98 protein-coding genes, 1 tRNA gene and 1 pseudogene (2 of these 100 running past the window's edge) are annotated in these 114130 nt (G+C 71.4%); 49 read left to right on the plus strand and 51 right to left on the minus strand.

What is annotated here, in order from left to right; translation table 11 throughout:
• Together uppS and F4553_RS38480 are read left to right on the plus strand one after the other, a co-directional pair.
• Window positions 1–639 carry the 3' portion of a polyprenyl diphosphate synthase gene (gene uppS / locus F4553_RS38475; protein ID WP_184846431.1) on the plus strand. 141 nt of this gene lie to the left of the window's left edge, so 639 of the gene's 780 nt are visible here — the last part of the coding sequence; its start codon lies beyond the left edge, outside the window; its stop codon occupies window positions 637–639.
• A gap of 95 nt (window positions 640–734) precedes the next feature.
• The gene (locus tag F4553_RS38480) at window positions 735–1565 is read left to right on the plus strand and encodes a peptidoglycan-binding domain-containing protein (RefSeq protein ID WP_184846433.1); all 831 of its coding nucleotides are present in this window, start codon (window positions 735–737) and stop codon (window positions 1563–1565) included.
• 8 nt (window positions 1566–1573) lie between these two features.
• Here F4553_RS38480 and F4553_RS38485 read toward each other — a convergent pair whose 3' ends face one another.
• From F4553_RS38485 to F4553_RS38500, 4 genes are all read right to left on the minus strand, one after another.
• Window positions 1574–2758: a helix-turn-helix domain-containing protein gene (locus tag F4553_RS38485; RefSeq protein ID WP_184846435.1), complete on the minus strand. Its 1185-nt coding sequence runs from the start codon at window positions 2756–2758 to the stop codon at window positions 1574–1576.
• 100 nt (window positions 2759–2858) lie between these two features.
• A complete protein-coding gene (locus tag F4553_RS38490) occupies window positions 2859–3236 on the minus strand; it encodes a methylglyoxal synthase (protein ID WP_184846437.1) in 378 nt (125 codons plus the stop codon).
• A 243-nt stretch (window positions 3237–3479) separates the two neighbouring features.
• A complete protein-coding gene (locus F4553_RS38495; RefSeq protein WP_184846440.1) occupies window positions 3480–4820 on the minus strand; it encodes an FAD-dependent oxidoreductase in 1341 nt (446 codons plus the stop codon).
• An 81-nt stretch (window positions 4821–4901) separates the two neighbouring features.
• On the minus strand, window positions 4902–5402 hold the full coding sequence (locus F4553_RS38500) for a GNAT family N-acetyltransferase (RefSeq protein ID WP_376776342.1): 501 nt from the start codon (window positions 5400–5402) through the stop codon (window positions 4902–4904).
• A gap of 90 nt (window positions 5403–5492) precedes the next feature.
• On the opposite strand from F4553_RS38500, the gene F4553_RS38505 reads away from it, so the two are divergent.
• The 4 genes from F4553_RS38505 (at window position 5493) to F4553_RS38520 (ending at window position 7683) form a co-directional block, all read left to right on the plus strand.
• Window positions 5493–5861, plus strand: coding sequence for an ArsR/SmtB family transcription factor (locus F4553_RS38505; protein WP_184846442.1), 369 nt, complete (start codon window positions 5493–5495; stop codon window positions 5859–5861).
• Complete coding sequence (locus tag F4553_RS38510) at window positions 5858–6571, plus strand: aquaporin (RefSeq protein WP_184846444.1); 714 nt, start codon at window positions 5858–5860, stop codon at window positions 6569–6571. The genes F4553_RS38505 and F4553_RS38510 overlap by 4 nt, the downstream gene beginning before the upstream one ends.
• Window positions 6572–6659: 88 nt before the next feature.
• On the plus strand, window positions 6660–7064 hold the full coding sequence (locus F4553_RS38515) for an arsenate reductase ArsC (RefSeq protein ID WP_184846446.1): 405 nt from the start codon (window positions 6660–6662) through the stop codon (window positions 7062–7064).
• Window positions 7065–7119: 55 nt separating this feature from the next.
• Window positions 7120–7683, plus strand: a complete 564-nt coding sequence (locus tag F4553_RS38520; protein ID WP_184846448.1) for a DUF3558 family protein — start codon at window positions 7120–7122, stop codon at window positions 7681–7683.
• Between the two features lie 53 nt (window positions 7684–7736).
• Here the strand turns inward: F4553_RS38520 and F4553_RS38525 are convergent, their stop codons facing one another.
• Together F4553_RS38525 and F4553_RS38530 are read right to left on the minus strand one after the other, a co-directional pair.
• Window positions 7737–8612 (minus strand): endonuclease/exonuclease/phosphatase family protein, encoded by an 876-nt coding sequence (locus F4553_RS38525; RefSeq protein WP_184846450.1) that lies wholly within the window; start codon window positions 8610–8612, stop codon window positions 7737–7739.
• A 14-nt stretch (window positions 8613–8626) separates the two neighbouring features.
• The gene (locus F4553_RS38530) at window positions 8627–9739 is read right to left on the minus strand and encodes a family 43 glycosylhydrolase (protein ID WP_184846452.1); all 1113 of its coding nucleotides are present in this window, start codon (window positions 9737–9739) and stop codon (window positions 8627–8629) included.
• A gap of 165 nt (window positions 9740–9904) precedes the next feature.
• Between F4553_RS38530 and F4553_RS38535 the strand changes: the two genes are divergently transcribed.
• The 4 genes from F4553_RS38535 (at window position 9905) to F4553_RS38550 (ending at window position 19977) form a co-directional block, all read left to right on the plus strand.
• Window positions 9905–10525 carry a class I SAM-dependent methyltransferase gene (locus tag F4553_RS38535; protein ID WP_184846454.1) on the plus strand — a complete coding sequence of 207 codons (621 nt, stop codon included), beginning with the start codon at window positions 9905–9907 and terminating at the stop codon, window positions 10523–10525.
• A gap of 221 nt (window positions 10526–10746) precedes the next feature.
• Window positions 10747–18627 carry a Tc toxin subunit A-related protein gene (locus tag F4553_RS38540; protein WP_184846456.1) on the plus strand — a complete coding sequence of 2627 codons (7881 nt, stop codon included), beginning with the start codon at window positions 10747–10749 and terminating at the stop codon, window positions 18625–18627.
• Between the two features lie 99 nt (window positions 18628–18726).
• A complete protein-coding gene (locus F4553_RS38545; protein WP_246468026.1) occupies window positions 18727–19446 on the plus strand; it encodes a TIR domain-containing protein in 720 nt (239 codons plus the stop codon).
• A 60-nt stretch (window positions 19447–19506) separates the two neighbouring features.
• Window positions 19507–19977 (plus strand): GNAT family N-acetyltransferase, encoded by a 471-nt coding sequence (locus F4553_RS38550; RefSeq protein ID WP_221470947.1) that lies wholly within the window; start codon window positions 19507–19509, stop codon window positions 19975–19977.
• Window positions 19978–20009: 32 nt separating this feature from the next.
• Here F4553_RS38550 and F4553_RS38555 read toward each other — a convergent pair whose 3' ends face one another.
• From F4553_RS38555 to F4553_RS38565, 3 genes are all read right to left on the minus strand, one after another.
• Window positions 20010–27197: a SpvB/TcaC N-terminal domain-containing protein gene (locus F4553_RS38555; protein ID WP_184846463.1), complete on the minus strand. Its 7188-nt coding sequence runs from the start codon at window positions 27195–27197 to the stop codon at window positions 20010–20012.
• Window positions 27198–27371: 174 nt separating this feature from the next.
• Window positions 27372–28589 carry a Dyp-type peroxidase gene (locus F4553_RS38560; protein ID WP_184846465.1) on the minus strand — a complete coding sequence of 406 codons (1218 nt, stop codon included), beginning with the start codon at window positions 28587–28589 and terminating at the stop codon, window positions 27372–27374.
• A 3-nt stretch (window positions 28590–28592) separates the two neighbouring features.
• Window positions 28593–29123, minus strand: coding sequence for a copper chaperone PCu(A)C (locus F4553_RS38565; RefSeq protein WP_184846467.1), 531 nt, complete (start codon window positions 29121–29123; stop codon window positions 28593–28595).
• A 192-nt stretch (window positions 29124–29315) separates the two neighbouring features.
• Between F4553_RS38565 and F4553_RS38570 the strand changes: the two genes are divergently transcribed.
• Window positions 29316–29897: a copper resistance CopC family protein gene (locus F4553_RS38570; protein WP_184846468.1), complete on the plus strand. Its 582-nt coding sequence runs from the start codon at window positions 29316–29318 to the stop codon at window positions 29895–29897.
• Window positions 29898–29915: 18 nt separating this feature from the next.
• On the opposite strand, the gene F4553_RS38575 is transcribed toward F4553_RS38570, so the two are convergent.
• Complete coding sequence (locus tag F4553_RS38575) at window positions 29916–30683, minus strand: zf-HC2 domain-containing protein (protein ID WP_184846470.1); 768 nt, start codon at window positions 30681–30683, stop codon at window positions 29916–29918.
• Window positions 30684–30767: 84 nt separating this feature from the next.
• Between F4553_RS38575 and F4553_RS38580 the strand changes: the two genes are divergently transcribed.
• Both F4553_RS38580 and F4553_RS38585 read left to right on the plus strand, forming a co-directional pair.
• Window positions 30768–31349 carry a sigma-70 family RNA polymerase sigma factor gene (locus F4553_RS38580; protein ID WP_184846472.1) on the plus strand — a complete coding sequence of 194 codons (582 nt, stop codon included), beginning with the start codon at window positions 30768–30770 and terminating at the stop codon, window positions 31347–31349.
• Window positions 31350–31457: 108 nt separating this feature from the next.
• The gene (locus F4553_RS38585) at window positions 31458–32912 is read left to right on the plus strand and encodes a PepSY-associated TM helix domain-containing protein (protein WP_184846474.1); all 1455 of its coding nucleotides are present in this window, start codon (window positions 31458–31460) and stop codon (window positions 32910–32912) included.
• A gap of 42 nt (window positions 32913–32954) precedes the next feature.
• On the opposite strand, the gene F4553_RS38590 is transcribed toward F4553_RS38585, so the two are convergent.
• The gene (locus F4553_RS38590; protein ID WP_184846477.1) at window positions 32955–33632 is read right to left on the minus strand and encodes a YcnI family copper-binding membrane protein; all 678 of its coding nucleotides are present in this window, start codon (window positions 33630–33632) and stop codon (window positions 32955–32957) included.
• Window positions 33633–33749: 117 nt separating this feature from the next.
• Between F4553_RS38590 and F4553_RS38595 the strand changes: the two genes are divergently transcribed.
• Window positions 33750–34034 (plus strand): DUF2218 domain-containing protein, encoded by a 285-nt coding sequence (locus F4553_RS38595; protein WP_184846479.1) that lies wholly within the window; start codon window positions 33750–33752, stop codon window positions 34032–34034.
• Between the two features lie 90 nt (window positions 34035–34124).
• Here F4553_RS38595 and F4553_RS38600 read toward each other — a convergent pair whose 3' ends face one another.
• Window positions 34125–34445, minus strand: a complete 321-nt coding sequence (locus F4553_RS38600) for a hypothetical protein (RefSeq protein WP_184846481.1) — start codon at window positions 34443–34445, stop codon at window positions 34125–34127.
• A complete protein-coding gene (locus tag F4553_RS38605; protein ID WP_221470650.1) occupies window positions 34438–35127 on the minus strand; it encodes a DJ-1/PfpI family protein in 690 nt (229 codons plus the stop codon). The genes F4553_RS38600 and F4553_RS38605 overlap by 8 nt, the downstream gene beginning before the upstream one ends.
• 87 nt (window positions 35128–35214) lie before the next feature.
• On the opposite strand from F4553_RS38605, the gene F4553_RS38610 reads away from it, so the two are divergent.
• Window positions 35215–36153 (plus strand): GlxA family transcriptional regulator, encoded by a 939-nt coding sequence (locus tag F4553_RS38610; RefSeq protein ID WP_184846485.1) that lies wholly within the window; start codon window positions 35215–35217, stop codon window positions 36151–36153.
• A gap of 56 nt (window positions 36154–36209) precedes the next feature.
• On the opposite strand, the gene F4553_RS38615 is transcribed toward F4553_RS38610, so the two are convergent.
• Both F4553_RS38615 and pseI read right to left on the minus strand, forming a co-directional pair.
• Window positions 36210–37136, minus strand: coding sequence for a hypothetical protein (locus tag F4553_RS38615; protein ID WP_184846488.1), 927 nt, complete (start codon window positions 37134–37136; stop codon window positions 36210–36212).
• A gap of 87 nt (window positions 37137–37223) precedes the next feature.
• A complete protein-coding gene (pseI, locus tag F4553_RS38620) occupies window positions 37224–38273 on the minus strand; it encodes a pseudaminic acid synthase (RefSeq protein WP_184846490.1) in 1050 nt (349 codons plus the stop codon).
• 70 nt (window positions 38274–38343) lie between these two features.
• Between pseI and F4553_RS38625 the strand changes: the two genes are divergently transcribed.
• On the plus strand, window positions 38344–39249 hold the full coding sequence (locus F4553_RS38625) for a LysR family transcriptional regulator (protein WP_184846492.1): 906 nt from the start codon (window positions 38344–38346) through the stop codon (window positions 39247–39249).
• Here the strand turns inward: F4553_RS38625 and F4553_RS38630 are convergent.
• The 3 genes from F4553_RS38630 to F4553_RS38640 all read right to left on the minus strand — a co-directional run bounded on the left by F4553_RS38630 (window position 39239) and on the right by F4553_RS38640 (window position 42261).
• Window positions 39239–39754, minus strand: a complete 516-nt coding sequence (locus F4553_RS38630; RefSeq protein WP_184846494.1) for a pyridoxamine 5'-phosphate oxidase family protein — start codon at window positions 39752–39754, stop codon at window positions 39239–39241. The two genes, F4553_RS38625 and F4553_RS38630, sit on opposite strands and share 11 nt — an antisense overlap.
• A 27-nt stretch (window positions 39755–39781) precedes the next feature.
• Window positions 39782–40471 (minus strand): ankyrin repeat domain-containing protein, encoded by a 690-nt coding sequence (locus F4553_RS38635; protein WP_184846496.1) that lies wholly within the window; start codon window positions 40469–40471, stop codon window positions 39782–39784.
• A 104-nt stretch (window positions 40472–40575) separates the two neighbouring features.
• A complete protein-coding gene (locus tag F4553_RS38640) occupies window positions 40576–42261 on the minus strand; it encodes an alpha-amylase family protein (RefSeq protein WP_184846498.1) in 1686 nt (561 codons plus the stop codon).
• Between the two features lie 83 nt (window positions 42262–42344).
• Here F4553_RS38640 and F4553_RS38645 point away from each other — a divergent pair, with 83 nt between their 5' ends.
• The 3 genes from F4553_RS38645 to F4553_RS38655 all read left to right on the plus strand — a co-directional run bounded on the left by F4553_RS38645 (window position 42345) and on the right by F4553_RS38655 (window position 45692).
• Window positions 42345–43142: a MerR family transcriptional regulator gene (locus F4553_RS38645; RefSeq protein ID WP_184846500.1), complete on the plus strand. Its 798-nt coding sequence runs from the start codon at window positions 42345–42347 to the stop codon at window positions 43140–43142.
• A gap of 13 nt (window positions 43143–43155) precedes the next feature.
• Complete coding sequence (locus F4553_RS38650; protein ID WP_184846502.1) at window positions 43156–44076, plus strand: YobF C-terminal domain-containing protein; 921 nt, start codon at window positions 43156–43158, stop codon at window positions 44074–44076.
• A 404-nt stretch (window positions 44077–44480) separates the two neighbouring features.
• Complete coding sequence (locus tag F4553_RS38655; RefSeq protein WP_184846504.1) at window positions 44481–45692, plus strand: RCC1 domain-containing protein; 1212 nt, start codon at window positions 44481–44483, stop codon at window positions 45690–45692.
• A gap of 38 nt (window positions 45693–45730) precedes the next feature.
• On the opposite strand, the gene F4553_RS38660 is transcribed toward F4553_RS38655, so the two are convergent.
• The gene (locus F4553_RS38660; RefSeq protein ID WP_184846506.1) at window positions 45731–46582 is read right to left on the minus strand and encodes an alpha/beta hydrolase; all 852 of its coding nucleotides are present in this window, start codon (window positions 46580–46582) and stop codon (window positions 45731–45733) included.
• Between the two features lie 166 nt (window positions 46583–46748).
• On the opposite strand from F4553_RS38660, the gene F4553_RS38665 reads away from it, so the two are divergent.
• Both F4553_RS38665 and F4553_RS38670 read left to right on the plus strand, forming a co-directional pair.
• Window positions 46749–47924 (plus strand): PucR family transcriptional regulator, encoded by a 1176-nt coding sequence (locus tag F4553_RS38665; RefSeq protein WP_184846509.1) that lies wholly within the window; start codon window positions 46749–46751, stop codon window positions 47922–47924.
• 98 nt (window positions 47925–48022) lie between these two features.
• On the plus strand, window positions 48023–50299 hold the full coding sequence (locus tag F4553_RS38670; protein ID WP_184846511.1) for a putative bifunctional diguanylate cyclase/phosphodiesterase: 2277 nt from the start codon (window positions 48023–48025) through the stop codon (window positions 50297–50299).
• Here F4553_RS38670 and F4553_RS38675 read toward each other — a convergent pair.
• Window positions 50289–50837 (minus strand): hypothetical protein, encoded by a 549-nt coding sequence (locus F4553_RS38675; RefSeq protein WP_184846513.1) that lies wholly within the window; start codon window positions 50835–50837, stop codon window positions 50289–50291. The genes F4553_RS38670 and F4553_RS38675 overlap by 11 nt on opposite strands.
• Window positions 50838–50962: 125 nt before the next feature.
• On the opposite strand from F4553_RS38675, the gene F4553_RS38680 reads away from it, so the two are divergent.
• Together F4553_RS38680 and F4553_RS38685 are read left to right on the plus strand one after the other, a co-directional pair.
• A tRNA-OTHER gene (locus F4553_RS38680) sits at window positions 50963–51037 on the plus strand.
• 47 nt (window positions 51038–51084) lie between these two features.
• Complete coding sequence (locus F4553_RS38685) at window positions 51085–51495, plus strand: cellulose binding domain-containing protein (protein ID WP_184846516.1); 411 nt, start codon at window positions 51085–51087, stop codon at window positions 51493–51495.
• Here the strand turns inward: F4553_RS38685 and F4553_RS38690 are convergent.
• Together F4553_RS38690 and F4553_RS38695 are read right to left on the minus strand one after the other, a co-directional pair.
• On the minus strand, window positions 51476–54016 hold the full coding sequence (locus F4553_RS38690) for an ATP-binding protein (RefSeq protein ID WP_221470652.1): 2541 nt from the start codon (window positions 54014–54016) through the stop codon (window positions 51476–51478). The genes F4553_RS38685 and F4553_RS38690 overlap by 20 nt on opposite strands.
• Window positions 54017–54140: 124 nt before the next feature.
• Window positions 54141–55118 carry a cellulose binding domain-containing protein gene (locus F4553_RS38695; RefSeq protein ID WP_184846520.1) on the minus strand — a complete coding sequence of 326 codons (978 nt, stop codon included), beginning with the start codon at window positions 55116–55118 and terminating at the stop codon, window positions 54141–54143.
• 145 nt (window positions 55119–55263) lie between these two features.
• On the opposite strand from F4553_RS38695, the gene F4553_RS38700 reads away from it, so the two are divergent.
• Entirely contained in the window at window positions 55264–59754 is a 4491-nt protein-coding gene (locus tag F4553_RS38700; RefSeq protein WP_184846522.1) for an amino acid adenylation domain-containing protein, read from the plus strand.
• Here F4553_RS38700 and F4553_RS38705 read toward each other — a convergent pair.
• Window positions 59751–60719 (minus strand): NAD(P)-dependent alcohol dehydrogenase, encoded by a 969-nt coding sequence (locus tag F4553_RS38705; RefSeq protein ID WP_184846524.1) that lies wholly within the window; start codon window positions 60717–60719, stop codon window positions 59751–59753. The genes F4553_RS38700 and F4553_RS38705 overlap by 4 nt on opposite strands.
• Before the next feature lie 139 nt (window positions 60720–60858).
• Between F4553_RS38705 and F4553_RS38710 the strand changes: the two genes are divergently transcribed.
• Window positions 60859–61479, plus strand: a complete 621-nt coding sequence (locus F4553_RS38710) for a hypothetical protein (protein WP_184846526.1) — start codon at window positions 60859–60861, stop codon at window positions 61477–61479.
• Between the two features lie 70 nt (window positions 61480–61549).
• Here F4553_RS38710 and F4553_RS38715 read toward each other — a convergent pair whose 3' ends face one another.
• The 4 genes and pseudogenes from F4553_RS38715 to F4553_RS38725 form a co-directional block, all read right to left on the minus strand.
• Window positions 61550–63919 (minus strand): M4 family metallopeptidase, encoded by a 2370-nt coding sequence (locus tag F4553_RS38715; protein ID WP_184846528.1) that lies wholly within the window; start codon window positions 63917–63919, stop codon window positions 61550–61552.
• Between the two features lie 119 nt (window positions 63920–64038).
• Window positions 64039–64464: a serine/threonine kinase C-terminal domain-containing protein gene (locus tag F4553_RS43175; protein WP_512698881.1), complete on the minus strand. Its 426-nt coding sequence runs from the start codon at window positions 64462–64464 to the stop codon at window positions 64039–64041.
• A gap of 230 nt (window positions 64465–64694) precedes the next feature.
• Window positions 64695–65637, minus strand: a pseudogene (locus F4553_RS43180) (serine/threonine-protein kinase); the annotation flags it as partial.
• Between the two features lie 176 nt (window positions 65638–65813).
• Window positions 65814–65966, minus strand: a complete 153-nt coding sequence (locus F4553_RS38725; protein ID WP_184846532.1) for a hypothetical protein — start codon at window positions 65964–65966, stop codon at window positions 65814–65816.
• Window positions 65967–66152: 186 nt separating this feature from the next.
• On the opposite strand from F4553_RS38725, the gene F4553_RS42715 reads away from it, so the two are divergent.
• Together F4553_RS42715 and F4553_RS42720 are read left to right on the plus strand one after the other, a co-directional pair.
• Window positions 66153–68189 (plus strand): sensor histidine kinase, encoded by a 2037-nt coding sequence (locus F4553_RS42715; RefSeq protein ID WP_184846534.1) that lies wholly within the window; start codon window positions 66153–66155, stop codon window positions 68187–68189.
• Window positions 68186–68836, plus strand: coding sequence for a response regulator transcription factor (locus F4553_RS42720; RefSeq protein WP_312875550.1), 651 nt, complete (start codon window positions 68186–68188; stop codon window positions 68834–68836). The genes F4553_RS42715 and F4553_RS42720 overlap by 4 nt, the downstream gene beginning before the upstream one ends.
• Window positions 68837–68946: 110 nt before the next feature.
• Here F4553_RS42720 and F4553_RS42125 read toward each other — a convergent pair whose 3' ends face one another.
• From F4553_RS42125 to F4553_RS38745, 3 genes are read right to left on the minus strand one after another with little or no spacing between them, the layout of a single operon-like run.
• The gene (locus F4553_RS42125; protein ID WP_312875551.1) at window positions 68947–69294 is read right to left on the minus strand and encodes a cupin-like domain-containing protein; all 348 of its coding nucleotides are present in this window, start codon (window positions 69292–69294) and stop codon (window positions 68947–68949) included.
• The gene (locus tag F4553_RS42130) at window positions 69291–69968 is read right to left on the minus strand and encodes a cupin-like domain-containing protein (RefSeq protein WP_221470653.1); all 678 of its coding nucleotides are present in this window, start codon (window positions 69966–69968) and stop codon (window positions 69291–69293) included. The genes F4553_RS42125 and F4553_RS42130 overlap by 4 nt, the downstream gene beginning before the upstream one ends.
• Before the next feature lie 10 nt (window positions 69969–69978).
• Window positions 69979–70212, minus strand: a complete 234-nt coding sequence (locus tag F4553_RS38745; RefSeq protein ID WP_184846537.1) for a hypothetical protein — start codon at window positions 70210–70212, stop codon at window positions 69979–69981.
• Between the two features lie 167 nt (window positions 70213–70379).
• Here F4553_RS38745 and F4553_RS38750 point away from each other — a divergent pair, with 167 nt between their 5' ends.
• Both F4553_RS38750 and F4553_RS38755 read left to right on the plus strand, forming a co-directional pair.
• Window positions 70380–71441, plus strand: coding sequence for a glucose 1-dehydrogenase (locus F4553_RS38750; RefSeq protein WP_184846539.1), 1062 nt, complete (start codon window positions 70380–70382; stop codon window positions 71439–71441).
• Between the two features lie 155 nt (window positions 71442–71596).
• On the plus strand, window positions 71597–72496 hold the full coding sequence (locus tag F4553_RS38755; protein WP_184846541.1) for a GNAT family N-acetyltransferase: 900 nt from the start codon (window positions 71597–71599) through the stop codon (window positions 72494–72496).
• On the opposite strand, the gene F4553_RS38760 is transcribed toward F4553_RS38755, so the two are convergent.
• Window positions 72493–72951 carry a group II truncated hemoglobin gene (locus F4553_RS38760; protein WP_184846543.1) on the minus strand — a complete coding sequence of 153 codons (459 nt, stop codon included), beginning with the start codon at window positions 72949–72951 and terminating at the stop codon, window positions 72493–72495. The genes F4553_RS38755 and F4553_RS38760 overlap by 4 nt on opposite strands.
• The gene (abmR, locus tag F4553_RS38765) at window positions 72951–73487 is read right to left on the minus strand and encodes an ATP-binding transcription factor AbmR (RefSeq protein WP_184846545.1); all 537 of its coding nucleotides are present in this window, start codon (window positions 73485–73487) and stop codon (window positions 72951–72953) included. Before abmR ends, F4553_RS38760 begins: the two co-directional genes overlap by 1 nt.
• Window positions 73488–73586: 99 nt before the next feature.
• Here abmR and F4553_RS38770 point away from each other — a divergent pair, with 99 nt between their 5' ends.
• From F4553_RS38770 to F4553_RS38780, 3 genes are read left to right on the plus strand one after another with little or no spacing between them, the layout of a single operon-like run.
• Complete coding sequence (locus F4553_RS38770) at window positions 73587–74105, plus strand: DinB family protein (protein WP_184846547.1); 519 nt, start codon at window positions 73587–73589, stop codon at window positions 74103–74105.
• A 22-nt stretch (window positions 74106–74127) separates the two neighbouring features.
• Window positions 74128–74688: a hypothetical protein gene (locus F4553_RS38775; protein WP_184846549.1), complete on the plus strand. Its 561-nt coding sequence runs from the start codon at window positions 74128–74130 to the stop codon at window positions 74686–74688.
• Window positions 74689–74748: 60 nt separating this feature from the next.
• Window positions 74749–75738, plus strand: coding sequence for a serine hydrolase (locus tag F4553_RS38780; RefSeq protein WP_184846551.1), 990 nt, complete (start codon window positions 74749–74751; stop codon window positions 75736–75738).
• Here the strand turns inward: F4553_RS38780 and F4553_RS38785 are convergent.
• Window positions 75654–76016 (minus strand): hypothetical protein, encoded by a 363-nt coding sequence (locus tag F4553_RS38785; RefSeq protein ID WP_184846553.1) that lies wholly within the window; start codon window positions 76014–76016, stop codon window positions 75654–75656. The genes F4553_RS38780 and F4553_RS38785 overlap by 85 nt on opposite strands.
• 16 nt (window positions 76017–76032) lie before the next feature.
• Window positions 76033–76563 (minus strand): TetR/AcrR family transcriptional regulator, encoded by a 531-nt coding sequence (locus F4553_RS38790; RefSeq protein ID WP_184846556.1) that lies wholly within the window; start codon window positions 76561–76563, stop codon window positions 76033–76035.
• Window positions 76564–76724: 161 nt separating this feature from the next.
• On the opposite strand from F4553_RS38790, the gene F4553_RS38795 reads away from it, so the two are divergent.
• Window positions 76725–78062: an FAD-dependent oxidoreductase gene (locus F4553_RS38795; RefSeq protein WP_184846558.1), complete on the plus strand. Its 1338-nt coding sequence runs from the start codon at window positions 76725–76727 to the stop codon at window positions 78060–78062.
• Between the two features lie 36 nt (window positions 78063–78098).
• Here F4553_RS38795 and F4553_RS38800 read toward each other — a convergent pair whose 3' ends face one another.
• Window positions 78099–78305 (minus strand): S1 RNA-binding domain-containing protein, encoded by a 207-nt coding sequence (locus F4553_RS38800; RefSeq protein WP_184846560.1) that lies wholly within the window; start codon window positions 78303–78305, stop codon window positions 78099–78101.
• Between the two features lie 285 nt (window positions 78306–78590).
• On the opposite strand from F4553_RS38800, the gene F4553_RS38805 reads away from it, so the two are divergent.
• Complete coding sequence (locus F4553_RS38805) at window positions 78591–79577, plus strand: App1 family protein phosphatidate phosphatase (RefSeq protein WP_246468033.1); 987 nt, start codon at window positions 78591–78593, stop codon at window positions 79575–79577.
• A gap of 31 nt (window positions 79578–79608) precedes the next feature.
• Here the strand turns inward: F4553_RS38805 and F4553_RS38810 are convergent, their stop codons facing one another.
• Window positions 79609–80358, minus strand: coding sequence for an alpha/beta hydrolase (locus F4553_RS38810; RefSeq protein WP_184846562.1), 750 nt, complete (start codon window positions 80356–80358; stop codon window positions 79609–79611).
• Between the two features lie 183 nt (window positions 80359–80541).
• Here F4553_RS38810 and F4553_RS38815 point away from each other — a divergent pair, with 183 nt between their 5' ends.
• The 4 genes from F4553_RS38815 (at window position 80542) to F4553_RS38830 (ending at window position 84722) form a co-directional block, all read left to right on the plus strand.
• A complete protein-coding gene (locus F4553_RS38815; RefSeq protein WP_281395605.1) occupies window positions 80542–81693 on the plus strand; it encodes a helix-turn-helix domain-containing protein in 1152 nt (383 codons plus the stop codon).
• A gap of 54 nt (window positions 81694–81747) precedes the next feature.
• A complete protein-coding gene (locus F4553_RS38820) occupies window positions 81748–82773 on the plus strand; it encodes an LLM class flavin-dependent oxidoreductase (protein ID WP_184846566.1) in 1026 nt (341 codons plus the stop codon).
• A gap of 132 nt (window positions 82774–82905) precedes the next feature.
• Entirely contained in the window at window positions 82906–83253 is a 348-nt protein-coding gene (locus tag F4553_RS38825; RefSeq protein ID WP_184846568.1) for a hypothetical protein, read from the plus strand.
• A 128-nt stretch (window positions 83254–83381) separates the two neighbouring features.
• Window positions 83382–84722 (plus strand): FAD/NAD(P)-binding protein, encoded by a 1341-nt coding sequence (locus F4553_RS38830; RefSeq protein WP_184846570.1) that lies wholly within the window; start codon window positions 83382–83384, stop codon window positions 84720–84722.
• Between the two features lie 55 nt (window positions 84723–84777).
• Here the strand turns inward: F4553_RS38830 and F4553_RS38835 are convergent, their stop codons facing one another.
• On the minus strand, window positions 84778–86343 hold the full coding sequence (locus F4553_RS38835) for an oleate hydratase (RefSeq protein ID WP_184846572.1): 1566 nt from the start codon (window positions 86341–86343) through the stop codon (window positions 84778–84780).
• 182 nt (window positions 86344–86525) lie between these two features.
• Between F4553_RS38835 and F4553_RS38840 the strand changes: the two genes are divergently transcribed.
• From F4553_RS38840 to F4553_RS38855, 4 genes are all read left to right on the plus strand, one after another.
• Entirely contained in the window at window positions 86526–89531 is a 3006-nt protein-coding gene (locus F4553_RS38840) for a putative bifunctional diguanylate cyclase/phosphodiesterase (protein WP_184846574.1), read from the plus strand.
• A 169-nt stretch (window positions 89532–89700) separates the two neighbouring features.
• Window positions 89701–92757 carry a putative bifunctional diguanylate cyclase/phosphodiesterase gene (locus tag F4553_RS38845; RefSeq protein ID WP_184846576.1) on the plus strand — a complete coding sequence of 1019 codons (3057 nt, stop codon included), beginning with the start codon at window positions 89701–89703 and terminating at the stop codon, window positions 92755–92757.
• 10 nt (window positions 92758–92767) lie between these two features.
• A complete protein-coding gene (locus F4553_RS38850; protein WP_221470654.1) occupies window positions 92768–94015 on the plus strand; it encodes an aminotransferase class I/II-fold pyridoxal phosphate-dependent enzyme in 1248 nt (415 codons plus the stop codon).
• A gap of 59 nt (window positions 94016–94074) precedes the next feature.
• Window positions 94075–94239 carry a hypothetical protein gene (locus F4553_RS38855; protein WP_184846578.1) on the plus strand — a complete coding sequence of 55 codons (165 nt, stop codon included), beginning with the start codon at window positions 94075–94077 and terminating at the stop codon, window positions 94237–94239.
• Window positions 94240–94310: 71 nt separating this feature from the next.
• Here F4553_RS38855 and F4553_RS38860 read toward each other — a convergent pair whose 3' ends face one another.
• The 3 genes from F4553_RS38860 to F4553_RS38870 form a co-directional block, all read right to left on the minus strand.
• The gene (locus F4553_RS38860; protein WP_184846580.1) at window positions 94311–95573 is read right to left on the minus strand and encodes an MFS transporter; all 1263 of its coding nucleotides are present in this window, start codon (window positions 95571–95573) and stop codon (window positions 94311–94313) included.
• 119 nt (window positions 95574–95692) lie between these two features.
• Window positions 95693–97156 carry a nitrilase-related carbon-nitrogen hydrolase gene (locus F4553_RS38865; RefSeq protein ID WP_184846582.1) on the minus strand — a complete coding sequence of 488 codons (1464 nt, stop codon included), beginning with the start codon at window positions 97154–97156 and terminating at the stop codon, window positions 95693–95695.
• On the minus strand, window positions 97140–97715 hold the full coding sequence (locus F4553_RS38870) for a TetR/AcrR family transcriptional regulator (RefSeq protein ID WP_184846584.1): 576 nt from the start codon (window positions 97713–97715) through the stop codon (window positions 97140–97142). Before F4553_RS38870 ends, F4553_RS38865 begins: the two co-directional genes overlap by 17 nt.
• Before the next feature lie 70 nt (window positions 97716–97785).
• Between F4553_RS38870 and F4553_RS38875 the strand changes: the two genes are divergently transcribed.
• Window positions 97786–98541: a class I SAM-dependent methyltransferase gene (locus F4553_RS38875; protein WP_184846586.1), complete on the plus strand. Its 756-nt coding sequence runs from the start codon at window positions 97786–97788 to the stop codon at window positions 98539–98541.
• Between the two features lies 1 nt (window position 98542).
• Here F4553_RS38875 and F4553_RS38880 read toward each other — a convergent pair whose 3' ends face one another.
• On the minus strand, window positions 98543–99085 hold the full coding sequence (locus F4553_RS38880) for a YdeI/OmpD-associated family protein (protein WP_312875552.1): 543 nt from the start codon (window positions 99083–99085) through the stop codon (window positions 98543–98545).
• 5 nt (window positions 99086–99090) lie between these two features.
• On the minus strand, window positions 99091–99501 hold the full coding sequence (locus tag F4553_RS38885; protein ID WP_184846588.1) for a VOC family protein: 411 nt from the start codon (window positions 99499–99501) through the stop codon (window positions 99091–99093).
• Window positions 99502–99563: 62 nt separating this feature from the next.
• Here F4553_RS38885 and F4553_RS38890 point away from each other — a divergent pair, with 62 nt between their 5' ends.
• The 4 genes from F4553_RS38890 to erm all read left to right on the plus strand — a co-directional run bounded on the left by F4553_RS38890 (window position 99564) and on the right by erm (window position 105089).
• A complete protein-coding gene (locus F4553_RS38890; protein ID WP_184846590.1) occupies window positions 99564–100511 on the plus strand; it encodes a helix-turn-helix transcriptional regulator in 948 nt (315 codons plus the stop codon).
• 80 nt (window positions 100512–100591) lie between these two features.
• On the plus strand, window positions 100592–101020 hold the full coding sequence (locus tag F4553_RS38895; RefSeq protein WP_184846592.1) for an effector-associated constant component EACC1: 429 nt from the start codon (window positions 100592–100594) through the stop codon (window positions 101018–101020).
• Window positions 101007–103985, plus strand: coding sequence for a caspase family protein (locus tag F4553_RS38900; RefSeq protein WP_184846594.1), 2979 nt, complete (start codon window positions 101007–101009; stop codon window positions 103983–103985). The genes F4553_RS38895 and F4553_RS38900 overlap by 14 nt, the downstream gene beginning before the upstream one ends.
• 324 nt (window positions 103986–104309) lie before the next feature.
• Entirely contained in the window at window positions 104310–105089 is a 780-nt protein-coding gene (erm, locus tag F4553_RS38905; protein WP_184846596.1) for an ErmE/ErmH/ErmO/ErmR family 23S rRNA (adenine(2058)-N(6))-methyltransferase, read from the plus strand.
• A 46-nt stretch (window positions 105090–105135) separates the two neighbouring features.
• On the opposite strand, the gene F4553_RS38910 is transcribed toward erm, so the two are convergent.
• Window positions 105136–105873, minus strand: coding sequence for an SAM-dependent methyltransferase (locus F4553_RS38910; protein WP_184846598.1), 738 nt, complete (start codon window positions 105871–105873; stop codon window positions 105136–105138).
• Window positions 105874–106027: 154 nt separating this feature from the next.
• Between F4553_RS38910 and F4553_RS38915 the strand changes: the two genes are divergently transcribed.
• Window positions 106028–106867: a tetratricopeptide repeat protein gene (locus tag F4553_RS38915; RefSeq protein ID WP_184846600.1), complete on the plus strand. Its 840-nt coding sequence runs from the start codon at window positions 106028–106030 to the stop codon at window positions 106865–106867.
• Between the two features lie 89 nt (window positions 106868–106956).
• Here F4553_RS38915 and F4553_RS38920 read toward each other — a convergent pair whose 3' ends face one another.
• From F4553_RS38920 to F4553_RS38935, 4 genes are all read right to left on the minus strand, one after another.
• The gene (locus F4553_RS38920) at window positions 106957–107661 is read right to left on the minus strand and encodes a DUF998 domain-containing protein (protein ID WP_184846602.1); all 705 of its coding nucleotides are present in this window, start codon (window positions 107659–107661) and stop codon (window positions 106957–106959) included.
• 155 nt (window positions 107662–107816) lie between these two features.
• Window positions 107817–109430, minus strand: a complete 1614-nt coding sequence (locus F4553_RS41580) for a ricin-type beta-trefoil lectin domain protein (RefSeq protein WP_246467612.1) — start codon at window positions 109428–109430, stop codon at window positions 107817–107819.
• Window positions 109431–109614: 184 nt separating this feature from the next.
• The gene (locus F4553_RS38930; RefSeq protein WP_184846604.1) at window positions 109615–110061 is read right to left on the minus strand and encodes a hypothetical protein; all 447 of its coding nucleotides are present in this window, start codon (window positions 110059–110061) and stop codon (window positions 109615–109617) included.
• 87 nt (window positions 110062–110148) lie between these two features.
• A complete protein-coding gene (locus tag F4553_RS38935; protein ID WP_184846607.1) occupies window positions 110149–110571 on the minus strand; it encodes a nitroreductase family deazaflavin-dependent oxidoreductase in 423 nt (140 codons plus the stop codon).
• A gap of 253 nt (window positions 110572–110824) precedes the next feature.
• On the opposite strand from F4553_RS38935, the gene F4553_RS38940 reads away from it, so the two are divergent.
• Window positions 110825–111109, plus strand: coding sequence for a hypothetical protein (locus tag F4553_RS38940; RefSeq protein ID WP_184846609.1), 285 nt, complete (start codon window positions 110825–110827; stop codon window positions 111107–111109).
• A 51-nt stretch (window positions 111110–111160) separates the two neighbouring features.
• On the opposite strand, the gene F4553_RS38945 is transcribed toward F4553_RS38940, so the two are convergent.
• The 4 genes from F4553_RS38945 to F4553_RS38960 form a co-directional block, all read right to left on the minus strand.
• Window positions 111161–112096, minus strand: coding sequence for a DUF2332 domain-containing protein (locus F4553_RS38945; RefSeq protein WP_184846611.1), 936 nt, complete (start codon window positions 112094–112096; stop codon window positions 111161–111163).
• Between the two features lie 61 nt (window positions 112097–112157).
• The gene (locus F4553_RS38950) at window positions 112158–112892 is read right to left on the minus strand and encodes a methyltransferase domain-containing protein (protein ID WP_184846613.1); all 735 of its coding nucleotides are present in this window, start codon (window positions 112890–112892) and stop codon (window positions 112158–112160) included.
• Window positions 112893–113084: 192 nt separating this feature from the next.
• Window positions 113085–113699, minus strand: coding sequence for a LysE family translocator (locus F4553_RS38955; RefSeq protein WP_184846615.1), 615 nt, complete (start codon window positions 113697–113699; stop codon window positions 113085–113087).
• Window positions 113700–113701: 2 nt separating this feature from the next.
• Window positions 113702–114130 carry the 3' end of a fatty acid desaturase family protein gene (locus F4553_RS38960; protein ID WP_184846617.1) on the minus strand. Its footprint extends 579 nt past the window's final position, so only the last 429 of its 1008 coding nucleotides appear in the window; its start codon lies off the right edge, out of view; the stop codon is at window positions 113702–113704.

Here is a 114130-nt window from a genome sequence, read left to right on the forward strand (position 1 = left end):
CCCAGCGTCGGCCACCGGTACGGCGCCGAGCACATCGACGACGTGCTGGACTGGCGCGCCGAGGCCGGGATCAGCCACGTGACGGTCTTCGTGGCGTCGACCGACAACCTGCGCAAGCGGGCATCCGGCGAGGTCCAGTTCCTGATGGACGTGATCGAACGCATCGTCGCCGAGCGGATGTCGCACCGCACCGGTGTGTGGCAGCTGCACCTCGCCGGGCGGCTGGACGCCCTGCCCGACTCGACCCGGCACGCGCTGAAGCTCGCCCAGGACGCCACCAGCGAGCACGACGCCACCTTCCACCTCACCGTCGCCGTGGGCTACGACGGCCGCGAGGAGGTCGTCGACGCCCTGCGGTCCCTGCTCGACCACGAAGCCCGGCGGGGCACTGCCCTCGAGGACCTGGCCCAGCGGCTGACCGCCGACGACATCGCGGCGCACCTCTACACCAGCGGCCAGCCCGACCCGGACCTGATCATCCGGACCAGTGGCGAGCAGCGGATGTCCGGCTTCCTGCTGTGGCAGGCGGCGTACTCGGAGCTCTACTTCTGCGACGTCTACTGGCCCGGATTCCGGCACGTCGACTTCCTGCGGGCGCTGCGCTCCTACGCCGCCCGCCATCGCCGCTACGGCGCCTGACCCGGTTGATGCGTATCTATATCGAAGTTGTAGCGGCCGAACCTACGTTGGCGGGCACGGATCGAGGCGCCGTCTCGTCCGCACCTGGAGGCCTGATGTCCACTCGGAGAAATCTGCTGGCAGCCGCACTCGCCACCGCGGTGCCCGCCACGATCGGCGGGCAGGCCGCCCACGCGGCGCTGCCGTCGGCCGACATGGAGGCGGTGGTCAAGGCGGCGCAGATCGATCCGCGCCGCGCCGACTCGGCCATCACGCCCGGCAGCCGCGACAGCGTGCTGCTGGTGGAGGGCGCGCTGCAGGCGAAGGGGCTGCTGTCGGCGACCTATGTGGACGGCCATTTCGGCACCCGGACGATCGAGGCCTACGCCGCCTACCAGCGGTCGCTCGGCTACACCGGGCTCGACGCCACCGGGTTGCCGGGGCCGACCTCGCTGCGGCTGCTCGGGGACGGGCGCTTCACCGTGGCCCGGTCCTACACGCCGGGGAGCCGGGTCAGTTACCACGGAGTGCAGCTCAACACGCGTACCAAGGCGATGCTCGTGGAGGCCGAGCGGCTGCTCGGCCGGACGCTCGCGCTCAGCCAGGGTTCCTACAACGTCGGCGGCGACCCGAGCTCGGCCGGGACGCACGACGGCGGCGGCGCGTTCGACGTCGTCACCGACGGCATGTCGTCGAGCCTGCGGGTCAACGTCGCGCGGCAGCTGCGGGTCGTGGGCTTCGCAGCGTGGGTACGCACACCGTCGCAGGGCGACTGGCCCTACCACGTGCACGCGATCGCACTCGGCGACACCGATCAGTCGACGGCGGCCCAGCACCAGTCCGGTGACTACTACCTGGGCCTCAACGGTCTCGCCAACCGCAACCCGGACGACGGACCCGTGGTCTCGCCGAAGGCGACCTGGGAGGCATACCTGCGCGCACTGTGACGCGGGCATCAGATGATCTCCGCGATCCGGGCCATCCGGCCGACCTCGGCCCGCACCGACGGCCGGTCGCGGCGCAGCAGCATGCCGAGGGTGTGGCGGATGGACCGGTCGTAGCGGAGCTCCTGCGGCGCGATGCGCTCGATCCGCAGCAGTCCCAGCACCGCCGACGCGTCGTCCTTGCGCCGGGCATAGGCGTTGGCCAGCAGCGCATCCCGGGCGAACCGCATGTTGACCGGGTAGTCGCCCGCCGCGTCGGTCGTCTCGTGACCCTGGCGGATGACCCGGTCGGGATTGCCCAGGGTCAGCTCCACGTGCATCTGGACCAGCTCGGCCTCGCAGGTGCCGAACCAGACCTTGTCGACCTGCCGGTCGGCGCCGGTGGCTGCGGCGAGCTCCGCGAGCTCCGCCAGGGCGGACCGGGCCTGGACCGGTTCGATCCGCCGAGCCCGCGCCTTGGCGAGGATCGCGATCAGGCTGCCCAACGCCACGAGATCGTCGCCGTCGAGCGGCGCGCGGTCCCGGACGATCCGGATCGCAGCCTCCGAGTGCCGGGCCGCCTCCGCGTGCTCCCCGGCCTGTAGCGAGGCCATGGCGAGGTTGCGCTGCGCGACCGCGATCTGCTGCGCGCAGTGGTGGGTCGCCGCCTGCATCCCCCGGTCGGCCACGAGGTAGCCGAGGTTCCGCTCGCCGATCCGACCGAGCACCGACCTGGCCAGGTGGTAGGTCGCGACGGTCTGCGCGGCGAGGTCGGGTCCGGTGTCGAGCAGCCGTTGCCGTCGGATCCGCCGCACCACGCCCGGCAGCTGCGGCCTGATCGCGGAGTAGCGGTTGCTGCCGTGCCACCAGACCTCCCACAGCTCCTCGACGGTGGTGCCGATGATGGGAGAGTCCGGCGGGTCGGCGGGGATGGGGTGGTCGAGGATGGCGGCGCGCAGCTCGGTCCAGTCGTCGGCCGCCTCGGCCGAGTGGCGGGGCGGTGGCACATCGATCAGGTCGCGGAAGTCCGGCAGGTGGAGGATGTCGGCGAGCCGGACCAGCACCTCGATGCTGTCGAGCCGGGCGGCGCCGTTCTCGATCTGCCGGAGCCACTCGTCGCTGCGGCCCACGAGCTCCGCCACCGCCCGTCGGGTGAGTCCCCGCTCCCGTCGGCGCCGGGCCAGCCGCTCACCCACGCCGATATCGATGTCCGCCACCCTTTGAGAATATGTGGCTTCCGAACGATGCATTCTCTGCTGCCACACGTCAATTACTCTTTCGTGTCAGTCAGAACCCGGTGGCCTGCGGCCGGTTCGGCTACGGTGCGAGCAGGGTCGAGGCGAGCAGGTAATCCGCGGTGGCGACGTTGCACGCGAGCGGGATGTTCGCCTGCACGGCGAGCCGCAGCAGGGCGCGGACATCAGGCTCGTGGGCGTGGGAGAAGAGGGTGTCCCAGAAGAAGATCAGGACGCCGATGTCGCCCTCGGCGATCAGGGCGCCGATCTGCTGGTCGCCGCCCTGCGGGCCGGAGAGGTAGAGGTCGACGTCGAGCCCGGTGGCATGCCGGATCAGCTGGCCGGTGGTGGCGGTCGAGGAGAGCCGGTGCCGGGCGAGCGCCTGGCGGTGCTGGACCGCCCAATCGACCATGACCTCCTTGTACCGGTCGTGCGCGATCAGTGCGAGGTGATGGATCATGCCTGCCCTTCCTGGTAGTTCAGGTGCAGGAGCGGACTCCTTGTGCGACGACGTGCTGAAGGGTGTCCGCTGGTCGCCGCGTTGCCATCGGAGGTGAATTCCGGCAACGCTTGAATACTATGAATATTGCTAGTGATCAGGCCAAATGCTACGTCGACCAAGACGATTTGGTGTCCATCCACCATGGCGAATTGCGTCGGTCCCGATGGCGAATTTCGGCCTATCAGGACATACGCACAAGATCTACGAGCGGCTTGCGCAGCAGTCGCCACCGGCGAGCGGCAGGGTGAGCAGGCCGCCGCTGACACCGGTGGCGAGCCCGCGGCCGACGGCGCCGGGTGTACTCGGCTCGCTGGTGGAGCAGACGCCGGTCGCGGGCAGTTCCAGGCGCACGTCGCGGGCGGCCGCCCAGTCCCCGGCGAGCGCGGCGACGACCGACCGTGCCTGCTCATAGCCCGTGGCGAGCAGAAAGGTCGGCGCCCGGCCGTAGGACTTGACGCCGATGGCGAAGTAGCCCGGCTCGGGGTGGGCGAGCTCGTCGACGCCGTGCGGCGGAACGGTGCCGCAGGAGTGCCGGTTGGGGTCTATCAGTGGCGCGAGCGCCCGGGTGGCTCCCATGGTCGGGTCGAGGTCCAGCCGCAGCTCGGTGGTGATCGAGTGGTCCGGGCGGAATCCAGTCGCGTTGACGACGATGTCGGCGGTGAGCGTCTGCTCGGTGCCGTAGGGGTCACGGCTGACCACCGCCACACCGTCCCCGGTCGTGGTGACGCGGTGGGTGAAGAAGCCGGTGACGAGGCGTACCCGGCCGGTGTCGACGTGATCGCGGAGCCGGCTGCCGATCTTCCCGCGTGCGGGCAGGGCATCGGCATCGCCCCCGCCATAGGTGCGGGCGGCGCCACCGGCGCGGATGGCCCAGGTGATCGTCGTGGCGGGTGCCTGCTCGGCGAGCTCGGCGAGGGCGAGCAGGGTGGTCGCGGCGGAGTGCCCGGAGCCGACGACGAGGGTGTGCCGGCCCGCGTGGCGATCGCGGTCGGCCCCGAGCACGTCGGGCAGGGCGTGGGCGATCCGGTCCGTGGCGGCCTCGCCGATGGCGGGGATGCCGGAGGCACCGAGGTGGTTGGGGGCGGTCCAGGTACCCGAGGCGTCGACGACCGCGCGGGCCAGGAGTTCCTCGCCGGAGGTGAGGCGGACCAGGAACGGTGCCTCGTCGCGGCCGGCGGTGCGGACCCGGTCGAAGCCCTGCCGGGTCACCGCCGCCACCCTGGCCCCGTAGCGGATGTGGGGTGCGATGGCGGGCAGTCCGGCGAGGGGTCGCAGGTATCCGGTGATGAGCTCATCGCCGGTGGGCAGCCGCTCGGGGTCGGGCGCGGTCCACGCGGTCGCGGCGAGCAGCCGAGCGGCGGCGGAATCGGTGTTGTAGCGCCACGGGGAGAAGAGGCGCACGTGGCCCCACTCGGCGACGGCGGCGGCCGGGCGGTCGCCTGCCTCCAGGACCAGGAAGGAGAGCTCGCGCTCGGCGAGGTGGGCTGCGGCGGCGAGGCCGACGGGTCCGGCGCCGACGACGATCACGGGGTACGGGTTCACGGGGATCCGTTCTTTGATTTGATGATGTTCGAATCAGATGTTTAGACTGCCTTCTAGTTAGACGACTGTCAAGTCAGACTGTCAGGTGATCTGCGGGCTGCGCCGCTCCAGGAGCAGTACGTCCCGCCAGGAGCCGTGGTGGCGGGCGATGCGTTCGCGGCGGCCGACGACGCGGAACCCGGCGCGCTCGTGCAGGCGCAGGCTGCCCCCGTTCTCGGGGAAGATTCCTGATTGGATGGTCCAGACCCCGGCCGCCTCGGTGTCGGCGATGAGCGCATCGAGCAGGGCGGCGCCGATCCCGCGACCCGCGGCCGCCGGGTCGACGTAGACGGAGTGCTCCACCACCCCCGCGTAGACCGGGCGCGCCGACACCGCCGACACGGCGATCCAGCCGGAGACCGTGCCGGTGCCGGTCACGGCGACGAGGCGGTGGCGGGGCAGCCGTCCGGCATCGAACGCCGCCCAGGTCGGTGCGGCGGTCTCGAAGCTGGCGTGCCCGGTGTCGAGGCCCGCCTGGTAGATCCGCAGGACTGCCTCGGCGTCCGCCGCGACCATGGGCCGGAGCAGGTAATTCATCCGCATACCCCGCGATGGTAGGCCCTGGCTTTTGATGTGAGAACCATCGAGTTAAGCTCTCCTCGAATTCGATGCTGATGAAACCCGGAGGTGCCGATGGCCGACCAGCGGCGAAACCTGCCCGTCCTGGACTGCGCGACCGAGCCCCTCGTCCGGGACCCGCTCACCGCCGAGCAGGCGGTGTCGATCGCGGCCGTGTTCAAGGCGCTCTCGGACCCGGTGCGGCTGCGGCTGCTCTCGCTCATCGCGTCCCACGCCGGCGGCGAGGCGTGCGTCTGCGACCTGACCCCGTCGTTCGAGGTCTCCGAACCCACCATCTCGCACCACCTGAAGGTGCTGCGGGAAGCCGGTCTCGTCACCTCCGAGCGGCGTGCCTCCTGGGTCTACTACCGGCTCGTCCCGGGTGCGCTCGCCGGCCTCGCGCACCTGCTCGACACCACCGAGCACGCTGCGGCCGGTCGATGAGTGCCGCGCTGCCGCGACGCCTGGCGGCGGAGTTCCTCGGGACCGCCCTGCTCGTCACCGCGGTCGTCGGGTCCGGCATCGCGGCGGCGCGGCTCTCGCCCGGCGACGCCGGCCTCCAGTTGCTGGAGAACTCGGTGGCGACGATGCTCGCCCTGGGCGTACTCATCCTGATCTTCGGTCCGGTCTCCGGCGCCCACTTCAACCCGGTCGTCTCCGCCGCGAGCTGGTGGCTGCACCGCCGCGGGGCCGACGGCCTCACCGCGCCCGAGGCCGGGCTCTACGCCCTGGCGCAGGTCTCCGGCGCGGTCGCCGGGACGGTCCTGGCCAATCTCATGTACGCGCTGGCGCCCATCACCCGGTCGACGCAGGTCCGGACCGGGGCGGGCCTGTGGCTGGGCGAGACCGCCGCCACCTTCGGCCTGATCCTGCTGGTCTTCGCGCTGACGAGATCCGGCCGGGGGTCGCTCGCCCCGGCCGCCGTCGGCGCCTACATCGGTGCCGCCTACTGGTCCACCTCCTCGACGTCGTTCGCCAACCCGGCCGTGACGATCGGTCGGGCGTTCACCGACACCTTCGCCGGGATCGCACCCGGCTCCGTCCCCGGCTTCGTCCTCGCGCAGCTCGTCGGCCTCGTGGCCGGGGCGGCCGCGGTGATGCTCTTCTACCCGAAACCCACGGCCGGTGCGACCGCCCTGACGGCGAGCCCTTGACCCAAGATCGCCGCAACTCTTCAAGAGTTGGTGCTATACCGCCCCGCCACGCTTTGCTGCACAACGTGACTGATCCAGGGAGCCTGCGATGACCGACAAGCCCGCCGTACTCTTCGTCTGCGTGCACAACGCCGGCCGGTCCCAGATGGCCGCCGGATGGCTGCGCCACTTCGCCGGAGACCGGGTCGAGGTCCGCTCGGCCGGCTCGGCTCCGAAGGACCGGATCAACCCCGTCGCGGTCGAGGCGATGGCCGAGGTCGGCATCGACATCACCGGGCAGACGCCGGTGATCCTCACGCCGGAGGCGTCCGAAGCATCCACTGTGGTCGTCACGATGGGCTGCGGCGACGTCTGCCCCTACTTCCCCGGGCAACGGCACCTCGACTGGGAGCTCGACGATCCCGCAGGCCAGGGCATCGAGCCGGTCCGGGTGATCCGCGACGAGATCCGCGACCGGGTTCGAGTACTCGTCGATGAACTGCTGCCGGTCTGACGGTTGTCGCCGCACCCTACGATGTGCCGGGTCATAGCCCATCGAAGGAGATGAAATGCGCGTTCGGTACGCAATCGCAGCGACGGCGCTTCTCGCCACGGCGGCTCTGGGCGCCTGCGGTACGGAGAGCTCGACACAGCCGAACCCGCCGGCCGGTGCGGCGTCGGCCGCCGCCCCGGGCAAGCAGGCGGACCTGGACCCCTGCGCGATGGTGACCCCGGCCGAGGTGGCGGCGGCCCTCACCCAGCCGGCGGGGGAGTCGCGGACCAAGAACGGCGCCGGCACGAAGCAGTGCGAATGGGACAGCAAGAGCGGTGACCGCTACCTCGTCCTCCAGGTGCTCGTGGTCCTGCCCGCGCCCGCCGACACCAAGGACGGCTACGGCTGGACCAAGGCGAAGTTCGACGAATACTGGTCGCCGGGCGCGCAGCCCCTGGCCGGGTTGGGCGACGCCGCCTACCACCTGAAGGAGAAGGGCGCCGGAACGCTCTTCGTGCTCGACGGGAGCCTGGCGTTCTCCGTGGCCACGGTGTTCTATCGGGACGCCGACGCACCGGCCGCGGACGTGATCGTCTCGACGCTGAAGCCGCTCGCCACCGCCGTCGCCGCGCGCTACTGACCGCGTCGGTCGCGGGGCGGTCGAGGCCGCCCCGCGACCGACGGAGGTACGCATCACATCGAGATCGAGAAGTACGCCACGATGCCGTTGTGGTCGGAGTTGGTGCCGCCGACGATGTCGTAGCCGGTCATCCACATCACCTGGGACGACTCGACCCGCTTCCAGAAGTAGATGTAGTCGATGTGCCGGCTGCCGTGCGTGCCGGTCCCCTTCTCGCCGTAGAGGTTGAAGGAGGAGCGCAGGTTCGGCAGCTCGTTGGCCTCGAAGACCTTCCACGGGAACTTCGCGTACCCGTATGCCCGGTCGGCGCTGAAGTCGACGTTGAGGTCGCCGCTGAAGATGACCTGCCCCTCGTCCTTCTTGCTCACCGCCAGGTTCTTGATGCCCTGGAACTGCTTCTCCGCGCAGTCGGTCCGCGGCAGGTTCTCCGGCCGCCCGTTGTCGTCGATCCCGGCGACGGCGTGCGCGTTGAGGTGGATGACGTTGCGTCCGGTCGCCTTGTGCCGGTATTTCACCCAGTTGTTGTAGCGGGCGGGCGGCACCTCACCCGGACCGTTCGTGTCGCAGACGAAGATCGAACCCTTGTCGAGCACGTCGAACATGCTCTTCTTGGCGATCAGGGCCTCGCCCGCCTGGTTGGTGGAGCCGGGGGAGTAGAGCCACCAGCCGTTGTCGGCCGCCCAGTCCTGCAGGAACGCCTTGCGGTTGCCGACCTCGTTGAGACCGATCAGGTCTGCCTTCGACGCGATCAGGTTCAGATCGTGGACGAACTCGGCCTGGGTGAGGCCGTTGTAGATGTTCAGCGAACCGGCCTTGAAGGTCACGTTCACCGCCGCTGCGGGGCTTGCCGGGAGAAGGGCCGCCACCAGTGCTGCCGTGCTGATGAGAGCGCCGGCACCGCGTACCAGCCATTGTCTCTTGATCTGCATGGGTGTTCCTTTCGTTAGAGTGCGACCTTGAAGTCGGCGTTCGCGCCCGACCCGGTGATGACGAGGCGACCCACCCTGCTTTTGCGTCCGCCCTCGTCGCTGAGGTAGTTCCAGGTGACCCAGGGCTTGCCGTCGCGGGCGCGGTAGACATCCATCGCGCCGGGGCCGCGCTTGTTGCCGGGCAGGCCGTAAAGGCGCAGGCTGTCCGGCAGATGCGTGGCGGGGCCCGAGTAGGAGAACCAGGCGCGGTTCGGGCCGGGCAGCTGGCTGCACAGGCCGTCGTCGATCTTCGCACCGCAGTAGGCGATCCCGGTCGAGTAGAAGTTGGTCGACCAGCTGTTGCCGGAGTAGAACAGGTACCAGGAGCCGTTGTGGAACAGCGCGCTCGGGTTCTCGATGACGGTCACGCCGCCGCCGTCCTGATGGTGGGCCCAGGCGAGGGCATCGCTGCGCATGATGACGACCGGGTCGGAGTTGCGATCGACGGTGCCGTTGGTGTTGAACTTCAGCATCATCACCGACAGTGCCGACTCCAGGCCCTCCGCGCGTTGACCGTCGCGCCAGGTCATCCAGATCGCGCCCTCGGGCCCGGTGGTGACGTCGGCGTCCAGCGCCCAGCGGTCGCCCTTGTCGGGGCAGACGATGGGGGTGGGCTCGGCGCGGAAACCGCTGAAGGGACTGGTCGAGGAGGCGACGCCGATGCACCGGCGGTCGTTGTCGTTCTTGTGGATCGCCGTGTAGAAGAGGTAATAGCGGCCGACGCCATCCTTGACGAGGTAGAACGCGCCCGGCGTCCAGATCCCGGCGCCGGCCTCCACCCAGTCGCCACCCCCGCCGGGCATGGCGTCCCCGACGACCGTCGGGGAGGTGCCGACCGTGTCGCCGGAGCCGGAGATCGCGTAGGGGACCTTGCGCCCGCCGGAGCTGGCGCCATAGGTGATGTACCTGTTGGAGCCGTCGTGCAGGGCGATCGTGTCGGCCCCGGGGAAGGGGAAGTCCTGTGCCTCGTCGGCCGGTGCGGCCAGGGGACGAGGTTCGGACGCGACGGCTGGCTGTGCTGCGAGGACCGCACCGAGCATGATGGCGACTGCGGCACCGCACACGGGGCGCCAGGAGCTTCGGATCATGTGTCACATCCATCGCTATATGTGCATCTGGCGCGACACTACGGACGCCGGCTGAAGCTTTCCTCCAGATCCGCTACAGGTTCAGGTTCGTCGGGCGGACCGCGTCTTTGGTAGTAGTAGGCCTGAATCCGAGTACGGGATGCCTCCCGGGCCTATGGTGGGCGGATGAGGGAGGATCCCACGGCGAAGGCCAAGCGGGTGTGGGACTCGGTGGCGCCACGCTACGACAGCAGCATCGGGTTCCTCGAACGCATCCAGTTCGCGGGCGGCCGGGAATGGGTCTGCTCCCGCGCCACCGGTGATGTCCTGGAGGTCGCCGTCGGCACCGGCCGCAACCTGCCGTTCTACCCGACCGACGTGCGGCTGACCGGGATCGAGCTCAGCCCGGCGATGCTCGACATCGCGCGGCGGCGGGCGACCGAGCTCGGCGTACCCGCCGATCTGCGCGCGGGCGACGCGCAGGCGCTGCCGTTCGCCGACGGGTCGTTCGACACGGTGGTCTGCGCGCTGTCGCTCTGCGCGATCCCCGACCACGGCACGGCGATCGCGGAGATGGCGCGGGTGCTGCGCCACGGCGGCCGACTCCTGCTGCTGGACCACATCGGCAGCCGCTGGTGGCCGGTCTGGGCCCTACAGAAGCTGATCGAGCTGGTCACCGTCCGCACGGCCGGGGAGCACATGACCCGGCGTCCGTTGCCGATGCTCGCCGCCGCCGGTCTGCGGGTCACCGACGCCGAGCAGCTCAAGTGGGGCACCGTGGAGCGGGTCGCCGCCGTCAAGATCTGACAGCGTGTGCCGAGTCCGGCATGTGCCGCACCGCCGGTCCATGTCCGCGGTCGTCATCGGCGCACCCCGCTGTCGGCGGCCACTGCTGCTGACCGGCCAATTCATCGATCATTTTGACTGTCGTCAGAGGAGCGACAGTCGCGGGCCAGGGCGGTGGCCGACGGCTATTCTCCGGACAGCTTCGGCAACGAACAGCCCACTCCAGCAAACGCGAGGTGCCCATGAGCGACGACCGGGCCGGTCTTCCCAGCGAACTCCACGACCTGATCGGCGGGGACCACCCGATCGCTGCGAAGCTGCGCGAGCTGGCCGGGCCAACCGACGATCGGGTCGGGACCCTGCGGGCCCTCGCCGCGGTCGCGCCCGCCGAGTGGCACCGCGCGGTGGTCGAGGCAGGCGGCCCGCCGGACGCTTCCACCACCCCCGAGGTGTACGCCGACCAGCTGGCCGACCGCCTCGCCGCGCACTTCCCCACCGACGCCCTGCTGGCGCGCCTCGACGGCGGCATGCCGGAGCTGGCCCGCCTGCGCCGGCTCAACCGCGACACCGAGCTGCTGCACCTGGACCTCTCCTCGGGCAGTGCCGACGTGGCGGCCCTCGACACCGCCGGACTCGACCAGGCGGAGGTCCACGCGGCGCTCTCGGGACTGCGTGCCGGCCAGCGGATGTACGCGGTCGCCGAGACGGTGAGCGGCGCGCAGCGGCTGATCGCGGGCGGCTTCACCAGCGCGCTGCAGATCGCCCGCAGCTCACCGGAGGCGATCGCCGAGCAGGCGGGCCTCGACGCGGTCCTCGCGAACGACTACCACCTGCGGGCCCGGGAGACCGTCGCGGGGCTGACCGCGACGCTCGGCGGCGTGGTGGAGCTGGCGACCGGCGGGTTCAGCGAGGTGGCCGCCAACAACATGCCGCCCGACCTCGCCGACCAGCTCCGCGAGCTGCCCGGTTACCGGGAGCTCTTCGGCACCCAGTCCTACTGCGACTGCAGCCCGTGCCAGTCGATCCTGAGCCCGGCCGCCTACTTCGTGGACCTCATGTCGTGGGTGGACGAGAGTGTCACCCAGCGCTACTTCCTGGGGCGCCCGCAGCACCCGCTGCGCCTGTCGTCCCGCCGCCCGGACCTGTGGACCACCGAACTGACCTGTGAGAACACCAACGGTTCCACGCCGGTGCTGCAGATCGTCAACGAGGTGCTGGAGAACTACCTCGCCGTTTCCGGCGGCTACTCCGGCGACCTCGCCGACCGGGTCGCGGTCGCCGCCCAGGTCTACCACGACCTGCTCAGCTCCTCGCTGGAGTCGCCGCAGCAGCCGTTCGTGCAGCCGATGGCCCGGATCACCGCCTACCTGCGGGCGCTGGAGGTGTCGCTCGCCGAGGTGACCGACGTGCTCGGGGTGCCGGAGACGACGGCGACCGCGGCGGAGCTCGGGATGGCGTGGCCGCAGTTCGAGATCGCCACCGACCCCGACCAGGACTTCGCCCGGCTGGAGCGGATCTACGGCTTGTCGTTCGTCCCCGACCAGGTGGGCATCATCGCCCCGATCGACATCCAGGACCTCGTCCGGGCCGTCGGCGTCGACCGGGTGCTGCTGGGGGAGCTGCTGGAGAGCCGGTTCGTCAGCGGTGCCGGTGCTCCCGTGCAGATCGTCGCGGGGAAGCTCAGCCCCGACAGCGTGCAGAACGACATCGAGCGGGTCGAGGGCCTCACCTTCGACGCGCTGGACCACCTGCACCGCTTCGCCCGCCTGGCCCGGCAGGTGCCGTGGACGGTCGGCGAGCTGGACCTGCTCCTCACCCACCTTGGTGTCAACCTCGGCTCGATGACCGACATCATGGGCCTCGTCGCGCCGCTGCGCCTGCGCCGGCGCCTCGCCGTGAGCGCCGAGGAGACGTGCGCGCTGACCGGGGCGCTGCCGACGCTGCCCGTCGACGACCGGCCCAGCCTCTTCGACCGGCTGTTCAACCCGGCGCCGTTCGTCGACCGGGGCGGACGCTATCCGATGGACACCACCACCTTCGTACACCCGGCGCTGCGTGATCCGGGTGCGGCCGCGGCGGGCATGGACCGGGAGCGGCTGCTCGCCGGGCTCGGCGTGACCGACGAGACGCTGCTGGTGCTGCTGCGGGAGCTGGCGGTGCCGCTCGGCGCCGACCCCGGTGCGGTCGACGAGGCCGATCGCGGGTTCCTGCTGACCGTGGCGAATCTGTCGCTGCTGTGGCGGCACGCGAAGCTCGCCGCGCTGCTCGACGTGCCGGTGGCGGACCTGTTCCGGCTGATCCGGCTCACCTCGCTCAGCGGCGGCCACGTCGCCGACGGCCTGGACCTGACGCAGCTGCTCACCGCCGTCGACCTGGTCCGCGGCACGGGCCGGTCGCTCGACGACATCGAGGTGATCAGCGGGCAGGCGCCCCGGGACCCGAGCGCCTACCCGGATCCGGTGGTGATCGCCGCCCGGGTGCTCGCCGAGGTGACCGCCGAGGAGGTGCTGACCTTCACCGACACCGTCTTCACCACGCTGCCCGACGTCACCGACGAGGTGTCGCGGCGCATCGTCGCGGCGAACCCGGCGGTGATCGTGGCGGCGAAGGCGCCCGGGCGGCTGCGGGTGGCGGCGGGCGCCGACCTCGGCGTTCCCATCAACATCCCGGCCGGTCTGACGACTGCCGAGACCGGCGCGCGGTCGGTTCTCGCCGACCACCACCCGGAGCGGGTGCTCGCGAGCCGGCTCGCCGGGCCGCTGGGCACCTCACCCGCCGCGGTGGCGGAGCTGGCCGCGCTCGCCGGGGTGACGCTCGCGTCGCCGGCCCGGACGGCTGCCCTGCACGGCGACGGGCCGGTGGACTCCCTGGTGGCGCTGGTCAAGGCGCTGCTGCCGCTGGGGGTGCTCTTCACCGGACCGGCGTTCGACGCCGAGGCGCTGTCCTTCGTCCGGGCCCATGTGGACCTCTTCGACCTCGCCGACGTGCACGCGGTGACGCTGGACGGGATCCGCGCGGTCACCGACTACGCAGCGCTCGCCGAGGTCGAGGCGCCCGCCCGCTACAAGGCGGTGGAGCTGCGGACCCTGCTCGCCGCCTTCGACGTGCACTCGTTCACCTTCACGGGCGCCAACCAGGAGCTGCTCGCCCGGGTGCTCGGCACGGAGCCGGGGCTGCTCGCGACCCTGCAGAACGCCGTGGCGCTGACCCGGCTGGCGCCGACGGCGTTGCGCAAGCTCGCCGAGGCGGTGGCGTTCGCGCAGCGGCTCGGTGTCGGCGGCGACACCCTCAACCAGCTCATCAGCTCCGACTACGCCGACCTGCAGCGCGGTGCCGACGGGCTGCTCGCCGCCCTGCGCGCCCGGTGCCCGCAGGAGCAGTGGGCCGAGCGGATCGGGCCGGTCGAGGAGTCGGTCCGCTCGGCGGAGCGCGACGCCCTCGTCGACCACCTGCTGCACGCCGACTTCCCCCAGTTCGCCCACGCTCGCGACCTCTACGAGTATTTCCTCCTCGACGTCGAGGCGGGCGGCTGCGCCACGACCTCGCGGGTGGTCGCCGCGACCAACAGCGTGCAGCTCTACGTGCACCGGATCCTGATGAACCTGGAGCAGGACCGCCGCGACCCCGAGGACCCGCAGCGCCTCGCGATCGGTGCCGACGCGATCGACCCGGTCGAGTGGGAGTGGCGGCAGAACTACCGGGTCTGGGAGGCCAACCGCAAGGTCTTCCTGTGGCCAGAGAACTACCTGGAGCCGGACCTGCGCGACGACAAGACCCCGCTCTTCGAGGAGCTGGAGTCAGGGCTGCTGCAGCGCCCCATCGACGAGCAGAGCGTCGTCGACGCCTACAGCGGCTACCTCGCCGGGCTGGAGGAGCTGGCCGGGTTGCAGCTCGCCGGGTCCTATCACGATAAGAACGCGCTGACCAAGACCGATGTGCTGCACCTGTTCGGGGTGAGCCAGACCGATCCGCCGGTCTTCTACCACCGTATGGTCGACAACGCGCACTACGGCGCGGTCAAGGGCGGTCGCGGCACCCTGTGGCACCCGTGGCGCAAGCTCGACCTGCAGATCGGCGCACGCAAGGTCGCCCCGCTCGTCGCGGCCGGGCGGCTGCACGTCTTCTGGACCGAGTACGCCACCAAGGCGCAGAACAAGGTCGTCGACGGCAACTCCACCTTCGACCGCTACCTGCACACCACCAACGTGAAGTTCTCGACGCTGCGGATGGACGGCCGCTGGACCGGACCGCAGCGGATCTCGCTCGCCGGGACGTCGCCCTTCATCGGCGACGGCATCGTCGACGACCTCGTGGCGCTCCCGCTGCGGGTGGCCCGCTACTCCCAGGTCACCGGCGACGCCGTGCAGAACAACGGACCCATCGACAGCTACACGCTGCGCGGGTTCCACTGGGACCAGGTCTACCCGACGGCGACGGTGACCGGGTCGATCCTGCTGAGCCTCTTCGGGTTCCAGGTCAGCAAGCAGGTCGACCTCTTCACGCGCAAGCTCTCCGCCGTGCAGAACGCGCCGCTGACGCAGGGCCGACCGCTGATCATCCTCAACGCGCCCGGCGGCGAGCGGCAGCTCTACCGGTCCTCCGGCCTGGTCGGCTACGCCCAGTCCACCCAGCTCATGGACCGCAGCCGCCTCACCGGCGTGCTGCCGCCGTCCTGGACGACGCTGACCCAGCTCGAAGCCAACGTCGACCGCAACCGCCCGGTGCTGCTGCTCGGCTACCCCGGCTTCGACATCGCGACGAGCGTCGACCTCGTCAACGGGTCGCCGCAGGACGCGTTCATCACCACCCGGGGCGGCGACCTCTACTACCTCCAGGGTTCGCTGGGCGGACCGAACCAGCTGCGCCGGGCCGGGACGACCCTCGGGCCGACCCTGTCGCGGACGCTGTTCACCCAGGGTCTGGACACGCTGCTGTCGCTGGCGAACCAGAAGCTGCTCAAGGAGCCGACCGCCGCCACGACACCGCTCAACGACGTCGACAACCGGATCGTCGCAGGCGAGGTCGACTACGACGGCGCCTACGGCACCTACTTCCGGGAGGTGTTCCTGCACATCCCGTTCCTCATCGCCGACCACCTCAACAGCGAGCAGCGCTACGCCGCGGCCCAGAGCTGGTACCACAAGCTCTTCGACCCGACCGCCGTCGACCACCTGCCCGCCGTGATGACACCCGAGGAACGGGCGCAGGCCGACCGGGACCGGGTGTGGCGCTTCCTGAAGCTGCGCGGGCTGACGGTGCCGACGCTGCGGGCGATCCTGACCCAGTCGTCCGCGATCGAGGCCTACCGGCGGGACCCGTTCAACCCGCACGCCATCGCCCGGCTGCGGCCCACCGCCATGCAGAAGGCGCTGGTCGGCAAGTACATCGACAATCTGCTCGACTGGGCCGACAGCCTCTTCACCCAGTTCACCCGGGAGTCGATCAACGAGGCGCTGATGCTCTACTCCGTCGCCGCCGAGATCCTCGGCGAGCGTCCCGCGAAGCTCGGACCCTGCGGCGAGGACCTGGGGATGCCGCGGACCTATGAGTACATCGGCGGGCTGCTCGGTGCCGGATCGGAGTTCCTCGCCGAGGTCGAGACGTGGCTGCTCGCACAGGACGCGCCGATCGTCCCCAGCCAGCCGATCATGGCGGCTCCGCTCGCCCGTACCGCACCGATGGCGATCGACGCGGAGGAGGAGACCCGGACCCTCGCCCTGGCCGCCGACCCGCACGCCGAACTCGTCGACGCCGCCGTGCTCAAGCTGCGCCGGGAGCCCGCCGAGGAGGGCGCGAAGTGGCTCGCACGCGAGCAGGCCGAACCGCTCCCCGCACTCGCCGGGGCCGGAGACGGGCTGCACCGGGCCGACGACTGGCGGCGTACCCGGATCAGCCGGTGGGACGACTCCGGTCGCGGCCGGGTCGTCCGGGGGCTGCCGGGGCAGCACAACGGCGGCGACTTCGGGTGGTCCCTGGTCCGCCAGATCAGCCCCGTCTTCAGCGTGCCCCGCAACCCGGAGCTGCTGCGGCACTGGGACCGGGTCGAGGACCGGCTCTACAAGATCCGGCACTGCCAGGACATCAACGGCACCGTGCGGCAGCTCGCCCTCTTCGCCCCCGAGATCGATCCGATGGCACTGGTCCGGGCCACCGCCGGTGGGCTCACCCTCGACGACGTGCTCGGGGCGGGCTCCGGTTCCGTGCCGCCCTACCGCTTCGGCTACCTGCTCGAACGCGCCAAGGCACAGGCCGCCGCCGTCCAGTCCCTCGGATCGGGGCTGCTCGCGGCACTGGAGAAGAAGGACGGGGAGGAGCTCGTCCAGCTCCGCGCCGTGCACGAGCGGACGATGCTGGACCTCGCCGCGCGTACCCGGCAATGGGAAGTCGACGCGGCCGTGACGGCGGTCTCGGCGCTGGAGCAGCAGGAAGCCGCCGCGACCTACCGCCGCGACTACTACCGGGCGCTGCAGGCCGGCGGGCTGATCGGCGAGGAGCAGCTCTACTCCGACGCGGTGCAGACCGGCGCGACCCTGCACGCCTCCGCCTCGATCCTCGACACCATCGCGGGCATCGCCTACCTGGTACCGCAGCTCGGCTCGCCCTTCGCCATGAAGTACGGCGGCCAGGAGGCCGGCAACAGTGCCAACGCCTGGGCCATGGTGATCCGCGACGCCGCCGGGGTCGCCGACGCCGTCGCGGGCGCGGCCAAGATGAGCGGCGAGTTCACCCGCCGCGACGGCGAGTGGAAGCACCAGGCGCAGGTCGCCCAGCACGAGCTCGGCGTCGTGCAGAAGCAGCTCGCCGCCGCCCGGATCCAGCAGAAGATCGCCGAGCGCGCCCAGGAACTCCACCAGCGCGGCATCGACCAGGCCGCCGAGCTCTACGACTTCTACGGCAGCAAGTTCACCTCGCTCGGCCTCTACACCCACCTCGCCGGACGGCTCCAGGAGCTGCACCGCAACGCCTACACCAGCGCTTATGCCATGGCGCGCCTCGCCGAGCAGGCCTACCGCTTCGAGCGCGGCGCCGACGCCCCGGCCGTGCTGGCACCGTCCTACTGGGACAGTGGCCGGGCCGGGCTGCTCGCCGGGGAGCGGCTTCTCGTCGAGCTGCAGGCCCTGGAGCGCAAGTTCATCGAGACCGACCACCGGCGGCTGGAGATCGACCAGTCGTTCTCGCTGGCCCAGCTCGCCCCGCTCGCGCTCGCCCAGCTGCGCGAGCAGGGCACCTGCGAGTTCACCGTCCCCGAGGGCCTGTTCGACCTGTTCTACCCCGGGCACTACCGGCGGCGGATCCGGTCGGTGCGGCTCACGATCCCGGCGGTGACCGGCCCGTATGTCAACGTCAGCGCCACCCTGACCCTGCGGCAGAGCTGGCTGCGCACCAAACCGGTCGTCGGGGCGGACCCGCTCGCCTTCGCCGAGGTGCCGCTGCAGCGCAGCGTCTCCATCGCCACCAGCACCGCCCGGCAGGACGGCGGCGCGTTCGAGCTGTCGTTCCGCGACGAGCGCTACCTGCCCTTCGAGGGTGCGGGCGCGGTCAGCCGGTGGGAGCTGACGCTGCCCACGGCGTTCCGCCCGTTCGACTACCGCACGATCAGCGACGCCGTCGTGCACATCGCCTACACCGCGGAGGCCGACCCCGGTCTGCGTACCACCGTCGAGACCGGCAACAAAGAGCTCGAGGGCAGCCTGCGCCACCACCTCACCCACCACCCCCGGGGCCGGGTCTTCAGCCTGCGCAACGACTTCCCGGCCGAGCTGCACCGCCTCCTCACCAGCCCGCCCGGCGCGCCGGTGCAGGTCGCGATCGGTCCGGAGCACCTGCCGCTGCTGCTGCAGGGGATGCCGCTCACGCTCACCGCGGCCCGGGTCGCGCTCGTGCCGGTCGGCACGACCGACCTCGACCCGGTGCGGCTCAAGCTCAACAACATCCCCCTGGGCGCGCCGTCGACGCAGGTCACGGTCGGGGGGCGCAAGGCCGTCGACGCCAAAACCGCGGTGGGTACGGCGGTACTGAACGTCCACACGCTGTCGGTGATCGCACCGGCCGACGGCGGCGTGGAGGCGGACCAGTCGACGGTCCAGGACATCCTGCTCTACCTGGAGTACAAGGCGGTCTGAGCTGCTCGCCGAGATCTTGAGTACTTTCCGTCGTTATAACGACGGAAAGTACTCAAGATCTCGGGCTGGCAATTTTAGGGGAATCAGCACGTGGGTGAGATGGTCGTGGTCCATGCCGGGGAGGAGCCGCCTGGCACCTGGCAGGCGTCGATGTTCCTTGCCGGGCCCATGCCGCGCGACCCTGACATCCCGTCCTGGCGTCCGGATGCGCTGGACTCGCTCCGGGCAGCGTGGACGGCGCCCGGTGCGCTGGTCGTGTTCGTGCCGGAGGCACGCGACCGCCACAACCCCACGCCCGGCTATGTCAGCCAGCTCTGGGAGGAACGCTGGATGGCCGTCGTCGACGTCATGCTGTTCTGGGTGCCCCGCGACATGACGACCCTCCCGGGACTCAACACCAACCTCGAATTCGGCCGCAACGAAGCCACCGGCCGGATCGTGCTCGGCGTTCCGCCGCACGCGGTCAGCGTCCACTACCTGCGCCGGGCCGCCGAAACCCACGGCGCACCGGTGCGCGAGTCCCTCCACGACACGGTCCTCGCAGCGCTGAGCCTCGTCGGCGAAGGGGCAAGCCGTTCCGGTCCCGACCGTGATGTGCCGCTCCTGATCTGGCGTACCGAGGCTTTCCAGAAGTGGCGGCGCGCCGTCACCGGCGAGCTCGCGGGCGCGCGACTGCTGTGGGCCTGGTCGCCGGGTCCGTCGTTTCGCCTCCAGATGTGGGCCCTGCGAGCCGACGTGGTCCGCCCGGACGTGCTGACCAGCGAGGTCGTCACCTGCCATCCAGGAGCGCATGAGGTCCTGATCAGTCCGATACCGTGAGGGCTGATGTCGGCGCCCGGGCGTTCGACCGTTGCCGGACCACGTTGGGAGTCATCTGTGATGGAAGTGGCGCTGCGACCGATCGACGACTCCGACCTCGACGCCCTGTTCGAGATGATGCGGGATCCGGAGTCGGTTCGGATGGCGGCCTTCACCGCGAAGGATCCCGACGACCGCGCCGCGTTCGACGCCCACATGGCGAAGATCAGGGCCTTGCCCGATGCCGACAACCGGGCGATCACGGTCGACGGGAGGCTTGTCGGCAGCATCGCCAGCTTCGTGTTGGAGGGCGACACCGAGGTCACCTACTGGATCAGCAGGTCCTACTGGGGTCAGGGCATCGCCGGCAGGGCGCTCGCCCTGCTCCTGGCGATGGTTCCGGTGCGGCCCGTGTTCGCCGGGGCCGCGAGTGACAACGCGGGATCGATCAAGGTGCTGCAGCGGGCGGGCTTCGTCATCATCGGCACGGACACCGGGTTCGCCAACGGGCGGAACGCGGTGATCGAGGAGACGCGCCTGCGTCTCGACTGACCGCGCCCCGATCCCGCGGCCGAGGACGAGGCTCACTGCTTGCGCTCCTGCCAGGGGCCGGGGAAGGTGATGATCAGGTCGACGCCCGTGGCGATGTCCTTGCCCAGATTGTCCGTGGCCGGCTCGCGGAAGGTCGTCACCGCGCCGACGGCCTGCAGCGTCGGGATCTCCGAGCCGAGGTTCGGGATCGCCCGCGCCGTGTCGACGACATCGTCGGTCGCGCCGCTGAGCTGCGACAGGGTGCTGCCGCCGCCCGGTTTCGAATCGACCACGGTCAGGACGCTCTCGTTCGTGGTCTTCCCGCCGGCGAGGCGCTGCGCCGCCTCTCGGGCGTCGTTGTTGCCGGCCTGGGCGGCGGTGTTCAGCCGCTCGCGGTTGTAGCCGACGCTGCCCTGGTCGCGGCCCTGGGCCGAACCGAGCTCGTCGATCGGATCGGGCCGGGGCGTGCCGCGGCCCTTGCCCTCGACGGCGACGGTGCGCTTCTTGCTGAAGGGGCGGCGTCCGGCACCGTCGAAGAACGACTTCACCTTGGACTTGGTGTTCCCCGAGACCAGCACGTCGTCGACGCCGTTCATCCGGCCGTCGGGGATGCGGGGGTCACCCACGCTGCGCATGCCGGACTCCGCGGAGAGCTTCTTCATCGACATCTCACCGAGCTGCTTGGAGATCTCCTTCTTCCGGGTGGAGTTGGCGAGGGTGTACTCCTTGCGCAGCTTGTTCATCTGATTGCCGATCTTCGCACCCTGCGCCACCCGGGCGACCTTGGTGACGTTGCCCGCCACACCCACGGCCGCCCCGGCCACATCGCCGGCGTCGACGAGGATCCGGGAGACACCGATGGCGATGTCCCAACCGTCCTCGGCGTTCTTGATCTGCTCGACCCCGGCGGCCGCGCCGGTGCCGACCCGCAGGATGTTGGTGCTGCCCTTGACGACGGTCGCGGTGGTGGCGACGAACGTGTTCCACAGGCTCGACGCCAGACCCGTGTCCTCGGCGAGGTAGAACCGCTCGGCGACGTCGACGTAGCCGTCGAGCTCGTCGGCGAACGCGGCCGGGTCGTAGCGCCCGCCGACGTCGACGCGGCCGACGGGGTTGTTGGAGACGTAGCCGTATGCGGTGAGCTGCCCGCTGACACCGGCCGGGTCGGCGCTGAGCCATCGGCCCAGCCACGGCACATACCAGCGGTCGCCGCCGTAGTCGAGGCCGGTGTCGGGGTCGCGCTGCATCCCGGCGAAGCCGCGCCGTCGCGGGTTGGACTCCACGACCGACGAACCCGCCTGGTACGAGCACGAGCCGAAGGGCAGGTACTCGGCGTAGCTCAGGATCTTCGCGGTGCCGTCGAGCTCCAACCGGACCGTGCCGACGTGGTCGCCGACCTGGTATCGGTCGAGGGGCACCGGCGACACCACCGGTACGCCGTCGAGCCGGGTCGTCGTCTGCACCTGCGCGATCAGCACCCCGGCGGCGACGGAGACGGTGTGGCGCTGCGTCTGCGGGCCGATGGCGCTGGCTCGCTCGTAGGACTCGTAGCCGCCGACGTAGCGCAGGTCCTCGACGAGGCCGCCGAGGCGCTGCACCACCGTGCGGACCCGGGTGCCGCCGGAGTCGTAGAGGTGGTGCACGGTGCCGCCGCCGCCGAGGTCGGCGCTGCGCAACCGGCAGCGGAAGTCCCAGCTCAGCAGGCCCATGCCGGGCAGGCGGGTGAGGTTGCCCTGATCATCGTGGGAGTAGGCGTCGCTGAAGGGCCCGGCCGCCGGGTCGCCGGGGCGGCTGCTCGTGGCGAGCTGGTTGGTCCCGGCGACGTACGCGTACCGCCGCTGCCAGGATCCGCCCTGCCAGACGTGGCGGACCTGGGTGATGTTGCCCGCGTCGTCGTAGTCGTAGTGCTCGGTGTAGCGGCGCATCGCCTGCGCGTCGTTGCTGTGCGGGATCCCCACCGCGGCCGGGTCCAGGTGGGTCCGCGCCTCGTCGGAGACCTGCCCGACGTGCTCGCGCCCCTCGGCCGTGACGAGCTGGTAGCGGGCGTCGTAGGTGTAGCGGCCGGTGGCGGTGACGAGCGCGTTGTCGAAGAAGAGCTGCGACTGGGCGTCGTCGTCGATCTGGACCACGTTGCCGACGGGGTCGCGGACGTAGCGCAGGTCCTGCACCGGATCGGCCGACTGCGGCCGGGTCGTCCGCAGCCGGGCGACCTTGAAGGTCGACGGGTCGTAGTCGACCTCGCAGACCGCGCCGTTGCCGGTCGTGATGCTGGTGCGCTGCCCCCGCGCGTTGTATGCGGCGGCGGCGACATAAGGCTGCCAGATGGTGCTGCCGGGGTGGCGCAGCAGGACCCGTTCGATGAGGTTGGCCGCGTTGTACTCCGTGCGGACCTCGCTGCCGTCGGGGTGCCGCACGGTGGTCGGCCGGTTGAGGGCGTCGAACGCGGCGGTCGTGGTGTAGGCGGTCGGGTCGAGCAGGGGACCGGCTGCGGTGAGCGCACCGGCGGGCCCCGCCGCCGCGACCGCCGCCCAGTCGGGATCCGCCGCCCACGCCGAGGTGAAGCGCCGGGTCGACTCCGTGACGTTGCCGTGCCGGTCGCACCGGTCCGTGCTGACCACCCCGGCCTGGTCGAACTGCAGGTAGGGACGGCCAAGCAGGTTGCGCTGGGCGGCGTCCGGCAGCGACTCGCCGTAGACGGTGAATTCGGCGACCGCCACCGCACCGGCGCCGTCGCGGACCTCCCGGCGCACCGGCCGCTGCAACTCGTCGTAGCCGGTGCTGACCATGGTCCGCTGGTCGTCGCCGGTCCAGGTACGCACCGGGTGGCCGACGGCGTTCTGCAGCTCCACCGTCACCCCGGAGTCGACGCCGCGCCGGACGAGGGTCCGCCCGAGCATGTCGGCGCGGACCGAGACGACCGCCGCCCCGGCACCGTCGCGCAGCGACCGCTGGACGCCCTGGACGTCGAGTTCGTAGCCGACGGCGGACCTGCCCCGGGTGCCGTTGTCGTATTCGGTGCGGATCGGGCGGCCCAGCGCGTCGAGGTGCACCACGGTGGGGGTGGCGGCGTGCTCGGTGGTGAGGTCGGCGCAGCGGCGGTCGGGGTGCGCCGGGTCGAGGAGGTGGCGGGTGGCGTACCAGTCGCTGCTCAGGACCGTGTCGTTCTCGTCCCAGATCTCGTGCCGCCAGGAGCCGAACGCGCTGCGGGTGTAGGTGCCGTCGGGCTTGTCGATCCGCACGACCCGGCCGAGGGGGTCGTAGTGCAGGACGGGCGTCACGCCCTGCTCGACGAGCTCGGGCTCGTCCTCATAGGCCGGGGTGCGGCTGAAGTAGGGCTCGTACTGCCGGATCGGACGGTTCTTCGCGTCGAAGACGGTGCGTCCGGTCCCGACCCAGCGGATCGCCGGAGCCGTGTCGGTGAGGACCGGGTTGCCGTCGTCGTCGAGGACGAGGCTGCCGTCGGTGCCGCGCTGCGGTGCCAGGCCCGGCTCGGCGGGGACCTTGGCCATGATCTCGCGCCCGGTGCCGTCGTGGTAGTGATAAGCGGTCTGCCAGTGCGGATTCGCCGAGCCGTGCTGCTCGCGGCTGTGGCTGACGGTGAAGGCCGGGCGGCCGTGGTCGGCGTACTCGTCGAGGTGGTATTCGAAGCGGGTCGTCGGGTCGGCGAGGGTGTCGCCCGGCTCGGTGGCGGTGGCGAGCACCGCGAGGGCGGTGACCCGGCCGAGGGCGTCGAAGGCGACCTCGGTGCTCTGGCCGTTGGCGTCGGTGACCCGCCGCGGCAGCATCGTGCGGTAGTCGAGCTCCGCGGTGGTGGTGTTGAGCAGCGGATCGCTGCCGGTGACGACGGCGAGCGCGTAGGGGTCGTATCCGGTGGTGTGCGCGCGGCCCCACTGGTCGACGTGGCGGACGGGCCGGAAGAAGAGGTCGGGGTCGTAGTGCGTGCGGCCGGACGCCGCCCACCACGCGCCGTCGTGCCGCACGTAGCCCGCTTCGGCGCCCATCAGCGCCGCGTCGACGCCGAGCGGTGCGAGGACCGTGTTGACCTGCGTCTCGGTGAAGACCCGGACCCGCGACTCGCAGAGCAGGGCGCGCGTGCCGATCTCACCGAGCGGCAGCGCGGCGGTGAGGTCGTCGGACCAGTAGTGGCTCTGGTCGGCGGCGATAAGGCGGCGGCGCAGCCCGGTCGCGGGCGCTGCCGCCTCGAACGGGATCTCGGCGGCGGTGTCGAGGGCGGTGCTGATCGCCGCCGCGTCGAGCAGCGCGGCGGCGGACCCGGTGAGCCCGGTGACCTCGTAGACCCGGCGGGCGACGGGCGCGCCGATCCAGAGCCGGCCGGCGTGCCCGGCCTCGGTCGTGTAGTCGTTCTCCGTGCAGGTGACCCAGGTCCGGCGCTGCTCGGCGTGGGCGGCACCGGGATCGCCGTAGGCGGCGGACGCGCTGCGGGTGACGTTGCCGTAGTCGTCCACGGCGAGGGTGAGCTGGTGGCTGACACGGGGCGTGGTCGCCTCCCGGCCGGTCTCGGCGAGCACCGTCTCGGCGAGCAGCGGCGCGAAGACACTGCGGTCGCCCGGACCGCGCTGGACCCGGCGGACCCGGTAGCCGCGCTGAGTGACCTGGTAGGGCACTCCGGCGAGGGGCGTGCCGTCGTCGGCGTAGATCTCCTGGCGCAGCAGCGACCCCTTCAGCGCGCGGCAGGCGTCGCGCTGCTCGGCGAGGGTGAGGTCGGCGGGCAGGCTGACCGGGGGGATCGGCTGGATCGTCGGCTGGTGGTAACCGGTGGTGTCCGGCCATCCCTCCTCGCCCGGCTCGGCTCCGGTGTGGTGCCAGGTCACGGTGCGTACGGGTGCGTCCGCCCCGGCTCCGGTGAGGCTGTCCCACTGGGTGACCGACCCGAAACCGCAGAACGTGCCCTCGATGTGGTCGTATCGGCCGTCGCGGGGTGCGTAGCGCGTGGACTGGACCGTGCCGGCGATCAGGTCGTGCACGTCGACCCGCTCGACGATCTGCACCGGGAAGGGCAGCCTGGTGGCCCACGGCCGGCCGGCGGCGGCATCGGCGAGGAAGAACCCGGTCGAGGTGGCGTAGGTCAGCACGGTACGCGTACCGAGGTTGTTGTCGACCTCGGTCAGCAGGTGCGGCTTGCCACCGGCGAGCAGGTCCAGGTAGCGCAGCGGTGCCCCGCTCGCGCCCGGCAGCGGCTCGGACCAGACGAGGCAGCTCGTGCCGATGCCGAGCAGGTCGACGAGGGCGACCGAGGTCAGCTCGCCGATCGGCGGGCACCCGGTCAGCTCCGTCGCCGCGCCCCACCCGTTGCCCGCCTCGTTGGACCAGTAGCGCACGCCCTGGCGGCCGAGGTAGACGATGTCGGTGGGTCCGGATCCGTCGACGTCGCCCAGGCGCAGCCGGGCCGGGTCGAACTGGTCCTCGTGGTCGAAGACCGGCGGGTTCGCCATGGTGATCTGCGGCCCGAACCGGCCGTGGCCGAGGTTGGGCCAGTAGCTCACGTCGCCGTTGCGGATCCGCACGAGGTCGGTGAGCCCGTCGCCGCTCATGTCCGCGAGGTGGATGGTCTGCGCGGCCTCCGCGAACGCCAGCGGCGACCCGGTCTCGTCGACCGGCGGCTTCGCGACCGCGACCGGAGCGGCGAAGCCGCCCGTCCCCAGCGAACGGAACCACAGGCTCTGCTCACCGGCGGTGAGCAGCAGATCCGCGCGGCCGTCGCCGGTGAGGTCCAGCAGCCGCGCCGCCGGGTCGTCCACCATGGAGTGGGGTACGCCCGGCAGCGGCGCGAAGGGCAGCCACTCCGGTTGCCCGCCGACCGGGGCGTGCCGGACGCTGTGCCCCGGCGTCGGCGCACCCATGCTGACGAGGCTGCGCCGCCCGTTCCCGTCGAGGTCGAGCAACTGCACCGGGGAGCCCGCACCGATCGTCGGGGTGCTCGCCGGCTCCTCGATCGGGCCGAACCGGGCCCCGCCGAGGTTGCGCTTGTAACGCCAGGTGGTGCCGTCGGCGGTGAGGACACCGGCGATGCCCTCGCCGTCGAGGTCGACCCACTGGCTGACCGTGCCGTCGACCCCGGCGGGCAGCCCGGCGAGGCTGCCCGGGTCCACCGTGTGCATCGTGTCGCCGACGACGAGCGGGCTGTAGGTCAGCACCACCGGCGGCGTGCTCTGCCGGTCGTAGCCGCTGCCGTCGGCCGTGCGCACGTAGCCGGTCTGCCGCACGCTCGTGAGCAGCGACATCAGCGCCCCGTCGGTGTATTCCAGGTCGGTCGACCGGACCAGGCAGGGCTGCGCGCCGAGCTCCGGCAGGTGGTGGAAGAGCAGGATCCGCCGACCGCGCCGGTAGGCGCGCACGTCGAAGCCGGTGCGGTAGCTGGAGAACGGGTCGGGTCGGCACCCCCACGGCGCGGTCTCGTCGGGCGTCGGGTTCGCCAGGTCGTGCTCGCCGTAGTCGACGACGACCTCGAAGGCCCACTCCACCGGCGCCGCCGCCGGGGTGTTGCCGTAGCGGATCCGCTTCAGGTACGCGTACGCCACGGGCTGGGTGCCGTCGAGTCGGCTGCGCTCCTGCGGCAGCCGGGCGTCCACACCGGACATGTCCTCGTGCTTGTACTCGTAGCGCAGCACCCCGCCGAGCGGATCGCGCTCCTCCTCGACGAGCCAGGAGAAGACCCGCGACGGGTCGGCCGGATCGGCGAGGCGGCAGGACGGATCGCGGCCGTAGACCGTGACCGTGCTGGCGCGGGAGACGGTGCGCCAGTGCACATCGCCGGTGAGCGCGTGCTCCCAGCGCTCGACCCGGGTGTAGGCGCCCTCGACCCGGGGCCGGAAGCAGGTGACCAGATGGTCCCCGCTCGGCCAGCCCTCCTGCACCCACCCGGCGACCGGATCCGCGACCAGCGCGGGGACGATGTCCTCGCCGCCGCTCAGCGTGATCGCGTCATCGTCGGTGTAGGCCGGGACACCCTTGTCGGTGCGGCGGCTGATCGCGGGCAGCGGCAGGGTCCAGCCCTGCCCGAACGGGCCGTTGCCCGTGCCGGATCCGTAGGAGAGCAGCAGCTCCGGCGAGGGCCCGCTCGCGGCGGTCGTGTAGACGGGCAGCGTCAGCGACGCGGTGCAGGTGGAGTTGTGCGCGGTGAGCTTCTCGCTGATGCCGCGCAGGGCGCCGCCGCCCTTGGGCAGCGCGGGCGCGGGTGTGCCCGCCCTCGTGGGCTGCATGCTCGAGACCGCCTGGTCCACGCGCCTCACCACCGTCTTCCACGCACCTGCTGCCGGCCGTGCGTACGGTAGCAAGGTCCGGCGACACGGTGATCGATCTGCAGGATCCCGGACAGTCCACATTGGCCGATGTGGATGGGTGGGAGCCCGCCGCCGGGTCACCCGGATGGCATCGGCGGCGGGCCGGCCACGGGCTCAGGCGAGCAGGGTCTCGCCGATCCAGCCGTCCGGCCCGCAGCCGGGCGGGATCGCGAAGACCGCCGACCCGACCGGGGTCGTCCACTCGTTGAGCAGGTCCACCTCGGCGAGCGCGCGCTGGACCGGGATGAACTGGCGGGCGATGTCGGCCTGGAACGACGCGAAGATCAGCCCCGCGTCCGGGGTGCCGTCCGGGTGCACGCCGTCGTCGTAGTTGTAGGGGCGGCGAAGGATCCGCAGGGTCTCGTCGGGAGTGTGCGCGCGGCGGACGTGGGCGAATTCGGAGATCACCGGCAGGCCGAGGCTGTCGGTGGCGGTGAGGTCGACCGGGTCGTGCTCGGCGGCGCCGGTGAGCGGCGCCCCGGTGTCGAGGCGGCGGCCGACCGCGAACTCCTTGCCGACACGGTCGACGGCGTCCCAGGTCTCCAGCTCGGCGCGGATGCGGCGGACGACCAGGGTGGAGCCGCCGTGCAGCCAACCGGGACCGTCGGAGATCCAGACCGCCCGGTCGTGGTACGCGGCCGCGGGCTGGACCGTGCCGTCGAGCTGACCCATGATGTTGCGCTGGGTCGCTCCGGTCCGGCCGACTCCGGCGGCTCGGCGGAATCCGCGCTGGACCCAACGGGTGGTGGCGAAGGTACGGGTGTCCTTGACGAGCATCCGCTGGGCGTGCGCGATGGTGAGCGGGTCGTCGGCGCAGACCTGGATCAGCAGGTCGCCACCGGACCAGCGGGCCTGGAGCCGGTCGATGCCGAACGCGGGCAGCGGTTCGACGGACGCGGGCCGGTCCCGGTCGCGACCCGCGGCGGCGAACAGGTCCGGTCCGAATCCGAAGGTGACGGTCAGCCGCGCCGGGTGCGTGGCGAGCTCCGGCTCGGTGTCGGCGAGGGCGGCCCGCCCGGTGGTCAGCCTGGCCGCGTCGTCGGTGAGCAGCCGCATCATCCGGCCCAGCGCCGCCCGGTCGGTGCCCGGGCGCAGGTCGAAGGCGAGCAGCACGGCGTGGGCCTGCGGTTCGGTGACGATTCCGGCCTGGTGCGGTCCGTGGAACGGCACGACGGCGGCACCGAGGTCGGCGGTGGACGGCTCGGTGCCGGCGTCGGTGCGACCGCCGAACGCGGTCCCCACGCCGATGGCGGTGCCACCGGCGGCGAGGGCGCCGCCGGTGAGCAACCAGCGGCGGCGTACCCGGCTGAGGGGGTTGGGTGTGGTCGTCACCGGTCAGCCCATGGTCATCGGGGCGTAGCTCTCGTTGCCGCCCGCGAAGGCCTTGCCGACCGCCGTGAACTCGACCGTGCCGCCGTCGGCGAGGGTGAGTGTCACGGTGACCGCGTCACCCGCCTTCACCGCCGTCGTCACCTCCATCATCATCAGGTGGTCGCCGCCGGGTGCCAGCTCATGGGTGCCGCCGGCCGGGATGACGAAGCCGCCGGTCTTGGGACGCATCACCATCGCGCCGTCGACGGTGGCGATCTCGTGCAGCTCCATCCTCGGCGAGGCGGTGGAGGTGGCCGAGACGACGGTGACGTCGGTCTTGCCGGTGTTGACGAGGGTGCCGAACGCCGCTGACATGCCCGTGTCGGCGGTCTTCACCCACGGATCCCGGATGCTCACGGCGGGGGCGGCGCTGACCGCGGTGCTCGGCGTCGCGGTCGCCGCGGTGGTGCCGTCGGTCGCGCAGCCGGTCAGCATCGCCGCGCAGGCGGCTGCCGCGAGGAGGGCGGCCCGGACGGCCGTCCTGGTCCTGGTCATCGTGTCCTCATCCCTGTCCTGGGTGGATTGGAACGGCGGCGGTGCCGACCGCAGCCGATGACGTAGTCCCCATCGGAGGCATGGCGGTTCCCGGTGTCACGGTGATGGATCTCTCGCGGTCCGGCCGGAACTATTCCCGCCGGCCGGACGACTGGAAGGAGTTGCCACCTCTTCTCGAAACGGTGATCACCCATGACTGGTATCCGGTGGCGGGCCACCGCGGCCGTTGCGGCCGTTGCGGCCGCGACGCTGTCCGTGCTGCTGCCCGCGGTCCCCGCGCAGGCGCATACCGAGCTGACGACATCGAGTCCGGCGCACCGGTCGACGATCACGCGGCAGATCGACCGGGTGACCCTGACCTTCTCCGGCCCTGTGAAAGCCAAGGTCAGCTCGGTGACCGTCATCGGACCGGACCGGGTCGCCTTTCAGACGGGCGCGCTGAGCGTCCGGGACGGGGTCGTGACGCAGCCGGTGCTGCCGCTGCGGTCGGGGGCGTACACGATCGCCTACCGGGTGGTCTCGGGGGACGGGCACCCGGTCACCGGATCGGTGACCTTCACCGCGAAGCTGCCCGCGGAGCAGAGCCCGAGCCCCAGCCCCAGCCCGGCGCCCGCCGTCGTCGTGCCGTCGGCGTCGCCGGTGCCGTCGGTCGATGCCGCGAGTGCCGCCGGGCCGGTCGGGGAGTCGTCGACCGGGTGGCTGTGGCCGGTCGGTGCGGCAGCGCTGCTCATCGCGGTCGGCGGTGTTCTGGTGTGGCGGCGGCGGGCGTCCTGACCTGCGAGTCGGCCCTGGTCAGGCGGCCCGGCGGTGCTCGGCCACGACCTCGCCCCGGGTCGCGGCCCGCACCGGGAAGGGATGCACCGTCGCCAGCGGCCCGTCCGGCTCCTCGGTCAGGCGCAACCGCCAGCCCGACCGTCCCGAACCCGCCGGCGGATCCATGCCCGCGAACCGGGGACGGCCCAGCGCGATCAGCAGCAGGTAGCCCGCGAGGATGAACCCGTGAGAGAGGATCCGGCTGAGGTCGACCCGCCCGGAGAGCGAATCGTTGATCGTCAGCAGCGCCAGCACCCCGACGAAGACCGACAGGATCGGCAGCAGCCCGGCCGGGCGGGACCGCCGCCACGCCACCCACGCGAACCCGGCGCCGATCGCCACGTTCCACGCCGCCGACTCGTGCCACAGGTGCCCCGACGCCACCCCGCCGGTCGGGTCGGTGTGGGCATGGCCGGTCAGGCCGGCGTCCAGCGCGGTGATCTGGACCACCCCGAGCAGGAACTGCACGAGCCCGACGACCCCCAGCGCCCACCGCAGTCCCAGCGCCACCCGTGCCCTGCCCGCGCCCGGTGCGGCCGCGAGCAGGGCGGCGAGCCGCTCCGGCGGCAACTCCGGCACCTCCGGCAGGCCGACCCGGGCCAGCCGGGTCACGTCGGTGGCGGCGGCCAGCCACGCCGTGCACTCGGCGCAGTCCGCGAGGTGACCGTCGACGGCGGCGCGCTCGTCCGGGTCGTCCTCGCCGTCGAGCCGGGCCGACAACGCGTCTCTGATCTGCTCACACCGCATATGACTATGGTCGCCGGGTGATGCCGGTCAGTTCCACACCCGGGTGGGTCGCCGATCACACCGTTCCGCCTATACGCTTCGGCCATGTTCGCCCAACGGCCCTCCGATGACGATGTCACCGCGTGGGCCCTGGCGGCACGCACCGGTGACCGCGATGCCGCCGCGAGCTTCATCCGGGCCACCCAGGCCGACGTGGTCCGCTTCCTGACGCACCTGGTCAGCGCCGGCGACGCCGAGGACCTGGCCCAGGAGACCTTCCTGCGGGCGATGCGCGCGCTGCCGTCGTTCCAGGGCCGCTCCTCGGCGCGGACCTGGCTGCTGGTGATCGCCCGGCGCACCGCGGCGGACCACATCCGGACCCTGACCCGCCGCCCCCGCCTCGCCGACGCCGAGGACTGGGTGGCCACCGCCGACCGGGGCCGGGTGCCCCGCGCCCGCTTCGACGAGCAGCACGCACTCTGGCAGCTGATCACGGCGCTCGCCGTCGATCGCCGGGAGGCGTTCATCCTCACCCAGGTGCTCGAGCTCAGCTATGCCGAGGCAGCCGAGGTCTGCGACTGCCCGGTCGGCACGATCCGGTCCCGGGTCGCCCGCGCCCGCGAGGACCTCGCCGAGGCGATGCGGGACCAGGACGACAATCCGGCCCGGCACCTGCGCGCCGTCTGAGCGCGACAGCGACGGCCCGGCGCGGGCCGGTTCGGAATCCGTGGGGAACCAGACGGGCGGCTTCGCCGACTACCGAGCCGGTATCCGTCCGCACCCGATAGGGGAGTCATGTCCTCCACCTCCGCGATCCCGCACCAGCTCGCCCCGCCGCTCCCCGAGCCCGAGCGGCAACCGTCCAAGCGCCGTGCGTCCGGGCTCGGCGCGCTCCTGCTGCGCCTGCACTTCTACGCCGGGATCCTGGTCGCCCCGTTCCTGATCGTCGCGGCTCTGACCGGCCTGGCCTACACGGTCACCCCGCAGCTGGACGCGATCGTCTACGGCGACCAGCTCTACGCGTCGCAGCCCGATGCGGCGGCCAAGCCGATCGCCGAGCAGATCGCGGCGGCCCGCTCCGCCCACCCGGAGGGTGCGCTGTCATCGGTGACCCCCGGCGATGGCGACCTCGCCACGAGGGTGGTCTTCTCCCTGCCCGAGCTCGGCGAGAAGCAGCACACCGTCTATGTCGAGCCCGCCACCGCGGCGGTCAAGGGCACCGTCACCACCTGGTTCGGATCCACGCCGGTCACCACGTTCCTCGACGATCTGCACCGCAACCTGCAGCTCGGGGATGTCGGCCGCTACTACTCGGAGATCGCCGCGAGCTGGCTGTGGGTCCTCGTCCTCGGCGGGGTCGCGCTGTGGTGGCGGCGCCAGCGGGACGCGAGAAACCGGGCTCGCCGCCTGCTCCTGCCCGATCTCGCCGCGAAGCAGGGGGTACGCCGTACCCGCAGCTGGCACGCCGCGACCGGTCTGTGGCTCGCCCTCGGACTGCTCGGCCTCTCGGCGACGGGGCTGACCTGGTCCCGCTACGCGGGGGCGAACTTCAGCACGGCCCTCGACGCGCTGAGTGCGCACCGCCCGGAGCTCTCCACGACGCTGGACGGCTCGCAGCCCGACGCCACCGGCGGCCACCACGGCGGCGCGGACGCCGCCACGTCCACCGCACCGGTCGACCCGGCCGCGGCGGACCTCGTCCTCAAGGTCGCCCGCGACAACGGGCTGGACGGGCCGGTCGAGCTCGCCCTCCCCGCGTCGGCGGGTTCGGCGTGGACGGTCACGCAGGTCGACAACGTGTGGCCGGTACGCAAGGACGGCATCGCCGTCGACCCGGGCTCCGGAGCCGTCACCGCGCGCAGCGACTTCGCCGACTGGCCCCTGCTCGCGCAGCTGAGCGGCCTCGGCGTCCAGGCGCACATGGGCATCCTGTTCGGACCGTCCAATCAGGTCCTGCTCGCGCTGGTCGCGGTCGGGCTGCTGCTGATGATCTTCTGGGGGTACCGGATGTGGTGGCAGCGGCGCCCCACCCGGACCGACCGGCGCGCGACGGGCTGGACCTCGCCGGTCGCCAGCGGTGCGTGGCGCAGGCTGCCGACGTGGATGATCGTGGTCGGCATCCCGGTCGTCATCGCGCTCGGCTGGTTCATCCCCCTGTTCGGCATCCCGCTCGCCGGTTTCCTGCTCATCGATGTGATCCTCGGTACCGTCCGAGCCAACAGGATCCACCGGCGGCGGCAGGCGGCCTGAGCTCCCGGGGGTCGCCCCCGGCCGGGCGACCCCCGGGCCTGCTCACGCGGTCTGCTGGCGGCGGGTGGCCAGGGCGAGCGCCGTCACCGCCACGGCGAGGGCGGCGATGCTCAGCCACAGCGGGAGGCTGCTGCCGCTGTCGTCATCGGCCGGGGCCGTCGCCGCGGCCGATGCCGCCGCCTTCGGCACGAGCTTCAGGATCGGCGCCGGGTGCTCCACCTCTGTGCCGCCCGCCGCGATGTCGATCCAGCGCACCACGTCGCCGTCGGAGTAGGTCTGCAGCGCCTTGAACGCGATCTGGTCCACGCTCGGCAGCGGCCCGGCCGAGATGTCGAACTCCTGGAACTGGCCCGGCTTGATCGCCGCGTCGGCGGTCGCCGTCCAGGTGATCTTCGAGACGGCCTCGGTGATCTCACCGCCGTCGTCGTCCTTGACCGGTGCGGGAAGCTTCGACCTCTCCGTCACGATCGTCCAGCCCGCCACCGGTTTCACCGACACCGACGCGATCGGGGTGTCCGTCGGCACCACGACCTCCACCTTCGTGGTCGAGGCGTCGGCCTTCTCGTTGGGGACCCGGAACGTCAGTTTGGTGTAGCCGCCCTGGGTCGCCGAGCCCGGATTCACTGTCACATGAGCGGATGCCGGACCGGCGACCAGCGCCACCAGCGCCGCGGCGCCGGTCACCACGGTGGCGAGCCGCCACATACTCGTCTTGCGCATCATGATCCTCTTCGTTGGTGGTGGCCGTGTCCCCTCATGGTCGTCGGGAGCCGCGGCGAAGTTCCCGCGAACGCCCGGGTGGAGGCCGGTCCGAGGCGGCCGCGTTACCCTGGCCGCATGATCACCTCTCGCGCCGATGTGGCGACCGACCGTCCCGAACGCTATGCGAAGCAGCTCGTCTCCCACCTCGGCCGGCACACGCCGCCGATCGAGGAGGGGGAGGGCCACCGGCTCGTCTTCGGCTCGGGCACCTGCCTCGTCTCGCCCGGTACGGACACGCTCGTGCTGGTGGCGACCGCCGAGGACGCCGAGGCGCTGGCTCAGGTCGAGGATGTCGTCGCCCGCCACCTCATCCGCTTCGGCGAGAAGGACGAGCTCGCCGTCACCTGGGCCGCTGCGTGACGTCTGCCGGGAACCAACCTTCGTGCTGATCGGGGTTCCACCTCGCGGTGGGGTGGCGGACGCCGCGGCTGTCGCGGACCGCAGAGGCGTTCAGGTGCCGCGCCGGGTGCCGGTGACGCTGCTGCGGGGCAGCTTCCCGGCGCGGGAGTGACCGGTCATGGTGTCGCCGCGGACCACGGTGTCGAAGTCGAGGTGGAGGCGGATGGGCCTGGTCACCGACTGCCGCCAGGTGACGCGGAGCCCGTCGGCGGTCTCCGCGCACGCGATCTCCGCGAGCGGGACCGTCTCGCCCCGGCCCTCAGCGGTGCCGGAGACCGCATCGCCGCCGCCGGTGAAGGTGTAGACGACGGAGAGGGAGCCGATCGGCGTCTTCAGGACGAGGTCCCAGACCCCGGCGACGGCGTCAGACATCGATCGGCTCCCGTCCCGCGTCGCGCCACACGGTGCCCCGGCGCTCGTACTCGAAGAGGGTCTCGACGGCGTGGGCCACCCTCGGCCCGAACTCCCGCTCCAGGATGTGCAGGCCCAGATCCAGGCCCGAGGTCACACCGGCAGCGCTGATCAGCTCACCGTCGTCGACCACCCGCGCGGACACGGTGTGTACGCCGGTGGCCGCCAGCACCTCCATCCCGAGCACGTGCGTCACCGCGTGGCGGTTCTCGATGAGCCCGGCCATCGCCAGCGCCAGGGAGCCCCCGCAGACGGTCGCCACCGTCACCGCCGGGTTCCGCAGGGCTTCCCGCACCAGCGGCACCGCGTCGGTCTCGCCGAAACGGGCGAGCAGCACCGGGATCGTCGCCACCCCCTCGTCCGGGTCGCCGACGACCGGACCCGAGACGCCCGGCACCAGCACGTATCCGGGTTTCGCGGGGTCGAGGCGGGCGGTCGCGGTCAGGGTGAGGCCCCGCGTACCGCTGACGACCGCTCGGGGACCCTCGGCCGTGACGAGCTCCACGACGAGCTCACCGCCGACCGCGTCGCTCCCGGCGGCGAGGACCTCGAAGGGCGCGATCACGTCCAGCGGATCGAAGCCGTCGAACAGGACGATCTGGGCGTGCATGGGCGGCTCCTCGGTTCGGGGTGTGCCACCCATCCTCGGGGACCCGCCGTGGCGACTCCAGTGGCCTGAATGCCATTGGGTGGCTGAATCTTGCCAGCCCTTCAGCCTCGGGAGTCTGCCGTGCACACCGTGGCGGTCCTCGCCCTGCCGGACACCATCGCCTTCGACCTGAGCACGCCCATCGAGCTCTTCGGCCGGGTACGCCTGCCGGGCTGGCGTCCCGGCTACCGCGTCCTGGTCTGCGCGGCGGAGCCGGTCGTCACCGCCGGGCCGCTGCGGCTCGCCACCGACCACGGCCTCGACGCCCTGGCACGGGCCGACACCATCGTGGTGCCCGGCCGCAACGATCCGGCGTCGCCGACTCCCGCCGCCGTCCTCGGCGCCCTTCGCGAGGCGATGGCCCGGGGGACCAGGATCGCCTCCATCTGCGTCGGCGCCTTCACCCTCGGCGCGGCCGGGCTCCTCGACGGGCGGCGGGCGACCACCCACTGGGCGGCGACCGAGCGGTTCCGGACGGCCTTCCCGGCGGTGGAGCTCGACCCCGACGTGCTCTATGTCGACAGTGGACAGATCATCACGTCGGCCGGAGCGACGGCCGGGATCGACATGTGCCTGCACCTGATCCGGCGCGACCACGGTGCGGCGGTCGCCGCCGACGCCGCGCGGCTCGCCGTGGCGCCCCTGCACCGCGACGGCGGGCAGGCGCAGTTCATCCTGCGCGCCCGGCTGGACTCCGCCGCCGCCGGGCTGGGGCAGCTGCTGGAGTGGATCGAGGAGAACGCCTACCGCGACCTCAGCCTCGACGACCTGGCGAGCCGGGCGGCGATGAGCATCCGCACGCTGAACCGGCGGTTCCGCGAGGAGACCGGGCAGACGCCGATGCAGTGGCTCAACGGGGTGCGGATCCGCCAGGCGCAGGAGCTGCTGGAGACGACCGACCACGGCGTCGACCGCATCGCGCACCAGGTGGGCTTCACCTCGCCGACGAATTTCCGCGCCCAGTTCAAGCGGATCAGCGGCGTCGCACCCCAGGCGTACCGCACCACGTTCCGCGGCTGACGGGCACCCGGGTCGCGATCATGTCCAAAGTCGCGGATCCTCGATGGCGGGTGGATTCAGGCCGCGACGGTGCCGCGCTTCATGAGGTGCTGCGCGAAGTCGTCGCGGCCGTCCATGGAGTGCGCGACGGCGTTGCGGTAGGCCACCGACGCCCACAGCTGCACCTCGCGGTCGGCGAGCTCGCCGAAGATGCCCGTCAGCCACCGCCGCATCCGCCAGGTGAGGACGGACTCCGGCTCGGCGAGCAGGCCGCCCTCCCGCCGCAGCGCCCGCGCGTAACGGTCCACCAGACTCACATATGCCGACCCGCCGAGCCGTTCCAGCAGCGCGAACTCGAACCCGTGCAGGACCGCCTGCGCTCGCCAGTAGTCCAGCGATCGGCGCGACGGCGAGTGCCGCTGCGTCCCCATCGCGTGGCGGATCTCGTAGAGCATGAGCACCCCCTTGCCCAGCGTGCTGAGCTGCTCCTGCGGCACCTGCGGCGGCAGGACGACGAGCCGGGTGAGCTGGCCGGTGCCCAGGTCGACCCCGCCCCGGAACGCGGGCAGCCACCGGCCGAGCAGCCGGTCGAGCTCCGCGCCCGGCCCGGCCTTGCGGTCCAGGCCGGTCAGCGGCACCAGCAGCGTCCGCGCCTGGTAGCCGCCGACGAGCTCGGCCCCCTCCGGCTGCTGGAACCGGTCGCGCAGCTCGGCGAGGCTCGCGGCGGAGTCGTCGGTGCCGCCGGTCGTCGCGAGCAGGTGGCCGCCGGTGCCCGGCAGCAGAAAACCGGGGACCAGGTGGGTACGCAGGAAGCGGAGCGCCTCGGCGGCGTCCAGCATCTCGCCGGCCGCCTCGCCGACCGTCTCCGCCGCCTGGATCCACTCCCGCGCCACCTGATACCGGTGGCTGAAGTCGGTCCGCAGCTCGTCGACGCCGGCATCGGGGAACATGCCGGCGAAGAACCCGGGCACGAAGGCCGGTGCTGCGAATACGCCCTCCACCATGAGCCCACGATATCGACTTCCATCGACATGTGACGCTCTTCCGCGCGGCGTGGGCCAGCTGTCATAAAAGTGACAGTTGTCGATCAACTAGACGAGGTCCCAGGTGAGCGGGGTGCCCCGGACGGCGTCGCGGCTGAAGACGCGGCCCCGCACCGTGTCGAACTCCCCGGGTGGCAGGCCACCGGCCGGGCGGATCGAGCGCACGTTGCCCGGGCCGACCGGGTCACCCGCGCGGACATCGGCGACCACGTAGAGGGACCTGCGGAAGCGCAGCCCCTCCCGTTCGCTGCCGGTCGGGCCGATCCGGGTGGAGCCGAGCGCCTGCCAGGCCCGCTCGCTCTCGGCGACCAGCGCCGACATCTCCGCCGGGCTCAGTGAGAAGGCCGCGTCCACCCCGCCGTCGGCCCGGTCCAGGGTGAGGTGCTTCTCGATGACGATGGCGCCCAGCGCGACCGCCGCCAGCGGCACGCCGATGCCCGTCGTGTGATCGGAGAGGCCGACCTGCACGCCGAACGTCTCCGCCAGCATCGGAATGCGTCGCAGGTTGCTCTCCTGCGGCGGCGACGGATAGGAGGCGGTGCACGCGAGCAGCACGATCTGCTCCGCCCCGGCATCGCGGGCGGCCTCCAGCGCGGCGGCGATCTCCCCGATGCCGGCCATGCCGGTGGAGATGATCAGCGGCTTGCCGGTCCGCGCCACGAGCCGGATCAGCGGCAGGTCCACCAGCTCCGACGAGGCGATCTTGTATGCCGGTGCGCCCAACGACTCCAGCAACTCCACGGCGGTCGGATCGAACGGTGCGGAGAAGACCGTCAGCCCGTGCTCCCGAGCCCGTTCGAAGATCGGCCCATGCCACTCGTACGGCGTATGCGCCTGCTGAAACAGCTGGTAGAGGCTCTGCCCACCCCACAGTTCGTGCCCGTCCCCGACCCGGAAGGCCGGACCGTCGCAGTCGATCGTGATCGTGTCCGGCGTGTAGGTCTGCAGCTTCAGAGCGTGCGCGCCGGTCCCCGCGACCGCGTCGACGATGGCGAGTGCGCGGTCCAGCGATCCGTTGTGGTTGCCCGACATCTCGGCGATGACGAACGGGCGGACATCCGGCCCCACCGGGTGCCCGGCGATCTCGATGCTTGTCATGCCGCCAGTCTCAGCCGGCGACCCGCGCCCGGTCCAAGACCTGTCCGGGCCGCAGTGACAGGATCAGGTTATGAATCCAGGTGACGGCATCGACCTGCGGCTCCTGCGGTATTTCCTGACGGTCGCCGAGGAGCTGCACTTCACCCGCGCGGCCGCCCGGCTCTACATCTCGCAACCGGCGCTGAGCAACCAGATCCAGCGCCTGGAACGGGAGCTGGGAACCGCGCTGTTCGCCCGCACGACCCGTGGGGTGAACCTCACCTCGGCGGGGGCGGCGTTCCTGCCTTACGCCCAGCAGACCGTCACCGCCCTGCTCACCGGGATCGCCGCGGCGAACGCCGACACCGTGGTCCGGGTGGACGTGCTCGACGCGGAGCTGCGTACCCCACGGGTGGTGTTGAGCTTCTTGCGCACCGCGCACCCGGACCTGCGGGTGCTGGTCACGGCCCAGGGCAGCGCGAGCCAGCGGCGCCGGATCCTCGCCGCGGACCTCGACGCCGGCTTCTGCGGCCTCGGCGCCGTCGCCGACGACGCGCTGGCCGGCGAGGTGATCCACCGGGAGCCGGTGGACGTGGTGCTCCCCGCGACCCACCCGCTCGCCGGCGCGGAGCAGGTCGGCCTGGCCGCGCTCGCCGAGGACGTCTTCTACCTCCCGCACGACGCGGTGGCGCCGGAGTGGAACGACTTCGTCCGCGCGGCCTGCCGGGACGCGGGTTTTCAACCGCGCCGCCACCCGACCGCGACCGACGGCGCCGCGACCGCGCTCGACCTCGTCCGCGAGGGCGCCTGCGTCACGCTGGGCCTGCGGTCGACACCCCATCCCGAGGGGACCGTGCGGCGACCGCTCGCCGGGGCGGGGCTCGCCTATCCGTGGGCGCTGATGTGGCACCGGCAGCACGGCGACCGCCCGGCGATCACGCTGGTCCGCGATGCCGCCCGCGCGGCGGCGACGGCACACGGCTGGGCTACGCGATGAGCTTGGCGAAGTCCGGCGCGTAAACCGTCATCCAGTGCGGCTGCAGCCGGTAGTAGACCACCTCGGTGTCCCAGTCGAAGGCGTCGGCTCCGTAGAACCCCTGGAAGTACTCGAGCAGATCCGGCCAGTCCGCCGCCGGCGCACCGTCGAGGGGATTGAGGATCTCCACCGTGCCGTGCGTGAACACGCCCAGGTCCTCGCCGCGCAGGTGGGCGATGCTGGCGGCGGGGCGGGCGGCGAGGTGGCGGGCCTTGGCGGCGGTGCGGGCCGTGCCGAAGCACCACCGACCGTGCAGGAAGTGCCCGTCCACGGCGCTGATCCGCGGCTCGCCCTTCGCCGTCACGGTCGACAGGGCGAGCGTGCACATCCCGGTCAGGACCTGCGTGAGCTGCTCCGCCGTGACGGTGCGCTCGGTGACGATCGACCGGAGGTGCGCGGTGGAGCGGGACAGGGAGGCATCGAGCAGGGCCTGGAGTTCGGTGAGCTCCTCGGACGTTTCGCGCATCAGGCCAGGATAGCCAGGACCGGGCCGCTACCCGCCGAGGATCTGCACGATCTCGGTGAAGCCGCGACGCCGCGCGTGCTCCAGCGCGGTGACGCCGTCGCTGTCGCCGATTCCCACATCGGCCCCGGCCGCGACGAGAATTCGAGCAATCTCCTGGTACGCCGCCGTGCCGTCACCGAGCACCACGCACTCCAGCAGCGCGGTCCACCCGAGCCGGTTGACGTGGTTGACGTCGATGCCGGTGGTGACGACCCGCCGGACGTAGTCGACGTGGCCGCGCTCGCTCGCCGGGATGACGGAGACCCCGCCGTAGCGGTTGACGATCGTCAGGTCCGGCTTGGCCGGCAGCAGCACCTCGAGCATCGCGACGCTGCCGGTGACTCCGGTGACCAGCCACGGTGTGTCGTGCTGGTCGTCGAGGGCGTTCGGGTCGGCTCCGGCCGCGACGAGCAGCTTCGCCGCGTCGACGTGGTCGCCGGTGACCGCGAGCAGCAGCGGGGTGCGGCGACGCTCGTCGCGGGCCTCCACGTCGGCGCCGCCGTCGATGGCCGCGCGGACACCGGGGGTGTCGCCGTCGCGGGCGGCGACGAGCAGGTCCTGGTCGGCCGATCCGGTCACGGCTGTCTCCTCACGGTTCACGGCGAAACGGTGCACGGCGACCGCGACGGCGACTCCGGCCAGGGCCAGCAGCCCGACCAGCGCCACGACCCGGAGCATCCGCACACCACCGATTCAACACCGTCGGAGCGGTGAGTCGTAGATCTTGTGCGTTTTCCGTCGCTCTGGGCGACGGAAAACGCACAAGATCTACGAGCCGCCGATCAGCCGTCGGTGCGGGCGGTCAGCGGCGGAGCGCCGACGGTGGTGTGGCGCCGCAGCCGGATCCACCGGTATCCGTAGCCGGACAGGGCGAGGCTCGCCAGCTTCACGGCACCGTAGTCGCGGTCGGCGAGCACGTCGTTGGGGAACTCCGCCAGCTCCGACAGGGACCCGAGGTCCACTGTGGCCTCCTCGTCGGAGAGGTTGTGCAGGAAGACCATGACGCCGGTGCTGTGGTCGGCCCGGTGCACCAGTACGCCGGCCGGCGCCGGGACGTCGACGTGCTTGCAGGTGCCCGAACCGATCTCCGGCGCTTCGCGCAGGGTCCGGATCATCCGCTCGAACCAGCCCAGCAGCGAGGTCGGGTCCTGGCGCTGCGCGGTGACGTTGACGTGCTGGTACCCGAACTCGCCGCTGTCGATGACGGGCCGGCACAGCGACTGCGCCGGTGCGCTGGAGAAGCCGGCGTTGGGCAGGTGGGACCACTGCATGGGGGTCCGGATCGCCTGCCGGTCGGGGAGTGACAGGTCCTCGCCCATGCCGATCTCCTCGCCGTACCGGATCACCGGGGTGCCGCGCAGCGCGAACTGCAGGGCGTAGGCGAGTTCGAGGCGCCGCCGGTCGTTGCCGAGCATCGGTGCCAGCCGGCGCCGGATCCCCCGGCCGTAGAGCTGGTGCAGCTCCGGGTCCGGCCCGAACTCGGCGAAGACCTCCGCGCGCTGCTCGGCGGTGAGGCGGGACAGGTCGACCTCGTCGTGGTTGCGCAGGAACGTGGCCCACTGGGCGCCCGGCGGCAGCTCCGGGGTGTCGCGCAGGGCTTCGATGACCGACTCGGGGTTGCGTCTCGCCAGGGCCAGCATGATCCGGCCGTTGAGCATGAAGTCGAAGAGCATGTGCAGCCGGTTGCCGGACCCGCCCCGGTCGCCGAAGTAGACCTTGAGCTGGTCGGGCTCGACGTTCGCCTCGGCGAGCAGCACCGCGTCGGCGCGCAGCCACTGCACGTGGTCGCGCAGCTCGGTGAGGAACTCCAGGTCCTTGGGGGAATCGGCGTTGCCGGGCTCGGTCAGTTCCAGGATGAACGGGGCCGCGTCGATCCGGAACCCGGCCACCCCGAGCTTGATCCAGAACGTCAGGATCTTCTTGATCTCCGCGCGGACCATCGGGTTGGCGAAGTTGAGATCGGGCTGGAAGTCGTAGAAGCGGTGGTAATACCACTGCTTGGCCCGCCGGTCATAGGTCCAGGTCTCCTTCTGCTCGCCGGGGAAGACCATGCCCTGCCTGCGGTCCGACGGCTCGCTCTCGCTCCAGACAAACCAGTCACGGTACGCCGAATCGGGCGACGACCGAGCCGCGACGAACCACGGGTGCTCATCGGAGGTGTGGTTCACGACGAGGTCGATGATGACTTTGATGCCGAGCTGCTCCGCGTCGTGCAGCAGCTGCGCGAAGTCGCCCAGCGAGCCGAGCCGGGGATCGATGCCGTAGAAGTCCGTCACGTCGTAGCCGTCGTCGCGGCCGGGTGTCGGGTGGATCGGGTGCAGCCAGATGCAGGTGACGCCCAGCCGGGCCAGGTAGTCCAGCCTTCCGATCAGGCCCGGGATGTCACCCACCCCGTCGCCGTTGGAGTCCTGGAACGTCTCGACGTCCAAGCAGTAGATCACGGCCTTCGAGTACCAGCGGTCGCTCATCCCAGACTCATCACCACTCGGCGCCGCCCGTAAACACCGGGCATCTTGACCTCGCCCCAGGGGCGGGCCGCAGACTGGGCGGCGTGGAGAAGGATCACCTGCTGGCGGGGGAGTTCGGCGCGGCCGCCCGCCTGTCGCCGAAGGCCCTGCGGCTCTATGCCGAGCAGGGCATCCTCGTGCCCGCCAGTGTCGATCCGGTGACCGGCTACCGCTACTACGCCCCTGGCCAGCTGCCCCGTGCCCGCCTGATCGGCCGGCTTCGCGCGCTCGGGCTGCCGCTGGCCCGGATCGGCTCGCTCGCCGATCTCGACCCCGGCGACCGGGAACTGGAGCTGCGGGGCTGGTTGCGCAGGGAGCGGGAGCTGCTCGACGAGCGCGCTGCCGTGATCGAAGCGGTACGCGGGTCCGCCGAGGACGCCGCGCTCGTCGCGGCCGTCGCCGTCCGGGATGTGCCCGCGACGAAGGTTCTGTGCCGCAGTCGCCGGATCGGCTCGGCGGCGCTGCCGGACCTGATCGGGGCTGCGGAACGGGACATCCGTGAGCAGCTCCGAGCCTCCGGGCTCCCCGGTGACGGTGCCCGACTCGTGTTCTTCCAGGAGCTCGTGACACCGGACAGCGACGGGATCGTGGAGGTGGCGGTCGCCTACGACGGGAGCGTCGAGCCGATCGGCGATCTGCACATCCGGCTGGTGCCGGCGCACACCGAGGCGTACCTTCCCGTACCCCCGGGGTTTGAAGATCTTCCGCTGGTCCTGCGGGTGTATGACGCCGTGGAGGCCTGGACCGACGCCCGGCCCGGCGTCACCTGCACCGGCCACCCCTACGAGATTTATCCGGGCACCCGTGCGCGGTTCGACGTGGCGTACCCGATCAGCAACTGACGAGAGGCTTTCCGTGCGACACCTTCCCTATGTGGGCAACGGCCCCTACTGCTACGCCAACTCCTTCGCCATGCTCCTGGGCGAGCAGTCCCCGTCGACCGCAGTCATCGAGGTCGCCACCGGCGGACCGTTCGGCATGCAGCTCATCGGCGGCACCCTGGTGTTCTTCGACGCCTACGGCTGGAACCCGGAGCTGGGATTCGACCAGGCGCTCGCTGCGATCGGCTGGACCTCCACCACCACGTCCGGCGGCGAGCCCGCCGAGGCTCTCGCCCGCCTCGCCGCGGCGACCGCCGAGGGTCCGGTCTGGGTCGGGCCGCTGGAGATGGGCCATCTGCGCCACCACCCCGAGATGAACGGGCCGATCGGCGCCGACCACTTCGTCGTGGCGCTCGACGTCGACGACGACCGGGTGCTCATCCACGACCCGCACGGCTACCCCTATGCCGAGGTGCCGATCGACGACTTCGTCCTGGCCTGGCGGGCGGAGACGGTGAGCTACGGCGAGCCCTTCACGATGCGCACCGGCTTCACCAAGAAGGCCGACATTCCCGACGCCGACGCGATCCGGTCGATCATCCCGACCGCGATCGAACGGCTCTCCATGCACGCGGACCTGGAGATGCCGCCCGGCAGCCTCGGCAACGGCGAGGCCGCCGAACGGGTCGCCCAGCTGATCGAGGCCGGTGCTCGGGACGGGCTCCGGGAGCACCTCGTCTACTTCGCGATCCGGGTCGGGGCGCGGCGGCTGAGCGACACCGCCGACTGCCTGCTCCTGGCCGGCTACGACGAGGCGGCGTCGATCGCGGCGACACAGGCCCGGCTCGTCGGCTCGATGCAGCGCCCGATGGTGCTGGGCGACCTGGCGGCGGCTGCGGCGGCGCTCCGCGAGCTGGCCCCGACCTATGACCGGCTCCGCGCCGCCCTCGTCTAGGACGGCGGAGCCCGGGTGCGGAAGGGCGCCCGCCCGTGCGGCTGGGCTGGTAACGCTGTGTGATCGCTCGCCGCGGTGAGCCGATAAGTGTGCGCGACGCTTTGCTCTGCTTACACGGACGCATCACCAGAATTATCTGGATTTTCCCGGCGATGCGTAGATGTAAGCAGAGCAAAGCATCGCGCACATCATGTCGACTCCCCGAGGTTCCGAGCCGGGTTCGCTGACGGGGAGTGACGGCCGCCGGGGCTGCGAAACCCATCAGAATCCGGGTATGCCGGGCGCGGCGCGCGGAGAGCGGTCGCGGTCCGCCGAGCGGATAGCCGACAGCGCGTCCTGTCAGGAGAGTGGAGACTCGTCCGGTCACCGGCACGGCGCCGGTGCGCTGGCCGGAGGGAATCGACATGCGAGATCTCATCCATCGAGCGGCGAGGAGCACACTGGCCGCCGCCGCCGCCGCCGCCGCCGTGGTGGTGGCCGTGGGCGCGGTGGTCTGCGCCCCGGCGACGGCGGCACCGACGGTCGTCTTCCCGGACGGGGTGGGCGGGCTGGCCTGGGGCGGCAACGCGTCGGCGCAGGTCGGTGACGGCACCACCGTCAACCGCTCGGTGCCGACGCAGATCCTCCGGCTGTTCGACGGTGTCCGCCAGGTCGCCGGAGGCACCTCGCACAGCCTCGCCGTCCTCGCCGACGGCACCGTCTGGAGCTGGGGCGAGTCCGACCACGGCGCGCTCGGTGACGGCAGCGGTCTCGACCAGCCGACCCCGGTGCGGATCACCGCCCTCACCAGCGTGAAGCAGGTCGCCGCCGGTGGCCGGCACAGCCTCGCCCTGAAGACCGATGGCACGGTCTGGGCGTGGGGCCACAACAACGTCGGGCAGGTCGGCGACGGCACCACGATCAGCCGGACCACGCCGGTGCAGGTGCCCGGGATCACCAACGCCACCCAGGTGGTCGCGAGCTCCGACGCGAGCTTCGCGCTGCGCGCCGACGGCACCGTGCTCGCCTGGGGCGGCAACTTCTACGGCCAGCTCGGCGACGGGACCACCGTCGCGCACAGCTCGCCCGCTGCCGTACCCGGACTGGCCGGCGTGACCCAGGTCGCGGCCGGGCGCTTCCACGCGCTGGCGCTCAGGGCACCCGGCGGACTCGTCGTCGGCTGGGGCTTCAACCAGCACGGCGAGCTCGGCGACCACACCAACACGGGCCGGCTGAGCCCGGTGCCGGTGCCGGACATCGGCAGCATCATCCACATCGGAGCGGGGGACTTCTTCAGCCTCGCCGTCCGCAAGGACCGGACCCTGTTCAGCTGGGGCAACAACGGGTACGGGGAGCTGGGGGACGACAACGGGTTCAGCCGTTCCCACGCGCTGCCGGTCGCGGGCATCACGAACGTCTCGCAGGTGGCGGCCGGGCACTCCTTCGCCCTCGCGCTGCGCACCGACGGGACCCTGTGGTCCTGGGGGCTCAACAGCGTCGGGCAGCTCGGCGACGGCACGCTCGCCAACCACACCGCGCCGGCGAAGATCCCCGGCCTCGCCGGGGTGCGCTCCGTCGACGCGGGCCTGCAGCACGCGCTCGTCGTCCAGAAGGACCCCGACATCGTGCTCCCGTGAGCAGCGGTCGGTGCGCCGCACGCGGCGCACCGACCGCCCTATCCGTTAGCCGGGTGGTGGCGGGCGACGAAGGCGAGTGCCGTCTCGGCGACGTCGCGCCACCCGCGGTCCAGGACGAGCGAGTGGCCCCGGTCGGGGATCTCGACGATCTCGGTGACGGCGGCGTTGCGCTGCTGCTTCTTGAACGACGCGTTCGCGATGGCCCATGGTGCGATGTGGTCCCGGGCACCGCTGATGATCAGCATCGGCCCGCGCTCGGGGTTGCGCGTATCCACCTTGATCTGGGTCCAGGGGTTGATGTTCGCCGTCGCGGCCTGGAAGAGCGGCTTGCCGGACCCGGCCACCGGGTAGGCGTCGTAGAGCTGCCGAGCCTCGTTCTCGTCGACGGCGTTGGCGAAGGCGAACCGGAACTGCTCATAGGTGAGTGTCACCGACCTGCCGTAATTGAGCGGGTTGCCGATGACCGGCCAGGCCCCGCGCAGCGCCGACACCGGCAGCGGCAGGACGCCGCGGAAAGGCGCCGAGTCGATCGGTACGGAGACGGCGGCGAGCCCTCGCCCGGCGAGCTGCTGCGTGATCAGGCCGCCGAACGAGTGCCCGACGACCGCCGGGCGCACCGCCAGCCCGGCGATGACCTCGGCCATGTGGTCGGTGACGTCCCGCACCTTCGTGCCCGCGAAGACCTCGGGGCGGCGGCGGGCCTCCCCGACCGTCTCCGGGTCTTCCGGCCAGCCCGGCGCCACCGTGGTGTAGCCGTTCGCCTCGAAGAACTCCCGCCACGGCTGCCAGCTTCCGGCCAGCATCCACAGCCCGTGGACGAAGACGACCGGCGTGCGCCCGGAGGCGTTCGCCCGGTCGATCTCTTGCCGTTCCCGCGGTGTCACCGTCATGATCCCCACCCATTCCCGAACTGCCGACGGGCTCATCATCCCGCGCCGCGGTGGTCCCGGTCACTGTCGGCGGGGACAGCGTCCGACCCGGCCGATTGTCGCCGGGAACAAAGCTCGACGGAACCGCCGCAGGTCGCCCGGCGCGATGCGGCGCTATGGTTGTCGGATGGGACAGTCACCGCCCGATCCGGTCGGGGAGCAGGTCGCGGCGCTGGGCGCGCGGATGCTGGATCGGGCCGACGAGCTCGCCGACGGCATGACCGCACGGATCAGGGCGGCGGTCCCGATCTACACCACCGGCATCGTCACCCACGAGCAGCTGCGGGCCACGAGCCTGGCGAACGTGGAGTTCATCTTCCGGCCGATCGGGCGTACGTCGGCGGTCTCGTCACCACAGTCCCGTGACAACGGCCGTGAGCGGGCCAGGGCTGGCATCCCGCTGACGGCGGTGATGGCCGCCTACCGGGTCGGCGCGCGGTATCTGTGGGACCACCTCGCCGCCACGGCCACGGAGGCGGCGGCGCCCGCAGAGGTGGTGGTACGCGCAGCCGGGGAGATGTGGCTGGTGCTCGACACCTTCACCCACGAGATGGCCGAAGGCTACCGGGAGGAGGTCACGGCACAGGCGCTCGACCGCCAGCAGCAGCGGTCCGCCCTGGTGCAGGCGATCGTCGAGGGGCACCTCGCCGACACCAGCCTCTGGGAGGCAGCCGAGATCCTGCGCCTGCCGGCCCGCGGGCCCTACGCCGTCCTCACGGCGGCCGTCGCCGAGCCGGGCCGCTCGGCGGTTCCCGACGCCGCCCAACGGCTGAGCAGGGCGGGCATCGCCTCGGCCTGGGGGATGACCCACGACGCGGAGATCGGCATCGCCGCCCTGCCCCGCCCGGGCGACCTCGACGCCGTCGCGGCCGCCTTCGCCGACGGGCCGGGGCGGGTGGGGGTGTCGCCGCGCTACGAGACCCTGCCGGAGAGCGCCGACGCGCTCCGCCTGGCCCGTGTCGCACTGCGGGCCTGCACCGCCGCGCGTCTCGTGACCGTCTTCGAGCGCCAGCCGCTCGCCGTCGCCGCGGCCGGCACGCCCGACGTGATGCGCCGGGTCGCGCGTACCACCCTGGAAGGCCTCGCGGGCCTGCCGGCGGCCGACCGGGCCCTGCTGCTGCGGACCTTCGGTGCCTGGCTGGACCACCGGGGCTCGGCCGACGCCACCGCGACGGTGCTGCACTGCCACCCGAACACCGTCCGCTACCGGCTGCGGCGCCTGGAGGAGTACACCGGGCGATCGCTCGCCGACCCGCGGTGGGTGGCCGAGCTGAGCCTCGCCTACCACGTGGCGGAAGGTTGACGAATTCGCCGTGCGGAACCCTAGGTGCTGTGAGGCTGTGTTGATACCTTGGCGACGTACTTTCACGTTGTGGTACCGGTCCGCACAGGGGGACGCTCATGGCACGGCCGACCTCGACTGATGTGGGGGCTCGGGGCTCCGGACTGCTGCCGACGATCTTCCTGCTGGGCGGGTTGCTGGCCGCCACCGTCTACGTGACCGCCGGTTCCCCGACGATCAGCGCGATCGCCTTCTGCACCGTCGGCCTCGGCAGCGCGGGCGCCCTCGCCGTGGGGATCCGCCGCTACCGCCCGGCACCCCGGTGGCCGTGGGGCTGCCTCGCCGCCGCCTGCCTCACCTTCCTGCTCGGCGCGCTGCTGCGGAACTGGGCAGCGGATCAGGAGGGCATCGCGCAGCTGGCGTCGGACGGCTTCACGATCCCCGGCTACGCCCTGATGTTCGTCGGCCTGGGCGGCTTCCTGCTCGCCCGCAAGGGGATCAAGCGGCACGCCGTCATCGACGGGCTGCTCGTCGGCGTCGGCGCGGTCCTGATCTTCGCCGTGCTCTTCGCGATCCCGGCCGCCACGATCGAGGGCCGCTCCGCCGCGGTGTCGACGCTCGCCGGGATCTACCCCCTGCTCGACGGCATCCTGGTCCTGCTCGTGCTCAACCTCGCCTTCACCACCGCCCGGCAGGGCCCCAGCTACTTCATGCTGATCGGCTGCATGGCGCTGCTCCTCGTCGGGGACATCGCCTACGCCGTCATCGGCACCGACGGGAAGCTCAGCGGGTATCCGCTGCTCGACCTGCCGTTCCTGCTCGGCTTCACGCTGATCGGCGCCTCCGCGCTGCACCCGTCGATGACCCGGATCGGCAACTCCGCCAGCCTGCCGGTCCAGGCCTGGTCGGTGCGGCGGCTGCTGCTCATCACCCCGGCGCTCGCCGTACCCTTCGTCCTGATCGTCATGATCGACCGGTTCTCGCTGATCGACCGCGTGATCGTCGCGATCGGCGGAGCGCTCGCCGTCGCGCTGCTGATGGTCCGGGCGGTCTCGGCGGTCCACGACTACGCCGCGGCCCAGCGCCGCTACGAGTACCAGGCCACCCACGACCCGCTGACCGGGCTCGCCAACCGGGCCCTCTTCTTCGCCCAGGTGCGCACGATGCTGGCGCAGCGCTCCCCGCCGGACCAGCCGCTCTGGGTCTACTTCCTCGACCTCGACGGCTTCAAACTCGTCAACGACTCGCGCGGCCACACCGCCGGTGACCAGGTGATCGTCGAGGTCGCCCGCAGGCTGCGGCTCTCCGCGCCGGACGCGCAGATCGCCCGGGTCGGCGGCGACGAGTTCGTCATCGCCTACCGCGCCGCCCGGCCCGAGGCGATCCTCCTCGCCGAGGCGATCCTGCAGGCGATGCGCCAGACGCTGCGGATGCCCGCCGCCGACGTGGTGGTCACCGTCTCCATCGGCATCGCCCACTCCTCGACCCCGGAGTCCGACGCCACCGCCGAGAGCCTGCTGCGCGACGCCGACACCGCGATGTACCAGGCCAAGGCGACCGGCCGCGACACCTGGGTCGTCTTCGACCCGATCATGCGCGCCCGGGTGCAGGAGCGCATCGACATGCACCTGGCGCTGCGCGAGGCGCTGGCGCAGGAGCAGTTCCGGCTCGCCTTCCAGCCGATCGTGCACCTCGCCAGCGGCCGGATCCGGGGCGCCGAGGCCCTCATCCGGTGGGACCACCCGGTGCGGGGGGCGATCCCGCCGGACGCCTTCATCCCGGTGGCGGAGGAGTCCGGGGTGATCATCGAGATCGGCCGCTGGGTCATCCACGGTGCGCTGCGCCAGCTCGCCGTCTGGCGTGAGCGCGGGGTGGTGAGCGACGATTTCTGGCTCTCGATCAACGTCTCGCCCCGGCAGCTGCGCGACCCCCAGCTCTGCGTCGAGGTCGCCGCGGCGCTGGAGCAGTACGGCGTATCGGGCTCCGCCGTCATGATCGAGCTCACCGAGTCGGTCATGATCGACCCGACCAGCGGCGCCGACCAGGCCCTCAGCACCCTGCGGGAGCTCGGCGTGCAGCTCGTCGTCGACGATTTCGGCACGGGCTTCTCAGCCCTGGGCTACCTGCGCAAATACCCGGTCACCGGGGTGAAGATCGACCGGTCGTTCGTCGCCGGGCTCGGCGTCAACCCGGAGGACGAGGAGATCGTCCGTGCCGTGGTGGCGATGAGCGCGGCCCTCAAGCTCAGCGTCGTCGCCGAGGGCGTCCAGGACCGCAGCCAGCAGAGCGTGCTCAGCGGGCTCGGCGTGATCTACGGCCAGGGCTGGCTCTGGGGCCGCCCGGTCGACGCGGCGAGCTTCGAGCTCGCCTGGTCGATGACCTCGGCTAATCGGTAGCCTCCAGCTCGAACGACCAGTAGGTCTGCACGTCCATCTGCTCCGTCTTCACCTGCGGCGTCAGCGCCTCCAGCGTCCGCTGGATGGCCCGGGGCAGGCCCAGCGCCGCGTTCTGCCCGCAGATGTCGAGCGCGGCGAGCCCGCCGGCCACCCTGATCTCCGCCCACATCTCGGCGATGACCTCCTCGAACGTCCCGGAGCTGCGATAGGCGGGCTCGACGGCGAAGAAGCCGAGGTACCACACCTTCCGCTGGGCGAAGAGGTCCGGCCACCGGCGGGCGAAGAAGTCCGGCGAGATCAGGGGCATGGCGTCGAGGTCGTTGGTGAAGGTGGCGAGGCCCGCCAGGCGGCCCGTGGCCGCGTCGATCGCCAGGTACTTCGCGACGCGCTCGTCGGTCATCACCTCGTCGAACTCGCGGCGGTTCATCACATGCCGCTGAGCCGCCGCCGCGCGGAGCTCGGCGAAGGCCGACACATACATCTCCCACGCCTGGACGAGCTGTGCGTCGTCCAGGACCTTCGCCACCTGAAGCGGCATGGCTACACCTCCGGCCTTGATCCCGAGGGGTACGTGCCTCGACTGTCCGGAACGGTACCGGGGCGCAGGGAAAGGTCAAGTGGCCGAAGGTCGGATAACTGGTGCCCGGTACTCTTCGACACGGTGAAGCCGTAGCGCAGAGGTCGTCGCGCCCGCCCTCCAATTGCGGGAGGACATCGGTTCGAATCCGGTCGGCTTCACCCTACCTCCATTGACAGTATTCGACATGCGCAGAGATAGTTGGGTCGTGTCGACTAACTCCACGCGTACCCGAGTTCGGGCGGCGATCGCCCTCGCCGCCCTCGCGTCGGCGGTCCTCGTGCCCGCGCCTGCGGCGGCTGCCACGGTGCCACCCACCATCACCTGTACCTATCGGCTGAACACCTGGCCGGGAGGCTTCTCGGCCGACCTCGTCATCGCCAACAGCGGTCCGGCGATCGACGGCTGGACGGCGCGCTGGACGTTCGCGACCCCGACACGGGTGATGATCACCTGGGCGGCCTCGTTGACGCAGCCCAGCCCCTATGAAAACGTCGCCACCCCGGTGCCCTGGAACCGGGTGATCGGCACCGGCAAGTCGTTCACCTTCGGCTGGACCGCCGCCGCACCGGCGACCGAGGTGCCGACCGACATCACGATCAACGGGGTGCCCTGCTGAGGCCGGCCCGCACGGCGTCGGCCTCCGGCGCACCGAGTCTCTCGTAGATCGCCAGTGCCTGCCGCCGGTGCTCGTCGGCGAAACCCTCGTCGGGGTGCGCGCGGCCGATGCCGTCCAGGGCCCGGGCCTGCTCGAACTGGTCGCCGGTGCGCCGGGCGAGGGCCAGCGCGGCGTGGTGCCGGTCCAGCGCGGCGGCTGCCTCGCCCATCGCGCGCAGCGTCTCGCCGAGGTGGTTGAGCACCTCGGTCTCCAGGGCCCGGTCGCCGATGTCGCGGCTGATCGCGAGCGCCGCCTGCAACCGCTGCAGCGCTGCGGCAGGGTCGCCCATCGCGAGCAGCACCGCGCCGATGGCGGCGTGCGCGCTCCCGGTGCCGCCGGGGTCACCGGTCTCCCGGCAGAGTTCGAGCGCCCGCTCCAGGTGCGCGAGCGCGTCGGCGTGCCGCCCGAGCAGCCGGCAGTCCGCGCCGAGGTTGCCCAGCGCGTAGCCGAGCAACCGCCGATCACCCAGGTGGGCGAAGAGCTCCGCGGCCGCCTCGTGCAGTTCGGCGGCGACAATCCATTCGCCGGTACGCCGATGCAGCGCCCCCAGGTTGACCAGCTGGACACCCTCCCCGTGCCGGTCGCCGCCGCGGCGGTAGAGGGCGAGCGCCGCCGCCAGCCGCTCCCGTGCGAGCGCGGTGTGGCCGAGCCGCTCGTGCACGACACCGAGCCGGGCGAGTGCGCGGGCCTCCCCGTCGAGGTCTCCTTCCCGGCGGTGCCCGTCCAGCGCCTCCTCGAAGTGCGCCTGCGCCCGCCGGTGGTCGCCGAGCCACCAGTACACGTTGCCGAGGTTGATCAGCACCCCGGCCAGGCCCGCTGCCGTCTCGCGGGCGGCCTGCGCGGCGGCGGTGTGCACCGCGAGCGCATCCTCGTGGTGGCCGCCGACCTCGTAGTAGCGCCACAGGGCCCGGGACAGGCCGACGCTGTGCCGAGCGGTGGTGGTGGCGACCGCGACCAGGTTGGGCCGGTGGCGGTCGAGCCAGGTCAGCGCGGCGACGGGATCGTCGAGGTTCGGCTCGTCCGGCACCGGATCCGGCGTCACGGTCCGGCCGTGCGGTGCGTTCCGGCCGTGCGGTGTGTTGCGGTCGATCTGTGGGGTTCGATCGTGCGGGTAGAGGGCGGCCGTCGCCGCCGTGGCCCGGCTCAGGTAGTGGTCGAAGAGGCGGGTCAGGGGCGCGTCCTCCTCGGGCGCGCACTCGGCGGCGTACGCCCGCAGCAGGTCGTGCATCGCGAAACCGGTGCCGTGCGCCGCCACGAGGTGGGCCCGGGCCAGCTCGTCGAGTGCCGCCTGCGCACCGGCGAGCCCGGCGCCGGTGAGGGCGGCCACATCATGCGCGTCGTAATCCCTGCCCGGGTGCAGCCCCAGCAGCCCGAACGCTCGCGCCGCAGTCGGGCTGAGCCGCCGGTGCGACCAGGAGAAGACGCTGCGCACGGCGGTCCGCGGGTCGCCCGGTACGTGCAGCCGGTCGAGCCGGTGGGCCTCGTCGCGCAGGTCGGCGGCGAGCTGCCCGAGTGCCGATGCCGGGCGGGCGACGGCGAGTTCGGCGGCGATGCGCAGCGCCAGCGGGAGCCGGGCGCAGCGGCGGGCGATCTCGGCGGCGGCGTCGGGTTCGGCGTCGACACGGTCACCGATGACCGTCCGAAGGAGAGCGATCGCCTCGGCGTCGGCGAGCACGTCGAGGGTCACCCGGTGCGCGCCCTCCCGGGCCGCCAGCCCGGCGAGGCTGCTGCGGCTGGTCACCAGGACGAGGCAGGTCGGCGTACCGGGCAGGAGGGGGCGGACCTGGTCGACGTCGGCGGCGTTGTCCAGCACCAGCAGCATCCGGCGGCCGGAGATCAGGGTGCGGTAACCGGCGGCGCGCTCGTCGAGGTCGGTGGGGATCTCGGTGGCGGTGGCGCCCAGCGCCCGCATGAACCGGGCCAGCGTGTCGCCGGGGAGCAGCGGGGCACCGTCGTCATAGCCGCGAAGGTCGGCGTAGAGCTGGCCGTCGGGGAAGCGGTCGGCGGTGCGGTGCGCCCAGCGTACCGCCAAGGTGGTCTTGCCGACCCCGGCCGTGCCGCAGACCGTGCCGATCGTGTGCGCGCCACGATCCAGTAGCGCGTCGAGCTCGGCGAGCTGGGATTCGCGCCCGGTGAAGCCGAAGGCTTCGCCCGGCAGCTGGCGGGGGACCGCGAGGGGAGCGGCGGCGGGCCGCCGGGCCTCCTCGACCCGGTCCCGCGCGGTGGCGAGCGCGCCCTGCTCGGCGGGGCCCGCGCCGAGCAGCCGGATCAGCACGTCGAACCGCTCGGTGGGCGGCAGGACCCGCCCGGCGAGGTACTCCCCGATGATCCCGTGCGACCAGCCCGTCAGCGCGGCGAGCTCGCGGTAGGTCAGCTCCGCGCCGCCCCGGCGCCGGGCGTGCCGCCGCCGCAGGTCCCGCAGCAGCCGGGCGAGTTCGTCCAGCGAGGTCACGAGGTCCACTCGCGCACCGTCCCCACCCACCCCCTGAATTTTAATGCTGGACACGCCGGTGATTCTGCAACAAGAGTCAGTACCGGATCGATCCTGACTTTTGTTGCGGATTTCGCGGCGTGTCCAGCATTAAAATTCAGGGGGTCCACAGTGGCTATACGAGCTGGCAGGGGGTTCCTGCCGCCGTGAAGCTGCTCGGCAGGGTGAAGACCGGGGCCGTCGAGGTGCCGTTGAAACCGATTCCGGCCTGTGAGCCCGGCGCCAGCGTCGTGTAGTAGACCGCCGGGGTCTGGGTGAGCGCCGTGCCGTTGCGGGTGACCGATCCGCCGAAGCTGCCCGTGATGGTCGTGGTGGGCGCCGCGGTGAACTGGAGGGTCCAGCCGGAGACCGGCGCGGGCGTGGTGTTGATGATCGTGGTGCTGACCAGGAAACTCGGGCTGTAGGAGATGATCTGCACCCGGCAGGTGAGCCCCGCCGTGTGGGCGAGCGTGGTCACCGTGCCCGGCTCGGACCGCGCCGACGTGTTGCCCCGGGCGTCGAAGGCGATCACCCCGAAGGTGTACGCCGTCCCGGCCGCGAGCCCGGTGACGGTCTGGAACGCCTCGGTCGGTCCGACGGTCCGGATCGTCGACCAGGCCCCGCCGATCAACTGCTGGAGGTGGTAACCGGTGACCTGGACGTTGTCGGTCGTCTGCGCCCAGGACACGGTCGCCCGGGTCGTGGTGATGCTGCTGAACACGGGTGCGGCAGGCTTCACCGGCGGTACGGTGTCGGGCCCGCTGAGCGTGGTGAACGTGATCGGCGCGGAGCGGGCGCTGTTGCTGTAACCCAGCCCCGCGACCGGGATCGAGTAGATCCGGAACGTGTAGACCGTGCCGCGGGTGAGGCCGGTCAGGGGCAGGAAACCCGTCTCGGTACGGGTGAACTCCTGCCACGCGCCGTTGACCTTGCGCTCGACGACCTCCTGGGCGGAGAAGCCGTCGCGCAGCCAGTCCAGGTCGGCACTGGTGTCGGCGACGTGCAGCGCCTGCAGGTTGTAGGGGGCCGTGAGCGGTGTGTCGGCGTGGGCGGGTGCGGCGGAGACGGTGAGCGCAGCGGCGGCTGTGACGAGCAGGACGGACAGCTTCTTCATCAGATCTCGACAATCCGTGGGGGACGGGGCTGCCGTCATGATCTCGGCCCGTACCCGCGCCGGCCGCCGATCCTGGATCCGGCTGGACACCGTTGGACAGCACCCGATCCGCCGCTTGATCGTTTTTCTTTCGCAGGTCATGCCGATGGTTGCGAGGTTGAACATGGCGGACGGGCCGGTGCCGGGCTCCGCGGTCTTCGTCGGGGAGAGCGCCCTGACGATCGAGTGCGCGCAGCTGTGGCTGGCGCGCGGCGGCGTGCTGACCGGCGTCGCGAGCGAGTCGGCCGCGGTGCGGGCGTGGGCCGCCGAGCAGCGGGTGCCCACCGCCGTCACCGTCACCGGCCTCGCGCCGGAGCGGGCGGGCGAGCCGTTCGACTTCCTCTTCAGCGTGGTGCACCTGCGGATGCTGCCGGATGCGGTGCTGGCGCTGCCGCGCCGCCTGCCGGTCAACTTCCACGACGGGCTGCTCCCCGCCGACGCGGGTGTCCACGCGACCGCCTGGGCGCTGCTGCGCGAGTCGGCGGGCCACGGCATCACCTGGCACGTCATGACGGCGCAGGCCGACGCCGGGGACATCCTGGTGCGGCGAGCGTTCGCGATCGGCCCCGACGAGACCAGCGCGATCCTCAACCACCGCTGCTACGAGGCCGGACTGGACGCCTTCGCCGAGCTGGTCGGGCAGATCGCCGCCGGGACGCTCACCCGCACGGTCCAGGACCTGGGTCGGCGGACCTACCACGCCGCAGGCGACCGGCCTGACGGTGCGCTGGCGATCCGCTGGACCGATCCGGCGCATCGCATCGCCGCCCTGGTCCGGGCCTGCGACTTCGGGGTGCACGCCAACGGGTTCGGCACGGCGAAGCTGCTCGCCGGGGACCGGCTCCTCGCCGTCGGTGCCGCCGAACCCTCCGGTGCCTGGTCGGCGGAGCCGCCGGGAACGGTGCTCTCCTGCGCCGACGGCAGGCTGACCGTGGCGACCGTCGACCGCGACCTGGTGCTCGGCCGGATCACCACGCTCAGCGGCCGTCCGATCGAGGTCGGGCGCGACCCGGACCTGCGCCGGGGCAGCGTCCTCGCCGACCCGACCGCGCCACAGCGGGCGGCGCTGACCTCGGCGGCCCGAACCGCGCTGCGCCACGAGGCCCGGTGGGTGGCCCGGCTCGCCGCGTCGTCCCCCATGGACCTGCCGTTCCGCGCCGGCGCCGCCGAGGCCGTGGCCTGGCACGTCATCGAGGTGCCCGCCCCCGGCAACCGCGCCGGATCGGCCGCGACGACCGCCGCCGCGGTCTGCGCCTACCTCGCCCGCATCGGCCGCGGCGACCCGGGCGCCGTCGGGCTCCGGCTCACCCCCGGCCCGGGTGACGGCCTGGTCGCGGCGGTCGTGCCCCTCCCGGTCCCCGCGCTGACGGAAACCTTCGCCGGGTACGCCGAAGAGCTCACCGCCGACCTGGAGCTGATCGGCGGCTGGGGCGGTTACCTGCGCGACGTGTTCCTGCGCTATCCCCAGCTGCACGGCGTCCGGAGCTTCGACGATCCGCTGCCGATCGAGCTCGACCTCTCCGGCACCGCCACCCCCACCACGCCGGGCACGGCGCTGCGGATCGAGATCGACCCGGCGGGCGGCTGCCGCTGGTCGATCTCGACGGCGGCGCTCGCGGAACCGGAGGCCCGGTCGCTGGCCGAGGCGTTCTCGGTGTTCTGGCACGGCGTGGACGACGCGCCCCTGGACCGGGTACCGCTGCTCGCCCCGGCCGCCCGGGACCGGCCGGCGCTCGCCGCGGCCGCCGCCGACCAGCCACGGCAGGGCTGCGTGCAGCACCTCATCGCGGCGCAGTCGGAGCGGACCCCGCTCGCGATCGCGGTCCAGGACGCCGAGCGGGCGCTCACCTACCGGCAGCTGCGGGACCGGGTGGCGGCGATCGCGGCCGAGCTGGCCGACCGGGGTGCGGGGCCGGGCGATCTCGTCGGGGTCTACCTGGACCGCTCCGCCGACCTGGTGGCCGCGCTGCTGGCGGTGCTGACCGTGGGCGCCGCCTACGTGCCGCTCGACCCGGTCTACCCGCCGGAACGCATCGCGGCGATGCTCGACGACGCCCGGGTCCGACTGCTGATCGTCGACCGCGCACCGGACCCGGTGCTCGCGGCGGCCGCACCCGGGCTGCTGCACCTGGCGCTGGTCGGCACGCACACCACTGCGGTGGACCGTGGCGACCCGGACGCCCGGGCATACGTCATCTACACCTCCGGTACGACGGGGCGGCCGAAGGGCGTGCAGGTGGGGCACCGGGCCCTGACCAACCTCCTGTGCTCCATGGTCGGCGAACCCGGCCTCGCCGAAGGCGACCGGATGCTCGCGGTCACCACGGTCTGCTTCGACATCGCCGCGCTGGAACTCTTCGGCCCGCTGCTCGTCGGCGCGACTGTCCACATCGCACCGTCGGCCACGGCCCGGGACGGGCACGCGCTGCTGGAGCTGGTCGAGAGCGTCAAGCCGACCGTGCTGCAGGCGACGCCGGTGACCTGGAAGATGCTCATCGCCGCGGGCTGGGCGGGGGAGCCGGGCCTCAGCGCCCTCTGCGGCGGCGAGGCGCTCAGCCGCGACCTCGCCGACAGCCTGCTCAACCGGGTCGGCGCGGTCTGGAACCTCTACGGACCCACCGAGACCACGATCTGGTCCACGGTGGGCCACGTGATGCCGGGTACCTCGATCACCCTCGGCGAACCGGTCGCCAACACCCGGCTCTACATCCTGGACCAGCACCTGCAGCCGCTGCCGGAGGGCGTGCCGGGCGAGCTCTGCATCGGTGGCGACGGCGTCGCCGACGGCTACCTGCACCGGCCGGAGCTGACGGCGCAGCGGTTCCGCCCGGATCCCTTCCGCCCCGGCGGGCGGCTCTACCGCACCGGCGACCTGGTCCGCCGCAACGCCCTCGGCGAGCTGGAGTTCCTCGGCCGCACCGACCACCAGGTCAAGATCCGGGGCTTCCGCATCGAGCTCGGCGAGATCGAGGCGCTGCTGACCGCGCAGCCCGGCGTCCGGCAGGCGGTCGTGATGGCGCGCCGCGACGGCGGGGAGGCCGAGCTCGCCGCCTACGTCACCGCCGACGGCGGGATCGACGCCGCCGTGGTCCGCGGCGAACTCGCCCGGCACCTGCCGGACTACATGGTCCCGGCGACGGTGACGGTGCTCGACCGGATGCCGCAGACCGCCAACGGCAAGATCGACCGTGGTGCGCTGCCCGCGCCGGTCCGGCGCTCCGGCCCACCGCCGGTCGCACCGCGTACCGACCTGGAACGGCGGATCTGCCTGCTCTTCGACCGCAGCCTCGGCCACGACACCGGCGCCGACAGCGATTACTTCGCCCTCGGCGGCGACAGCCTGCGTGCCGTCGGTCTCGTCGCCGCCGCCCGCACGGAGGGCATCGCCTTCACGATCGCCGAACTCTTCAGCCATCCGACGCCGGGGCGGCTCGCGGCGTACCTGGCCGGGTCGCAGTCGCCCCCGGCGCGGCTGGACCTCACCGCGGAGGTCAGCCTGCCCGCGCAGTTCACGGCCCGGCGGCCGAAGGCGGGCGGCGGGCGGGTGCTGCTCACCGGCGCCACCGGGTTCCTCGGCGCCTTCCTGCTCAGCGAGCTCGCCGCCGACCCGGAGGCGAGGATCACCTGCCTCGTCCGGGCCGAGCGGGCGGCCGACGGGGTGGCGCGGCTGCACGCCAACCTCAAGCGCTACGGCCTCGCCTACCCGGCGGGCCAGGTGGAGGTGGTCTGCGGCGATCTCGCCGCGCCCACCCTCGGGCTGACGCTCACGGCGTGGCAGCGGCTCGCGGCGAGCACCGGCACCGTCGTGCACGCCGGTGCGGGCGTGCACTGGCTGCAGACATACGCCCAGCTCGCCCCGGCGAACGTCGCGGGCACCCGGCGGATCCTGCGCCTCGCCGCCGACGCGGGCGTGCCGGTGCACCACCTCTCGTCCATGGGGGTCTTCGGGCACGCGCCCCGGGGCACCGCCCGGCAGCCCGCCACCGCCGCGCCGGGACCGGTCGATCGGCTCGTCACCGGCTACCAGCAGACGAAATGGGTGGTCGAGGGCATCGCCGGGCTCGCCGCCGAGCGGGGGCTGCGGGTCGCCGTCCACCGGATCGCCCGCATCAGCGGGGCCACCGGCACCGGGGCCTGCCAGACCGACGACTTCCTGTGGCGCGTCCTCAAAGGATGCGTGCAGGTCAACGGCGTACCCGCCGATGTGGATCTCGCTTTTGACCTGGTGCCGGTCGACCATGCGGCGCGGGCGGTGGCCGGGGCGGTGCGGCGGGGCGCCGAGGGCGTCCTGCACCACGCCAACCCGGTGCTCGTCACCTTCGCGCAGCTCGTCGACCAGCTGCGCGCGGCCGGGCACGACCTCGCCGAGATCGATCCGCAGAAGTGGGCCGACCTGGTCGCCGCCGATCCCGGGAACGCCGCGCATCCGCTGGTCGACGCCTTCCTCGCGGCGGCGCGCAGCGACGACCACGAGGTCTTCCTGCACCCCGACGACACCGACTGCCCGCCCGCCGACGCGGCTCTCATCACGACCTATCTCGACTTCTTCCAGCGCACCGGGTTCCTGCCCGATCCGTCGGGGTCGGGGCTCTTCTAGACGGTGACGACGACGGCGCCCCGCTTGCGGCCGGTGTCCACATAGCGGTGGGCGTCGGCGACCTGCTCCAGCGGGTAGCTGCGGTCGATCACCGCGCGCAGGCGGCCCGCCGCGGCGAGGCCGGTGAGGACGGCGAGGTCCTCGGCCATCACGGCGGGTGAGCGCAGCCCGGTGAAGGCGAGCACGACCCGCTTGCGGCCGAACCTCGGGGTCCAGAGCGTCTGGAGGAGCGCCGCGGGGGACGGAACGGTGGTGAGGTAGGCCCCGCCCGGCTTCAGCAGACCCCGGCACCTGGCGAAGGAACTCTTGCCGACCGCGTCGAAGACGACGTCGAAGCCGCCGCCGAGCCGGGTGAAGTCCTCCCGGGTGTGGTCGATCACCTCGTCGGCGCCGAGCGACCGGACCAGGTCGAGGTTGGTGGTGCTGCACACCGCGGTGACGCTCGCGCCGAAGTGCTTCGCGAGCTGCACCGCGGCGGTGCCGACCGCGCCGGAGGCACCGTTGATCAGGATGCGCTGGCCGTCGCGGAGGCGGCCGTGGTCGCGCAGGAAGGGCAGCGCCGTCAGGCCGCCGCCGATGAGCGCGGCGGCGTCGGCGTCACCGAGCCCATCGGGGGTCGGCACGACCGCGACCTGCGGCAGGAGGGCGTATTCGGCGTGCGTGCCGAACGCGGCACCGGTCGCGGCGAGGACCCGGTCGCCGACGGCGAAGCCGGTGACACCGGCGCCGAGCGCCGCGACCTCGCCCGCCAGGTCGCTGCCGAGGATCGGCTTGCGGGGTGAGAAAAGGCCGAAGACCATCCGGGAGTACGCCGGGTCGGCCTGCCGGGCAGCGCAGTCGGCGGGTCCGACCGTGCTGGCGCGGACCCGGATCAGCACCTCACCCGCGGCGGGCACCGGCGTCGGCACCTCGGCGAGGCGCAGGACGCCGGGTGTCCCGTAGGTGTCGTAGACGATCGCCCTCATGTTGCCGCCCTTACTGCCAGGAACCGGTGTCTAGAAAACTTGACATGGACCACGGTAAAGTAAAACTGACACCGTGTCAAAAATATCTAACATCAGCGCGGGGCGGCGCGGGAGGTGTCGACCTTCTACAGTCGGCGGCATGACGCTGAGCGAACGACCTCGGGCTGTCCGCGTCCTCGGCTGGTTGCTGATCGCGACGGGCGCCGTCGCGGCCGTGCAGCTCCTCGCCGGTGTCCTGGAGCTTCGCTACGTGCGGGCCAACGCGGCCCACGCGATCAGCCTCGCCTCGATCACCTCCGACGCCGAGCGGGCGGTCTCCAATCTCGACGCCGCCGCCCAGATCGCGATCTGGGTCGGCGCCCTCGGCGCCATCGCCTCCCTGGCGGCCTGGCTGCTCGTCCGCCGGGTCGACCCCTGGGCCCGCGTCGCCGCCTGGATCACGGCAGGGTCGGTCTTCTTCGGCCAGTTCGCCCTGATGGGGCAGGACTCCTCCATCGGGATCAGCCCGTTCGTCGATTCCACCCAGAACCAGGTGATCGAGGACCTCGTCAACTCGCTGATCGTGGCACCGGGCTACTTCCTGCTGATCTACCCCGCCGAGGTGGCCGGGCTGGTCCTCGGCGTCTGGATCGCCGTCCTCCTGCGCGGCGAGGACACCGTCGAATACCTGCGTTCCCGCACCGAGGCGGCGGCCGACCCCGACTGGGACGCGGTCCTCGCCGCGAGGCGTGCCGGCTCCGGGCGGAACGGCACCCGGTGACCACGATCTACAGGTGGCGGTGCCTCCGCGGGGTCGCCGCGGAGGCACCGTTTTTCCGGGGAGGGGTGGGTCAGGAGACCGTCAGCGACGTGTCGTCGATGACGAAGGAGGTCTGCAGGTAGGGGTCCTCCACGCCGGTGAAGAGCAGCGTGACGGTCTGGCCGGCGAAGGCCGACACGTTGAAGGTCCGCTGGACGTAGCCGGCGGCCTTGTCGAGGTTGGAGTAGGTCGCCAGGGTGGTTGAGCCGATCTTGACGGTCAGCTTGTCGTACTGGACGGTGGTGGTCGTCTCGGCGGTGTCGATGTGCAGCCAGAACGACAGGACGTAGCTGGAGCAGCCCGCCGGGATCGTCACCGTCTGCGACAGCGTGTCGGTGTGCGTGGTGCCGTAGCCGTCGAGCCAGGCGTTCCAGGTGCCGCCGTGGGTCGGCTCGCCGCTGGCGGCCCACTGGCCGATGACGCCCGTCGAGGCGGTCCAGACCGTGTTGCCCGATTCGAAGCCGGGGTTGCCGAGCTTCTGGCCGGGGCTGGAGCAGGTGCCGGTGCCGTTGACCACGAGGGTGTACGGCGTGGTGTGGGTGGCCGACGTACCGGTGCCGGTGACGGTCACCACGTAGCTGCCCGGCGGTGTCGAGGCGCTGGTGGCGATGGCGAGCGAGGAGCTGCCGCCGGTGGTGACGGAGGCCGGGCTGAAGGCGGCCGTGGCGCCGCTGGGCAGACCGGACGCCGTGAGGGCGATGGTCTGGGCGGAGCCGCTGGTCAGCGCGGTGCTGACGGTGGTCGTGACGGAGCCGCCCGGGTTGACCGAGCCGGACGTCGGCGAGACCGCGATGGAGAAGTCGTTGCCGGTGCCGGTGCAGGGGGCGTCAGAACCGGCGACGTTGACGGCGGTCCACGCGGCCTGGACGGCCTTGTACTCCGTGGTGCAGGTGCCGTGGAGGTCGGTCGCGGCACGCAGCGTGTAGGCGCGGGCGGTGTTGGCCGGCGTCGTGGTGTTGACATAGCTGGTGTTGGTGGTGAAGTAGAGGTCCAGGGCGCGGTACCAGATCTTCTCGGCCTTGGCGCGACCGATGCCGACCACGGCCGGAGCCGAGCCGCAGACCGGGCTGGTGCCGTAAGCGGTCGAGCCGGTGCCCTCGGCGAGGTCGAAGAAGAAGTGGTTGGCGACGCCCGAGGAGTAGTGCACGTCGACGTTCTTGGTCGAGGTCGACCAGCAGCCGTGCGACGAGCCGTCCAGCGGGGGGTTGTACATGTAGCGCAGCGGGGTGCCGTTGCCGTTGATGTTGATCTTCTCGCCGACGTCGTAGTCACCGGGGTCGCCGGGCGAGTTGGCGTAGAACTCGACCATGTTGCCGAAGATGTCCGAGGTCGCCTCGTTGAGGCCGCCCGACTCGCCGGAGTAGACCAGGCCCGCCAGGGCCTCGGTGACACCGTGGCTCATCTCGTGGCCGGCCACGTCGATGGAGGTCAGGGGCCGGTTGTTGCCGGCGCCGTCGCCGTAGGTCATCTGCGAGCCGTCCCAGAACGCGTTGATGTACGCGTTGCCGTAGTGCACCCGGCTCGGCACACCAGCGCCGTTGCCGAAGATGCCGTTGCGGCCGTGGACGTTCTTGAAGTAGTCGAACGTCTTCGCGGCACCGAAGTGCGCGTCGACACCGGCCGACTGGCGGTTGGACGCCAGGCCGTTGCCCCACACGTTGTCGGCGTCGGTGAAGGTGGTGCAGGTGGAGGTGCCGCCGTTGAGGTCGCAGGTGCGGCCGTTGCCGTGCGACGGGTCGACCATCGAGTAGGTGCTGCCCGACAGGGTCGTGTCGATGGTGACGGTGCCGGTGTAGACGCCCTGGCCGGTGCCGTTGACGTGCTTGACGTCGTTGAAGGAGCCGATCACGTTGCCGTTGACGGCGTCGGTGATGACGTGCAGGACAGAGGGGGTCTGTCCGTCGGCGGCCCAGCCGGAGACGACGGTCTCGTAGGCGAGCTTGCCGTAGCCCGACGTGGCGTCCACGAAGAGCTCGGGGCTGCCGGCGCCGGTGATCTTGCCGGTGAAGGCGGACTTGGCTGCCTTGACGGCGGCCGAGGGGGTGACCTTCGCGGCGGTGGAGATCGTCAGCGGTGCGGCGAGGCCGACCGACGTGCCGGCGTAGGCGCCGCCGGGCGCGGTGTGGATGCTGAAGTCGCCACCGAGGACGCGCAGACCGTTGTAGGTCCGGTCGTAACGGACGTGCCCGGCACCATTGGCGTCGGTCTTCGAACGGTTGACCACATAGGCCTCACCACTGGCGGCGGCCTGTAGATCGGCCCGGTGCTGCTGGAGCAACTGGTCGGCCGCCGCGACCACCGCGTCCGGACCGGCGGTCCCGGCGGCGGCGCTCGGCGCGGTCCCCGCCAGCAGGCCGGCCGCGAGCAGCGCGGCACCGGCGATTCCGAGGGTTCTTCTCATACGTCCTCCCCTGATCGATTCAGCGAGGTAGTCGCTGAGGTATCAGTTATATCGAGCAGTGACGATGTATGAAAGAATTTGACAGTGCCAAGCCGAATCGTGGAGTCGGCGCGCGGCGGTCAGCTCCGGGCGGGACGGAATCCGGTGATGACGACCTGGAGCTCGTCCGCCTGGTCGTTCCACAGCCCGGCCGCGGTGCTCCAGTAGATCGAGTAGGCCTGGTCCGGCGCGGTGACGAACCCCCGGTTGAGCACGTGCAGGGCGGCGCCCCCGCTGCTGGTGTAGGTGAACTCCCAGTCGGCGGCCTTGTCCCAGTAGTCGACGGCCTCCAGCCGCACCCGGGCGTAGTCGCGGTAGCCGCTGCGCCGGGCCGCCTCGTTGTTGCGCCAGTCCTTCACCGGATCCGACTTCGGGTGGCGGGTCTGGTCGATGAGCAGGAGCGTGCCGTTGCTCGGATGCCGCCAATAGGCGCGGCCGTCGGAGTCCCGGCCGAACCGCCACCCATTCGGTACGGGCACCGCGAACCCGGTCCCGTCATCGCGCATCTGCCACCCGGCGGGCAGCTGGAACCCGGACGGGGCCGGTGACGGAGACGCCGAGATCCGCGGCGTCGGCGTCGGTGACGGCGACACCTTCGGGGAGACGGGCGCCTTGCTGATCGTGGCGGGGCTGGTGGAGGGCTGGGCGACGGGGGAGGACGGCCGGTCCGGCTCCCGGGTCAGCAGCACCCCGGCCAGCACCGCCACGATCAGCAGGACCGCCGCGCCACCGAGCAGGGCCGCCCGGGGAATCCGTCGGGACGACCGTCCGGTGGCCACGAGGGCGGGCACGGCTCGCGGTGGGCTGACCGGCGGCGCGGCCTCGATGGCGGGCGGGGCGGCGATAGCGAGCGGAGCCCGGGCCAGGGGAGCAGCGACGGCGGCCCGGAGCAGCTGCTCCGCCCGCTCCGCGCTGATCCGGTCCGCCGGGTCCTTCTGCAGCAGCCCGTCCAGCGCCGGTCGCAGCACACCGGCGTGCTGGGGCGGCGGCAGGGGCTCGGTCACCAGCGCGGTGAGGGTCGCCAGCGGTGACGACCGCTCGAAGGGGGAGTGCCCCTCGACCGCCGTGTAGAGCGTCGCGCCCAGCGACCAGAGATCCGAGGACGGCCCGGTACGGCTGTCGTGCACCCGCTCGGGCGCCATGAAGGCCGGGGAACCGAACATGATGCCGGTCCGGGTGATGCTCGAATCGCCGGGCGCGGTGGCGATGCCGAAGTCGGTGAGCAGCACCCGGCCCTCGTCGGAGAGCATCACGTTGCCCGGTTTCACGTCCCGGTGCACCACTCCGGCCCGGTGCGCCGCCTGCAGCGCAGCCAGGACGCCCAGCCCGATCTCGGCAGCCCGGCGCGGCGGCACCGGGATGGCGTCGTGCAGCGAGACACCCCGCACGTACTCCATGACGATCCACGGATCGCCGCCCTCCCCGGTGAAGACGTCGAAGACGCGGACCACATTGGGGTGGCTCAGGCGGGCGATGGCCCGTGCCTCGCGGGCGGAGCGTTCGCGCAGCTCCTGGCGTTCCTCTTCGGAGAGTCCCGGCGGCACGACCAGCTCCTTGAGCGCCACGTCGCGGCCCAGCACCTCGTCGAGCCCTTGCCAGACCCGGCCCATGCCGCCCTGGCCGAGCTGGCGGATCAGACGGTAGCGGTCGCCGACGAGAGTCTCGGAGCTGATGGGCATCCCCCACTCCTACCCGATCCGGTCACGTCCTATGCACCGCGATCGTGCGGTCCTGCGGCAGGGTGCCCGCGATGCCGTTCCCCGTGCCGCCGTCGGTGCTCATCGTTTCGAGGTCCTCTCTACGGGATGGGTGCAGGCACCCGCTGCTGGGAGCGGGTGCCTGCGGTGCGGGTGGATCAGCGTCCGGCTGGCCGTCCCGGTGTCGGGGTGAGGCGTGGCTGGCGGGCGTACTGCTCGCAGTTCACATAGGAGCCCTTGACGTGCGCGGGGATGTGGTCGACGTGCTCGGCGGCGGCATCGCTGGTCGGTGCCGGGGTGACGGACTGCACGGGTTCTCCGATCGGGTCGGCCGCAGGTCGCGGCAGGTGCGGCGGGTGCCGCAGGGAGAGCCTCGCGCCGGTGGCGGCCCGCCGGCCAGTGACAGCTGACCCGTCCCGTCGGGACACCCCGGACCAGCCGTCCGGCCCTCCTGCCTGGCCCGTTCGGCGCGGTGCCGGTCCGGCAGAATGATCGTCGTGACAACAGCACTGCCTGCCGGCCCGGTACGCCGCCGGGTGGCGGCGTGGACCGTGGCGAGCGTGACCGGGCTGCTGACCGCAGCGGCGTTCGCGGCCTGGATCGCGGTTCAGCCGTCGGCCACCGCCACCCAGCTCTACGCGCTGGTCGACCTCGCGGACGGGATCGTCTACGGTGCCGTGGCGTGGCTGATCCTGGGCCGCCGGACCCATCTGACCGGCTGGATCGTCGCCGCGGCGGCCATCGGCGGGGCCTTCTCCGCCTTCTCCTCGCAGTGGGAGCTGCTGGCGGTCCGCCACCCGCAGCTGTGGGCGCCGGACCTGCTGATCGGCGCGCACACCTGGGCCTGGCTGCCCGGCCTCTACGGCCTGGTGGTCCTGCTGCCGTGGCTGCTGCCGGCAGACGCGCCCGGGCGAGGCCTGCGGGTGGTCCGGGCGGCCGCGGTGAGCCTGGGGATCGGCTACGTGATCGCCGCGGTCCTCGTCGCCCTCACCAATCCGGCGCCCTACGGGCTCTTCCACGTCACCGATCCGGAGCTGCGCCGACTGCGCGTGGAGATCCTCGGCCCGGCCATGTACGCGGTGATCCCGCTCGGGCTGCTCGCCACCGCCGGGGTGCTCCGCCGCCGCCACACCGAGCCCCGGGCACAGCGGCACGGACTGGGCTGGCTCGCCGTCGGCAGCACCCTGCTCAGCTTCGCCTTCGCCATCGCCTCCCTGCCGCCGTCGTTCGCCGAGCGGCTGCCCGCGCAGGCTCCCGCGCTGCTCATGCTCGCCTCGCAGCTCTTCTTCCCGGCCGCCGTCCTCGTCGTCGTGCTGCGCCAGCAGCTGTGGGGCATCGACCTCGCCGTCCAGCGGACCCTGGTCTGGCTGCTCATGACCGCGGTCGTCATCGCCGGCTACACCGGTGGGGTGCTGCTGCTGGACCGGGTGCTGCCGGCCGACTCGTTCGTCCCGAAGGTGCTGGTCACCGCCGTTCTCGCCGCCGCCTTCCAGCCGTTGCGCCAATGGGTGCAGCGACGGGTGGACCGGCTGGTGCACGGGGAGGGGCGCGAACCGCTGATGCGGCAGGTGGTGCAGCGCCTCGGCAGCGCCGGCCACGACGAGCCCATGATCGACACGGTGGCTTCCGCCATCGCCTCGTCGCTGCGGCTGGACCGGGTCACGATCACCGTCTATCCGCTGGGCTCCGCGCCCGGCGCCGCCGCCGGTGCGGTGCCGGGGAGCGGCGGGCCGCCGGTGCGCGTACCCCTCGTCAGTGGTGAGCGGACGGTCGGTGAGCTGGTCGCCTGGCCGCGCCCCGGCGAGCGGCTGGGGGGCCGGGCGGCTGCGGCGCTGGCGGACCTCGCGCCGGTCGCGGGCGCGGTCGTCGACCTCGCCGTCACCAACGAGGCCCTGGCCGGGTCGCGGCGGCGCCTCGCGGAGGCCCGCGACGAGGAGCGGCGCACGCTGCGCCGGGACCTGCACGACGGGCTCGGCCCGGCGCTGAGCGGCATCGGTCTCGGGCTCGCCGCGACCCGCAACCTGCTGCACCGCGACCTCGCCGCCGCCGAGCAGCTGCTCGAACGGCTCACCGAGGAGATGAACCAGCGGGCGGAGTCGGTCCGGCACCTGGCCCGGGCGCTGCTCCCGGCCGACCTCGCCGACGGCGACCTGCTGCCGGCTCTGCACACCCTCGCCGAGCGCTACGCCCTGGCCGGGTTCGCGGTGACGGTGAGCGTCGATCCGTCGCAGCGGCAGCTGTCCGGCGAGGTGGCGACCGCCGTCTACGGGGTGGTCGCCGAAGCCGTCCGCAACGTGCACCGGCACGCCCGCGTCGAGCGGTGCGACGTGCTGGTCGAGACGCAGGACGGAGAGCTTCAGGTGACGGTCGTGGACCACGGGACCGGCCCGACGGCCGGCCGATCAGCGGGGATGGGGCTGCAGTCGATGCGGGAACGGGCCGATGCGGTCGGCGGATCATTGACGGTCGAACCGACCCGGCCCACCGGCACCACGGTGCGGCTGCGGGTGCCCCGGCAGCGGGTCGCGGCGTGACGGCGCCGATCCGGGTCGTGGTCGTCGACGACCATCCCGTCTTCCGGCTGGGGATGACCGCCCTGGTGTCGACCTTCGACGGTGTCGAGTGCGCGGGCGAGGCCGCCGACATCGACGAGGCGCTGCGGGTCATCGAGGAGCTCCGCCCCGACGTGGTCCTGATGGACCTGCATTTCCAGCACCGCTCCGGCATCGAGGCGACCCGGATCGTCACCGCCCGGCAGCCGGAGGTCGGGGTGCTGGTGGTGACGACCCTCGACGACGACGACTCGCTCTTCGCGGCACTGCGGGCCGGTGCTCGCGGCTACCTGCTCAAGGAGGCCGGACCGGCCGAGGTCGAGCGCGCCATCCGCTCGGTGGCGCACGGCGGCCTGATGTTCGGTGCGGCGATCGCCGCGCAGGCCGCCGGGCTGCTCACCGGCGCCCACGGCGGTCCGGCGGCCCCGTTTCCGCAGCTCACCGACCGGGAACGCGAGGTGCTGCACCTCGTCGCACTCGGGTTGGAGAACGCCGCCGTCGCGCACCGCCTCGGGCTCAGCCCCAAGACGGTGCGCAACAACCTCTCCAACATCCTGGTGAAGATCCAGGCGAACAGCCGCGGCGAGGCGATCGCCCGCGCCCGAGCCGAGGGCCTGGGCAAACCGTGAGCGCGCCGCCTCCCCGCTCCCTCCCCGTGATGATCGCGTTGTTTCCCGGAAACTGGGCCTTCCGCCTGCTGTTGAGGGGACTGTTTCCGGAAAACGACGCGATCAAGGCGTTAGTCGGCGGCACCAGCAGCCGGCGGGGTGGCGATCTTGTGGTTGGCGCCGGGGACCTGGAAGTGGTGGAAGGTGACCGTCGCGCTGACGTCCAGCGCGTGCACCCAGTGCCACCAGCCGACCGGAATGAAGACGGCCTGGCCCGGTTCGAGCACCACGTCGAGCACCGTCGCCTCGGCGAAGAGCGGGTGGCGGTCCAGGTCCGGCCGGGCCGCGTCCACCGAGCTGAAGGTGCCGCCGCGCGGATAGACCAGGTGCCGCTCGAACGACGGCACCAGCTTGACGTGCTTGCGCCCCAGCACCTGGCAGAGCAGCACGCTGCTGTTGTCGAAGTGCAGCGGCGTCACGGTCCCGGCCGGGCCGAGCAGCAGGTGCCGTGCTCGGTCCCGTCGACCGCGTCGATGATCCCGGCCGGTGCCCGCACGTCGCCGACGAGCGGGCGCAGCGCCCCGGGCCAGTTGCTGTTGCGGGGCACCATGTAGAAGTCGTTGGTACGCGAGCCCGCCCCGACCAGCCGCAGATAGTCGCCGAACGGCATCGTGGTGCGGTGCCGGTCGTACTGCCAGGCGTGCTCGGGGTTCGCCTCCCGGCCGGTCATCACCTCCACCTGGGCGTCACCGCAGCGCCGGGCCATCTCGTCGAGGGTCCACTCGCGGGCGGGCCAGTCGTCGAGCAGCCCGTCGAGCACCACCGGCCGGTGGCCGAAGTAGTAGCGGGCGAAGAACTCGGCCGGGTCGATCGCCGTGCGGCGGTCCAGTTCCCGCCCGCCGTCGCCGTTGCGCAGCAGCCGGTAGACATCCATGATGGACTCCAGCCAGTCGTAGCGCAGCGCCATCCGCCGGCTGACCGCGAAATACGGGTGCCCGGTGAGCTGCTCCAGCTCGGCATCGAGGTCGGCGGGGTCGATCGACTGGGCCAGGGCCGCCGCGCGTACCTCCTCGACCGGCGCGCCCATCGCGAGGTTCTCGGCGAGCCAGATCCGCCAGCCGTGGTCGAGCCGGGTCGCTTCCGTGGTGGTCATCGCTGCTTCCTCACCGGGTGACGGTCGGGGCGGGGGAGAGCCGGGAACCCCGGCTGAGGTCCGTGCAGTTGACGTAGCTGTTCTTGACGTGCGCCGGGATGTGGTCGACGTGCTCGGCCGCCGGGCGAATGCTCGGCGGAGGCGTGAGCCGCCTGCTGCGGGCCTCGTTGCACGTGGGGTAGGTCGTCTTGACGTGGCTGGGGATGTGCTCGACCTGCTCAGCCGCGAGCGTCGTCAGGGGCATGGAATTCTCCTGTCAGCGATGGGTCGTGTTCGACCCCTGCAGGTAACCGGGTCGCCGTCCCGTCCGGCCAGGGCGGTGCGTCCCGACCACCCGGGACAGCAGTTGCCCTGCCGAGAAGGTGCGGTCGGCGTAGCCTGAGGGCACCACTACCCAGGAGAAGCGGACCGATGCGCGCGCTGACCGTCGTACCCGAGCAGCCGAACTCCCTCGCCGTCACCGACGTGCCCGACCCGGAGCCGGGCGACGGCGAGCTGCTCGTCGACGGCCTCGCCGTCGGCGTCTGCGGCACCGACCGGGAGATCGCCGCAGGTGACTACGGCTGGGCGCCCCCCGGCCGCGAGCGCCTCGTCATCGGCCACGAATCCCTCGGCCGGGTCCGGCACGCGCCCTCCGGCAGCGGCTTCGCCGCCGGAGACCTCGTCGTGGGAGTGGTCCGCCGCCCGGATCCGGCGCCGTGCGGCGCCTGCGCGCACGGTCAGTTCGACATGTGCCGCAACGGCGACTACACCGAGCGGGGCATCAAACAACTCGACGGGTACGCCAGCCAGGCCTGGAACGTCGAGCCCGGCTATGCCGTCAAGCTCGACCCCGGCCTCGCCGAGGTCGGCGTGCTGATGGAGCCGACGAGCGTGGTGGCGAAGGCATGGGACGAGGTCGACAAGGTCGGTGCCCGGGCGTGGTTCCAGCCCCGGACCGCGCTCATCACCGGTGCCGGGCCGATCGGGCTGCTCGCGGCGCTGCTCGCCGTCCAGCGAGGTCTCGACGTGCACGTCCTGGATGTCGTGACCGACGGCCCCAAGCCGGCCCTGGTCCGGGACCTGGGCGCGACCTTCCATAGTGGATCCATCGACGAGGTGGCTCGGGCGCTGCGGCCGGACGTGGTCATCGAGGCGACCGGGGTGGGTCCCGTCGTCTTCGGTGCGCTGGCCAACACCGCGCCGTTCGGGATCGTGTGCTTGACCGGAGTCTCGTCGGCGGGGCACAGCCTGACCGTCGACGCCGGTGAGCTCAACCGCAGCATCGTCCTGGAGAACGACGTGATCATCGGTTCGGTCAACGCCAACCTGTCGCACTACGCGGCGGCTGCGGACGCGCTGGCGCGGGCGGACATCGGGTGGCTGGGGCGGCTCATCACGCGCCGGGTGCCACTGGAGCGCTTCGCCGAGGCGTTCGCTCCGCGGCCCGGCGATGTCAAGGTCGTCCTCACCCTGGACGGGTCCGCTAGCTGACCGGGTGCGTTCTTCTGCAAGATCGCGTTCATTCCCGGAAGTAGTCCCCTCAGGGCATGTCGGTAGGCCTTACTTCCGGGAAGAAGCGCGATCTTGCGTTGCCCGGAGTCCCCGCGAGTCCGGAAATCGGTTGCCAGCCGGGTTACGGTCAGCCTGTGCTGATCCGAGAAACCAAGCTCGCCGATGTCGCCGGGATGGACCGCATCCGGCGGTCGATCGAGCCGTGGCATGTCGCCACCGTCGAGACGCAGGAGCTCTGGTTCGAGGGCAACCCGCCCGAGGCGCAGGTGTTCCGCGTGTGCGTGCCGTCCGACGAGGGCCTCGACGCCTACGTCTGGGGCAAGCGCGACCTCTACGCGGACAAGCCCGGCGCCACGATCGCGAGCCTCGGCGTCTACCCCACCGCCAGGGGCAGAGGCCTGGGCACCGCGCTGTACGACCAGGCCGAGGCCTACCTGCGCTCGATCGGCGCCACCCAGGTCCAGATCACCGTGATGGACGACCCGGCGTCGCTGGCCTTCGCCACGGCGCGCGGGTTCGAGCTCGGTGCCACGAACCGCTTCATCTCGGTCGACCCGCGGGTGCTGCCGCCGCTGCCGCCGACCCCGCCCGGCGTGACGCTGATGACGGCCCGCGAATGCGGTCCGGAGGCCTGGCACGCCGTGGTCGACCTCGCCGCCCGCGACGAGCCCGGCGACGTGCCCTTCGGGGGCATGCCCTACGCCGACTGGCTGATCATGGACTGGCCGACCATCGACCGCGACCTCAGCATCATCGCCTTCGTCGACGGCGCCCCGGCCGCCACCACCGCGCTGAACGCCAACTACGCCACCGGCAAGGCGATGTCGGCGGGTTCGGACTGCCTGCGCGAGTTCCGCGGGCGGGGACTGGTGAAGCTCATCAAGTCGGTCTCGCTGCGGGCCGCCGCCGAGGCCGGGATCACGACCGCCTTCACCGGTAACGACCTGGTCAACGCGCCGATGCGGGCCATCAACGCCTGGCTCGGCTATGAGTTCGTCGGCGCCAACCGGTCCGCCGTCAAGCTGCTGGCCTAACCGGTCCAGGGCGGGGTCTGGTTCCAGCCCCATCGGGGCACGTCGGCCGCCTGCACCGGCGGCGGGTCGTCGCCGGAGTAGACGAGCGCCATCCGCGTACCCCACTCGATGTAATAGGCGAAGACGGCCCGGAACTCGGGGTCGGCCGGGAGGCCGGCTTCGTCGGCCGCGTCCATCAGCAGGGTGACCCAGCGGCGGCGCTGCGCTTCGGTGATGCCGCGACCGAGGTGCTTGGTGGCCATGTGCGCATGGCCACCAAGCTCTTGCGTGTATCTCGCCGGACCGCCGAAGACCTCGGCGAGCCAGACGGCGACGTGCTCGGCGTGCTGCTCGTCCATCTCGGCGAAGACCGGCGCGAGCAGCGGATCCTGCCTGACCCGGGTGTAGAAGACGGTGGTCAGCCGGCCGAAGGCGGCGTCACCGCCGGCCCAGTCGAAGATGGACGGTGTCGGCATCAGCTCTCCTGTGGCGGTGCGTCCGGACCCTGCGCCCGGACCCGCTTGACCTGCTCCAACGAGTCTCGCAGGTCACCGAGCCAGGTGTCGGCGTTCGACTGCACGAGCCGGACGCACCAGACGAGCGCGTCGCTGCGGCTGCGGGCGACTCCGGCCTCGACCAGCGTGTCGAGAACCTTGCGCTCCTGCTGGCGCAGGCGGGTCATGACCGGCGCGGAGACGTTGGTGAAGATCGCCGTCCGCTCGCCGCAGGTGACACCCCAGGAGACCTTGCGGCCGAAACGCTGCTCGGCCTCCTGCGCGACGGCCATGCGCTGCCCTCGGGTCCGCTCCCGGAACTCGCCGATCCGGCCCTCGGCCGCCGCCGTGCGCTCGACCTCGGACGTGCCGTCGGCGAGCGCGGGCTCGGCGATGCGGCCGATGACGGTGATCTCCTCGCGGTCGACGGTGACCTCGGTCAACTCGGTGTAGACGTCGTCGGGCAGGCGGCCGGCGAACCAGCCGCGCAGCTCCTCGATAACCTCGGGTGTAATCATGTAATCATGATTACACCGGGGGAGTGCTGTCGCCAACGGTGTTCGCTGAGGGAGGAAGCGAGCGGAGAAAGATGATCAATAATGTGGCACCATGCCCACATGACCTGGACTGCACCTCACGTCACTCGACCCGGCGGCTCGCTGAACGCTCCCGAGCCGGAGATGCTGCGCGGCATGCTCGACTACTACCGGGCGACGCTCCTGTTCAAGTGCGCCGGGCTCACCGGCGAGCAGCTCGCCCTGCGCTCGGTCCCCGGTTCGTCGCTGTCGCTGCTGGGCCTGCTCCGCCACCTGGCGAAGGTCGAGCGCATCTGGTTCCGGCGCCGGTTCCGCAGCGAGTGGGTCCCGATGCTCTACTCGACCCCCGAGCACCGCGACGCCGACTTCGACGACCTCGACCCGGCCCAGGCGCAGGCCGCCTATGAGCTGCTGGTCGAGGAGTCGGAGCTGGCCCGCAAGGCCGTCGAGGGCGAGTCGCTCGACAGCGTCTTCATCGACGACGACGGCGACGAGATCTCCCTGCGCTTCGTCTTCACGCACATGATCGCCGAGTACGCCCGCCACGACGGCCACGCTGACCTGCTGCGCCAGGGCATCGACGGGGTGACCGGGGCATAGTGCCGATGTAACAATCGTCGATATGAAGCTCATGGATGCAACGAAGCGTCTGCTGCTCGTGATCGGCCTCGCGGCCGCCACCGTGGTCGCCGTGCCGGTCGCGGCGTCGGCTGCGGTGATCTGCGGCGGGAGCGCGGTTCCGGCCGGATATGTGATCATCGCGAACATCCACTCGTCGGGCTGTGCCGGATCGGGGATCAACGCGGTCCAGGCCGAGCTGCCCTACGAGGGTGCGCTGATCTGCGGCAACTCGATCCTGCCGACGGGCTGGGTGGTGACCGGCAACGTCTACTCGTCGCCGTGCACCGGGTCCAGCCCCAACGCGCGCCGGCTGCAGCAGCCGTTCAACGGCGTACTGGTCTGCGGGAACTCGACCGTGCCGACCGGCTGGGTGGTCACGGCCAACACCTACTCCGGACCGTGTACGGGGGTCAGCCCCAATGCCCGCCAGCTGCAGCTGCCCTACAACGGGGTGCTCGTCTGCGCGAACTCGCCGATCCCCGTGGGGTGGACGGTGACCGGATCGGGTTACACCTCGGGCTGCGGGAGCAGCAACCCCAACGCCAAGGTGCTATGGCACTGATCGGCTGAGACCGGTGCCGGTGTGTGCTGCCACCGGTGCCGGTCCTGGCACCATTGCCTGGTGAACCACACCTCGATCGGTCGGAGGGCGGTGCTCGGCATGGCGCTCGGAGCGCTCGGCGGCTGCGCGGCCCTGTCACCCGGCGAGCCGACCCCGCCCACCGACCCGGCGCCGAGTCCGACGCCCACGCCCGACCGCTTCCAGCAGCAGCTCGCCGCCGCGACCCGCCTGGTCGCCACCGCGCCGGGAGTGCTCGGCATCGTCGTCCGGGACCGGGTCGAGGGCACCTCCTGGCGAGCGGGGCGGACCGACCACCCGACCTGGACCGCTTCGACGATCAAGCTGGCGATCGCGACCGGGCTGCTCGAACGCGCCCGCGCCGGGGAGATCACCCTGGACGCGAAGGCCCGGGGGCAGATCGCCGACATGCTCGACTTCTCGTCCGACCCCGCCGCCACGGCGCTGTGGAACCGCTACGGCCGCGACAGCCAGGTCCCCCGGTTCCGGCGCTACTACGGCATGACCGGGCTGACCTTCGTCGACGGCTTCGCCCGCAGCTGGGGCCACATGAAGTGCACCACCGAGGACCTGCTGAAACTAATCATCCACGTCCTGACCGAGCTGCACCCGCAGGACCGCGCGGTCCTCGTGGACGGCATGCGGACAGTCGGGCCGATCCAGCGCTGGGGCGTCTGGGCGGCGGGCAGCGACCTGCGGCCGGGGACGAAGAACGGCTGGTCCATCGAGCCCGACGGCGGCAGGAAACACTGGGTCACCAACACGGTCGGCTTCGCCGGACCCGACGAGCGCTACGCCGTCGCCGCCATGCTCGATCTGCCCGCCGGGCGGACGATCGGCGACGGCGTGCACGCGGTCAGCGACGTGATCGCCACGGTCTTCGGCGCCCCGGTCCCGGCCCCCGGTCGTCGTACCCGATCCCAGCACCGGTCTCTGACGCTCAGGCATCAGGCGGTCGGGCGGGGGAGGGCCCCTTCGATGAGGGCCACCGCGGCCCGTGGGTCGTCGACCTGCACGATGAGCCGTGCGTAGCGTTCGTCGTGCAACTCGATGACGATGGCCTTGGCAGCGTCGCGGACGTCCCAGAAGATGCGCTCCCCGTCGAGGTGGAACGTTCCGGCGGTGATGACGCCGGGCACGTGGGCGCCGGGCGCGCGGATGCCCTTCGGCTCGTGGATCACGCCGGGGTCGGCGGTGGCGCCGCGGACGTTGGCCAGCGGGATCTCCAGGCGGCTCTTGAGCGCCCAGAGCTTGTCCAGCCCTGCTATCTCGACGACCAGGGTCTCGTTGTCGATGTGGATCTGTGCCATGGATGCTCCTCGGTGTTCAGGTGCGGTGGATCCGGTCGAGCAGGGAGGTGCCGGCCCCGGCGGTCCCGGCGCCGGCCCGGGCCCGCATGCGCAGGCCGAGCAGGGTCGCGACGAGTGTGTAGGCCGACCCTGCGGGTGTGTCGCCGCCGATCGCGACGGCTGCGGCGGCGTCGAGGTCGCGCATGCCGCGGTCGACCTCCGCGGCGACCTCGGCGTCGACCGGAGCACGCTCGACCAGGGCGAGCAGCAGCAGGTCCAGGTCCGGGTCGCCGTCGATCGCGGAGAAGGCGTCCCGCAGTGCCCGCGCCGGGTCGGGGGCTGCGGCGATCGTCGCCGCCACTGGGCGGACCTGATGCTCCAGGTGCCACCGCAGGGCGGCCAGGTAGAGGCCCCGCTTGCTGCCGAAGACCTTGTAGAGGCTGTTGCGGTGCACCCCGAGGTGCACCACCAGGTCGTCGACGGAGACTCCGTCGTAGGCCCGGTCGGCGAACAGGCTCGCCGCCGCTCGGATCGCCTCGCCCTCGTCGAATGCTCTCGGACGGCCCATGGAAGGACCCTAACCCTTTCGGGAACGATCAGTCAAGAACGATCGTTCCTTAATTGGGCGGCGTTTCCGACGACACAGTGTCCGGAAGGTTACTCGCAGGTCGCGAGCGCGCGATTATCGTTGCGCACCAAGACATGTGGCATCGGACCAGGGGAGCAGTCGTGTCCGCACCAGACCGACCGGGCACGGCGCACGCCGTCGTCATCGGGGCCAGCATCGCCGGGCTGCTCGCCGCGCGGGTGCTCAGCGAGCGGTTCGAGCAGGTCACCGTCGTCGAGCGCGACGAGCTGCCGGCCGAGCCGCAGGGCCGGGGCGGCGTACCCCAGGCGAAGCATTTCCACCAGCTGCTGTCCCGGGGCCAGCAGGTGATGGAGGAGCTGCTGCCCGGCCTGGGCGCGGACGTGGTGTCGCGGGGCGGCCAGCTCGTCGACACCACCGAGGCGCTGCGCTGGCTGACCCCGGCCGGCTGGGCGCCGCGCTACCGCTCCGGGATCAACGTCCTCGGTGTGAGCCGGGACCTGCTGGAATGGGCGATCCGGCAGCGGGTCGCGGCGCTCGACCGGGTCCGGGTGCTCGATCGCACCGAGACCGTCGGGCTCGTCCTCGACGACACCCGGGAGGTACGCGGGGTCACGCTCCGCCGCCGCGGTTCCGGTGCCGAGCCGGAGGAGCTGCGCGCGGACCTCGTCGTCGACGCGAGCGGCCGCGGCTCGAAGGTGATCGGCTGGCTGGGCGAGGCGGGCTACGACGCGCCCGACGAGACCATCGTGGACGTCGGCATGGGCTACGCCAGCCGGTTCTACCGCATCCCGGACGGGTTCGCCGAGGACTGGAAGGCGATCTACGTGCAGGCGGCGCCGCCGACCCACCCCCGGTCCGGGATCATGATCGAGGTGGAGGGCGGCCGCTGGCTCGTCAGCGTCAACGGAGTCGGTGCCGACGCCCCGCCGACGGACGACGCGGGCTTCCTGGCGTACCTCCGAGGGTTGCGCGACCCCGCGCTCTATGAAGCGCTGCGCGACGCGGAACCGGCGTCGCCGGTCGCGGGGTTCCGCCACACCGGCAACCGGCTGCGCAAGGTGCACCAGGTGGACCGCTGGCCGACGCGCCTGATCGTCCTGGGTGACGCGCTGTGCTCGTTCAACCCGGTCTACGGCCAGGGGATGACCGTGGCGTCGCTGCAGAGCCTCATCCTGCGGCGACTGCTCGCCGACGGGTTCCCGGCGGACCTCGCGAAGCGCTTCCAGCGCGAGACGGCACGGCTGGTCGCGGGCGCGTTCACGATGGCGACGGGGGAGGACTACCGCTTCGGCGCGATCGACGGCGTGACTCCGGGCGCGGGCACCCGGTTCATGCACTGGTATTTCGACCGGATCACCGCGCTGAAGGTCCACGACCGGGCGGTCAACGACCGGTTCGTGCGGGTGCTGCACATGCTCGACGGGCCGCAGGTGCTCTTCCACCCCGGTGTCGTCGCGAAGGCGATCACGCGCCGCTGACGGCGGGCGGCTTCTCGGCCGCCCGCCGCTGGTCAGCTAGGCCTTGGCCAGGCTGGCACGACGATTCTCACGGTCGATCTCCAGGATGCGCACCGTGACACTGGCACCGGTCTGCGGCTCGGATTCACCGTGCAGCAGCCCGTCGGCGTCCTCGGCGATGCGGACGAAGACCCCGAAGGGCACGACCGCCGACACCTGGCCGACGAGGACATCGCCGACGTTGAGTTCATCGAAGCGGGACATGCGATCACCTCCTTCCTCGGCAGGCTCCGCTCATGCGGGCATTGCCTAGGAGCGGGCGGGCCACGGGCCCGCCGGGTGATCACGGCACAGCCGGACGCCTCATCTGTGCACGGCGCATGGCCGACCCGGCAGTCACGACGACGACACTATGGTCAGGACACGCTGGTTGGCAAGAGGCTGCCCGCCGGGCGTGTCGGGCAGGTGTGACAGGCTGAGCGGGTGACACTGGAGCCGACCGCCGAAGTCCGCCTGCACCGTGCCGCCCGCCTGGAGGACGCCGCACACATGGCGTTCGAGCGGCGGCTCAAGAAGCGCGGCTGGGAGCCGACCATCGTCGCCTTCCCGGGTTACGGGTTGGCCGGGAAGGACGGTCCCGGCTGGGTCCGCGTCCTCGGCCGGGTGCTGCTCGCCCGGCCGGGCAAGGGCAAGCCTCGCAAGCGGGCGAAGAAGATCCGCGGCTGGCGCAGCTTCGCGACCCTGTCGGTGATGGATGCGCCGGTCGTCGTCGAGGTCAACGGCGTCCGCCACGAAGCCACCGCCGACCGGGGCGGGTTCATCGACATGACCTGCCCGTCCGACCTGCCCGCGGGCCTGTGCAGCGTGCGCATCGGCGTCGAGGGCGCCGAGCCGGTCGAGGCGCCCGTCCACATCGTCGACCCCGCGGTCACCTTCGGCATCCTCTCCGACATCGACGACACCGTGATGGTCACCTCGCTGCCGCGCCCGCTGCGCGCGGGCTGGAACACCTTCATGCTCGACGAGTTCGCCCGCGCCTCGGTCCCGGGCATGTCGGTGCTCTACGAGCGGCTCACCAACGCGCACCCCGGTGCCCCGGTGATCTACCTGTCCACGGGTTCGTGGAACGTCGCGCCGACCCTGACCCGGTTCATGTCGCGCCACCTCTACCCGGCCGGGCCGATGCTGCTCACCGACTGGGGGCCGACGAAGGACAGCTGGTTCCGCAGCGGCCGCGCGCACAAGCGGGCGACCCTCAACCGGCTGGCGGAGGAGTTCCCTAACGTCAAGTGGCTGCTCATCGGCGACGACGGCCAGCACGATCCGGCGATCTACGCCGAGTTCGCCACCAGCCACCCGGCGAACGTGGCGGCGATCGCCATCCGGCGCCTCTCGCCCACCCAGTCCGTGCTGGCGGGCGCGCTGCCGTCGCTCTCGGAGCTGCCGCAGGCCTCCGGCCCGGCCGACCGCCGCCTGCTCTCCGCACCCGACGGAGCGGGGCTCGCCGGGCTGATGCGCGAGGCCGGACTGCTGTAGGGGCGCCCGCCGTGCGGGCGCCCCGCTCCGGTCAGCTCAGCAGCTGCCGCACCCGCTCGGCCGCGCGCTGCACGGCCTCGCGGGACTCGTCGGTGTCGTCGAGGATGTCGAAGCTGTGGTGCCCGTTCGGCACATCGATGATCTCGACCTTCACTCCGGCACCGTCGGCAGCGGTCAGGAAGTCCGCGACGGTCGTGGCGATGTCGGGGCCCTCCAGCCCGACCCGGGTCAGCAGGATCGGCGCCAGGCTCGCGCCCCTCTCGGCGACCGCCTCGACGGGCCGGAAGCGCGGGTCGACCGGCCAGCCGGGCAGCGGTGCCAGCGCGGGATAGGTGAGCGCGACTCCGCGCAGCCAGGCGGGCTGATCACGCAGCCAGTCGGCGCTGAGCAGGCTGCCGCCGGAGAAGAACCAGACGACGACCCGGTCGTCGTCCACGCGCGGATCGGCCCGGACCGCCTCGACCGCGACGGCGATGTCGTCCGCGGCGGTGGGGTAGTCCAGGACCACGCCGTCGGCCGTCTGCAGGACATGGAGCCGGTGGTCGATGACGGCGGCGGCGAGCCCGAGCGACGCGAGCAGGCTGCCGTAGCCGCGGAACACCGGCCAGTCCCGGGGTGTCGGGGTCATGCCGGGCGGCAGCGGTCCGCCGTGGACGATCACCGCGGCGGGGAAGGGGCCGCCGCCTTCGGGCAGGTAGAGGTCGATCGGGCCGGTGCGCTCGGGAGCCACCTCGGCCGTTGTCAGGACGAAAGGCCGCAGATGCGCTGGGGTCTCGGTCATGAACCCCATTCTGGTGTACGCCGTGAGCGCCGGCGCGGGCATTACGGGCGATAACCGAACGTTCACGCGGCGATCCTTGCCTTTACCTTGCTGAATTCGCTAGCGTCGATGTATAGGCCCGCGGATGAGGGTTCGATGGGGGTGATCATGCCTGCGACCCGGTCACCATCAGGCGATCGGATCATGCGGCGACGGCAGCAGCAGGGCATGTCGCGTCGCGTCCTCGCCGCTCTGGTGGGGCGCAGCGAGGAGTGGCTGCGCCAGGTGGAGCTCGGGACCCGCCGCCTGGACAGCATCTCGGTCGCCATGCAGCTCGTCGAGGCCCTGCGCTTCGACCAGCTCGACGACCTCGTCGACCCGCGCGAGTCGGCGGGGCCGGACGATCGGCGGTCGACGGCGCTCACCGATGAGGCGAGGGCCGGCTATGCGCTGCCCGCGTCGCTGCGCTCTCCGTACGCGGGCGCGGCGACCACCGCCGAATCGCTGGCCCGTGACGTCGCCGAGCTGCGCGACACCTGGTGGCACGCATCGGACCGGGTCGCCGTCTGCCAGCACCGGCTGCCGCAGGTGATAGCGGCGGCTCAGGCCGGCGTACGCGACGATCCCGGTGACGAGCCGACCGCCGCCGCGACGGTGGATGCGCTCTGCCTCGCCAGGTCCTACCTGGTCTACGTGGGTGATCGCCGTCAGGCCCTGGTCCTCGCCGAACGGGCGGTCACGCTCGCGGAGACCGCCTCGCCCGCCTCCACCGTGGTCGCCGCCCGCGCACTGGCCATGTCCTATCTGCAGAATCGCGAGTTCCACCTCGCCCTGTCGATCGCGACGGCCGCCGCGGACCGGGCCGGCGATCGGCTGCCGGTGCTGCGGGGCTCGCTGCTCTCGGTCGCGGCGAAGGCGGCCTCGTCGCTGGGGGAGGACGAGCGGGCGGATGTCCTGATCAAGCAGGTCCGGCAGGCGGCCGCGGCGCTCGGTTCCGCCCGGCAGCAGCGGGGTGTGTGGTTCGGGCCCAGCGACGTGACGCTGACGGAGATGACCGTCGCGTGGACCGGCGGCCGGCGCGAGGAGCTGCCCGAGCTCGCGCTCGCGGCACCACCCGACTCGGAGATGCCGCAGAACCTGCGGATCCCCTATTACGCCATGATCGCCGCCCTCTGCGCGCGGCGCCGGGACGAGGGGACAGCGGTGCTGCAGCTGCTGGCGATCCAGCGGCTGTCGGCGGAGGCGCTGCGCTACGACAGGATGGTCCACACGGCCCTGCGGGACCTGCTGCGGACGCGGCACCCCGTGCTCTACCGCGAGATCGAGCAGTTGGGCAGGCTCGCCGGGCTACTCTGAGGGACCTACGGCTCGCACCCTGCAGGAGCCACACTCCGCGGGGAGGCCCAGCGAATGACCGAGCTCTTCCTGCTCTCCTTCGCCGACCACCTGGCCGACCCGGTCGCGGGCGGTCGCGTCACCCAGGCCCAGCGGTTGGGCCTCGTGCTCGACCAGGCGGTTCTCGCCGAGGAGGTCGGGTTCTCCGGCTTCGCCGTCGGCGAGCACCACTTCAGCGACTACCTCGTCTCGGCGCCTGAGATCGTGCTGGCCATGATCGCCGCGCGCACGTCCCGGCTGACGCTCTCGACCGCGGTCACGCTGCTCGGGCTCGACGATCCGGTCCGGGTCGCGGAGCGGTTCGGCCTGCTCGACCAGCTCTCGGCGGGCCGGGCCGAGCTCGTCATCGCCCGGGGTGTGCCGAGCACGCGTACCTGGTCGGCGTTCGGCGTGGACGAGCACACCGTCCGGCAGCGGACCGCCGAGCACCTCGAACTGCTGCTGAGCCTGCTCACCGAGGAGAAGGTCAGCTGGACCGGGCCGAGCAGGGCACCGCTCGACGGCGTCACGGTCCAGCCGCGCCCCTACCGGCCGGTGGCATCTCGGGTCTGGATGGGCGGCGGGCTGTCGCCGATCAGCGCCGACCTCGCCGCGTACCACGCCCTGCCGTTCATGCTGCCCAGCAGCCTGCGGTCACCGCAGGACCATCTGTCCATCATGGAGCGCTATCGGCTCGGCATGGCCGACCGAGGGGCCCCGGCCCGGGTGGGCCTGCCGATCCACGCGTGGGTCGACGAGGACGGCGCGGTCGCCTGGCGGCGGTGGCGGCCGTACCTCCAGGCTTATGCGACCTTCGCGGCGTCGCTGCGCGGCACCGGGCCGGTGCCCGACGCGGCCGCGCTGCTGGCCGGTCCGGCGGTCTGCGGCGATCCGGACCACGTCGCCCGGCGCCTCGCCGACCTGGTCCGGGCCATGGGTCTCGATCGCCTGATGGTCGTCATGGACATCGGCGGCGCGCCCGCGGACCGGGTCCTGGCGGCCGTGGAGCTCTTCGGCCGGCGGGTGCTGCCGATCCTGTCCGACCTGCTCGCCACGGACTAGGGGATGGGGCGGATCCGGCGCAGTGCCATTCGGGCCGGTCGGCGTTGACAAGCATCACGGCGGGGGAGAGCATCGGGAATAGATATCAATTATTGTCGATCAATTCTCCGAGTGCCGAGAATGGGAGTCGCCATGAGTCGATCGATTGCCTCGCGCATGCGTATCGTCGCCCTCGCCGCGGTGCTGGCGGCGGGCGGGCTGACCGTCGGCGCCACCCCGGCGCAGGCTGCGCCTCCGGGCTGCTCGATGGGGGCCGGGCACTACGAGTCCGCGGGCGGTTTCATCAACGCTTACCGCTATTGGTTCTGCGACGACGGCAATGACATCCCGCTGAGCGTGTCCATCCAGCGCTATCAGTCGCCGGGTGTCTATTCGACCGTCGCCAGCGGCAGCGGCGATGTCACCTACTACTGCGGCGGCACCCTTTACAACGTCTATCGGACGACCGGCACGTCGGATTTCGCCATCCTCTGCAGCTGATCAGGGTCGACCCCACACCCCGGCCGGTACGCCATCATGGCGCACCGGGACCGCCACTAAACTGGCGTGCGCCCCATCTAAGTTCTACTATGCAGGTAGGATTTATGGGCTTTAGGGAGTGTGCGTCGATGAACGGCACCAGGGTGGTCGTGGTGGGCGGCGGCTGTAGCGGCGTGCTCGCCACGCGGGAGTTGCTCGACGCCGGTTTCCACGTGACGCTGATCGACCCGGCCGCCCAGCCCGGCCGGGGCATCGCCTACGGCGCGGCGGCGCCCTGGCACCTGCTCAACTCGCCCGTCGGCGCGATGAGCGCCGACCCCGACCAGCCGGACGACTTCCTGCAGTGGTGCCGCGTCCGCAACCGGGCCACCGCCCCCACGGATTTCGTCCCCCGCACCTGGTACGGGGACTACCTCGCCCACGTGCTACGCAAGGCCGACTCCGACCGGCTCGCCGTCTACCGGGGCCGGGTGGCCCGCATCGGTGTCACCAGCGGCGACACCCTGGCCCTGGTGCTCTCCGACGGCGTCGTCATGCCCGCCGACCAGATCGTGCTCGCGCTCGGCCACCCGCAGCCCGCGACCCCCGCCTACGTCGATCTCGACGCCCGCGACTCCGGCCGCTACATCGCCGACCCGTGGCAGCCCGACGCGCTGTCCGGGCTGGGTGACGGACCGCTGCTGCTGATCGGCACCGGACTCACCGCCGTCGACGTCGCCACCACCCTCGTCAACAACGGCACCACCGCGCCGGTCACGATGCTCTCCCGGCACGGGCTGCTGCCGCAGTCGCACCGCCGCCCCGGGGAGGGCCCGATGCCGGTGCAGATCTCGCCGGCCGAGCTCGCCGCCGCCGGGTCCGCCGGGCGGATGCTGCGCATCCTGCGGGACCGGGCCGAGACGACCGGCGACTGGCGCGCGGTGATGGACGCGCTGCGCCACCACTGGGACGAGCTGTGGGCGGCGCTCGACGACACCGAGCGCTCCCGGTTCCTGCGCCACCTCGCCCGCTACTGGGAGGTGCACCGCCACCGCATGCCGGCCCCGGTCGCCGACGAGATCGACCGACTCCGCCTCGCCGGGCGGCTGCAGATCTGCGCAGGCGAGCTGCGCCGCGTCGGTGCCCCGTCGGCCGAGGGCCTGCAGGTCACCGCCCGCTACCGCGACGGCGGGGTGCACGTGCGCGATTACGCCGCCGTCGTCAACTGCACCGGTCCCGGCAGCCTGCTCACCGCCGACCCGCTCGTCGGCTCGCTGCTCGACGCCGGGCTCGCCCGGCCGGGATCGCAGCGGCTCGGCCTCGATGTCGACAGCAGCGGCGCCCTGATCCGGCAGGACGGCACGGTGAACCCGGCGATCTGGACGCTGGGCCCGCCCCGCCGGGGCACGCTGTGGGAGACGACGGCCGCACCGGAGATCCGCACCCAGGCCCGCGCCCTCGCCCAGCGCCTCACCGCGGCTCAGGCATAGCGCAGCTCGGTCATCGCCGGCGGTGGCGCCGCACGGGCGCCACCGCTGACCACGGCTAGCGGCGGTGCAGGGTCTCCAGCGCCTCGATGAGGACCTTCGGGTTGTGCTGTCCCTTGTAGACCGACGGCGGCTTCCTGTCGAGCTTGAGCAGCTCGGCGACGGCGGTCCACGCCGTCCGCACGGAGTACTCGACGGTGAAGACGACGTCGTCGGGGACCTCGGCGTACTGGCCGATGAACGCCAGGTTGGTCGAGCCCTTCGGGACGACGTCCGGCCGGTCGCCCTTGCGGCGGACGAGGAACTGGCTGGTGATGTAGGGCATCAGCGCCGGGATCACGACGGCGCTGTCCAGGATCCGCTCGTGCTGCTCCATCTGCAGGTGCTGCAGGACCTCGTCGAGGATCTCCCGGCCGGTGCACTCCGACATCGGCTTACCGGTGAAGTCGCCCTTCTTGCCCGGGAAGAGGGCGTAGCCCCACCAGACGAAGGTGTCGGCGGGCTGGCCGCGGAAGTGCGGCTGGTGGTTGAGCACGATCGTGAGCAGCCAGTTGGAGTCCTTGAAGGTGATCAGGCCGCCCTTGCCCGCCTCGCTGCCGCTGAACTCCTGCATCTGGGTGAAGAAGGTCGGGTCCTTCGTCGTCACGGTGAACGACTCCCAGGTCGAGTCCTCGATGGAGGAGTCGAAGACCGCCGGGTTGCCGAGGCCGGGCCGCTTCGCGGCGAGGTCCCGCCACAGCTGCCACGCCCCGCTCGATCCGGAGGTGTCCAGGACCGGCGCGGTGTCGGTGGAGCCGAGCGTGGAGTCGGCCGTCATCGAGCCGTTGGTGACCATGACGAGGTCGCCGGGCCCGATCGGGATCTCCCGCGGCTCGCCCGCTCGCGTACACACGATGGATTCGACCGTGAGGGCGTCGCCTGCCGCGAGCCGCAGGTCGGTGACGCGGGTGCCGAGCTCGATCGTGACGCCCTGTTCGCCGAGCCACGCCAGCATCGGCGCGACGATCGAGTCGAACTGGTTGAACCTGGTCCGATAGATGCCCGACATGGTGTCGAAGGTCTTGAAGAGGTGAACGAACCGGTTGAGGTACCGGCGGAATTCGATCGCGCTGTGCCACGGCTCGAACGCGAAGGTGGTGCACCACATCCACCAGAAGTTGGTGGTGAAGAACTCCTCGCTGAAGCAGTCGGTGATGCGCTTGCCGTCGAGGAGGTGCTCCGGCGTGCCGACGCACTTGATCAGTTCGAGCCGGTCGCGCTCGGAGAAGCCCATGGAGTGGGCGTCGATCGTCTTGCCGTCGGCGTCGACGAGCCGGGCGTGGTCGTCCCAGGCGAACTCGTCGTGGAAGGCGAAGGTGTCGTCGGTCACCGACTTCGAGATGTCGTCCAGCGACGGGATCGACCGGAGCAGGTCGTAGGTGCAGTCGAAGTGGATCTCGAACATGCGGCCGCCGCGCATCGTGTAGCCGGTCTCGGGGGACCCGGCCGCGTCGAGGCTGCCGCCCTCGCGGTCCTGCTCCTCCAGGATGACGATGTCGCTGCCGGCGAACCCGCCGTCGCGGATGAGGAACGCCGCCGCCGAGAGCGACGCGATGCCGCTGCCCACCAGATATGCCTTCGCCATAGTCCCCGTACTCCCTACTAAAGATGGGCAAACCGACCTCAGTATGTCGGCCCAGGCTGGGGCGGGTGACGGGTTCGCGGGCAAGCTGCTCGATGTTACCTACCAGTATCGCGAGCTATTCTCGCTTATCGGATCACTGCAGGTGATTGGCCAAGTACAGATGGTGAGGTGGGTAACAGTTGATGGGTACGGCGGTCAGGTGGTTCTCCGCCGGCTTCCTCGCGGGGCTGGTCGGCGTCTTCGTGCTGCCCGACCCGTGGGCGGACCTGCTCTGGGGCGCCATCGGCCTCGGCAGCGCGGCGGCGATCGCCGTGGGCGTGCGACGGCACCGGCCCCGGCCGGCGTGGCCGTGGTGGCTGCTCTTCGCCTCGCTGCTGCTCTCCATCACCGGCGACACCGTCTACGAGTACCTCACCGACGTGCGGGGGCTGGTCAGCCCGCTGCCGTCCTGGGCCGACCTCTTCTACCTCGCGATGTACCCGGCCCTCATCGTCGCGATCCTGAGCCTCGCGCGACCCGGGGCCGCGGTCCGCGACCGGGCGCTCCCGCTCGACGTGCTCATCCTGGGTACGGGACTCGGCCTGCTCTCCTGGGTCTTCCTCATCAACCCGCACCTCCTCGACGCCGACCTCACCGTCGGCCAGCGGATCGTCTCCGTCGCCTACCCGGTCGCCGACGTGCTCGTCCTCGCCGCCGTCGGCCGGCTGATCGTGGTGCACCGGTTCACGGTCGCGGTGATGCTGCTGACCATCGGCGCCACCGGCCTGCTCGTCGCCGACGTGCTCAACGGGATGTCGGAGCTGCGCGGCCACGGCTCCGTCGGCGGCGCCGCCGATGTCGGCTGGATGCTCCTCTACGGCGGCTGGGGCGCGGCGGCACTGCACCCGTCGATGGCCGAACTGACCCGGCCGCTCTCCACCGGCGTACGCGAGATCGGCGCCGCCCGCCAGGTCTGGCTCCTGCTCGCCTCGCTGCTGCCCATGGTCGTGCTGCTCGTCGAGGCGAGCCGCGGCCGCGTGCACGACACGACCGCCGTCTCGGTCTTCGCCGCCGTCAGCGTCGGCCTCGTCCTCACCCGGCTGATCGGGGTCCTCGGCAGCCACCGGCGGGAGCTGATCCGTGCCGACGCCGTCCGCATCGCCGGGACCGCCCTGGTCGCCGCACACGACCCCGTCGCCGTGCACTCCGCGATCGCGGCGGCGGTCGCCCGGCTGCTGCCGTCCGGCTCGGCGCACTCGGTGGCGATGCCGCGCGCCGGCAGCGGTCTCGTCCCGGCGATCACCGAGCCGGGTGCCCGGGTGATCCCCGTCGCCGACCTGCCGCCGGGCCTGCGGGCGGGAGTGGCCGGCTGGCAGTCGGCGCTGGTCTGCCCGCTCACCCTCGACGAGGAGGCGACCGGCGACGGACTCCTCGGCGCGATCGTCGTCGCCGCCGAGCAGCGGCACCTGATCACCCTGCCGTCGGCGGTGGAGACGGTCGCCGCCCAGGCCGCGCTCGCCCTCGAACGGATCAACCTCAGCCGCGAGATCGTCCGCCGCGACAGTGAGCAGTATTTCCGCGCGCTGGTGCAGAACACCGCCGACGTCATCCTCATCGTCGACCCCGGCGACCAGCGGGTCCGCTACGCCAGCCCGTCCGCGACCGGGCTGTTCGGCCGGACCGGGCTGGTCGGACACGACCTGCTCTCCCTGGTGGGGCCCGCCAGCCGGGCCGCCGCACACGAGCAGCTCGGCGGTGTCCGGGCCGACGAGCCGAGCATCCGCGACTGGGAGATCGCCCGGCCCGGCGACGGCACGGTGATCGCCGAGGTCCTCTGCCAGGATCTCCAGGCCGAGCCGTCCGTCGCCGGAATCGTGGTGACCCTGCGCGACGCGACCCAGCAGCGGCGGCTCCAGGCGGAGCTCGCCTACCGGGCGCACCACGACTCCCTGACCGGGCTGCCGAACCGGGCGGCCCTGCAGGAGCAGCTCCACGCCGCCCAGGGCCTCACCGGAGCGGGCGGCGACGAGGTCGCGGTGCTCTTCCTCGACCTCGACGATTTCAAGATCGTCAACGACACGCTCGGGCACGACTACGGCGACCAGCTCCTCCAGCAGGTCGCCGCCCGGCTCACCAGCATCGCCGTCACCGGCGGCACGGTCGCCCGGATCGGCGGCGACGAGTTCGCGGTCCTGCTGCGCGGCGTACGCAGCCCGCAGGAGGCCGAACGCACCGCCGAGCAGATCATCGCCGCGCTCGCCGAGCCCTTCCACATCCAGGACCGCTTCGTCTCCGGGCGGGTCAGCATCGGCGTGGCCACCACGGGCGACCCGGCGACCGTCCCGGACCTGCTGCGCCGGGCCGACCTCGCGCTCTACGTCGCCAAGAGCGACGGCAAGGCCCGGTGGCGCCGCCACGACCCGGCCCTGTCGGCGGCGATCATCGAACGCCTGGAGCTGCGCGCCGCCATGGAGACCGCGCTCGCGCGCGACGAGTTCCAGCTCGCCTACCAGCCCATCGTCTGCCTCGACGACCACACGCCGGTCGGCTTCGAGGCCCTCGTCCGCTGGCTGCACCCCACCCGGGGGCTGCTGATGCCGGGGGACTTCATCGACCTCGCCGAGGAGTCCGACACGATCGTCGCCCTGGGCACCTGGGTGCTGCGCGAGGCGGCCGCCACGGCGGTCGCCTGGCCCGGCACGCCCTATGTCAGCGTCAACGTCTCGGCCCGGCAGTTCCACGCCAAGGGCTTCGCCGACACCGTGCTCACGGCCCTCGCCGACACCGGGCTGCCCCCGGACCGGCTCATGCTCGAACTCACCGAGAGCCTGCTGCTGCGCGACGACGACCACCAGGTCTGGAACGACCTCGCCATCCTGCGCGACCACGGCGTGCAGATCGCCATCGACGACTTCGGCACCGGTTACTCCGCGCTGAGCTACCTGCGCCACGCCCCCATCGACGTGCTCAAACTCGACAAGGTCTTCACCCGCGCCATCACCTCGTCGGCCCAGGAGACCGACCTCGTCGACGGCATCGTCCAGCTGGCGAAGACGATGCGCCTCAAGGTCATCGCCGAGGGCATCGAGAACCCGGTCGAGCGCACGCTCCTGCACGGGTTCGGCTGCCACTTCGGTCAGGGCTACCTTTTCGCCCGCCCGCTCGACCCCGCCGCGGTGCCGGCCTGGCTCGCCGGTCACTCGATCTGACCACAAAGGACAAAAATCCGACTGGTACGCGCACCGCGCATGAAATTCCGGCAATGACGATGGTGACGACTTCTCGGTATTGTGGTCGCGGCGCTGTGAGGTCGGCAACAACGGGGACGTGCCCTGCGGCTGTGGCTGATGGACGGCTCTGTTCGCCGGGAGGATCGGGATGGCGTCTCGCACAATCATGGTGTGGTACGCGGCGTGGATGGCGGCGCTGTCCACCCTCTTCTACGCCGTCCCCGCCTGGCACGCGTTCGTCTGGCCCGTGGTCGGGATCGGCAGCGTCGCCGCGATCCTCGTCGGTGTCCGCCGCCACCGGCCCCGGGTCCGGCTGCCCTGGATCCTCTTCGGTTCGGCCATCGTGCTGTTCGCGGCCGGCGACACGACCTACAACATCCTCACCGACGTGGTCGGACTGGCCAGCCCGTTCCCCTCCATCGCGGACCTGTTCTACCTGGCCATGTACCCGGTGATCGTGGCGGGACTCGTGATGCTGACCCGGACGGGGACGCTGCGCCGGGGACCCCGGGTGTCGATCGACGCGCTGATCCTCATGACCGGGCTCGTCCTGCTCTCCTGGATCTTCCTGATCAGCCCGCACGTCCTGAACCCGGCGCTGACCCTGACCGAGCGGCTCGTCTGCGTGGCGTACCCGATCGGGGACCTGCTGATACTGCTCGCCGCCGCGAAGCTGGTGAGCGTCGACCGGTCGAGCGCGACCCTGCTCCTGCTGACCGTCGGCGGGCTCGGGCTGCTCGCGGCCGACCTCCTCTACGGCTTCGTCCGGATGCAGGGCGACTGGGCGGTCGGCGGCCCGGTCGACCTGGGCTGGCTGATCTTCTACGCCTGCTGGGGCGCGGCGGCCCTGCACCCGTCCATGACCAGGCTCACCGAGCCCAGGGTGCTGCGTCCGCGCCGGGACGGCGTCGCGCGTCAGGTGGCGCTGCTCCTGACCTGCCTGCTGCCGCAGATCATCCTGCTCGTCGAGGTCCTCGCCGGCGGCGTCCGGCACGGCATCGTGATCGCCCTCAGCACGATGTGCCTCGCCGTCCTCGCCTTCATCCGCATGCGCCAGGTCCTCGCGAGCCACCGCCGCGCCACCGCCCGCTCCGATGTCCTCCGGCTGACCAGCGCGGCGCTGATGTCGGCCGCCGATCTCGCGACGGTGACCCAGGCCCTGCGCGAGATGGTGCAGCGGCTGCTCGGTCCCGACGTCGACCACCGGTTCCGCGTCGTGATGAACGACGGCAGCCGGACCGACCTCTTCGGCGAGCCGATGCCGCGCGGCGCCCAGCTGCGCTACACCCGATCGCTGCCCGAACCGGAGCGGGCCATCCTCGGCGGCGGCGAGCTGGCCCTGGTCTGCCCGCTGCTGCTCGACGACCGGCCGCACGGCGAACCGACCCTGGGCGTGGTGCTCATCGCGGCCGGTGAGGCAAGCCTCGGCGTCCTGCTCAGCCCGACCGAGGTGGCCGTCTCGCAGGCCGCGCTGGCGATCGAGCGGATCATGCTCAACCGGGAGGTGAGCCGGCACGACAACGAGCAGTATTTCCGCACCCTGGTGCAGAACACCGCCGATGTCATCCTCATCGTCGCGCCCGGCACCCACCGCATCCGCTACGCCAGCCCTTCCGCCAGCAGTGTCTTCGGCACCACGGACCTGGACGACGCGCCGCTGCTGGACCTGGTCGACGCCGCGTCGCGCGGAGGCGTCCGCAGCCAGATCACCGCGTCCACCACCGTGGACGCGGCCACCGCCCACGAGGACTGGGTCGTGGTGCGGCCGGACCGGTCGCAGATCCTCATCGAGGCGGCCTGCCGCGACCTCAGCGGCGATCCCACCGTCGCCGGAATCGTCGTCACCCTCCGCGATGTCACCGCGCAGCGGCGCATGGAGAAGCAGCTCACCATGCTCGCCTTCCACGACCCGCTCACGATGCTCGCCAACCGCACCCTGTTCCAGAACCGGCTCGCCGAGGCCGTCGGGTCCGCCAACGGCGCGGCCGGCACCGTCACCGGCGTACTCTTCATCGATCTTGATGATTTCAAGGTGGTCAATGACACCCTCGGCCACGCCAGCGGCGACGAACTGCTCCGCGCCGTCGCGGAGCGCCTGACCGGGGTGCTGCGCCGCGAGGACCTCGCCGCGCGGCTGGGCGGCGACGAGTTCGCGGCGCTGATCACGCAGGCACCCGGTGCCGCCGCGATCGAAGAGGTCGCCACCCGGGTGGTCGCCGCGCTCGGTGAGCCCTTCATCGTCGACGGCCAGGTCGTCTCCGGCATGGCGAGCGTCGGCATCGCCACCAGCGTCGACGCCGTCGGCGGCCCGGAACTGCTCCGCCAGGCCGACCTCGCGCTCTATGTCGCCAAGGACGCGGGCAAGGGCCAGTGGCGCCGCTACCAGCCCGAGCTCCACGCGGTCATCGTCGAGCGGCTGCAGCTGCGTACGGAGTTGGAGCGCTCGCTCGTCGCGGGCGGCTTCGAGCTGGAGTTCCAGCCCATCCTCACCCTCGCCGACTCCACCGTGGCCGGGTTCGAGGCGCTCGTGCGGTGGAACCATCCGACTCGCGGACGGCTGCTGCCCGGGCAGTTCATCGACGTCGCCGAGGAGTCCGGCCACATCGTCGCCCTCGGCCGGTGGATCCTGATCCAGGCCATCACCGAGGCCTGTCGCTGGCACGCGACGGCAGGCGGCGCCGCGCCCTACGTGAGCGTCAACGTGTCGCTGCGCCAGTTCCGCTCGGCTGGATTCCTCGCCAGCGTCCACGCCGCGCTGAGCCACGCCGGCCTGCCCCCGCACCGTCTCATGATCGAGATCACCGAGAGCATGCTCATGCGCGACGACGACCGGATCCTGGCCGACCTGGCGGCGCTGCGGCGCGAGGGCGTCCGCATCGCGATCGACGACTTCGGCACCGGCTACTCCTCGCTCAGCTACCTGCACCAGGTGCCGCTCGACGCGGTCAAGCTGGACAAGCTCTTCACCGCCTCGATCACCACGGACCCCAAGCAGGCGGCTCTCGTCGACGGGATCATCCGCCTCGCCCGTACGCTCGGCCTCGACGTGATCGCCGAAGGCATCGAGACCGCCGCCGAGCACGTCCTGCTCGCGAGCCTCGGTTGTCCTTACGGCCAGGGCTTCCGGTTCGCCCGCCCATTGACACCGCAGGCAACCCTGTCAATGATCATCGAGGAATTTGACACCATAGCTGCACCGATCTAGGAGCCGCCCGATGTCCATGGGCCACCAGGCACCGTCCACGGACGAGCTCAAGCGGTTGCTGGACCAGACGGCGATGTACGACGCGGTCATCGAGGAGATCGACGGGCGGCGGATCCGGATCGGCGATCGCTGGCTGACCGACTACGCGTCCTGCAACTACCTGGGGTTCGATCTCGATCCGGAGATCATCGACGCGATCGTCGGGGCACTGGGCCGGTGGGGGACCCATCCGAGCTGGTCGCGGCTGCTCGGCAACCCGCGGCTGTATCCGGAGATCGAGGAGCGGCTGACCGAGTTGCTCGGCGCACCGGACACGCTGGTGCTGCCGACGATCACGCACATCCACTTCTCCGTGCTGCCGGTGCTGGTCGGTGCGGGGACGGTCTTCGTCGAGGCGCAGGCACACAAGACGATCTTCGATGGCGCGAACCACGCCCGGGTCAACGGGGCCGCCATGCGCCGCTTCGACGCCGCCGACCCCGGTGGCCTCGCCGATCTGCTGCGCGCTGCTCCGACGGACCATCCCCGGGTGGTCTGCCTCGACGGGGTCAACAGCATGACGGGCAACGTGCCGGACCTGTCCGCGCTGGCTGCGGTCACGCGTGCGCACGGTGCGCTGCTCTACGTCGACGACGCGCACGGATTCGGGATCCTCGGGGAGCGTTGCGCCGACGAACCCAGCCCCTATGGCGTGCGGGGCAACGCGATCGTGCGGCACCTGGGGGAGAGCTACGACGGGATCGTGCTGGTCGGGGGGTTCTCCAAGGCGTACTCGTCGATGCTGGCATTCCTGGCGGTCACTCCGGCGGTGAAGCAGCACCTCAAGGTGACGGCGGCGCCCTACCTGTATTCGGGCCCGTCACCGGTGGCGTCCCTGGCGGGGGTGCTGGCCGGGTTCGACGTCAACGAGCGGCGCGGTGACGCGCTGCGTACGCATCTGCATGCACTCTCGGTGCGGGTGCTGGAGCACGTGCGGTCGCTCGGGGCGGTGACGCCTAATGCGGGGTCGACGCCGGTGGTGGAGCTGCTGGTGGCGCCGGGGCGGGATCTGGCGGAGGTGTCGGAGCTGTTGTGGGAGCGGGGTGTCTACGCCACGCTGGCGGCCTATCCGCTGGTGCCGAGGAGTCAGACCGGGTTCCGGCTGCAGTTGACCGCAGCGCATACGCACGAGCAGGTCGACGAGCTGTGCCGGGTGCTCACCGAACTCGCCGACCGCGGCGTGCTGCGGTCCAATGTCCAAGATCGTCACAACTCTTGAAGAGTTGGTCCCACTTTTAGCACCAACTCTTCAAGAGTTGTTGCTAAAGGAAGAGCTTGATGACGCGGAACTGGATGCCGCTCGGTCTGGGTTCCTGGGGCGCCGCGCTTGATGATCACGTCAAGTTCGGGGAACCAGACGTGATCACTGTCCATGATCACGTCTGGTTCCGGGAAAGCGACGTGATCTCCCTCGCGGCAGCCCGGCGCCGTCGCCAGGAGTGATCGCACCGTTTTCCCCGAAGATGGTGCGATCAAGGACCATGATCAGCCCACCTTCGGGGAAAACGGTGTGATCACCGAGCGCCGGACGCGCTGGTCTCGGCGGTCTCGGCGGTCAGGGGCTGCCCTGCCGGGGTGCGCGCGAACCTCGACGCCACCAGGGCGAAGAGGACCACGGCGGGCACCACGAACAGGCCGGATGTCGCGATGCCGGCGCCCATCGAGCGGCGCTGGCCGGCGTACCCGGCTGGTGGTCCGCCCGCGATCTGGCCGAGCGCGTCGACCTGCGACTGGATGGAGAAGACCGTGGCGCGCGACCGGGAGGTCGTCGCCGCGACCATGAGCAGGTTGAGCACCGGCCGCGTCGCGTCGCGCATCAGCGTCACGACCAGGTAGGCCCCGACCGCCGGCCAGAAGCTGCCCGCGAGCCCGAACCAGATCATGCCCGCCGCCGCGACCGCCTGCGTGACCGTCAGCACCACGCCGACCTGGCGCGGTGCCAGCGTGTCGATACGGCGGCCGAGCAGGCCGGTCACGACGATCGACCCGAACGCGGCCACCACCGCGAACACCCCGAACCACACCTGCGGCGAGAGCCCGGCCGGGAGCGACAGGTCCGCCAGGAAATGCGGCTGCGACAGCCGGTCGAAGCCCTCGCTGCCCATGCCGATGAAGAGGGTGCCCGCGACGAGGCCGAGCAGCATCGCCGAGCGGCGGACGGTACGCCCGCCGAGCACGACCTGCGCCCGCATCGAGTGCAGCGTGGTGCGCTGCGGGGCCGGCGTCGGCGCCCAACCGCGTTCCGGCATGACCGCCGCGAGCAACCCGACCAGCCCCAGCGTGACCACGGCACCCACGACGATCGGCAGCGCCAGGTCGAGGCTGCCCAGCCCGACCGCGGCCACGATCCCCAGCAGGGTGCCGACCTGGCCGATCTGGCCGCCGCGGACGAAGGCGCGGCCGATGCGCTCCTCGCCGATCTCGTCGGCGGCCCACGCCTCCTCGGCGCCGTCGACGCAGACCGCGCCGACCGCCCAGACGGCGTTGGCGACGAGGATCGCCGTGAAGGACGGCAGCAGGCCCCACAGCAGCAGACCCGCTCCCATCAGCGCGTACCCGACGATGATCGAGAGCCGGCGGCTGTAGAGGTCGGCGATGACACCGGTCGGCACCTGGGCGACGAAGCAGACGACCTCCATCAGGGTGCCGACGAGGACGAGCTGCAGCGGGCCGAGGCCGACGACCTGGCTCTGATAGACGAGGTTGAGGGTGAAGGCGGTGTTGGCGGCGAAGGCACCGACACCGTAGATGACAAGGTACAGCCGATATGCAGACAAGGAGACGCTCTCCGGGCTCAGAAAGAGACCGGTGCCGGAAGCGGCGCCCTGCTCCTAAAAGGTCAGCAGTCCACTCAGAACGCGCGGCACCGGGGATTCGCCGAAGCTGCGCGAGGTTGTCATGCGGCCAGTCTCCGTCCCCGGCCGAGCACTGTCAACCAGATTGCGACCGCCACCAGGGCAAAGCAGACCCAGGCAAACCAATCACCCATCAGGGTGTACGCGGTGCGCCCCGAACCCGCCCGAACGGTGACCGTCGTGACGGTGGCACCGGCGTCGACAGCGGTGTCGGAGAGCAGCCTCCCGTGCGGGTCCGATGCCGTGAGCCGCCCCCGCCCGGCACTGCGGACGACGGTGATCCCGTTCTCCACCCCGCGTACCACGGCGATCCGGCTGTGCAGCCACCCGTCGCGGTCGAAGTCGAGCGCCGGCACGAGCAGCATCCCGGCCTGCTGCCGTGCGTAGGCGCGGGGCAGCTGCGGGTGGTCGAGGTCCTTGCAGATCGCCAGCCCGATCGTGGTGCCGGGCAGGAAGGAGAGCCGATCCCCGGCCGTCATGTGGTCCTCCCACCCGGTGACGAGGAAGTGCTTGTCGTAGCGTGTGGCACCGTCGGCGGCGTAGGCCATCGCCACATTGTGGACACCCGTCGCGTCCTTGAGGGTCAGCCCGACGACGATGGTGATCCGGTGCTCGGCGGCGACGGCGGTGAGCTGCCCCCCGAGTACGTCCAGCTCGGCAGCGGTCACCTTGAACACCTTCTCCGGCAGCACCAGCACCGTCGCGCCGGCCGCCGCCACGGCGGGCACCTCGCGCAGGTAGTCGGCGAGGACCCGCTGGGCCTCCGGCGACGCCAGCGGCAGCGAGTCCTCCGTCGTCTCGATGCTCGCCATCGCGACCGTCAGCGCAACGCCGGTGGCGGGCGCCCGGAGCTGCCAGAATCCGACGCCCAGCGTGATGGTCGCGAGAACGGCGCCGGTCGCGATCAGCCGCCGCCACCCCGTACGTCCGGCGAGTGCCGCCGCCAGCGCGGGCACCGCCATCAGCAGGAAGCTCACGCCCCAGACGCCGGTCACGGCGCTGACCTGGATCACCGGCAGCACCTCCGCCTGCGTGTAGCCGAGGCTGGTGAAAGCGCCGCCGGGGGAGACGAGGGAGAGGAGGTACTCCGAGCCCGCCCACACCGCCGGTGCGGCGAGCGCCGCCAGCACGACCCGGCCCCGCTGGACCAGTGCCCGGAACAGGGCCACGGCACCGGCGAACGCCAGCCCCTGCGCGAGCAGGAAGCCGGCCACCACGGGGACCGGCACCTCCAGCGTGCCGGTGTAGTAGGTCCAGACGGTGAGGCTGCCGCCGAACCACGCGACGAACCCCGCCGCCGCCGCGACACGGCCGGGGACCCTGGTGGCGAGCACGAGGATCGGGATCGGCGCCAGCCAGGTCAGCCACGGCACCGGGCTGAGCCCGGTGCCGAACCACACCAGCACCGCCGACGCGACCACCGCCGACACGGTGGCGGTGGCGCGCCGTCGCCGCTCGGGTGGGGCGGCGGGTGGTGCCTGCGGCAGCTCAAGCGCGGTAACCATGGATGACTCCTCCGACGAGTTGGTGGCAGAGCGAACGCATCTCGGCCTCGGTCAGATCGATGCGCCCGCCCCGGTGCATCGCGACGAGGCCGTGGATCAGCGCGGCGAGGGTCAGGGCCCAGTCCCAGATGTCCTCGTCGCGCAGCACGCCCTGGCGCACGCCGTCGGCGAGCGCGTCGGCGACGAGGTTCAGCGACGGCGAACCGCCCGCGCGGAAGTCGTCGGGCCAGCGCCGAGCGCCCTCGCGGCGCTCGGTGAAGACGAAGTCATAGAGGCGGGGCTCGCCGAGGGCGAAGTCGAGGTGGTCGTCGAGGAGCTCGGACCACCTGGTGTCGAAGTCGGCGGCGCGGGGGCGGGCGGCCCAGCGCTGGGCGATCTCGGCGAAGCTCGCGTCCGCGACGGCGGCGAGCAGGGCATCTCTGTTGGCGAAGTGCCGGTAGATCGTCATCGCCGTGACCCCGGCCGCCGTCGCCACCCGGCGCATGCTGACCGCCGCCGCGCCCTCGACCAGCAGAATCTCGCGTGCGGCCGCCAGCAGGCGCTCCACCGTCGTTTCCATGTCTACACCGTAGACCTAGGTCTACGGTGTAGACAAGGGCTATCATCGCCACGGAGGAAAGGGGGACCGGATGGACCGCGACATCCGCACGATGGACGACGTGATGCGGCTGCTGGACGACCTGTTCGAGCCCGGGGCCGACCGCTGGACCGCCGACGCGGCGCCCTGGTGGGACGACTTCTACGCCGACCGCTCCCGACCGGTGCCGTTCTTCGCCGCCAAGCCCGACGAGAGCCTCGCGTCCTATCTCGACCGTGGACTGATCGCCCCCGGCCGCGCCCTCGACCTGGGCTGCGGTCCCGGCCGCAACGCCATCCACCTCGCCGGCCGCGGCTTCCGGGTGGACGCCGTCGACCTCTCCCCGGCGGCGATCGCCTGGGGGCGGGACCGGGCGCGCGAGGCGGGCGCGGACGTCCGGTTCCACTGCGGCGACGCGTTCGCCCTCGCCGAGCTGACCGGCCCCTATGACCTGATCTTCGACTCCGGCTGCTTCCACCACCTGCCACCGCACCGGCGGGTCGGTTATCGCGAGTTCCTCGACCGCACGCTCTCGCCCGGCGGGCACTTCGGGCTCACCTGCTTCGCCGCCGGTGCGATGGGTTCGGAGCTCTCCGACATCGACCTCTACCGCCAGGCCAGGCTCCAGGGCGGCGTCGCGTACACCGCGGAGTCACTGCGCTGGATCTTCGCCGACCTCACCGAGATCGAGCTCCGCCGCATGCACGACGAGGCTCCCGACTCCGCCGCCTTCGGCGAGCCCTTCCTCTGGACGGCGCTGTTCCGCCGCGAGCCGGCGGTCGGCGTACCCCCGGATGGTTTGGTGTGATCTAGCCGAGCTCCCAGCCGGTGATCAGCTTCTCCAGCTTGACCGCGCGGGTCCTGGGTGTCCTCGCCTTGAGCAGTTGGAGGATCGCCAGGTATCGGTCGGTCTTGCCGAGCGACTCGAAGGCGCTGCGCGCCGCCGGGTGCGCGGCGAGCGCCGTTTCGAGATCGGGCGGGACGGTGGCGTCGCGCTGCGCGACATAGGCCGCCTCCCACCGCCCGTCGGCCTTGGCGGCCGCGACCTCCGCCAGGCCGGGCGCGCGCATCCGCCCGGCCGCCGTCAGCGCCTCGACCTTGGCGATGTTGACCTTCGACCAGGAGCCCTTGGGCCGCCGGGGCGAGTATCGCTGCAGGTAGAAGTCCTCGTCGTGAGCTTTGCGCTGGCTGTCGATCCAGCCGTAGCACAGCGCCACGTCCAGCGCCTCGCCGATCGTCAGGGTGGTCCGGCCCGATCCCTTCTTGGCGATCAGCATCCACACCTCGGCCTGGCTGTCGTGGTTCGCCGCCATCCAGTCCTCGAACTGCCGCACGGTGTCGAAGGTGTCCACGGTGTTCACCTCGACCCGAGGATTTCCAGGTAGTGCTTGTTGTACATCAACCCGAGCACGTTGCCGAACGGGTCGATCACGGTCGCGGTGACGAAGCCCGGGCCGCGCTCGCGGGCGGCCTCGTGCAGCGTCGCGCCGAGGGAGATCGCCTTCGCCACCGTCGCGTCGAGGTCGTCGACGTGCCAGTAGGCGACGTGCCCGCCCGACCCGCGGACCGAACCCGGCGGCGCCCACTTGGCGTCGATGATGCCGAGTTCGTGCTGGTAGTCGCCGAGCCGGAACTCGTAGTAGCCGCCCGGCACCTGGAAGTAGGGCGCAAGTCCCAGGAACTCGGAGTACCAGTCCTTCGCCGCCTCCAGGTCGTCGGCCCAGTAGGTCACGGTCGCCAACCCTCGCAGGGTCTGTGTCTCGCTCATGTCGGCAACGCTATCGGCCATTGCGGAAGCTCCGGTTCCGCAATGGGTGCGAGACTGGAAAAATGTTGGATACCTCGGTCCGCCTGCTGCGGTTGCTGTCGCTCCTGCTGACCCGACGCGACTGGGCCGGGCCGGACCTCGCCGACCAGCTCGGCGTCACCACCCGCACCGTGCGCAACGACATCGAGCGGCTGCGGATCCTCGGCTACCAGGTGCACTCCAGCACCGGCGTCACCGGCGGATACCGGCTCGGTGCGGGCAAGGCGATGCCGCCGCTGCTGCTCGACGACGACGAGGCCGTCGCGGTCGCGGTGGGCCTGCGGGTCGCCGCCTCCGGAAGCGTCACCGGGATCGAGGAGACGTCGCTGCGGGCCCTGGCGAAGCTGGAGCAGACCCTGCCGTCGCGCCTGCGGCACCGCGTCGACGCGCTGCGGTCGGTGACGCTCTCGGCCGCCGGACCCGGGCCGACCGTCGACGCGGCGGTGCTGACCACGATCGCCGCCGCCACGCGGGACCGCGACGGGCTGCGCTTCGACTACACCGGCCGGGACGGAGGGGTGACATCGCGCCGGGTGGAGCCGCACCGGCTCGTCTTCACCGGGCGCCGGTGGTACCTGCTCGCCTGGGACCTCGACCGCAAGGACTGGCGCAACTTCCGGGCCGACCGGATCCAACCCCGCCTGCCGCACGGTCCGCGGTTCGCCGCCCGGGAGATGCCCGCCGAAGACGCCTGGAAGCAGGTGGTACGCGGAACCGGGTCGCTCGCCTACCGCCACCCCGCCCGGGTACGCCTGCACGCGCCTATCGAGGCGATGGGGGAGCTGCTGCCGCCGAGCGCGGGACTGCTGACCTCGGTGGACGGCGACTCCTGCGAGCTGCAGACCGGGGGCGACTCGCTGGGTGAGCTCGCCGCGTTCCTGGGCAGCCTCGGCGTCGGCTTCACCGTCCTGGACCCGCCCGAGCTGCGCGACTTCCTGCATGAACTCGCCACCCGCTACGCCGCTGCCTGACGGTGCCGCGGCTCCATGAGTGTAGATCCCGCACGACGGGCGGTTGTCCTTGATCTGACGGATTCGTACGGTGAAGGTCGATGCCCATAGCAGACGTGCTGTGCCAGAGTGTGGTCTCGATGAGCAACCAACGTCTGGAGTGCCGCGTGCTGATAAAGGTCCAGACGCATGACGACTTCGCGGGCCTGATGGACCTCTACCGTTGGCTTCGCGACGACCAAGAGGTGGCGGCGTCGGCAAAGGTCCTACGGAACTCGCACACTCCACCAGGGCACATGGGCGCGGTCGAGACTATTGACCTGGTGATTACGCACGTGACGGCGATCGCCAGTCTTCTCATCTCCTATGCGTCCTGGCTGAAGTCTCGCTCACGTCCGCCGCAGTGCACCTTCTCCATTGGAGGGCTGGATGTGACCCCTCGGGACGCGTCGCCAGCTACCACGGAGCAGCTAATCACAGTGCTCACCGCTCTTGCCGCTGCTGAACGGAAATCTGATGAGGCTGGCTGATCCCCAGAAATCCCGCGCGGTGCTCATCGGCACATCCGCCTATCGACACATGCCTGCGATTCCGGCGGTGGCCAAGAATCTTGATACGCTGCAACGCCTGCTGATCGACTCGGAGATATGGGGCCTTCCGTCGGAGAACTGTCGTGTCGTCATGAATCCGGCGACGGTCGCGGACGTCATCGACCCCATCCATGAGGCGATGGAAGCCGCCAGCGAGGCCTTGATCGTCTACTATGCGGGACACGGTATTCGTGACCCTGAAGTGTTCGACGACCTTTACCTCGGCCTGCCGGACTCGGACAGTGAGCACCTCTACCGATCGGTGCCGTTCAACCAGATACGGCGAGCATTGAGTCCGAACCGCGGCCCGGCGGCGAAGGTGGTCATACTTGACTGCTGCTACAGCGGCATTGCGATCGGCGCCATGGGACCTGCCACCGACATGGCCGACCAGGCAATGATCAAAGGCACCTACCTGATGACGGCGACCTCTCAGCATCTGGAGGCGCTGGCGCCGGTAGGAGCCGACTACACGGTCTTCACCGGGGAACTCATCCGGGCTCTCGAGGAGGGCATCCCTGGCAAGCCCGATCTACTCGACCTGGACACCCTCTACTTCCACCTTCGAGGTGAGCTCAGGGCTCAGAACCATCCGATCCCCCAGCAGCGCAATCGCGACGAGGGAAGCCGGGTCACCATCGCTCGCAACCGCCTCCATACCGCACCTGGCAGGATGAGTCCGCCCGCTGCCGACCCGTTGGCGAGTCCACCGCCCTCTACCGACCCGTTGGTGAAGTGGTCGGCTTTGCGGCGCCTTCCTCCCCGGGAAATCATGGCCCAAGCGCAGCGACTGGACGCCGTTGAGGCGGCTGACCTATTCCGCGCCGCTGGCATGATCTGCGCTGATCAGATCGTCGCTTCGTTGCTAGCGCTGCTGAACTCCGTCGCGAACTACAACTTCGCGACCCAGGTGCATGCGGGCGTGATGGTACGTCCGCCTCGCGAAATTCTGGCGGTGGTCGCCGCGCTCAATGCAACCGGTCAGGAGCAGCAGATCACCTTGCTGCTGGAGAGTTCCCGCTCGCAGTCACGAGACGAAGTCATTGCGTTGGCCTCCGCCTTGCATGCCGAAGGAATGCAGGCATACCTGACGAAAGTCCTTGATGGCGCGCTGACTCTCGCAGCGGCCAACGCCACGCTCGTCGAGCTCACCACCGCTATGCGCGCGTCCACGCTCGCTGACGACATAGAAGGCATGTTCACGCGCGCGGCGGACCGAGTTCCGCCGGCGGAACTCGCCCAATGGGCGGACGGATTGCACGACGCGGGCTACGAGGACCTGGCGAGTCGGCTGTACCAGCGTTCGGCTGCGGTTATAGCGCTGCGGTCGGCGTCCAAAGTTGCGCAGGTGGCGTCGATCATCCACAAGGACGGTCAGCCCAACCAGGCGATCCATCTCATTGACCTGGCTTACGAGGCGAGCGTCGGCGTCGTCGGGATGGCCGAGCTCATCGCGGCGATGTTCCAGCACGGTCCTGACACTCATGCCGATCACGTCGTAACGCGGTGCGCACGAAGCATGGGTGTCCTCGACCTTATCGAGATCGCCGCCGAGCTTCGAGAGCACAACCATGACGCCTCGGCCCGGGCGCTGCTGCTGTGCGGAGCCAGGCTGGGCCAATTCGGCGGCACAGCGGTGCTCGCCGAGCGGATGCGGGATGGTGGTCGGCCCATAGACGCGCGCAATGTCATTGAAGTCGGCGTCAAGTATCGACCGGCCGAAGAGATCATAGTGGCGCTGGTCGAGCTCTCAGGATTGCGTGCCTTGGATGAGGTGGAAGTCATCCAGGAGGTAGTGGTCGCGAGCGACGTCGCCGTGCTGGGAGCTGTTCTTGAAGCCGGAGGCAGAGCGGGCGCACTTCACATTCTTCGCCCCATGGCGGCGGCGGTTGTACGGCAACGCTCCGAAGCGGATCTAGCCGTATTGATGCCGTCGCTGCTTGGTATCGGGCACAGTGAGTTGATCAAGTACATGTTCGACGATCCGTCGATTGGGCGCAAGCTCGAAGGCGTACTCATCAACAGCACGGTGCCTTTCCGGCGTCATATACTCGTGACGATCGCAAACCGGTCGCCGGGAAGCCTCGGCTCCCTCCTACGAGTGACTCGTGTGACCGCCCCAGATGTCGCTCGAATGCTGGTGAGCGCTTCATCCGATCTACCGCCCGAAGACTGCGTCGCGGTGATACACGCGCTTCAGGGGGAGTCCGACAGACCGGAACTGCACAAGGTGCTGGTGGAGGTCGGCCGCAGGCCCATCGCCACGCTCGTTCACATCATTCAAGTTCTGGTCGCCAAGGAAGATACCGAGGCTGCAAACCTGATCGTCAGCGCGTACGCCCAGTCGAGCATGCGGCTCGCCGTCGAACTGCTGGAGAGCAGACTGCGCAGAGTCGGCGCGATCGACCAGGCAGATTTGCTGGTGTCCGATCGCGTGGCCGTGTTCCACCACGGGCCTGCCCATCCGCTGTCGTCGGCGGTCCGACTGATTATCCGCGATAGTCCGCTTCGATCGTCACGGTGCCATCGCCCCCCGATTCCCGAAAGCAAAGCCAACCACGCATATCGGGTGCTGCCGGGCCTGGACGAGATCCTGCTCTTTGTCGACCTCAGTCTGTTCGGCGGAGGGCGTGGATTCCTGCTCTTCACGGGCTACGAGGTATGCCATCGCAACGGCACGGATGACAAAGTCGTCACCAGGGTCCCGTACGCTGACTTTCCCGACCTCAAATTCACCGCTTCGGGGGAGTTCGCGATCGTTCTGGGTGGCGGCAAGCCGAGGTCGATCGCCAGCGGGGACGTCAAGGTCGCTGACGTCATCGGACTTCTGCGGACGCTTCAGCGGGCGATGAAGGCATGGATTGACTCGAATTCAATCGAACCGGTTGGCGCTGATGAAATCTGATTCCCGCTCATACCGCGGTATTAACGTGGTTGACGGGTTGTTCCGATCGGATGGGCGTAAATGCAGTGACCGGAACCATCCGCCCGGTTATGCTCGCCCGATGATCACGACGCATGCCCTCCTCGGCCGGGCCTCGACGCCCGTCGCGCGGGGACCGCTGCACTCGTCCCGCCTGCGCTTCCAGCGTCGCGCCCTGGGCCGCGCCGCCTCGTAACCCGTAGCCACCGCGCCGCCAGGGCCCTCCGCGTCCTCTTCCCACCGGACGGGCCACGATGACGCCTGTCCGCGTTCGCCGCCACATCGGCGGCAGACAGGACCACGGTTATGGCGCTGCCGAAGCACGAGCATGCCCGCACCCGCCGGGCGTTCAGCCAGAACTTCCTCACCGACCCCGTCGCGGCCCGGCGTCTGGTCGCCGCCGCGCAGATCACACCCACCGATCTGGTGTACGAGGTGGGCGCCGGTCAGGGCAGCCTCACCACCGAGCTGTCCCGCAAGTGCCGGCGGCTGATCGCGTACGAGGTGGACCCGGCGATCGCCGCCGACCTGCCCCGGCTGCCGGGGCTGACCGTCCGCGTGGAGGACTTCCTGCGCGCGGCACCCCCGGCGGAGCCGTTCGGGGTCGTCGGCAACATCCCCTACGCGTTGACCGCCGCCGTCGTCGACTGGTGCCTGCGGGCCCAGACGATGACATCGGCGACCCTGCTCACCCAGCTCGAATACGCCCGCAAACGGACCGGGGACTACGGCAGGTGGAGCAGGCTGACGATCAGCACCTGGCCGGAGGTGAGCTGGGAACTCGCCGGACGGGTTCCCCGGACGGCGTTCCGGCCGGTGCCGGGGGTGGACGGGGGCATCCTGCGGATCGTCCGGCGACCGGTGCCGCTGGTGCAGCGGGATGCGCTCGTCGCCTACCGGAGCTTCGTGGAGCTGGGGTTCACCGGGGTCGGCGGCACATTGCAGGCGACGCTGGCCCGGCGGTACGGCGGGCGGCGCGTCACCGCAGCGTTGCGGGCGGCGCGGCTGGCGGTCGGCTCCCCCGTCGGATTGGTCTGGCCGGAGCAGTGGCTGGCGCTGTTCCGCCTGCTGGACGCACCGCGCTGAGGGGTTGTGGTCGCGGGCCCGGCGGTCGCCGGGCCCGCGACGAGGGTCACTTCGTGGCGAGGCCGCCCCAGAAGGCGTCGGGGACCTCCTCGGGCGTGCCGTCGGGGCGCCAGCGTGCGACGGGCACGATGCCGTCCGCGGTCGGGGTCCACCGGCCGAGCAGGGCGCCGAACGACTCCGGCTCGCGCATGTGGAAGCCGGGACCCATCATCGCCAGCGCCTCGGGATGATCGGCGAGCTCCATCGCGTCGAAGTCGAAGGCGAGCACGCTGCCGGGCGGGACGGCGTCGAACATGGCGTCGAAGGCGCTCGCCAGTGCCGCGTCGTCGAGGAACGCGGCCAGGCCGAGAAAGACCAGGCCGACGGGGCGGTCGTCGCGATCGGGCAGCACCCGGTCGAGCGTCGCCCGATCGATCCCGGCCGGGTTGGCGGCGTCGCCCAGCACATAGTCCACATCGGAGACACCGGCGAGGGTCTGCTTGCCGAGCGCGACGATCTGCGGGTCGATGTCGGTGTAGAGCACGCGCGCGCCGGGGACCGCCTCATGCACGTTGCCCTGGGCCGGGATGCCGGCGCCGAAGACGAGGAACTGGTCGACGCCGCTCGCGGCGATGTGCCGGGCGGCGCGGCCGGAGAAGGCTCGCAGCGACCGGAAGATCTCCGCGCACGGGCCGTAGGCGCCCTCGAACGCGGTCGCCGCCGCGACATCGATCGGGTAGTGGCGGTCACCGCCGAGCCAATAGTCGATCATGCGGGCGGTACTGGGGGCCTCGGGCTCCGTCATGTGTGCTCCGTTCAGCTCGGCTTCGAGCGAGACTACGACAGACCGCGATCGCCATCCAGGTGGTCCCGCCGCATGTCGGCTGATGCCGGTACTCTCGTGACTCGCGCAACCCGTCGGCCTGGCCGGGGTGGACGCGCAGGCGGAGGGACCGAGGATGGAAGAGCTCGTGGAGCAGGCACGCGTCGCGTGGGAAGCGCAGGACTGGATGCGCAGCGCGGCGCTCTATCAGCGGCTCGCCATCGAGGCCCCGAACGACCGGCGCGTCGGCGACTGGTGGTACGACGCCGCGCTCGCGCAGAAGTTCCTCCGCAACTGGGCCGAGGCGTACCGGCTGGGGATTCTCGCCGCGGCGAACGCACCCCGCGGCCGGCAGGATCCGGCGTTCTGGAACCTGGGCATCGCGGCGACGATCCAGCGCGACTGGGCGACGGCCCGCGACGCCTGGGCCGGATTCGGCATCACGATGCCGCCGGGCGAGGGCCCGATCGAGGGCCGTTTCGGCCGCGCCTGCGTGCGGATCACCGGCACCGACGGCCAGGAGGTCGTCTGGGTCGAGCGGCTCTGCCCCACCCGCGCGCGGGTGGTCAATGTCCCTTTCGACACCTCCCGGCGGTACGGCGAGATCGTGGTCCATGACGGCGAGCCCAAGGGTGATCGGGTGATCGACGGGCAGACCTACCGGGTCTTCGACGAACTGGTCCTCTTCGAGGCGTCCGACCTGGCCACGCTGGCGGTGACCGTCACCGTGACCGGGCAGGGCGACCTCGACGAGCTCGCCGACCGGCTCGGCGCGCTGGGGTTCGGTTTCGAGCCGATGGGCAACGGCGAGATCCTCTGCAAGTGCTGCAGCGAGGGCACCGTCAACCACCGGCGGGCCGAGCTCAGCGGCGAGCAGCGCTGCCTGGTCGCCGCCCCGCTGGAGCAGGCGCGCGAGATCCTCGACGCCTGGCGTGGTCCCACCCGCACCTGGACAGATCTGCACCCGGCGCCGTAAGCACTGCCGCACGTGCCGAGCACCGCCCGCTGTTCGCGAACGTTCCCCGGCGTGCACGATCAAGGTCTCGGCGAGACGGGCTCGGGCGGTCAGCCTATGCCGACAGCCGGTGTCTCGGTGCCCACCTCGGGCAGGACATCTTCGCCGGCGTTGTCGCGGATGATGGCGTCGCCCTTCGCCAGCCACGCGGTGCCGAAGGCCCAGATCGCGATGGACTCGCCCCAGAAGAGGGGCTGGACGGCGACCTCGATGTCGTGGGGCAGGATCGCGCTCAGCCCGGCGCCGAGCCCGAGGCCGCCGATGATGGCCCAGCCGCAGACGATGTAGATGGCGTTGCGCTTGCGCTTCGGCCCGGGTGCCTCCTGCTTGGGTATCCCCCGGTAGGTGCGGGTGAAGACGAAGAAGCAGAACACCGCCAGCGTGGCGAACATGATCACCGAGGCGGCGAGGTGGATCCACCAGATCCAGAGGTCGGCGGTGGAGGCCTCGCCGCGAGCCTTCGTGGGGAAGAGCGCGACCAGGATGGCCGCCGTGCCCGCGATGGTGCTCAGCCAGTCGTCGAGCTTGGCGTACCGATAGCAGATGAGGAACACGCCCATGGCGCACAGGCTGCCGACGAACCAGTCGCGCATGCCGCTGTGGTAGGCGCCGCTCACCGAGCCCAGCAGGGTGAACTTCCCCTGGATCACGGAGTTGCCGATGGTGACGGCGATCGGGAGGATGATCGCGATGGTGCCCACGCCGCGGCGCAGACGTCGGACGGTCAGTGCATCCAGGTGCGTTCGTGTCGCCATGGGAGACGTCCTTGCTCCTCGAGCCGGCAGAAGAACCCGCAACACCCAGTGAACTCGCACCTGCGGTGCTTGGCATTCTTCCGCATTGCGGAGCTGTCGGTCCATCCCATGTGTGCCCGGCCGAGGGCAGTCGTCCGGGCACACATGGGAATCCGTCAGGACGGGTTGTCGCCGTGGGTCAGGGTCTCCCACGCGACGAAGAGGTTGTTGGTGCCCGCCGGACGCTGCTGGTTGGTGAGGGTCTGGGTGTTCGCCATGGCGTACCCGAGGCGGTTGTGCATGGCGTTGTAACCGACCTCGGTGACCGGGCCGAGGCCCCGGTTGACCGACCCGCCGCAGAGCCACGACGGCACCGCGGTGCCGAGCTCGTAGGTCGACTGGAAGCCCAGCGCCTGGCGCAGCCGCTCGCCGACCTGCGGGTAGAGGTCCTGGCCCTGGATCCGGGCGGTCTCCGCGACGTGCGAGATCGCCGAGATGCCGTAGCCGGTGTGGACGAAGTCGCGGCACGTCTCCTGGGCGAGGCCGTTGACGAAAGTGGACTGGCCCTGCCAGTAGCCGATGATCTGGCTGCTGGTGGTGAGCCCGCTGCCGGGCACGGTGTAGGGCAGGGCGCCGTCGGTGGTGAGGTAGACGAAGGCGTGGACCCGGTTGAGGTAGCGCGCGATGGCGGAGTTGTAGGCCGCCCGGTCCTCCAGGAAGACCGAGATGCCGACGGCCGCCTCCATCATGGACAGTTCCCAGTTGCCGTTGCTGTTGGACCCGTTGCGCACCACCGGCAGGTAGACGTTGCGCAGCATGGTGGCGAAGCGGCCGGAGTTGGGCCAGGAGCCGTAGGTGTACTTGATGATCTCGGCGGCACGCGGCCAGACGGAGCCCGCCCAGCCGGTCTGCAGCGGCGCGTTGGAGTTGGTGTGCGAGGTGATCACCGCCGACCAGGCGTCCATCAGCTGGATCGCCTTCTGCGCGTAGGCCGCGTTGCCGGTGATGTACCAGGCCAGCGCGTCGGTGTAGGCGGCGATCGCGTCCTCGCGCTCGTCGGTGCAGCCGTAGTTGGGGTTCGAGTAGGACCCGCACTCGACCACCGAGCGGGGCAGCGGCGTCCGCGACAGCGACGCGTACCGGCTGCCGATCATCGCGTTGTACGCGCTCGTCCAGGGCTGGGCACCGGCCTGGACGCGTCCCTTGACGAAGTCGAGCTGCGGGCGGCTGACGAGCACGCCCGGGTGGGTGAAGCCGCTCGCCGGTGGGGGACTGGTCGACGCCGACGGGCTGGGCGCGGGGCCGGTGGGCAGCGTCCACTGCTGGTTGGCGCCGGTGCCGCAGGTCCAGATCTGGAGCAGGGTGCCGTCGGCCGAGCTCGGGCCGGTCGCGTCGAGGCACTTGCCGGAGCCGGTGTTGACGAGGGTCGCCCCGGAAGCGGTCCACTTCTGGGCGTTGGTGCCGTTGCAGTCGTAGATCTGCACCTTCGTGCCGTTGGCGGTGCCGGCGCTGGCCACGTCGAGGCACTTGCCGAGCGCTCGGACGGTCGCGTCGGTGCCGACGGTCCACTGCTGTGCCGTGCTGCCGTTGCAGGCCCAGAGCTGCACGGCGGTGCCGTTGGCCGGGCTGGCGCCGGCGACGTCGACACACTTGCCGCCGTAGCCGGTGATCTGGCCGGTGCCGGCGGCGAGGGCGGTGCCGCCGGTCAGTGCCAGGCCGCCGACGACGACGGCCACCGTGGTCGTCGCGGCGAGGATCGCGTGGAGTCGTAGACGGGAGCGTTGTGCCATCGCGGAGTCCCTCCCCAGAGGGTCTGGCCGCCTCATCTTCATCGATTAGGAAGCCATCTAAACTATTAGGACACCTTAGGGTTACATCGGTGCCGGGGACCGTCAATGACTTCGATCCGTATTTCTTCACGTCATGATGAAAGCGGTGGCACTGACCCGTGCCGCCCTCGCGACAACACCGCTGTCAGTCGGCCAGCCAGGTGCCGAGGTCGTGGCCGAACCCGGTGCCGAGGACCACGACCGCGTGCGCGGCGAGCAGCACCGTGCCGAGCGCCAGCAGAACCAGCCGCCGACGGCTGAGTTCCCGTCGGGCCGGGGGCAGGGCCAGCAGCAGAGCGCCCCAGGCCGCCAGCACCGCGGAGACGAGGGAGCCGACGACGCCATAGGTGATCACCGGGATCGCCACCGCGTCGGCGATCCACACGTCGGGGAGCACGTCCTTGGGGTCGACCAGCCCCGGACCGGTGGGGTCGAAGGGGTAGAAGTGGAGACCGCCGTAGGGGACCGCGGCGATGGCGAGCAGCGCGGCCACGCCCAGGACCAGCACGGATGCGGCCACCTGGAGCCAGAGGAGCACGCGTACCGTGTCGAACGGGCGGGGGACCGCGGTGGTCGCGTCGAGGTCGGTCATGGACCGGATGCTAGACCGCCGAACTGCGGCGCGCACAGATGGAGACAGGCTTGGGCTCGTGACGAACCCAAGCCTGACAGCCGGGTGTCAGTCCTGGCGGGTCAGAGCGAAGACCGGGATCGTCCGGGTGACCTTCGCCTGGTACTCGCCGAACCCCGGCCGCTCGGCCACGAGGGCCGGCCACAGGGCTTCCCGAGCCTCGCCGGCGATCTCCTCCGCCACCGCCGAGAAGGTCTCCGTCCCCACCTCGACGGTCACCTTCGGGTTGGCCTTGAGGTTGTAATACCAGCCCGGGTTGGCCGGCGCGCCGCCGTCGGAGGCGATCACCACCATCCGGCCGTCCTCCTGCGGGAAATAGACCAGCGGCGAGACCCGCTCCGTGCCCGACTTGACTCCGATGTGGTGCATCAGCATCATCGGCGCGCCCTCGAAGGGCCCGCCGACGCGACCCTCGTTGGCGCGGAACTCCTCGATGATCCGGCGGTTCCAGGCGTTCGCGTCATGCGCCATGATTCTCCTTCGGTCGGGCACCCGTGTATTCACGGCCACCCAGGCATGGAACGGTCCAAAAGCAACAAGGTCGGCCCTACGATATCTCGGCGGCCGGCGCGGGCACTCGTGGCGGGCGCGGCCGACGCCGGGTTTCGACGAAAGGAAGTGTTCCGCGCTGTGGAACGACGGCTACGTGTCCCGGCGTGGCCAGATCTAGGTTGAGCTCGCACCGGAGCCAAGGATGCGAGTTCCCTGATCTAAGGAGTCGACAATGAAGGTCCGCCATCTACTGGCAGCCGCCGCACTCGGCGTGGCCGCTGTCGCCGCGCCCATCGCCACGACGGCTGCGTCGGCGTACAACCCCGGAAGTCCCTGCATCATCACGGTGACCACCGGCCTGGGCGCCGTCCAGTACCCGGGGACGGTCTCCGGCAACGGGCTGGAGTGCGTGCCCAACGTGCCGCTGGAGGGCGTGCTGGCGTCGCTCAACGGCGGGGTGACCTGCGGTGCCACGATCACCCTGCTCGGCATCGAGGTACGCAGCGTCTGCTTCTGAGCATGTCTCGCGGGAGCGCCGACACCGGCGCTCCCGCCGCCGGCAGTCCGGTCAGGCGAACCAGGTCATCGCCTGGCCGTGCCCCTTCGTCCAGGCCAGCGGCGTGCCGTCCAGCGCCAGCACGTTGTGGAACGACGCGTCCGGCGGCTCCGGCAGCCCCTCGTAACGCAGCACGTCGGGGGCCTCGCTGGCGATCCAGTGGCCGGGCAGTCCGCGTACCACCTCGGTGAAGGTGTGACGCCGCGCCGCCGCGACCTGATAGAGCACCGACGTGTGGAACACGACCAGCGTCGCGTCGGCCGGAGCCTGCGCCGCGAGGGCCGGCAGGTCGTCGACGAGGTCACCGCGCACCAGCAGCGGCGGGTCGGCCGCCGCGATCGCCGCCGCCGCCCGCAGCCGGGCGCGCCGGTGCGCGTGCTCGGGCCAGATCAGGGCATCGAGCCACGCGACGTCCGCGGGGTCGGTCACGTCGAGCGGGTTCAGGTCCAACCCACCCCGCCAGACCACGTGGGGTATGCCGACCGGCGGCTCCCGGCCCGCGAGCTCGCAGTCGAGGACGGGCTCGCCGCCACCGATCGTGTGCTCGCCATAGCGGTATGAGTAGCGGTCGGGGTAGAGGCACAGCCCGCCGGACGTGCCGACCTCCAGCAGGGCGAGCGGCTGCGGCAGGTGGGCGAGCAGCGGCAGCAGCAGGGCACAGCGGCCGGCCTCGTTGGTCTGCGTGGCCCGGACCCGGATCTCCGCCGCGATCGCCGCCCAGTGCTCGACCACGTGGTCGTGGAACGCGTCCGGCTCCTCCACCGGGCCGCCGAGCAGCCGCACGACCCCGAAGAGCAGGTTGGGCTGCCGCTTCGCCTCCGGAAGGGTGTCGAGCAGGCCGAGGATCTCCTCGTCGCGGGAGACCGCCAGCGACAGCCGCTCATAGACGGGCGACACGCCCCGTGCCTCCCGGACGGCGAAACCTGCGTAGCGATCGGCGGTCGTCATGTCCGAGATGATGGCACCGCGCTCGCGGCCGCCGCTATGACGCAGGCAACCCGTGCAGCCTCTATCCTGCGGGAGTGGCTGGCCGGACCCTGATGCGGCGGGCGATCACGACGTCGGGTTCGTCGGTGCCGACCGGTGCGAACCCGGCCGCGGCGAGCTGCTCCGCGAACTCCGCCTCGGTCGCGAGGTGCCCGGCGAACGTCTCGGACTCCTCCCGGATCAGGATCCCGTCGCGCGCCACCCGATAGGTGAACCGCCACTCGACGAGCTCCGGCCCCGTCGGCACGCACGCCACCTCGCCGCTGTAGAGGTCGCCGCCGAGCTGCCAGGACGGCAGATCGGCTCGCTCGGCGCCGGGTTCGGCGGGCGGCCGCTGCACGACCAGGGTTCCGCCGGGTACCACCGCGGTCGCCAGCGCCGCGAGCCCCGCCGCGCGTTCGGCCCGGCTCAGGCTCCCCATCGTGTTGAGGCACCAGGCGAAGTCCGCCACGCCCGACAGGCCGAGATCCTGCAAACCCCGCGCGTGTACGCGTACCCGGCTGAGCAGTTCCGACCGGCCGGCCAGGCGGCTGAGCATGACCGAGCGCATCCCCGCGGCCGGCTCGACGGCGTGGACGGTGACGTCGCTTCGACCGACCATGAGGCAGGTGGCGAGCCCGGTCCCGGCGCCGATGTCGAGGATGCCGACGTGCGGCGTGCCCAGCCACCGGTCGAGCAGCCGTTCGGCGGTCCTGAGGAACTGGGTGGCCTGGAGCAGGTCGTAGAACTCAGCGGTGACGCTGTAGGTGTCCGTCACATGGTCAACTCCAGCACGCCCCCTGAATTTTAATGCTGGACACGCCGCGAAAAGTGCAACCAATGTCAGGATCAACTCCGACACGCCGTGTGATCAGCATTAAAGTTCAGGGGCGCGCCAAGATCGCCGCAACTCTTGAAGAGTTGGTGCTATCGGCGCCGCGCCGTGCGGCAAAGCGTGCCGTCGCCGGGGTCAGCCCACCGCGATCACCCCGGCCAGAACGAACATGATCAGTCCACACGAGACGTTCACCCGCCGGACCAGCGCCGTCCCGGCCGCCAGCCGGGCGTTCAGCGCACCGCTGACCAGCCCCACCACGCCGTCGGTCACGAAGCCCATCAGGACGAAGACGCCTCCCAGCACCAGCAGCTGCGACCAGACCGGCCCGGCGTCCGCCGAGGTGAACTGCGGCAGGAACGCCAGGTAGAACAGGAAGATCTTCGGATTCGTGATGTTGACCAGCGCCGCCGAGAACACGATCCGCAGCAGGCTCCTCGGCGGCCCGGCGGCCGACACCAGCGGCGCCGACCGGTCCCGGATCAGCGTGTAGCCGAGCCGGCACAGGTAGGCCACCCCGATCACCTTCAGCACGATCAGCACCACCGGATAGCGCGACACCACGGCAGCCACCCCGAACGCGGCGAGCAGCGTGTGGAAGAGCATCCCGAGGGCGATGCCGAACGCCGCCGCGACACCACCCGACCGTCCTTTTGCGACACCGAACGAGATGACGTAGACCATGTCCGGACCGGGCGTGACGCAGATGACGAGCGCGGCGACGAGGAACGCCGCGAACAGCTGGTCCATGGTCAGCGCCGCAGTTCGGCGGGGAGCCGGTCGAGGTCGCGCAGGACGGCGGCGAGCGCGCTCGGCTGCCCCTGCGGTCCCTTGCGGAACAGCCCGCCGAAACCGGCGTCGACGGCGGCGTACCCGGGGTCGGCCAACCGGAGCCGACGTGCGGCCCGCAGGTTCCAGTAGGGCGTACGCGGGTCGAGGTGGTGGTCGAGGTGCAGGTTGTCGGCGTAGGTGCCGGTGAGGAAGAGCTCGATGCCCCGGCTGCGGCGGTTGCGGGTCATGTGCAGGTCGACGTCGTTGACGAGCGCCAGCGGGGTGTGCTCGGCGAGCTCGATGTACCACCCGATCACCTGGAAGACCGTCAGGAACGGCACGATCCAGAAGAGCAGCAGCGCCGTCAGGTTCCCGGTGGCCGCGCACGCGGCGAGCACGATCAGCCAGAA

This window comes from Allocatelliglobosispora scoriae (assembly GCF_014204945.1).
GTDB classification, from domain to species: domain Bacteria; phylum Actinomycetota; class Actinomycetes; order Mycobacteriales; family Micromonosporaceae; genus Allocatelliglobosispora; species Allocatelliglobosispora scoriae.

Bases quoted from the DNA above. Each gene is read 5' to 3' on its own strand.
- F4553_RS38480 (WP_184846433.1), top strand. From the start codon at position 735: ATGTCCACTCGGAGAAATCTGCTGGCAGCCGCACTCGCCACCGCGGTG.
- F4553_RS38490 (WP_184846437.1), bottom strand. From the start codon at position 3,236: ATGATCCATCACCTCGCACTGATCGCGCACGACCGGTACAAGGAGGTC.
- F4553_RS38500 (WP_376776342.1), bottom strand. From the start codon at position 5,402: ATGCGGATGAATTACCTGCTCCGGCCCATGGTCGCGGCGGACGCCGAG.
- F4553_RS38505 (WP_184846442.1), top strand. From the start codon at position 5,493: ATGGCCGACCAGCGGCGAAACCTGCCCGTCCTGGACTGCGCGACCGAG.
- F4553_RS38510 (WP_184846444.1), top strand. From the start codon at position 5,858: ATGAGTGCCGCGCTGCCGCGACGCCTGGCGGCGGAGTTCCTCGGGACC.
- F4553_RS38515 (WP_184846446.1), top strand. From the start codon at position 6,660: ATGACCGACAAGCCCGCCGTACTCTTCGTCTGCGTGCACAACGCCGGC.
- F4553_RS38520 (WP_184846448.1), top strand. From the start codon at position 7,120: ATGCGCGTTCGGTACGCAATCGCAGCGACGGCGCTTCTCGCCACGGCG.
- F4553_RS38525 (WP_184846450.1), bottom strand. From the start codon at position 8,612: ATGCAGATCAAGAGACAATGGCTGGTACGCGGTGCCGGCGCTCTCATC.
- F4553_RS38530 (WP_184846452.1), bottom strand. From the start codon at position 9,739: ATGATCCGAAGCTCCTGGCGCCCCGTGTGCGGTGCCGCAGTCGCCATC.
- F4553_RS38535 (WP_184846454.1), top strand. From the start codon at position 9,905: ATGAGGGAGGATCCCACGGCGAAGGCCAAGCGGGTGTGGGACTCGGTG.
- F4553_RS38540 (WP_184846456.1), top strand. From the start codon at position 10,747: ATGAGCGACGACCGGGCCGGTCTTCCCAGCGAACTCCACGACCTGATC.
- F4553_RS38545 (WP_246468026.1), top strand. From the start codon at position 18,727: ATGGTCGTGGTCCATGCCGGGGAGGAGCCGCCTGGCACCTGGCAGGCG.
- F4553_RS38550 (WP_221470947.1), top strand. From the start codon at position 19,507: ATGGAAGTGGCGCTGCGACCGATCGACGACTCCGACCTCGACGCCCTG.
- F4553_RS38565 (WP_184846467.1), bottom strand. From the start codon at position 29,123: ATGACCAGGACCAGGACGGCCGTCCGGGCCGCCCTCCTCGCGGCAGCC.
- F4553_RS38570 (WP_184846468.1), top strand. From the start codon at position 29,316: ATGACTGGTATCCGGTGGCGGGCCACCGCGGCCGTTGCGGCCGTTGCG.
- F4553_RS38575 (WP_184846470.1), bottom strand. From the start codon at position 30,683: ATGCGGTGTGAGCAGATCAGAGACGCGTTGTCGGCCCGGCTCGACGGC.
- F4553_RS38580 (WP_184846472.1), top strand. From the start codon at position 30,768: ATGTTCGCCCAACGGCCCTCCGATGACGATGTCACCGCGTGGGCCCTG.
- F4553_RS38585 (WP_184846474.1), top strand. From the start codon at position 31,458: ATGTCCTCCACCTCCGCGATCCCGCACCAGCTCGCCCCGCCGCTCCCC.
- F4553_RS38590 (WP_184846477.1), bottom strand. From the start codon at position 33,632: ATGCGCAAGACGAGTATGTGGCGGCTCGCCACCGTGGTGACCGGCGCC.
- F4553_RS38595 (WP_184846479.1), top strand. From the start codon at position 33,750: ATGATCACCTCTCGCGCCGATGTGGCGACCGACCGTCCCGAACGCTAT.
- F4553_RS38600 (WP_184846481.1), bottom strand. From the start codon at position 34,445: ATGTCTGACGCCGTCGCCGGGGTCTGGGACCTCGTCCTGAAGACGCCG.
- F4553_RS38605 (WP_221470650.1), bottom strand. From the start codon at position 35,127: ATGGGTGGCACACCCCGAACCGAGGAGCCGCCCATGCACGCCCAGATC.
- F4553_RS38615 (WP_184846488.1), bottom strand. From the start codon at position 37,136: ATGGTGGAGGGCGTATTCGCAGCACCGGCCTTCGTGCCCGGGTTCTTC.
- pseI (WP_184846490.1), bottom strand. From the start codon at position 38,273: ATGACAAGCATCGAGATCGCCGGGCACCCGGTGGGGCCGGATGTCCGC.
- F4553_RS38625 (WP_184846492.1), top strand. From the start codon at position 38,344: ATGAATCCAGGTGACGGCATCGACCTGCGGCTCCTGCGGTATTTCCTG.
- F4553_RS38630 (WP_184846494.1), bottom strand. From the start codon at position 39,754: ATGCGCGAAACGTCCGAGGAGCTCACCGAACTCCAGGCCCTGCTCGAT.
- F4553_RS38635 (WP_184846496.1), bottom strand. From the start codon at position 40,471: ATGCTCCGGGTCGTGGCGCTGGTCGGGCTGCTGGCCCTGGCCGGAGTC.
- F4553_RS38640 (WP_184846498.1), bottom strand. From the start codon at position 42,261: ATGAGCGACCGCTGGTACTCGAAGGCCGTGATCTACTGCTTGGACGTC.
- F4553_RS38655 (WP_184846504.1), top strand. From the start codon at position 44,481: ATGCGAGATCTCATCCATCGAGCGGCGAGGAGCACACTGGCCGCCGCC.
- F4553_RS38660 (WP_184846506.1), bottom strand. From the start codon at position 46,582: ATGACGGTGACACCGCGGGAACGGCAAGAGATCGACCGGGCGAACGCC.
- F4553_RS38665 (WP_184846509.1), top strand. From the start codon at position 46,749: ATGGGACAGTCACCGCCCGATCCGGTCGGGGAGCAGGTCGCGGCGCTG.
- F4553_RS38670 (WP_184846511.1), top strand. From the start codon at position 48,023: ATGGCACGGCCGACCTCGACTGATGTGGGGGCTCGGGGCTCCGGACTG.
- F4553_RS38675 (WP_184846513.1), bottom strand. From the start codon at position 50,837: ATGCCGCTTCAGGTGGCGAAGGTCCTGGACGACGCACAGCTCGTCCAG.
- F4553_RS38695 (WP_184846520.1), bottom strand. From the start codon at position 55,118: ATGAAGAAGCTGTCCGTCCTGCTCGTCACAGCCGCCGCTGCGCTCACC.
- F4553_RS38700 (WP_184846522.1), top strand. From the start codon at position 55,264: ATGGTTGCGAGGTTGAACATGGCGGACGGGCCGGTGCCGGGCTCCGCG.
- F4553_RS38705 (WP_184846524.1), bottom strand. From the start codon at position 60,719: ATGAGGGCGATCGTCTACGACACCTACGGGACACCCGGCGTCCTGCGC.
- F4553_RS38710 (WP_184846526.1), top strand. From the start codon at position 60,859: ATGACGCTGAGCGAACGACCTCGGGCTGTCCGCGTCCTCGGCTGGTTG.
- F4553_RS38715 (WP_184846528.1), bottom strand. From the start codon at position 63,919: ATGAGAAGAACCCTCGGAATCGCCGGTGCCGCGCTGCTCGCGGCCGGC.
- F4553_RS43175 (WP_512698881.1), bottom strand. From the start codon at position 64,464: ATGCGCGATGACGGGACCGGGTTCGCGGTGCCCGTACCGAATGGGTGG.
- F4553_RS42130 (WP_221470653.1), bottom strand. From the start codon at position 69,968: ATGACCACCACGGAAGCGACCCGGCTCGACCACGGCTGGCGGATCTGG.
- F4553_RS38745 (WP_184846537.1), bottom strand. From the start codon at position 70,212: ATGCCCCTGACGACGCTCGCGGCTGAGCAGGTCGAGCACATCCCCAGC.
- F4553_RS38750 (WP_184846539.1), top strand. From the start codon at position 70,380: ATGCGCGCGCTGACCGTCGTACCCGAGCAGCCGAACTCCCTCGCCGTC.
- F4553_RS38760 (WP_184846543.1), bottom strand. From the start codon at position 72,951: ATGCCGACACCGTCCATCTTCGACTGGGCCGGCGGTGACGCCGCCTTC.
- abmR (WP_184846545.1), bottom strand. From the start codon at position 73,487: ATGATTACACCCGAGGTTATCGAGGAGCTGCGCGGCTGGTTCGCCGGC.
- F4553_RS38770 (WP_184846547.1), top strand. From the start codon at position 73,587: ATGACCTGGACTGCACCTCACGTCACTCGACCCGGCGGCTCGCTGAAC.
- F4553_RS38775 (WP_184846549.1), top strand. From the start codon at position 74,128: ATGAAGCTCATGGATGCAACGAAGCGTCTGCTGCTCGTGATCGGCCTC.
- F4553_RS38785 (WP_184846553.1), bottom strand. From the start codon at position 76,016: ATGGCACAGATCCACATCGACAACGAGACCCTGGTCGTCGAGATAGCA.
- F4553_RS38790 (WP_184846556.1), bottom strand. From the start codon at position 76,563: ATGGGCCGTCCGAGAGCATTCGACGAGGGCGAGGCGATCCGAGCGGCG.
- F4553_RS38800 (WP_184846560.1), bottom strand. From the start codon at position 78,305: ATGTCCCGCTTCGATGAACTCAACGTCGGCGATGTCCTCGTCGGCCAG.
- F4553_RS38805 (WP_246468033.1), top strand. From the start codon at position 78,591: ATGGCGTTCGAGCGGCGGCTCAAGAAGCGCGGCTGGGAGCCGACCATC.
- F4553_RS38810 (WP_184846562.1), bottom strand. From the start codon at position 80,358: ATGACCGAGACCCCAGCGCATCTGCGGCCTTTCGTCCTGACAACGGCC.
- F4553_RS38815 (WP_281395605.1), top strand. From the start codon at position 80,542: ATGCGGCGACGGCAGCAGCAGGGCATGTCGCGTCGCGTCCTCGCCGCT.
- F4553_RS38820 (WP_184846566.1), top strand. From the start codon at position 81,748: ATGACCGAGCTCTTCCTGCTCTCCTTCGCCGACCACCTGGCCGACCCG.
- F4553_RS38825 (WP_184846568.1), top strand. From the start codon at position 82,906: ATGAGTCGATCGATTGCCTCGCGCATGCGTATCGTCGCCCTCGCCGCG.
- F4553_RS38830 (WP_184846570.1), top strand. From the start codon at position 83,382: ATGAACGGCACCAGGGTGGTCGTGGTGGGCGGCGGCTGTAGCGGCGTG.
- F4553_RS38835 (WP_184846572.1), bottom strand. From the start codon at position 86,343: ATGGCGAAGGCATATCTGGTGGGCAGCGGCATCGCGTCGCTCTCGGCG.
- F4553_RS38840 (WP_184846574.1), top strand. From the start codon at position 86,526: ATGGGTACGGCGGTCAGGTGGTTCTCCGCCGGCTTCCTCGCGGGGCTG.
- F4553_RS38845 (WP_184846576.1), top strand. From the start codon at position 89,701: ATGGCGTCTCGCACAATCATGGTGTGGTACGCGGCGTGGATGGCGGCG.
- F4553_RS38850 (WP_221470654.1), top strand. From the start codon at position 92,768: ATGTCCATGGGCCACCAGGCACCGTCCACGGACGAGCTCAAGCGGTTG.
- F4553_RS38855 (WP_184846578.1), top strand. From the start codon at position 94,075: ATGACGCGGAACTGGATGCCGCTCGGTCTGGGTTCCTGGGGCGCCGCG.
- F4553_RS38865 (WP_184846582.1), bottom strand. From the start codon at position 97,156: ATGGTTACCGCGCTTGAGCTGCCGCAGGCACCACCCGCCGCCCCACCC.
- F4553_RS38870 (WP_184846584.1), bottom strand. From the start codon at position 97,715: ATGGAAACGACGGTGGAGCGCCTGCTGGCGGCCGCACGCGAGATTCTG.
- F4553_RS38875 (WP_184846586.1), top strand. From the start codon at position 97,786: ATGGACCGCGACATCCGCACGATGGACGACGTGATGCGGCTGCTGGAC.
- F4553_RS38885 (WP_184846588.1), bottom strand. From the start codon at position 99,501: ATGAGCGAGACACAGACCCTGCGAGGGTTGGCGACCGTGACCTACTGG.
- F4553_RS38890 (WP_184846590.1), top strand. From the start codon at position 99,564: ATGTTGGATACCTCGGTCCGCCTGCTGCGGTTGCTGTCGCTCCTGCTG.
- F4553_RS38895 (WP_184846592.1), top strand. From the start codon at position 100,592: ATGCCCATAGCAGACGTGCTGTGCCAGAGTGTGGTCTCGATGAGCAAC.
- F4553_RS38900 (WP_184846594.1), top strand. From the start codon at position 101,007: ATGAGGCTGGCTGATCCCCAGAAATCCCGCGCGGTGCTCATCGGCACA.
- erm (WP_184846596.1), top strand. From the start codon at position 104,310: ATGGCGCTGCCGAAGCACGAGCATGCCCGCACCCGCCGGGCGTTCAGC.
- F4553_RS38910 (WP_184846598.1), bottom strand. From the start codon at position 105,873: ATGACGGAGCCCGAGGCCCCCAGTACCGCCCGCATGATCGACTATTGG.
- F4553_RS38915 (WP_184846600.1), top strand. From the start codon at position 106,028: ATGGAAGAGCTCGTGGAGCAGGCACGCGTCGCGTGGGAAGCGCAGGAC.
- F4553_RS38920 (WP_184846602.1), bottom strand. From the start codon at position 107,661: ATGGCGACACGAACGCACCTGGATGCACTGACCGTCCGACGTCTGCGC.
- F4553_RS41580 (WP_246467612.1), bottom strand. From the start codon at position 109,430: ATGGCACAACGCTCCCGTCTACGACTCCACGCGATCCTCGCCGCGACG.
- F4553_RS38930 (WP_184846604.1), bottom strand. From the start codon at position 110,061: ATGACCGACCTCGACGCGACCACCGCGGTCCCCCGCCCGTTCGACACG.
- F4553_RS38935 (WP_184846607.1), bottom strand. From the start codon at position 110,571: ATGGCGCATGACGCGAACGCCTGGAACCGCCGGATCATCGAGGAGTTC.
- F4553_RS38940 (WP_184846609.1), top strand. From the start codon at position 110,825: ATGAAGGTCCGCCATCTACTGGCAGCCGCCGCACTCGGCGTGGCCGCT.
- F4553_RS38945 (WP_184846611.1), bottom strand. From the start codon at position 112,096: ATGACGACCGCCGATCGCTACGCAGGTTTCGCCGTCCGGGAGGCACGG.
- F4553_RS38955 (WP_184846615.1), bottom strand. From the start codon at position 113,699: ATGGACCAGCTGTTCGCGGCGTTCCTCGTCGCCGCGCTCGTCATCTGC.